Origin of the sequence: Armatimonas rosea, from assembly GCF_014202505.1 — a bacterium.
Classification (GTDB): domain Bacteria; phylum Armatimonadota; class Armatimonadia; order Armatimonadales; family Armatimonadaceae; genus Armatimonas; species Armatimonas rosea.
Genome location: NZ_JACHGW010000003.1, coordinates 55,819 through 167,031 on the forward strand (window position 1 = coordinate 55,819; position 111,213 = coordinate 167,031).

Below are 111,213 nucleotides of genomic sequence, written 5' to 3' on the forward strand. Positions count from 1 at the left end.
TGGACTGCGTAGGCTGAGCCATCGTAGTGTCTCGGCGAGCTCAGGGGCGGCTAGGAGTGTCAGCAGCTCTGGGAAAAACTCCTCGCTGTCGCCAAAGTAGTCCACAAACCAGAAGCCCGCTTGCTGAGTGAAGAAAAGGCGCTGTGCCAGCTCAGGCCAGCCGGTACTAAAGCCGTCGTGGTGCATCCGCGCTTGCAAGGCTTGGAGGGCTTCGTGAAGAGGAATGTTTCTAAACACGCTTCTCGTACCGGCTGCGGAGGGGTTAGCCTTGGGCGTGGATGCGCTCGCAGATGTGGCGGACGATCTCCTCCAGGTTGTTGCTGGCGCTCTTGAAGGCGTAGTCATCGACCGTGAGCGGGGCACCCAGCACGACAAGGGGCGCGCCGTAGCTGGGGCAGGCGATTGCCTGCTCGGTCGTGAGCCCCCCGACCGCTTGCACGGGAACACTCACCGCCTCGCAGACCTCGCGCAATTGATCGAGCGGGCTGGGCATGCGCTGGCCGCTGGCCGCGATCCCCCGGCGCTCGTCGAAGCCGATGTGGTGGATGACGTAGCCGCAGCCCAGGTCCTCCAGGCGCTTGGCGGAGTCGATCAGGTTCTCGGAGATCATGTTGTCGCCCATCACCTCGACCCCAAAGTCGCGGCCGGCCTTGACGACCTCGCGGACGGTGTGCGGGTGGGCGCGCTCCATCACGACCACGTGGGTGGCCCCGACCTTGGCGACAATCTCCACCTCGCGGTAGCCACCGTCCATGATCTTCAGGTCCGCCACAATCGGCACGTCGGGGAAGGCCTCGCGCAGCACCTTGACCCCATTGGCCCCGTGCGCCATCAGCATCGGCGTCCCTGCCTCCAGCCAGTCCACCCCGGCGCGCATGGCCAGGTGAGCGGTCTCCAGGGCCTCGTCGAGGTCCACAATATCCAGCGAAATCTGTACAATCGGTCTCATATCTCTCCCTTTCGGCACGCCGGAACCGTTCTCCTGCCCCTTTTTCCGCTATACTTTGTGCAGGAGGAAGCAACCATGTTTTTACCTGCACTTGTCTATCTTATTCAGGACACCATTGATCCACGTGCCGAGGCACTCTTGGAGAGCAATGCCAAGGCCATCGCGGCGCTCAAGTCGTTCAAGGCCGAGGGCGATATCGTCACCCAGAGCGGCACCAACACGCGCCACACGGTCTCGCAGGTGCTCGCAGGCCGCCCCAGTTTCTTGCGCTACGAGCTCTGGACGGTCGATGACGCCGGGAAGAAGAGCGAGCAACCCATCTCGCTGCTGCTGAGCGATGGCAAGCAGTATGTCCGCCAGAGCGGCAAGACCTACACCACCCTGACCGCAAACCCCGCCACGATGAGCCTTGGAGCGGAGCCCTGGGACGGTTTCTTCAGCGAGAAGCGCACCTTCCAGACCGTCTTTGCGGGCTACAAACAACAAAAGACCCTGGCTGCGCTCGCCCTCGGGGAGCCGGAGGTGGTCGAGGGTGAGAAGTGCTCGGTTGTCAGCTACCGCTACACGATGTCACTGGGAACCAATACGATCAAGTACGAAGGAAAGCTCTACTTCGGCCAAGACAGCCTCGCGCGTCGCAAGGTGCAGACGATCCAGGTGGGAGAGGGGCCTAAGTCCACCAGCACGGCGACGATCCGTAACCTACAAAAGAACGCTCCCCTGCCCGAGCCCACGGCCTTTGCCTACGTTCCGGGGCCGGGGATCGAGCCCTTCAAAGCGCCGACCCCCAAGCCTGCCGCACCACGCCCACCCCTGCTCGCGGTCGGAACCCCTGCGCCCGACTTCACCGTGATGACACTCGATGGCAAGCCGGTCAAGCTCTCGGACTTCCGGGGGAAAGTGGTGGTGATGGACTTCTGGGCGACCTGGTGTGGCCCCTGTATGGTGACCATGCCCCATATCGAGAAGACCTGGCAGAAGCTCAAGGGCCGCAACGACATTACTGTGCTGGGGGTCTGTGTCTGGGATACCAAGGAGAAGTACGACGAGTGGGTGCCCAAGAACCAGGATAAGTTCACCTTCCCACTGGTCTTCGATACTGCGGCTCGGGACACAGCAAACTCCATCGCCAAGAAGCTCTACAGTGTCAGCGGCATTCCGACCACCTACATCATCGACAAAGAGGGGAAGATCGCCGCGAGCTTTGTGGGCTCCCGAGACATTCCCGCCGGTGTTGAGCCTGCGCTGGCGAAGCTGGGGATTCCGCTGGCCCCCTAATCCCCACTGGCCCCTAACCCCCACGCGTGGGGGAACTGCAAGGTTACAGCGCTCGTGCTACCGCCCGCCGCCAGGACTCCCGGCGGTGGGCTCTTTCGTCTTGGGAGAGCGCCGGCTCAAAGACCCGCTCCGCGCGCCAGGGAGCGATATCGAAGATGCCTGCAGTCTGTCCCGCTAGCACGGCGACTCCAAACGCGGTGGTCTCAGTCTGGGCGGGGCGCTCGACCGGAATTCCGAGCAGATCGGCCTGGAGCTGCATGAGAAAGTCATTGCGAGACGCGCCGCCATCCACCCGCAGTATTCCCGCCAAGGACATGGCCTCTAACAGATCGGCGTTTTGCTGAGCGATAGCCTCTAAAGTGGCGTAGACCAAGTGCGCTTTAGTGGTCCCACGGGTCAGGCCGCAGATCAGGCCGCGCGCCTCCGGGTTCCAGTAGGGGGCACCGAGCCCAGTGAACGCGGGCACGAAGACCACGCCACCGCTATCGGGCACGGAGCGCGCGAGCGCCTCGGTCTCGGCGGCGGTCGCGATTAGCCCGAGCCCATCGCGGAGCCACTGAACCGCAGCGCCCGCGATAAAGACCGCGCCCTCACTGGCGTAGGTGAGCTCCCCGTTTTTCTCCCACGCGACTGTCTGCAAGATGCCGGGAACCCACTGGTCGCGTTCGGTGGGTGGGTTCTCCGTCTTCAGCAGAAAACAGCCCGTGCCGTAGGTGCACTTTGCCATGCCTGGCGTAATGCACTGCTGGCCGTAGAGCGCGGCTTGCTGGTCGCCGAGGATGCCGCAGATGGGGATGCCCTCCCAGTGTCCAAACACGCTCCCCGACGGCTGAATCGTGGGAAGCGAGGCGCGTGCCACCCCAAACAGCGCCAGAAGCTCGTCGTCCCAGTTATTGGTCTGTAGGTTGTAGAGCAGGGTCCGCGACGCATTGCTGGGGTCGGTGGCGTAGCTCTGGCCGCCCGTGAGCTTCCAGAGCAGCCAGGTGTCCACCGTGCCAAAATAGGCGTCTTTCGTCTCGACCCGCTCACTCAGCCACTGGATCTTGGTGCCGGAGAAGTAGGGGTCGAGGAGTAAGCCGGTCTTGGCGCGCACCCCCGGCTCATGGCCGGCGTCTTTGAGCTGGTGGCAGAGCTCCGTGGTGCGGCGGCACTGCCAGACAATCGCGTTTGCCAGCGGCTCGCCGGTGTGCTTGTCCCACGCCACCACCGTCTCGCGCTGGTTGGTGATCCCAATGGCCTGGATATTTTGCTTCCCCACCTGCGCCACGACCGCATCGAGTGTCGCTTTCTGTGCCCGCCAGATCTCCTCAGGGTCGTGCTCCACCCAGCCGGGCTGGGGGTAGTACTGCGGAAACTCCTGCTGTGCCAGCGCCACACAGCGCCCCGAGGCATCAAAGGCCAGTGTCCGGCACGACGTCGTACCACTATCAATTGCGAGAATCATAGTTTCTTCGTTTTTAGCTCCCAATAGGTCTGGCGCTTTTTATACCGCATCACTGTTTCATGCCAGCGTCCCTGAGAAATCTCCGAAGCGAGCTCGCGGACCGGGCGATTCATTATGCAACACCCGCTCTGATATCCGACCGGGGAGTAGTCGCCCAGAAAGTGGGAGAGAGCCTTTTGGAGCTGAAGTCTGTCTACTTCCGAGAGTCCGAGTAACCCATAGAGCTGGAACACTTTGTCCTTACTTCCCAAGTCACGCTGGAAACGACGGCCTGCATCAGGTTGTTTCAGCGTACGGAGGAAGGCACAGTACTGCCACGACGGGGCTCCTCCGATACCAACACCCCCTACGGAAAAGCCACTCCCCCAACCTGTGCTGTTTTCTTGGCTGGAGTCAAACCACTCTAGGCACTCCTCAGCAGCCCGGCGCAAGGCTTCATCGGAAGAGTCCGTGAGTGCGACCAGCTCTAGGTAGGTAGATTTCTGGTTGCTTTTCGTGCGAAGAGATTCTGCCAACTTGAAGACACCGAATCGTTTCTGGGAGGCCTCTTGGACACGCTGAGTCAGATCGGACATGGGGGCATTTTACCGGGGATTGAAAGCCCCGGCATAGGATGAGGAGCGTCCCGAGGACGCGCAGAAGGCATAACTCCCCGCGCCCACGGGGCGCTCCCTTCCCGAGACGGGGCTTTCAATCCCCGTCAAAAAAGATCCGCAACGGCTACCGAGCTGGATTGTCCCAGCGGCGTGACAGAGTCGGTCTCCGTGAGGGTGCGAAGCTCGCCGTAGCCTTCGTCGGTGGGGGAACGGTGGACAATGAGCGTCCGGGCGTTGAGGTTGACGATCCAGTACTCAGGAATCCCCGCGCGGGCATAGAGCTCGGCTTTGGTGGTACGGTCGTAGGCAAGCGTGGAGTCTGATACTTCCACGACGAGCGAGCACTCCGAGGCCGCAGGGTTGTCTGTATAGGTGCGGCGATGTTGCTTTAGTACGGCTAGGTCGGGCTCAGGGGATGTGCTATTGTTGATGTAGATGGGAGCAGAGTGCTGGACAAAGCCGCGGCCAAAGAGCGCAGTCAGTGTGTCGTAGCCGTTGTCGTTTGCGGCGGAGTGGGGCTGGTTCTGGGGCATTTTTTCGATAAGGTCTCCGTCGATGAGTTCGTAGTCGTGGGGCGTGATGAGGTTCGCATCGAGCATGAGCTTGACGTGGGCCTGTGTGAGCCGGAGCCGGGGACGTTCCATCTGTGTCGCCATGCCTCCGATTTTATCGTATCCAGGGATTGGAAATCCCCGTCTGCGTTTTGGGGAGCGTCCCGAGGACGCGCCGAGAGCTTGGTTTGCCGCGCCCACGGGGCGCTCCCTTTCTTTGATGCCGGGGCTTCCAATCCCCGGTAAAATGCCCCCATGAAACATCAAGACGCGCTGTTGCGACACCGCTGGCTCTACGTGGCGCAGAACCTTCAAGTGACCGAGAACGTGCCCAAAGTGATCGAGCTGCTGAGGCGCGCCAAGGCCGCGGGCTACAACGGGCTGGTGCTGGCCGACTACAAGCTCAATATCCTCGACCGTGTCCCGGATCACTACTTCAAGAACGCCGCAACGGTCAAGCAAGCTGCCACTGAGCTGGGGCTGGGAATCTACCCGACAGTCTGCTCGGGGGGCTATGATAGTGGCTTGCTCGCGCACGATCCCAACCTGGCCGAGGGGCTGCCGGTGAAGGATGCCGTGTTTGTGGTGAAGGGCAAGACCGCGACCCTGGAGAGTGCGGGGGTGAACCTGCTGCCGGGCGGTGCGCTCGACGAGGCACGCAGCGGGAACTTTACGGGCTGGGACTTCAACGACGCCGCGGCGCTCGACACGAGCGTGAAGAAGAGTGGGGCTGCGGCGCTACGCTTCACGGCCACTTCGGGGAACCTGCGGGTGAGCAAGCGGCTCGCGCTGCCGCCGTTTCGCCAGTACCACCTCTCGGTGTGGATCAAGACCGAGGGCTTCAAGAGCGCGGGAGAGATTCACTGCACCGTGCTTCCGGGGGGCGCGAAGGCCAACCTGTGCCACTCCAACGCGGGTGTCAAGCCGACCCAAGACTGGACCCAGCACCACTTTGTCTTCAACACGCTGGATAGTCCGTCGGTGACTCTCTACCTGGGCGGCTGGGGCGCGGTGGGCGGGACTCTGTGGCTCGATGATGTGCGCCTGGAAGAAGTGGGCCTGCTCAATGTCGTGCGCCGCGCCGGGTGCCCTCTGACGGTTCGCAGCGACGATGGCACGGTCTACACGGAGGGACGTGACTTTGAAAAAATCGTCGATCCGCGCATGGGCAATGTCCCCTGGCCCGGTGAGTTCGAGGTCTGGCACGCGCCGCCGAGCATTGCGATTCCCGCCGGCTCGCGCATCAGGGACGGCCAGCGGCTGCGGGTCTCGTACTACCACGCGATCACGATCTACGACGGCCAGGTGAGCGCCTCGCTGGTCGATCCCGCGGTCTTTGCGCTCCATAAAGACCAGCTCCAGCGGGTGCAGAAGCTCCTCACACCGCAGGGCTTCTTCCTCTCCCACGATGAGCTGCGCACCGCGGGCTGGAGCGCCGACTCTCAGGCCACGGGCAAGACTCCCGGAGCACTGCTCGCCGAGAATGTCAAGACCTGTATCGCCTACGCCCGCCAGACCGCACCCCGCGCCGAGCTGGTCGCCTGGTCGGATATGTTCGATCCGTTCCACAACGCCGTGGACAACTACTACCTCGTGCGCGGCAGCCTCGCGGGAAGCTGGGAAGGCTTGGCCAAAGACGTGCAGATCATGAACTGGAACTCGGGGAAGGCCAAGGAGAGCCTGGACTTCTTCGCCAAGCGCGGCCACTCGCAGATTTTAGCGGGCTACTACGACAGCAACCCCAGCGCGATCAAGGGCTGGCTCGCCACCGCCAAGGCCCTGGGCGGCGCACGGGTCACGGGGGTGATGTACACGACCTGGGCCAATAACTACAGCCAGCTAGAGGCATTCGCAAAAGCGGCGTGGGGTTAAAAAACCAGACAACGAGTGTCCGGGCTTGAGAGGGCTACGGCTGCCTTCGCAGCCAACCGAGCTTAGTGCTCGCGAAGGCGAGCGTCGCCCTTTTAAGCCCAAGGACTCGTTCCTGGGGCAACTCGTGGTTCCGGCAACGTGTTCCTCGGGCTAATCTCGGGCCATTTCCTGAGCAGGTATAATGCCCGCATGTATCGTCACCGCCTTTTCTTAACCCTTCTTGCCCTCGGAATCGCCGCCGTGCCCACCCTGGCACAGCGAGGTGGGGGGAATCCCTTTGCACCGCCCGCGGCCAAGCTCCAGTACGCCCCCGACCGGGACTTTGACCTTCAGCACCTGAAGGTGGAGCTCGATATCGACTGGCCCAATCGCAAGTTCACGGGGGCGTCCACCAACACAGTCGCGCCCTTGCGAGCGGGGCTCACGGTGCTGCACTTTCACGCAGGGAAGAATATCGAGGTGGCGACCGCCGATACTGAGGGAAAGCCACTGACCTTTAAGCGCGACGGCGAGCTTCTCGCCGTGACCTTTCCGGCGCCTTTGGCAAAGGACAAGCCGCTCCTCGTGCGTTTTACGTATAAAGGCGGCGGGATTCAGGGCGGGGGATTTGGTCAGGGCGATGGCTTCCACTGGATGAACCCCACCGAGAACAACAAGGACAAACAGGGCTTCTGGACCCAGGGGGAGACGTCGGGGAACCGCGAGTGGGCGGTGACCTGGGACTACCCCAACGACTTCACCACCACCGAGACCATCACGACGGTTCCGGCGGAGTGGAGTGTCGTGGGCAATGGCCTCCCCCTGAGCGACACGGTCAAGAACGGCCGCCGGACGGTGCGCTGGAAGATGACCCAGCCCCATGCCACCTACCTCATGGCACTGGTCGCGGGGCCCTTTGACATTAAGAAAGACAAGTGGCGCGATGTGCCACTGTGGTATGTCGTTCCCAAGGGCTACGGCGACATGATCGATGCCAGCTTTGGCGACACCCCGGACATGCTGGAGTTCTTCTCCACCATCACCGGAGTCAAGTACGCCTGGCCCAAGTACGCCCAGAACGCCATGTACGACTTCGGCGGTGGCATGGAGAATGTCTCGTCCACGACCCTAGGAATGGGCGCCCTCACCGACTTCCGCTCCGGCTTCCGAGGCATGGCCAGCCTCAACTCCCACGAGCTGGCCCACCAGTGGTTTGGGGATCTGGTGACCTGTAAGGACTGGGGCGAGGCCTGGCTCAACGAGAGCTTTGCGACTTTCTTCGAGACACTCTACATGGAGCATAGCCGGGGCAAGCACGCCTACGACCGGGAGATCGAGGGCAACATGCGCGCCTACTTTGGCGAGTCCCGCCGCTACAAGCGCCCCGTCTCCACCAACCTCTACCGCGACCCCGATGTGATGTTCGATAGCCACACCTACCCCAAGGGCGGCGTCATCCTCCACACCCTGCGGCGTCAGCTCGGGGATGCAGTGTTCTTTGGGGGGATCAAGAAATACCTCACCGAGCACCGCCACACCCCGGTGGAGTGGGAGGACCTCTGCCGCGCCTTTACGGACTACAGTGGGATCAACTGCGAGCCGTTCTTCCAGCAGTGGCTCCTCAAGCCCGGCCACCCCGTGCTGGAGTACGACTGGAAGTGGGACGAGGCCACGAGCGAGGTGGTGCTCTCGGTCAAGCAGACCCAGGACACCGCCGATGGCACCCCGATCTACACGATTCCTACCAAGGTGGGGCTGATCCGAGATAGTCTCAACCGCGTCCCGGTAACCCTCAGTGCCGCTGAGCAGGTCTTTCGGATCAAGGCCACCTCGAAGCCTGCCGCGGTGATCCTCGACCCGGATCATGACTTCCTCCGTGAGCTCAAGCACGACTTCGCCCCCGACGAGCTGCTACCGATCCTCAAGTACGCACCGGTTGGGCTGGATAAGACCATCGCGATGCAGGGCCTCCTCACCGACACCCCATCGGAGGCCGCCGTCGCCGCGATCGCAGCCCTCGGCAAGGCAGATGCAGAGCGCTTCCCCGCACTGGCGAGCCTGGACGGTCTCGGTCGGCTGGAGCGTGAGGACCTTCGTCCCTTGTGGCGTGGCCTGCTCACCCACGTCAGCGATGCCCGGCGCGGCGATGCCATCCGTGCCCTCGGCAAGCTCAAGCACGACCCAGCCGATGCCAAGCTCTTGATCGGGCTGCTCACGGAGAAGGAGACCTACTCCAACTGCGCCGCGATCGCCACGGTTCTGGATGTATGGGACGATAAAGCCTACGCGACGGAGATCGCGAAGGCGAAGAAGCTCGCCCAGCGGCCCCGTCGCGGCGGGGGACGGTAGCGATGGAAGCCGTTCGGTTTGGGGTTTTAGGGTGTGCCCGCGTGTTTGAGCGCCGCATGGCACCGGCGCTGAAGCGTGCGGGAAATGCGGTGCTCCATGCGGTCGCCTCACGCTCCCCGGAGAAAGCGACTGCCACAGCCCAGAGACACGGTGCGGCCAAGGCCTACGGTAGCTACGAGGCCCTCCTCGCCGATTCGGAGATCGAGGCGGTCTACATTCCCCTGCCCAACGACCAGCACGCGGAGTGGACCGTAAAAGCCTTGGCGGCAGGAAAGCATGTCCTGTGCGACAAGCCCCTCGCGCTCTCGGTTGCGGAGGCGGAGTGGATGGCGGGTGCGGCATCGGCATCGGGGCTGCGGCTGATGGAGGGCTTTATGTACCGTCACCACCCCCAGCACCAGAAGGTCTTCGAGGTCCTGCGGAGCGGTGCGATTGGCGAGCCCGTGCACTTCCGTGGAGTCTTCACCTACCCTGCCACAGCGGACCACGCCGGTATCCGCTGGAACCCCGCGCAGGGTGGCGGGGCGTTTTTGGATGTCGGGGTCTACCCGCTCAACGCCGCCCGCTGGCTCTTTGGCAACGAGCCCACTGAGGCCAAGGCGCTGGCCGTCCGCGATACCGCCACGGGCGTAGACATCCACACCGCGGCGCTCCTCGCCTTCCCCGGAGGGCGCACGGCGAGCCTGGTTGCCGGCTTCGACCAAGCCTTCACCAGTCGCTACGAGCTCATCGGGCGGGAAGGGAGCATCGTCGCCGAGCGCGCCTTTCAAGTTGGGGAGAGCGGCGTCCGGGTGATCGTCAAGGCCAACAACTCCGACACAGAAGAGGTCTTCTTCTTCGAGCATGTCGATCAGTTCCAGCTCGAAGTGGAGCACTTCGCCGCCTGTGTGCGTGACCCTCAGCTCTCTTTAGAGCCCGGCGAGGATGGTGTTTTGCAAGCCCGAGCGCAAGAGCTTGTCCGAAGCGCAGCGCAATGAGCGAGCTGGTCTTTCGCACCCACGCCGCCTGCAGCGAGGCGCTTCGCCATCCGGGGCTCTCGGCGGCGCGGTTTCAGGGCTGGTCGCCGCAGGGAGCCAATGCCTTGGAGCGGGCCTATGCACTCCTTGGGCTCCAGATGGTCTTCACCGATCCGCCCGCGCATACGCGGCTCCGGGGACTGGTGACTAAGGCATTTACCCCACGGGTGATCGAGGGCCTGCGTGAGACCATCGAGGGGATCACGGGGAGCCTGCTCGATACGGTCACACCTGGGCAACCTTGGGATGCGGTCGCGACAGTGGCGTACCCTCTGCCCGTGAGTGTCATCGCGGAGATGCTCGGGATTCCCGCGAGCGACCGGGCACAGTTCAAGCGCTGGTCCGACGACTTCTTCACGCTCCTCGATGGGGGGCTACCGAACTTAGGCGAGGTCGGGCTGGCACGGAGCTTGGCGGAGTTTACGGCCTATATTCGTGCTCGGATCGAGCCTCTGCGCCGTCAGCCACGCCTAGACCTGCTCTCCGCGCTGGTCCGCGCCCGCCACGAAGACGACCGCCTCAGCGACGACGAGCTCCTGGCCAACACGCTACTCTTGCTCGCGGCGGGCCACGAGACCACGACGAGCCTGATCGGAAGTGGGCTGTGGCTCTTGCTTACCCACCCCGAGCAGCGTGAGAAACTCGTGGCTTACCCAAGCCTCTGGCCTCTAGCGGTTGAGGAGTTTCTGCGCTACGAGCCCCCTGTGCAGTGGACCAGCCGGATCGCCAAGGAGCCCCTGATACTAGCCGGCGAGAGTGTTGCAACGGGCGACTGGGTCTTGCTCGAGCTCGCGGCCGCCAATCGCGACTCCCTGATGTTTCCTGCCCCCGAGCTACTCGACATCACACGCCCCGACAACAAGCACCTCGCCTTTGGTTACGGGCCACACTACTGCTTGGGGGCCGCACTGGCACGGCTGGAGGCACAGCTCGCGCTCTCGGCGGTTCTGAGCCGCTTTCCCGCACTTCGGCTTGCCGGCGAGCCTGTCTGGAAGCCAAGCTTCACGTTTCGCGGCTTGGAGCGGCTCCAGGTACAATAGGCAGTATGGAAGTCGTACTGCCGGTTGTGCTCCTGCTGGTTCTTGGTGGCTTCGGTGCCCTTGTGGCACGGAGTGTCAAGCGCCGTAAGGACTTTCTGACGTCGCCGCTGCTGGGCGAGGCAGAGCTACCTGATCTGGTAACCGACCAGCGCGTGACGGGGACACTCCGGCGGCTCTGGCGCGATCCCAAGCAAGGGCTTCCCTTGGCAGAGCTGGGGCTGGCGGGGAGAAACCTGCCGTTCTGCGCCACCGACCTTGCCACCGAGGGAGAGCGCTACAAGACCGCGGTTGGCAAGCCTACCACCCTTGCGCTCTATGGCCTGGCGACCCTGGCTCCGGGGGGTATCGAGGCCATGAAGGAGCAGATTCGCGATGCCGATAAAGTCCCCGCCGATAGCGTCCTCCTGGTGCGCGAGGGCGAGCTGGAGAACGACTATGTCGTGATCTGCCGCCTCCTGAGCCAGCGCGAGGCGCTCTGGGGAGAGCTCCCCTTGGTGGTCTACCGAGCGCAGGTGCTCCGCTCCCCTGAGCTCAGCCTGGAGCTAGAGCTCGCGGTCGTGCGGCAAGACGGCGACACAACGCTTCCCGATAACTCCCTGGCCCACGGCTCCGTGCGCCTCTTTGGATACTTACCCTGACACACGAAACAAACGGAGGTCTAGAGATGGGGAGTCGCAACTTAGCGGTAAATTATGCAAACATTCTTCGCGCAAACAAGATCGTTGGCGAGCTGCTCAGGAAATGTCATGTTGAGAGCGATCTACGGAGCTCTGACATTCAGAGTACCCTAAATAAAGAAAATGACTACAGATGCCTGACGTTGATCTACATGAATCTCAGGAATGCAGAATCGGGTATGGGCTTCAACGAAGAGCTGCACCGTCCTGATATCGATTTCACTTGTCGCAATATCGATGTTGTGATGATGAGCTGCTTGCGCCGTATTGTCTCGATAGATAAGAGCCCTTTTGAGAAGACAAAACTGCTTCTGGCAGTAGACCACCGAGAAGAAACTATAGAGGCGATTTGTGAGTACGTGAGCCAGACTCACGGTAAGAAAAGCCACGATTATATACTGAGTTATGCCGCCAAACAATACTTCGATCGCTAAAGGAAAACGATGAACCCGCTCCCTGAGAACCACCCACTCCACGCCCCTGCCGCCGTCTTGCTCGCCCGCGCCGAGGCACCACTCTGCCCGAAAGCGCCCTGGCAGCCCGGCTTGCTGACAGGCATGACCGCCGGCTCGTACAATCTCCGGGCACTGCTGCACCTCCTCAACGATGACCTGGAGGCGGCACACAAGCTGGTCCAGGTGCACGAGGAGGACAGCACGGCCAACTACATCCACCAGCTGGTCCACCGGCGTGAGGGCGACTGGGGCAATACCCGCTACTGGGTGGGGATGACTGGCGCGCACCCGTTCTACGCCGAGTTTGGCAACGGCACCGCCCGCGAGCGCGTGGACCTCTGCCAGCGCAATGCACCGGGCGCGGCGGCTCTCGCCTGGGACGAGCTAGTAGGGCTCCTGGCTTGGGTCGTCCGCGAGGGGCGCTAGGCTATCGCGGTAGGCAAGTATCTGGGCGGCAAGCGAGACGCCCTTCTGCTGAAATGGGACCGCATTGAGCCCGATCCCGCCCGGAATCCACGCCAGCCAGAGAAGCCGACCTTGCTTGCCCAGACCCCGCCGGATGCGGCGAAAGTCGCCTTCGATCTTGAGGATGGGAATCCCCAGAAAGTGGGTGTCTTGGAGCGCGCGAATCTCACTCCAGGGGATGGGGCCGAAGGTGGGGGTGCCGACAATGGTGAGGCCCTCTTCGCTTAGGTAGTACGCAGGGCGCGCCACCGCCTCCGTGGCGCTTCCCAGCTGGCGCTTTTTCCCCTGTTGCTTAAACCACCAGAGCAACCCCACCATCAGGAACATGTCCGCTAGCATGGCGTAGGCAATGACAGCAACCCCTTGCTTCCAGGCGACACAGGCAGTCAGCCCCAGAAAGCCAATCACCAGAAAGAGTACCCAGCTGTAGCCCCGGCGAAAGCGCAGGTTACCTGCGGTGGGCGCGATGACGAGAGGGGCGTGCCGCTGTTGTTGCATGGCTGTATTATAGGCCAGAGGAGACAGAGGCGATGCCGCAGGTTTTTAAAGATGCAATCGATAGCTTTGTGGAGCAGGAGCGTGCCAACCAGCGCATTCCCGGGCTCTCCATCGCGCTGGTGAGTGGGGGAAAGCTACGCAAGGCCGCGGGCTACGGCCAGCTCAATGTGGAGACCGGAACCCCCGCGACCGCGGAGACGGTCTACCAGCTCGCCTCGGTGACCAAGCAGGTGATCGCGGCGGCGGTCGTTCTTCTGGAGCAGGAGGGGCAGCTCACGCTCACCGATCCGGTCGCCAAGCACCTGCCCGGCACCCCCGCCAGCTGGGAGAAGATCACCCTCCTGAACCTGCTCACGCACACGTCGGGGCTGGTCACCGATGAGCCGCTGGACCTCGCCAAGAGCTACACCGAGGCCGATGCGGTGGCGGCAGTCAAGCCCCTGCCCCTGCGCTTTGCCCCCGGCGAGCGCCATAGCTACTGCAACTTCGGCTTTGTGCTCCTGGGCGAGGTGATCCGTCAGCGAACCGGGCAGCGCTGGGACGAGTTCCTGCAGACGCGCTTCTTTCGCCCCCTCAACATGAGCACCACCCGGCGTCACAACCTGCGCACCGTGGTCACCGGGCGCGCCGCCGGCTACGCACTGGAGGGGGAGGCATTGGTCAATGTGCCGTCGTGGACCCGGGACTTTGCCAGTGGCGGCTTGCTAACCACCGTGGGGGACCTAGCCAAGTGGGACGAGATGCTCCGCCAGGGGACGATCCTCAAGCCCGAGTCCCGGGCGCGGCTCTTTGAGCCCGTGGTGCTCAACAACAAAAAGACCTACCCCTATGGCCTCGGCTGGAACCTTGTCGGAGAGCCAGGAAAGCGCATCGCGGAGCACGGCGGGAGCCGGCCCGGCTTTGCGACCCACTTCTGGCGTGAGCTCGATGGTGACCGCTCGGTGATTGTCCTGGCGAACCGTGGCGCCGATGTGGGACGGATCGCCCAGGGGATTGTCCAGCGCGCCTAGCCCCTACGACTCAGGGCGGTCTCCAAGGCCTTGAGGGCTGCCTCTAGCTGGTCTAGGGGGACCGTCTGACCACCAAAGCGAGCCTGCTGGTAGAGCGCGATAAATGCCTTAGCGGCGGGCTGCGCGGTGTCGGGGAGGGCGCTAAGGCGCTCCGACCAAGGCTCCGTGGGCCCGAGGGAGGGAACCTGTGCCTCGAAGCGCTTGGCAAGTGCGGCCAGCTCTGGGGGCGGGAGAAGAGCCGTCAGAGGGGAGACCGTAGCGCGTTGACGACGTCGCTGCCAGAGCAGGGTGAGCGCAATCCCCACAAAAGGAACCATCAGGAGCATCCCAAGCTGGAGGGGCTCGCGCAACGCAAGCCAGAGAACGAGCCCCTGCCACTGATCCTCCAGCCACTCCCAGGCCTTGCGCCAAGGCTCGATCCCCTCTTTGATTTGATCCGGCATGCCACTGGGGGGAGTTGCCTCGACCGTGACCCAACCCTTACCCTCCACCCAGGCCTCACACCAGGCATGGGCATCGCGCTGGCGGACGATGATCGTATCGGGGCCCTCTTCCTCATGGGCAAAGTAGCCAGTGACATAGCGGGTAGGCACCCCGATGCTCCGCAGCAGGAGCGCCGCCGACGATGCAAAAAACTCACAGTGTGCGCCTTGACGGGGCTGGGCATACAGGAAGCGTAGGACCATGTCGGTGCGCTTGGCATCCATGAGGCGGCGGACGGGCTCAGCGCCGGTGTCTCCCTCTCTACGGAGCTGGAGGTCGGGGAGAAAGCTGGCGTTGAAGGTCAGGCTATAGGTGTAGTTGTCGAGGAGGTAGCTGGTGATCGCCGCGACTTTCTCCGCGGAGGTCTTGCAGTCTTGTGTGACGGAGCGTGCAAGGGGGGTGAGGGCATCGCGCAGCTCATCGGGGAGCTGCAGGTGGCGCTTGCGCTCGGGACCGCTACCTGCCTTGGGAAAGGCCATGAGTCCCTGAAAGTGCTCCGGGCCTTCCTGGTAGTGGTAGGTATAGGGAGCTGCGGCCGTGACCTTGAGCGGCCCACTGGAGTCTGTCGCCCACTCGACTGCCTCGACCTCACCGGGCTCCAAGTTATAGGTCTCAAGTGGCGAAAAGAGGAGGGGGTTGCCGCTCTGAATGCGGGTGACCTGGACACGGGCCGATGGCTCACCGGGGGGGGGAGTGAGCGCAAGCTCGTGCGGCTCTAGGATATGAAAAGAGCGGCCCGTGAGTGGGGGCCACCAGCGGTTCTCATTGTAGGTCTCGAAGGCCGCGCCTCGCAGGTGCTGGGAGTGTAGCCGCCCCGAGAGCCGCAGAATACGGGCGTTGGAGCCACGGGCGTTGAACATCGGCCCCAGAACCGGCTGCTGGGACATCCCCAGGAGGTCGTTTTGGGGTTTCTCATTCATGAAGCGGTTTCCCCACTCCGTGAGGCGCTCTCGGTAGGTCTGGACCGTCTTGATCCCCAGCCAGCCACTGCCTAGGGCAAGGCACAGAGCGAGTCCAACTAGCAGGGGAAGTGCTCTTTGCGCGCGTGTCCGGGGCCGCATGGTGCGCAGCGCCAGCCCGAGTGTCAGAGCCGCGGCGGGGATGATCTCCCGCAAGAGCCGCTCCTCCAGGGCGTTGCACGACGTGGCGAGGGTGAGAAAGCCTCCCAGGAGCGCAAGGAGGCTCGCACGCTTGGGGTCATGGGGGGTCGGGCGGTAGAACTGGATGGTCATAAAAATGGCCATCGTCTGACCAAAGAGGTACATCCCGCGCGCCGGACCAATCATGGTCGAGGTCGTTGTGGGCTCGTTGGGAGTGCTGAGGATCGCAAGCCCAAGAAGCGTCCCGCCAAAGAGCAGGCTGGGGAGCCAAACCGTGGGCAGGCGTAGCCGAAGGACATACGAGGCCAGGATGAGAAGCCCCAGCGCGACCAAGATCCAGAGACTCCCCCCCGAGATTAGGAAGAGGCTTAGCAGGCTCACCAAGGCAAAGAGGAGCACAAAGGGAGGGAGCGTGATCGACGACGGGGTCATAGGATATCCACTCCTCCCGAAGCAAATGCGGAGGGCGGCAGGACCTGCATGTCCCCCTCGGTCTCTTGCGCCTCCTCCGTCTCCGAGACCCAGAGCACCTTCACCCCCACGCCACTCTGACGCAGAGTCTCCACAAAGCTCCGCCGGGCTTCGTCCCAATCAAGGACGATGCAGATCACCGTCGTGAGCCGATCGAGCTCTAGAGTTAGGCGTGGGGCGATCTGCGAGAGAGGCTCCTCGGGTGAGCCCTCGACACAGGCAAGGATATCCAGGATCTGCTCACGGTAGGCTAGGCTCCGACCCGCCATGAGGTGGTAGACATTCGGCCCCGCTGCAAACAGATCGACAATGTACTCCTGACGCGCAAGCGCATCGCTGACCGCGGCACAAAGCGAGACCGCCCGCTCCAGCGCTGCCTGACGTCCTGCGCGCGACGGCTGACCGGGGAGGCGCTCCTGCATCTCACGTAGAAAGAGGCGTGCCGAGCGCGCGGGCTCTGCGGGGACATGGGTGTCCAGAACTACCCCGACTCGCAGAAAGTACTCCTCCCGCCACTCTCGCACCACGAGCGGTGAGTTTGCTGCCCCTGCGAGACGCGCGGTCGCCCGCCAGTCGATATCCCGTGGACTGTCTCCATCGCGCCACTCCCGGTTACCCAGATACTCAAAAGAATCGCCGACTTGGGAGGCCATCGCGATTCCACCCGGCTGAAAACGCCGTCCACTGGGAAGGTTAAAGCGCGAGAGGGGGCGGAAGGCAGGATGGACAATCAGCCGTGTGGGCTGCTGCACGATGCGATAGGCCTGGAGCAGCCCGAAAGGAAAGTCGGTGAGAAGACGGCACCCGCCTAAAACAAAGGCACCTCGTCCCCAGCAGTGCAGGGGAAGCTCCACCTGAACGCTCTCCCCCGAGCGCAGATAGCCCACTGAGATGCCTTCTTCAGGCTGGGCATCGACCACCAAGGGCAGGCCCCAGCCCTGCACCAGGAGATCTGGAATCGGGAGCCTGCCTCTATTTTGAATCGTGACCTCGGCTCGAAGTGTCTCGCCCGCCGTGATTCGCTCCGCATGGCGTAGCTGGGCATGGGCGCGGAGGGGGAGAAACGCAACACTGGAGACAAGCCAGAGTCCCACCACATAGAGGGTCAAGGGGACGGTCTGCGTGTCGAGGTTCCAGAAGAGAGCAATGGTAAAAAAAACGACCGCCGACAGCCCGAGAAACCAGCGCCCAGTGCGGGTAAAGCGAAAGTGGTAGAAGCGCCAGACCCACTGGCCAGCCTTCCCCTGGTAGTACGGGTGCTGATTGATGTCCTTGGAGGCCGGGTAGCCCACCATGATCTCACGAAGCGTCATTCGGTAGCCCCATTGTACCGTGCAAAAGAAAACCCCCTGCAAGCGTGGCGCTCACAGGGGGGAAGATTTAGTGTAGAAATTGTTTAGACGATGGAGGACTACTTACGCCGCCGCCGCACCACGGCTCCACCGGCCAGCCCAAGGCAAAGAAGGGCCAGCGTCCCCGGTTCTGGGATAAGGATCGTCGGAGCGACCACTACCCCCACAGGCCCATTGAGCCCAGAGGCAAATGTGCTGACGGTTCCCCCGGAGGTAATCTTTTTAATGGTGTTGTCGCCAAAGTTACCAACGAAAAGGTTGTTACTAGTGTCGATACCTAGGCCAAAGGGTGAAGAGAAACCGGATGCAAAGGTACTGACGACGCCACCCGAAGTAATTTTCTTAATCGCGTTATTTGCTGTATCGACAACGAAGAGGTTGCCACTGCTATCAAATGCAAGGTCATTAATATTGTTAGACAGGCCGCTATTGACAAATGTAGTTACTACCCCACCAGTATCTACTTTCTTAATCGAGCTAGTACCTTGACTTGAAACATATAAATTGCCACTGCTGTCAAACGCGAGTCCTGTAGGATTAGTAATACCTGTTGCAAAGTCAGATTTGACGCCACCAGGGGTGATCTTTATAATCTTATCTGTACTTTGGCTAGAAGCATAGAGGTTACCACTGGTATCAAACGCAATTGCATAGCCTGATGATACACTTGTAGCGAAAGTGCTTACTACACCTGCTGGTGTAATCTTGCTAATTGTGTCTAAACCTTGGTTTGGCGTGTAAAGGTTGCCGGCCAAATCAAACGCAAGACCTACCGGACTACTGAGACCACTACTAACGAAGTTGGTAACGACACCCGACGATGAAACTCTTTTAATGGAATCATCGAAAAAGTTGGTGACGTACAGAGTCTGGGCGAGAGCTTGACCCTGGGCAACACTAAGTAGCCCGACTAGGATGGCGACTTTAATTTTTCCTTGGAATCCTAAAACCTGGGACATTTTCATACACTTAAACCTTCCGTATCTCCTCACAAAGTCACGAACGTTACGAGGGCACTCTTGCATACAGTATACCCGTTTGGCACAAAATGTGCAGTTATTTGGCGATCAATTTATGGTGAATGATTTAGAGGGAGTTATCTCAGCGCACGGATGAGACGAACCCGAGATCTATGGTGTGTGAAAATGTGGTGAGAATTTTTTGACACTCTTGCCGATAATACTGCTAGGTAGCCCTGAAGAGGTTATAATCGAGAGTGGGAGCGGTGGGTGAGAATTTTTTTTCTTGGCACAGGGGCCGCTGAAGGATTTCCTGCGGTCTTCAGCCGAACCCCCATTAATTTAGAAGCGCTACGCCGTGGAGGAAAGAATCTCCGGCTACGCTCGGGGATCTTGTTGGACGAGGTGGTTCGGGTTGATCTTTGTCCTGATGCTCTGGCACAGGTGCATAAGTACCCCCACCTTGATCTCGCGGCGATTGAGCACCTTCTTTTTACACACTCCCACGACGATCACTTTGCGGTGCGGGAGCTGCAGTATCTCTCCCGAAACTTCGCTCCGGATCGGGAGCTGCCACTGGATATCTGGGGGAGCCACCAAGTGCTTGTCAAGCTCTGTGGGGAGACACCGCACTTTTTTGAGGAGCCCCCTCTGCGCTATCGTGCGCTGGAGCCTTTTCGTGAGATCGCAGTAGGGCACTTGTGGGTGACACCGCTAGTGGCGAACCACAAGGTCGATGAGCTGTGCTTTAACTTTCTCTTCCGTGACGGGGATACTCGCCTGCTCTATGCCTCGGATACAGGCTGGTACTCAGCGGAGACCTGGGATTTTTTGGCTGATATCTCTCTGAATGCGGTGATTGTGGAGTGCGGCAAGGGAATCTCGACAAATGGCTACACAGGCCACCTAACCCTAGAGGAGTGTATTGCCTTTAAGGAGAAGCTTGCACTAAAGCCGGGCGCTCCGGTCTACCTGACACATCTCTGTCACACGGGCCTTCTGCTCCACGAGGAACTAGAAGAGCACTGCGCCCCGCACGGAATCTCGGTCGCCTACGATGGCTTAGAGTTTGTACTCTGAGCGTCGTTCTGAAAGCCTAGTTTTTCCGAGAGAAGATAGAGCGGTCGGCCTTTTACTTCGTCGTAGATGCGCCCGATGTACTCCCCAATGAGTCCCAGGGTCACCAGCTGTACCCCGGAGAGCAGGGAGAGCACGACGATAATACTAGTCCAGCCGGGCTCGAAGCTGCGGGGGGCCAGAGCATAGCGCACGGCCTGGATTACGCCATAGACAATCGCGCCCAGAGCGATAAAGGCCCCCAGATCGCGGGAGAGCTTGAGGGGCGCGTAGGAAAATCCCGTCACGGCATCCATGGCGAGCTTGAACATCTTCCGAAATGGGTACTTGGTCTCTCCTGCGGCGCGGGCGGGGCGGTCGTACTCTAAGGCGTATTGCTTGAAGCCCACCCAGGCCGCCATACCCCGTAGAAACCGGTGCTGCTCGCCCATGGCGTTGAGTGCATCCACCACTTTCCGGTCCATCAGGCGAAAGTCCCCCGTGTTCTCCGGGATGGCGACACTGGTGAGCCGGTGGAGGAGCTTGTAGAAAAGCGACGCCGTGAGCAGCTTAAAGGCTGTCTCCCCCTCGCGCGAGCGGCGCTTGCCGTAGACCACCTCCCAGCCGTCGTCGCGCCAGAGGCGGATCATCTCCGGGAGGAGCTCGGGGGGGTCTTGCAGGTCAGCATCGAGGAGGACAACGGCATCCCCTGTTGCGTGGTGCATCCCTGCGGTGACCGCGATCTGGTGCCCAAAGTTACGCGAGAGCGAGAGCACACGCGCCCAGGAGTGCTTCTGCGCCAGCTCCCGTAGTTGCAAGAGCGAGCTGTCGCGCGAGCCATCGTTGACAAAGAGTACCTCGACCGTGTCGCCGTCTTTTTCTAGGATAGGCAGGAGTGCCTCCAGCCGCGCCACCAGCACGGGGAGAACTGCCTCTTCATTGAAGATCGGAAAGACAAGCGAGATCAGGGCCATGGGAATATTCTACCGGAAGCACGAGGCTTCCGGCTTAAGAGGGCGACGGGCACCTGCGTGCCCATAGATCCTCTTGGCTGCGAAGGCCGGGTACCCGCTTGTGGGTGGATCACCCTCTTAAGCCCGAAGACTCGTTCCTAGGGGCGTTATTCTTCGGCACTTACGGGAAGCATCGCCGCGAACTCGTCCTCGGTGAGGACGGTGATGCCCAGTTGCTCTGCCTTGGCCAGCTTGCTGCCTGCACCCGGTCCTGCGACCACGTAGCTGGTCTGCTTGCTCACACTGCCTGCCGCGCGTCCTCCGAGGCGCTTGACCGTGGCCTCGGCGTCTTCTCGCGTGAAGAGGGTGAGCGCTCCTGTAAAGACAAAGCTCTTACCGGCGAAGTGGTCCGAGACGGGCGCGGCCTCGTCGCCTTGGGCCACGACGCCCACAGAGCTAAGCTTGTCCAGAAACGCCGTGTTGTTGTCGAGCCAGGTGCGGACACTCTGCGCGGTGGTCAGCCCCACATCGGGGACCTGGGCAAGCTGCTCGACCGTGGCTTCGCGGAGCTTTTCGAGCGTCCCAAAGCCCTGCGCCAGCCGCGACGCCCCACCCTCCCCCACATGCCGAATCCCCAGCGCCACGAGGAGCCGCGCCAGGGTGGTGTTCTTCTTGCGCTCTAGCTCCCCGATCAAGTTGTCAGCGAGCTTCTCGCCCATGCGCTCTAGGGGGAGAAGCTGCTCCTTGGTGAGTGTGAACAGATCGGCTGGATCGCGCACCAAGCCTGCGTCGATAAACTGCGCCAGCCGCTCGCCACCGAGGCCGTCGATATTGAGCGCGTTGCGGCTAACAAAGTACTCCAGGCGGGTCTGGAGCTGCGCGGGGCAGCTCTCCGCATTGGGGCAGCGTGTCACCGCCTCGCCCTCCGCGCGGACCGTGGCAGTCCCACAGGAAGGGCATGTCGCGGGGAGCTTGAAGGGAACGGTCCCCTCGGGGCGCTTGGCGGTGACCACCTGCACGACCTCGGGGATGACCTCACCGGCGCGCTGGATCACCACGGTGTCGCCCACACGGACATCTTTTCGGTCGATCTCGTCTTGGTTGTGCAGGGTCGCGCGGCCCACAATCACCCCGGCCACGGAGACCGGAGCGAGCTTGGCGAGCGGCGTGATCGCGCCGGTGCGACCCACCTGCACCAGAATCTCCTCGACCACGGTCTCCACTTGTAAGGCAGGATACTTATACGCAATCGCCCAGCGCGGTGCGCGGCTGACCTGTCCGAGCTCCCGCTGGAGCGTGAAGTCGTTGACCTTCACCACGACTCCATCCGTGTCGTAGTCCAGCGTGTTCTTCTTCTCCGACCAGGCAGCGACCGTCGCGACCACCTCGTCGATATCCGCGCAGAGCTGGCGCTCGGGGGCGGTGGGTAGGCCCCAGGCTTTTAGCTGCTCCAGCCACCCCCGCTGGCTCTCCGGCTCCCAGCCCGATGCCTCCCCGACCGCATAGAACCAGACCTTGAGCTTGCGTCCGGCCGTGATCCTATGGTCGAGCTGGCGCAGGCTTCCCGCCGCCGCGTTGCGTGGGTTGGCAAAGGTCGGCTCCCCGCTGGCCTCGCGCTCGCTGTTGATTCTCGCAAACTCGCCGTGGGTAAGAAAAGCCTCGCCGCGAATCTCAATCAGGGCGGGGACGTTCTCTCCAACCAAGCGTAGGGGAATGGAGGGGATGGTCTTGAGGTTCGCGGTGATGTCCTCCCCGGTCGCCCCGTCGCCGCGGGTGGCACCGCGCACCAAGAGCCCGTTCTCGTAGGTGAGTGAGACCGAGAGGCCGTCGAGCTTGAGCTCACAGAGATAGGCAATCTTCTCTTGTGTGTCCTCGGGGAGCCCGAGGTGCCGCTTGGCGCGGGCATCGAACTCGCGCAGCTCGTCGGCGGAGAAGGCATTTCCCAGCGAGAGCATGGGCTTCTTGTGGGTCACGGAGCCAAAGGCGCTTGCGGGCGCGGTGCCGACCCGCTGGGTAGGGGAGTCGGGGGTCACTAGCTCAGGGTTCTCGGTCTCGAGCTTCACCAGCTCATGGTAGAGCTTATCGTACTCGGCATCGCTGACCTCCGGGGAGTCGTGGATGTAGTACAGAACATTGTGACGGGCAAGCTCGGTGCGCAGCCACGCGGCGCGCTCAGACGGGGTAGAGGTCATGATGAAATTATACTATGGTGTACGGGGGGAAACCGGAAGCTCCCCCCGATCAGAACGGGGGGACTGGAGAGCGCTTCGTGCTGCGAAGGCCGTTCCGGCCATGGGGCGATCTAAACGGGAGCGGTGTGGCCATGCGGATCGGATAGAATCAGCCATGAGCAACCTACACCAGGCGTTTGTTTTCGATGAGGCCGCCTTTCGCCGCGACCTCGCCCCGATTTTGGATCGCCAAGACACCACCGCCCTGGAGAGCTTTCTCCACGACCATCGCGCGCAGCTCTCCGCCCCAGAGCCCGATAAAGAGCACTTCGCTGCACGCGCCGCGTGGGCACTGTCTGCTTACTACGATGCGACCAAGAACATTGGCCTAGGCAGCGCCGCCTCAAAGTGCCGCTTTGGGCTGATCGACCTCTACCCCGAGGGGCGTGTCTTTGTGGGCGGCGGGGCCCTTCCGGTCGTGCCAGGCGCATTTCAGTCCGCCAGCTATGTCGCCGAGAGCGCCGTGATCCTAGAGCAGCTCCGCGCCGACTTCCCGCTCAAAGCCGCTATCATCGACCCCGTTCTCGCCATGCTCCACGCCGCCACCGCCGAGGGCAAGGGGCTCTACTTGCTTCTCTGAGTCTTGCGTTTGGGAGCCTTGCGGCGCTGCTGGTACTCCTCCCACGCCGCATCTAGCTCGTCTGTATGTTGCTCGGTGTTGAGAGCCGCCTCAATCGTGTACATCACGGCGGAGACCAGCTTTTGTGCGCGGCAAAAGCAGTAGGTTTCGTCGTGCTGGACATACCAACCCTGCCTGGATTGGTGCCGGAAGAAGAGTATCTCGGTGGACGTGACGAGCTCCAGTTCCACCCAAGCGCCAAAGCACATAGGCCCCGGGTGGGGTGGCCGGTAGTCTAGCGGGTGCATCGCGACACTGGCCAGCGCTTGCAGGCAGGTGGTACTGAAGACTTCCGAGATGCGAACCGGCCAGGTAAGCTCGACTTCTGGCCCACCTAGGTGCTGCGAACCGATCGCCACGCCCACAAAGTCGCCTTGCCACTCCAGAGTCGCCACATATTCTGTCAGAGGCCCGTGGTGACCAAACGACTCACGAAAGCAGAGGCGCTCGACATCGGTGGGATCGAAAAGCGGGGGTTGCCAGGCCATGGACATAAAAACAAAGCCCCCCTTCCTGGTGCGGAAGAGGGGCCAAGGTCGGGAGACTAGCCTTCCAGGAGAAGGGTCTCTGGGTCCTCGATCAGCTCTTTGATCTTCACCAGGAACCGGACCGCGGTGCTGCCGTCGATGATGCGGTGGTCGTAGCTGAGCGCCAGATACATGATCGGGCGGATGACGATCTCATCGCCGACCACGACGGGGCGCTTGACGATATTGTGCATCCCCAGAATCCCGACCTGCGGGTAGTTTAGGATCGGGGTGGAGAGCATGGAGCCGAAGGTTCCGCCGTTGGTGATCGAGAACGAGCCACCGGTCAGGTCGGAGAGGCCAAGCTTGCCCTCTTTTGCCTTGCCCGCCAATTCTTTAATTTTCTTCTCAATTGCGGCGAAGCTGAGCTTGTCGGCATCGCGGATGATCGGGACGACGAGGCCATCTTCCAGCCCGACCGCGATCCCGATATCGTAGTACTTCTTGAGGATAATCTCTCCGCGGGCATCGTCGATCTCGGCGTTGACCATCGGGAACTGCTTCAGAGCGCCGATAGTCGCCTTGGTGAAGAAGCTCATGAAGCCCAGCCCCACGCCAAAGCGGCCCTCGAAGTCGGTCTTGCGGCGTGCGCGTAGCTCCATGACCTTGCTCATGTCCACTTCGTTGAAGGTCGTGAGAATAGCGGCGGTGTTCTGAGCGTGCTTCAGGTTGGCCGCGATGGTCTTGCGCTTGCGTGCCATCGGGATACGCTCGATCGGGCGGCCCCCCCCGCCCCCGTCCGACGGGGGAGCTGGAGCGGGAGCGGCAACGGGCGGCGCGACTGCCTTGGGCGTCGCAATCTTCGCCTCGACATCGGCCTTGCCAATCTTGCCTGCAGGGCCAGTGCCTGCGACACCGTCGAGGGGGACATTGTTGGCCGCTGCCATCGCTGCCGCAACCGGTGTGGCGTCTGCTCCCGCACTTGGAGGAGCAGGGCTAGCTACGGCTGAGGCTCCCCCACTTGTGGGGGCGGGGGCGGCGGTCGCGCCGGCTTCCAGAACGCCGATTGCTTGGCCCACGGCGACCGTGGCTCCGACCTCGGCGAGGATCTGGGTCAGGACCCCGTCGGCGTCGGCCTCGATCACCTGGTTGACTTTATCCGTCTCCAGCTCAACCAGTGCCTCGCGCGCCTTCACGGCCTCACCCGGCTTCTTCAGCCACTGTGCCACCGTCGCCTCGACGATAGACTCGCCCATCTGGGGGACCACTATTTCAAGCGGCATTCTACTTTGCTCTCTTTCTTGCAGGGACATTGAGGAACGCCTCAGTGGCGATCCGGTGCTGTTCGGTGTTGTGGGTGGTCTGGGAGCCCTCGGCGGGGCTCGCTTCCTCAGGCCGCCCGATGTAGCGTGGCTTGAAGCCCAGGAGCTTCTCCAGGCGAGGCGCGACAAAGGTCCAGGCGCCCATGTTCTGCGGCTCCTCTTGCAGCCAGACCACTTCCTGCACCGACGGGTAGCTGGCGACAAGTGCCTCTAGGTCTTCGCTGGGGAAGGGGTAGAGCTGCTCCACACGGGCAATCGCCACGCCCTCCGCCGCGAGATAGTCCGGCCGCTCGGTGTACTGCGGGGCCGCACCATAGACCAGGTCGTAGTAGACCTTCCCTGAGCAGAGCACCAGGCGTGTCACGTTTTTCTTGCGCCCTGGGTCCCGGGTATCGTCGAGGACCGCCTGGAAGCCGCCCTCGGCAAGCTCGGTGACGGTCGCGGCGGCGCGGGCGTGGCGCAGGAGGCTCTTGGGGGTCATCACCACGAGGGGGCGCGGGTCGGTCTTGAGGGTCGCGGCCTGGCGGCGGAGCAGGTGGAAGTACTGCGCGGCGGTCGAGCAGTTCGCCACCCGCAGGTTGTCGCCCGCACACTGGAGCAGGAAGCGCTCCAGGCGCGCCGATGAGTGCTCGGGGCCGGCGCCTTCGTAGCCGTGGGGCAGGAGCAGGACCACGGTCGGGTTTTGTTCCCACTTGGCCTTGCCGCTGACAATGAACTGGTCGATAATCACCTGCGCGCCATTGACAAAGTCGCCAAACTGCGCCTCCCAGAGCACGAGGGTCCCCTCGGCGTGCACGGAGTAGCCGTACTCAAAGCCCAGTGCCGCGGTCTCAGAGAGGGGTGAGTTGTAGACCGCCAGGGATGCTGTCGCGCCGGGAAGGTGCTGGTGGGCGCAGTAGGTCTTGCCGCTTTGGATATCGTGCCAGACAAGCTGGCGCTGGGTGAAGGTACCGCGCTGCGTGTCCTGGCCGGTCAGGCGGATCGGCGTGCCTTCTTCCAGAATTGATGCGTAGGCCAGCGCCTCGGCGTGGGCCCAGACAATCTTACGCTCGCCATCCAGGGCCGTGCGCCGGCCGCCCAAAAATGCCTTCTCCAGCTTGCTGTCGATCGTGAAGCTCTCGGGGACCGCATTCAGGAAGGCATTGGTTGCGGCGAGGCGCTCGGCGGGAACCGCCGTGGCCACCTGCCAGGGATCGCCCTCGGTGTGGGGGTGGTCCTCGTGCTTGGGGTAGCCGGTCTCCAGCGCGATCGCCTTGGCCTCTTCCAGCCGCTGCCACGCCGCATCGCTGAGCGCCTTGACCTCCGCCTCGGTGAGCAGACCACGCTTCACCAGCTCCTGGCCCCACTTGGCGTAGAGGCGCGAGAACGAGCGAATCTTCTCGTACATCCGGGGCTGGGTGAAGGCGGGCTCTTCCTGCTCGTTATGCCCGAGCCGCCGGTAGCCGACCAGGTCGATCAGGAAGTCTTTTCCGAACTTCTGCCGGTACGCCACGGCCAGTCGGGTCACCGCCAGACACGCCTCGGGATCGTCGGCGTTCACGTGGATAATGGGGATCTCAAAGCCCTTGGCCAGGTCGCTGGCGTACATGGTCGAGCGGCCATCGGTGGGGTTGGTGGTGAAGCCGATCTGGTTGTTGGCGATGATATGGATCGTCCCCCCCACCCGGTAGCCCGAGAGCTGGGAGAGGTTCAGGGTCTCGGCGACCACGCCCTGGCCGGGGAAGGCCGCATCGCCATGGACCTGTACGGCAAGCGATGCCAGGATATCGCGCTTGGGCTGACCGGCACTGTCGCGGCTCTCTTGCGCCGCACGCGCCCGCCCGACCACGGCGGGGTTGACAAACTCCAGGTGGCTGGGGTTGGGAGCCAGTGTCACGGGCATCGAGACCGAGCCGCCGTTCTTGTAGGTCAGCCGGAAGCCCTTGTGGTACTTCACATCGCCCGTGTAGGCATGGGTCTCGCCGCCGGAGCCCTCGAGCGCATCGATGGCGCGGGGGTCGGTGGGGAACTCGGCCAGGATCTGGGCGTAGGGCTTGCCCAGCACATGGGTGAGGACATTGAGACGCCCGCGGTGCGCCATGCCCATCACCAGCTCACGGGTTCCCGCCTTCGCGGCCTCGTGGATGAGGGTGTTGAGCACGGGAACCAGCATGTCGATCCCCTCGATGGAGAAGCGCTTCTGTCCCTTGTAGGGCTGGACGCGCTCCAGAAACTGCTCGAAGCTATCGACCGCCGTGAGCTGCTCCAGAAGCGTCTTACGGTCCTCGTCGGTGATGGTCGCAAAGTAGCGCTGGCTCTCGACCGCCTCGCGGAACCAGTTGCGCTCCTCCGGGATCTGGATGTGGTCGTCTTCGTAGCCCACCGTGCCGGAGTAGACTGCCCGGAGCCGGTTGAGCGCTTCGAGCGCGTTGGCCGCGCCCTCCGCACAAGGACCACCGACCACGCTGGCCGGTAGGGACGCGATATCGGCCTCGGTGAGCCCGTGGTAGCTCAGGGAGAGCTCGGGGTCGCCGGGGGGAGGGTGGATGCCGAGCGGGTCGAGGGTCGCTTCGGAGTGGCCCATCTCTCGGACGAGCCGTGCGATCCTACCCACCCGGACGATCACCTCGACCTGGTTGGCAGTCAGGGGCTCGGGGGCGGGGCTCCCCGTGCTTGGTGGCGCACTCGGGGGGCTATCCGGGGAGAAACCCTGGCTAAAGAAAGCGCGTGTCTCTGCATCGACGGAGGCAGGGTCGCGCTGATATTGTTCGTACAGATCAAGGGCGTACCCGGCGTTGGGGCCATGGAAATCCAGCAGTGTCTTCATTCGTTTACCGATTTATTATTGTACCGCGTCGATGTTCTCGATAGATACAGGTCAAGGGAAGAACTTCTCTAAGCGTGCCAGAGTTTCTGTTTTTTCTTGGCTGCGCTCGGGAAGATGGCTCATCGCGGTCTCAAAAAGGGCGAGCAAGCTGGCGTGCCGCGTGCGCCCCCGCTCCAAGGCTTTGGCCGGATCGGTCTCCACGACATTGTATGCCTGGAGCTGGTAGATTGGTTCCGTGTAGGAGTGGGCGACAATAATATCGGCGCACTTGCCCCAGTCTCCCAGAGCGGCGTAGGCGTAGGCCGGAGCGAGCTCGGTGATCTCGCTGATGGCGCGGTACTTCCCCGCCGGCCCCTCGGAGACCGCGATGAGCTGCTGCCAGGTGGTCTTGGCACCCTCATTATCGCCCGCTTTCTCTTTGGTCTCGGCGAGGGCGCGTAGGGTCGATAGGTCGTTGGGATCGGCTTGACGTGCGCGCTCAAACTCGGCGACCGCTTTTGCGAGATCCCCTTGCTGCTCGGCGATGCGGGCCATGCGGAAGTGCCAGCGCGGAGTCGGCTCCAGCTCCGCCGCCTCGGCGAGCTTCCCCGCGGCCGCCAACGGCCCCGGTGTAGGCGGGTAGATGCTGGCTTGGTTGAGGAGCGCAAAGAGCAGGCCTAGGGCGGCAGGAACCCGAATGCCAGCCCGCTGCGCGCCATCTCCCCGCGCCTTAGAGCGCTGCCCCTCTTCCCCTGTTTGCGCCTTCGTCGCGGGAAGAGGGGCTTGGGCAATGATAAGGCCGAGGACGGTCCAGAACGGGAGGGCGTTGCCGAGGATGCTCCACTCGGAGTCGAAGAAGCCACGGAGGAGTGCGGCGATAACACCGCCGAGCAGGGCACCAGTGAGCAGCCTCTCACGAGCTCCTCGAAGGGCGGCCAGAATCGTGAGAAGTACCGTGGCGAGGGCTCCAAGTAGAGCGGGGATGCCGCTCTCAGCGGCGAGCTGCAGGTAGGACTGGTGGGCATGGCCGGTGAGCTTGACCTCGGCGTAGCGTGGGTAGACCGCGGAGAACGTCCCCGGGCCGGTGCCAAAGACCGGGTTCGCCAGCGCCATTTTTCCCGTTCCTCGCCATGTCCACGTGCGGAAGGGATCGTCGAGCGGGGACTTGCGTGCCGTGTCGGTCTGCCCGCCGGTCTTGGTGGCGCGCGAGGTCAGCGCCCCCTTGAACCCAAAGCCCAGCACGAGACAGGCGAGCAGGAGCACGCCCAAGCGGGGGAGATTTCCCCGCTGGGCAGGGGCAAGCGGGTTGGCGATAATCAACGCGATGACAAGCCCCAGGAGAGCCGCCACTATTCCCACACGGCTGCCGCTGGCGATCAGGGCGCCAAAGCCTAGCACACTGGCGACTCCGAAGCCGAGTGCGGCGAGCCGGTGCGTGGCACGTAGGCAGAGCGCAAAGGCGAGCGGGAGGAGCAGAGCCAGAAAGCCCGCCGAGAAGTTCGCGGAGAAAAACAGCCCTGTGGCGCGGAACCAGTCCTCACCGACCCTCTTATGGTCTCCGTACTGCTGCGCCGCCATCAGGGAGTGAATCCCCAGCCCTATCACCAGCGCAATGCCAAGCTTCTGCCGCTGGCCCTCGTCGGACTTTGCGGCCAGCGAGAAGACCAGCGCGCCGCAGAGCAGGTCCAGCACCGCCGGAATCTGCGCAAAGAGGAGCGTCTGCGAGGTGAAAAACTTGGAGTGCACCAGCAGCGACAGCGCCGCCCAGCCCACCGCCAGCCACAAACCCAAGCCCCCCTTCGCGAAGCCGGAGGGGGTGGCGAGCCTAAGCGAGCCGGGGGAGGTAGAGCGGTCGGGGGAGGTCGTCGTGGGGCTAGGGGATGGGGCCAAAAGCGCCGCGATCAGCACCAGAATCCGTAGCGCCCCGAGGCCCGCATCGCTGCCATACTGCTCGCCGGCAGGGTTGCCTCCTAGAAAAGGGGCGAGCGCCAAGGCGAGCAGGAGGGCGTAGAGTCCGACTTTCTGGATCACTTCTTGGGTCTCCAGTCTCGCTTGCCCACCCCGGTCAGGCGGCGCTTGGCGATGCGGACGTAGGCACGGAGCCAGATCCCCGACCAGACAAAGGGCTGTAGGAGCGCGGGGACTTTATCGGCGAAGAAGGCACGGTGCTTTTTCCAGAAGCGCCACATCGAGCGGGAGTGCTCGCGGATCATGCGCTCGGCGGCGTTGTCCGAGGACTTCCCGATGGCGTGCGTGACGACGCAGCCAGGGAAAAAGACGACGCGCCAGTTGCCTTGGTGCGCGCGGAGAGACCAGTCCATGTCCTCACAGTACATGAAGAATGTCTCGGCATCAAGCAGGCCGATCTGCTCCAGGCAGGTTTTTCGGATGAGCAGGGCACACCCCGAGACCCAGTTGACATCGCGGACACTGGCATGGTCGAAGTCCTGCATCAGGTAGTCCGACGCGGGCTTATTGCCCGGAAAGAGCCGCCCGAGCCAGACATTGCGGAACATCCCCGCAGCAAACGTGGGCCAGCGGCGACAGGAGTACTGGATCGAGCCATCAGGGTTGATGACCTTGGGGCCGATAATGCCCGCATCGGGCGTGGCATCGGCGAAGGCTAAAAGCCGCTCCAGCCCGCCCGGCTCGACTGTCGCATCGGAGTTGAGGAGTAGGGCGTAGTCGGCATCGAGGCCCTCCAGCGCGAGATTGTTGCCGCCCGAGAAGCCGGTGTTCTCGGAGAGCGCGATAAGCTTGACCTCGGGGAACTCGCTCGCGACCATTTCGGCACTGCCATCGCCCGACGCGTTGTCCACCACGACGGTCTCCCAGCCGCGGACACTTTTTAGGCACTCACGAAGGTCGTCCTTCGCTCTCCAGCTCACGACGCAGACTCTCAGGCGTGGTCTCGCCCCCGTTCTTTCCAAGCGATTTCCCCCAGCGCCCGGTTCGTCGCCAGGCGTCCAGCGTGACCGCCACTGTCGCCAGAGGCCGTAGCGGGTCACGCGCAAAGTGTTTATGTAAGAAACGCAGCCAGGCCCGCCGCGACTCCCAGACAGCAGACCGCCGAACGCGCTTGGTAGTTCCCCCGTGCCCGTGCCGCACCACTGCCTCCGGGATATACCACGTTTCCAGCCCCGCCCGTTCCGTCCGTAGGCTCCAGTCCACATCGTTGAAGAACAGCGGAAAGCGCTCATCCAGCCCCCCGAGCTTCTCGTAGACCGCTCGCGTGAACAGCAAGCACGACATCATCGGCTGTGGCGCAGGCCCCGCCTTCTCATAGTCAAACGCCAGCCGCGTCCAGCTTCCCGTGATCGTCGCCAGCGGTGTCGGAAACGCCCGCACGGACTTCTGCACCGAGCCATCATCCGAAACTAATTTCGCTGCCACAATCGCCTTTTGCGCCCCGATTAGTTTGTCAATCGCGCCTTCTGTGACACACGCATCGGGATTCAGCAACAGAAAATAATCGCCCGTCGCCGCACGAAGCGCCTGGTTCGTCGCCGCGGCATAGATCAGATTTTCTGCGTTTGCGATCACCCGCACCTCGGGAAACTCCGCCGCCAGCATCGCCACCGCGCCATCGCGCGACGCATTGTCCACGACAACAATCTCCGTCTCCCCGCCACGCCACGAAAACTCCCGAAGCGCCGTCAAACACTCCCGCAGATCAGGAGCTGTGTTCCAGTGGACAATAATCACCGAGAGACGCATCATGCCATTATAGCCCCCGTAACCAAGCGGGCTGGTTTTGCGTTGAGAGTGCCATGAAGCGTCGCTTTTTGCTCGGAGTGGTCGCCCTCCCGCTGATCTTTATTGGGGGCTCGCTGGTTTTCTTCACCATCAAGAATGGCAAGACCCCTTTTGAGACCGCCCGCGCCGCCCAGTTTGCCGCCGCAGGAATGCTCTCCGAGAGCGAGGTCGCGGCGCGGCTGGCGAAAGACCCCGGCGATCCCATCGCCCACTACAACCTCGCCGAGAAAGCCAGCCAGCGCAAGGACTTTACTAAGGCAATTGAGGAGCGCAAGCTCGCCCTGCTCCGCGAGCCCGAGAACCCTCAGCTTCTCCTCGACACCGCATTGGATCTACGGTTTGCTCAGCGCAACGACGAAGCCCGGGTCTATGCGGAGCGCGTGATCGCCACCAAAGACCCCAACCTCACCCCCAATGCGCAGAAGCTCTTGGAGAAACTCAACACGCTCCGCAAGGACTCAGACCAAGCCAAAACGCTCCGGCTCCAATAGCCGATTCGCGTTCTCTCTCCGCCCCCCAAACTTCACCACCGGGAAACGCTCAGGGCGCAGAGCGTGGAGGGCGCGGGCAGTAAGCTGGAGGGCTGAACTGATACGCTCCTCGTTTTTGCTTTCTTCATAGAGGCGTTTGAGTAGTGAGTAAAGTCTTTCGATGGTGGTCTCATCAATGTTTTGCTGTTGCTCTGGATAGCCTTCGTGACCGAAGAACTCCATCATGAGATATTCAGCAAGGTCTTGCTCAGAAGAGGGTTCTGGTGTGTACAAGATAGTGAGGTGTCGCTCTGCTTGTGACACAAGTCGCTCGGCTAGCGAACTCGCTACGGGGCCATTCCAATCGGGGTGCAACCCGATAAACCCTGCTGCCTGTGCTTGCTCCCACTCAGTGGTTGTTTCTTTGCCCTGCATCCAGCCTCGTAGCCCACGCAGAGCCTCAAACCACCACTGAGCCTGCTCTTCCACGGGACGTGTACGGAGCGCAGTACGAAATGCAGCCTCACCCTCAATCTGTTCGTAGGTCTTGCCAAGCATGAACTCTTCCATACCTTTGGAGAGTCTGTCGGGATTGTTATCCCTTGTGGCAGGCAAGGCGATTGTCTCGTTGACATCATTACTAAAGCTGATTCCGACAGGGACAGGCTGTCCAAAAAGGTTTTCCAGTATGCCGTCGCTATGCAGCCGCCGGATGAGTGTCCCACAGATTTCTAGAAAGCTGGTAAGCTCTGGATTTCCCATCTGTGCCCCTGCATCTGAGATTGGTACATAATCGGGTTGCGCACGTCGCCAGACGAAGAACTGCTCACGGAGTTGGAGTCCGTCGGGATCGCCATCGTGGAACCCATCCTCGTCATAATAGTGCTCCCGTTCATTCAAGGGGGGCCAAGGATCGGCACACAGTTCAAGGGAGGCACTTACTGTGTAGTCTGCGACACCAGGCGCATAGGGAAAGCCAAAATAAGACTCTATGCGCTCAGGAGTCGCGACGGAGTGCCGAAGCGGCATCAGGTGAGACAACGAAGGTTTTGCTGGATCGTCTTCATAGAGAGCAAGGATGATCCAGATTCCGTAGATGTCGTCAAAGCCTTTCCAGGTCTGGAGGGCCTCGACGAGGCGCGGGTAGAGGTAGGCGAGGAGGGCGTCTTCGGGAGTCATGGGGTGCTTATGGGAAGAGAAGGATCAATCCAGATGCGCTGGAGAAACTTGCCGTCGAGGTGGTTGAAGTCTTTATCGGTGGTGAGGAGGACGGCCCCGGTGACGTGTGCGGTGGCGGCGATCCAGACATCGTTCTTGCCCAGCTCGAAGCCTTGTGCCACGCTGTAGGCATCTATCTCGGCGTAGGCTTCCAGTATCTGAGGTTCCTCAATCGGGATGCGGCGGAAAGTGCCCAGGAGATAAGAAAGCTGCGTGCGCTTGGCCGGCCCCCAGCCAAACTGGATCGCGAGGGAGCGTAGCTCAGCCTCGGTGACGTAGCTGATGAGCGGCACTTCCGGTGTGAGGTAGAGCTGGTAGGACTGCTCAATCTGCTGCTGGAGTGCGCCCCCTCGGACATAGTGGACAAGGATGTTGGTGTCCAGCAGGTAGAGCGCAGCCATTCAGGAGAGACGCTCCAGAGCCTGGGAGATTTCCTCGTCGGTTTCGTCACCTGGCCACCGCCCCACAGCGGCTTCTACCCCGTCTGCGTTTTCCGGTTTGATCGTCTCAAGCCAGCTAGGGGGTGAGGCAGGCGGGTTGTAGACAGGTGTATTCTCAATCCAGACGGTATGGGGAGCAAGTCGTTTTTGGGGGAGCTGGAGCGCCGTGGCGAAACGCTCACTGGCGTAGTCATCGGCTGCACGACCGGCGGCCTTCGCCTCGGTCTCAAGCTGGCGAATGATCTCTTCCGAAACCGTCAAAGTAAGCGTTGGCACAGTCGTTTGCTCCTCAGGAAAGATTATACCGTGGCTGTTTTAATTGTGCTGTCCAAACACCAGGGGGCCATTTTCGTAAAAGTGTTGCTGGTGTGGCTTAGATGCAGTGTGGGTAGAGGTAGGCGAGGACGGATTCGCACGTGCTGATCGCGCTCCCGCACGTGCTGATCTACTAGCCGCGCTGTCTGATGTGCTATCCGCAGACGCTGATCTTGAGTTTCCATAGTCTGATTCACGTTTCACATACGCTGATATGCTTTATCCACCGTCTGATTTTCCTGTGGTACGCTCTGATCTTCCTCCGACACGCGCTGATTTACCCCGCACGCGGGTCAGGGGGCTCGGGGGCGGGGACGCGGCGGTAGAGGGCGGCGACGGAGAGGGTGATGCCGAGGCAGTGGAGCGGGAAGTGGTCGTCTTTGCGGGAGAAGCTGCGGTAGGTCCAGTCGGTCTCGGGGTTGGGGCGCTCAAAGACCTCGACGAGTATCTGATCTTGTGCGATGAGAATATAGGCGCGGAGGGAGGCAAGCTGCTGGTAGTGAAGCCATTTTTCGACGCGATCTTTATGTTCTGTAGAGTCTGAGAGTACCTCGACAACCACCAAGGGGTTGCGGAGGCTCCCATCGTCGTCGAAGTGCGCGTCCTCGCATACCACGCTGGCGTCGGGGTAGAAAATGCGGCCTGCGTCAAACACTCGGACTTTCTGATCTGAGTTATAAGACTGGCACTCGGTTTCTAGAAGCTGGCGGCCCGTCTCAATAAGAAAGTTACTGGCGAGGGTATTGTGGGCGGGCGAGGCACCCGCCATGGCGACGATGCGATCTCCGAAGAACTCACTTTTGTGCTCTGCGTCTTTCTCACGGGCGAGGTACTCTTCGAGGGTCGCGGGCTCAGCGGCTGGCTCGGGGAGCTTGAGGGCGTAGGACATGGCGCTTTATTATCCGCCAGGTTTGCTTGCCTTGTCCAGAAACTCGCGGAGGCTCTTCTCGCCGCTCTCGGTGCGGGGGCCTTCGGTCTGCCAGAGAATCTCGCCTTTGGGGGTGACAAGGAAGGCGTAGATTTTCTTCTGGTCTTTGAGGCCAAGAGGCCGCATGAACGCGCCCTTGTCGGAGTAGATCGTGATGGTGGTCGCGCGGGTGGCAGGGTCGGGGATGCCGCGGCGCATGCCATTGTTGACAAAGCTGCGCATCATGCCGATCATTTTGCCGATCACGGGGAACTCGTAGGTGCGCAGGGTGGGGTGCTTCCGCATCAGCTCCTTGGCGAGGGGGACCCAGGTGTCGACCTCGCGCTGCTGGTTGCGCTGGAAGGCCACAAAGACCAGGTTGTGTGTCCCCGCAAAGTCCTGGGGGAAGCGCAGGGTCTTGCCCTCCAGGTTGTCGGCTTGGACCGTGGGGAAAGTCAGAGGTGTCGGGGTTTGCATGGTGCTCTCCCTAACGCTCGATGGGGGGCTTTGGTTCCTTATCAAAGAGCACCAGCGGCGCGGCTTGGGCGGCGGCGAGGCGTGCTAGGTAGTCATCGCGGGAGATCTCCTTAGCACCGAGCATCTCAAAGTGAGGGGTCATGGTCTGGATATCGATCCAGGTGGCGCCGCGCTCCTTGAGGTACTCCACCAGAAACAAGACACAGAGCTTGGAGGCATCGCTGACCGTGTGGAACATGCTCTCGCCCGAGAAGACACCGCCCGCGGTCACGCCGTAGAGACCCGCCACCAAGTTTCCTTCGGTGTCCCAGGCCTCGACACTGTGGGCATCGCCGACCTCGTGTAGGGCCAGGAACGCGGCGACCATCTTGGGGGTGATCCAGGTTCCCTCCTGGCCGGGGCGGGGCGCGGTGCGGCAGGAGGCGATGATCGTCGCGAAGGCCGTGTCTACCGTGAAGTGCAGGGGGAGCTTCTTGCGGCGGCGGGCGAGGCGCTCAGGGATGTGGAGGTCGTCGAAGTCCAGGACCGCGCGGGGGTCGGGGTTGAACCAGAGCAGGGGCAGGCCCGTGTGCGGCCACGGAAAGATTCCTTGGCGGTAGGCGCACTGGAGGGTCGGCACATCGAGCGGTCCACCAATGCCGACAATTCCCTCGGCAGTGGCTTTCTCTGGTGGGCTAAACCCGAAACGACGGCGAAAGAGCACGAGCCCGATTGTACCCAATCATCTCGGAATCGCGTCTAGACCAGCTTGCCATCTTTCAGCGCCAGCGCGCGGCCCGCAGCGGCGGCGAGGGTGTCGTTGTGGGTGACCACGACCAGGGTGATTCCCTCTTGCTGGTTGAGCTCTTGCAGCAGCTCGAGGATCCGTGCGCCGCTCGCGGAGTCGAGGTTGCCCGTGGGCTCGTCGGCCAGGAGAATCTTTGGGCGACGGACCAGCGCTCGGGCAATCGCCACCCGCTGCATCTCCCCACCCGAGAGCTGGTGGGGGCGGTGGTTCTTGCGGTGGCTCAGCCCGACCCGCTCTAGCAAGGAGTCTACCGACGGTGCCTGGGAGACCTTGCCGAGGCCCGCCGGGAGCGCGATGTTCTCCGCGACGGTCAGCACGGGCAGGAGCCCAAAGTCCTGGAAGACAAACCCGAGCGTGTCCCGGCGGAGTGTCGTGCGCTCGGTGTCGGAGAGGCGGGAGAGCTCCTTGCCCGCGATGGTCAGGCTCCCCGACGACGGCAGGTCCATGCCCCCGAGGAGCTGGAGAAGCGTGGACTTGCCCGAGCCGCTTGGGCCGACCACCGCCACAAACTCGCCGGGGTGGATCGTGAAGGTGACGCTATCGAGGGCGCGGACGGTCTCCGTGCCACGGGTGTAGAGGCGGGTGAGCTCCCGTGCCTCGATCAGGCTCATACAACCTCCTTCAGGGCCAGTGCGGGGGAGAGCGCCGCGGCGCGCAGGGCGGGCAGGAGCGCCGCGAGGCTCCCTAGGACCGGTCCAACCGCAAGGCAGAGTAGCCCTGTCCCAAGCTCGGGGGCGATCAGGCGGTCGGTGGGGACATAGGGCAAGAGGCCGCGGAGCCAGCTCTCGGTCGCTGTGGCCGCGAGCAGGGCGAGCCCGATTCCCAGGACACTCCCGGCGAGGCAGAGAGCGAGTGTCTCCACCCAGATCATGCCAAAGACCGCCTGCTTCGAAACCCCCACAGCACGCAGGACCCCGATCTCGCGGGTGCGCTCCGAGACCGCCATCAGGATCGTGTTGGCGACCCCGGCGCCTGCGGAGAGCAGAGCCGCCAGCGCGATACAACCCAGCAGGAGCCGCGTCGCCCGCACCAGCCCCTGAATCGTCTCAAAGAGATGCGCCAGCGGGACGACCGTCATCTCCAGCCCCGCCTCACAGCCCCGGAGCGCCGAGACCACGGAGTCGAGGGTATCCGGGTTGTCGAGGCGGACGAGGATATGGGTCAGTGCGCCCGGGCGGCCAAAGAGCCGCTGGGCATCGGGGAGGGGCAGGTAGACAAAGAGATCGTCGGGGCCTTGTGTTGGCTCCAGGATTCCGGCAACCGTTCCCGATCCCTTGTCGATCCCGGGGAGCGCGACACGCTGCCCGAGCCACCAGCCCCGTGTCTTGGCCAGCTCCGAGCCAATCAGCAGCCCGCCCGGCGCTTTGGGAAAGCCTCCCGCCGCAAAGCGCCAGCCAGGGCGCAGGGCCAGAATCCGCTCGGTGACCCCGCAGTAGACACTCTGCCCACCGGTCTTGGGGTCGAAGAAGGCGTTCATCAGCACGGGAGCGGCCACACGGACCCCCGGCGTGTGCTCGACCTCGGTCAGGTAGGCCGACTTGAGGTAGCAGGGCCAGCTCGCCCCATGGAGCGCGATGGAGGCAGAGTCGTAGGGGCAGCCCTTGGGGACGACAATCAGGTGGGCTCCCAGCCGGTCGAGCTCGGTGCGCAGGCCGCTCTGGTAGCCACGCTGGAAGGCCAGGAGCAAGAAGAGCATCCCAACCGCCACCGCCACCCCAAGCGCCGTCACCAGGGAGCGCACCCGCTGACGCAGGAGGTTGATCAGAGCCAGGTGGATCATCGCTGCCTCAGTGCCTCCGCGGGCGGGACACGGCAGGCGCGCCACGCCGGAAAGAGCCCCGCGAGCAGCCCCACGCCGAGCATGAGCGCCAAGCACTGCGCCACGGTGGTGGGGGTGAGCGCGGGCAGGGGAGTCGTGGGGGAGAGAGGGAGGAACGGACGGACAAGGCGCTCGATTGCCGGCCCAAGCAGAGTGGCGAGGGCAAAACCCGCGAGTGTCCCCAGGAGAGCCAAAAGCAGGGCCTCTTGGGCGACCAGGCCAAAGACTGCGCCGCGCGAGACCCCAAGCGCACGAAGGACACCGAGCTCGCGGGTACGCTCCAGGGTCGAGGCCAGGAGCGTGTTGAAGACCGTGAGCGCCCCAATGGCCACCGCGACCAGCGCCACCCCGAGCATCAGGGCACGAGCCGCTCCCATGAGGTTGAGAAAGGTCCCCATCATCTCGGTGAGGGTGACTACTTGTGCACCGGGAATCTCTTGGAGGCGCTTGGACGCCGCCCCGAGCTGTGCGGGATCGGTGAGGCGCACGGCGACTGCGGTGAGGCGCTCCGGCTGGTGGAACATCGCCTGCGCCGTCGCCAGAGGCACAAAGAACTGGCTATCGTCGCTGGTGCCGCTTCGGGTGAGGACCCCACAGACCGTGAAGGTGCGCCCGGTCTCGGGGCTGTAGAGACGGTCGCCGGGCTCACGCAGCTCGGTCTGGGCTGCCTCCGCCCCGAGCAGGACATCGTCGGGCTTCTCGGGCCAGCGCCCCCCGGCGAGCCTCCACCAGGAGCGCAGCTGCCGCGCGGTATCGTCCACACCCACCCAGAGATCGGTGCGGCCCAGAGTCGGGCGGGGAAGGGCGGCGGCAAAGACCGGGGACGCCAGCGCCACGGCGGGGTCGCGGCGGGCCTGGGTGAGTGCGCTCTGGGGAAGCGATGTCTCCAGGGCGCGACCCTTGAGGACCTGGGCTGCGGCATCGAAGGGGCAGCCCAGGGGAACCAGCATGAGCTGCATCCCCATGCCATCGAGCTCCCGCCGTAGCCCGCTCCGGTAGCTCTCGGAGAACGCCAGCAGGCAGACAAGAAAAGCGACCGCACTGGCGAGCCCGCTGAGGGTCAGCAGCGAGCGCACGGGGCGGCGTGTCAGGTTCTTAAGAGCGAGTGCCAGCATCGTATTCGATCAAGAGCGCTCGGACCGCGCTCTGAACCGCCCGCGCCGATTTTTGGGCGGCGGGGGGGGTGGCGGCGGGGAGGGAGAAGTCGCTCTGGGCCGTTTTACCCACAAAGCCCCCCAGAAAGCTAGGTGCGGCCAGGACGCGCTCGATCTCGGGGGGCTCACGGTGGCGCTGGAGCCGCACCCCGACCACCGCGCCGGTCTTCCCGATACCCACCACGATCTCGATACCGCCAAACTCGCCTGCGGTGCGCCGCAGAAGAACCGCGCCGTGGCCGGGCACGGGGTAGACATAGAGCGCATTGGAGTCGAGCGGGGTCTCTTTCCCGAGGCGCTGGATGATCTCAGCGCGGCGTGCGGCGAGGGAGACAACCTTGGGGGCGGCGGAGTCGGGGAGGGGCGCACCGGGGAAGAAGGCTGCCATGTCGGCCTGGGGCGTGCGCCAGGGCACCATCGCTTGGCCCTTCTGGGAGAACGCATCGGCGCGGGCGTAGGTGGTCTTCACCGAGCCGCTATCGTCGTGGAGGAGGTAGGCCAGGCCCAGTGCGGTGCCCAGCAGGCCAATCACGACAATACCAACGACACTCTTTTTCACCAGCGGACGCCGGTGGCCTCGACCTCGTCGGTCTCTTTGTTGTAGCGCCCGGAGACCTGAAGGGCCGCGCCATTGGGGATCTCGGTCACCGTGAAGCCTGCTGCCTTGACATCGACCTTGACCACCCCGGTGGCGTCTTTGAGGTGGAACCAGCACGCCGCTGTGGGGCACTTATCGGTCATGGTTCCCTTGAGGGCGATGGGGGCGGTGGCGGTCTTGAGCGCCGCTACCGTCGACGGCTTGGCCTCCGCCTGCTTGCTTCCGAGCAGGCGGGAGCCCGCTTGCTGACAGCCCTGCACCAGCGCGCCCAAGAGCACGAGTGCGGCCAGCGACTTAGGGAACAAGACCGACTCCGGGGGCTGCAGGAGGAGCACACTGCTTGGCGATAAATGCCTCACCCACCGTCCGGGCATGGCCATCGACAAAGTACGCGACCCGGTTGGGATGGCCCGTTGCCGTCGACCAGCGCTTGGCGGCATCGTCCCCGTGCCAGCCATAAATCTCGGCGCCCATGTAGGTGTCGGCGGGCTCGGGGATCGCAGCCAGGGTCCCGAGGCGGTTGACCACGGTGTTCAGGCAGTAGCTGGAGCCCTCGGACTTCCAGACCGGCTGGCCCTTGCTGGGCTCGTCCACGATACTGGTGGGGATGCCCACATCGCTGGGGCAGCGGAACATCTGGTCGTTCTTGACATAGGGCATGGCAAAGACACGGGGATCGTAGGGCTTGCCGGTGACCTTATTGATCGGGCGGCACGGCTTGCAGGGGAACGCTCCACCGGGTCGAAGAGCCCACTCGGAGTTGGCGGCGGCGGGGGAGTTATTGGGCGGAAAGGTCTCGTCGTAGTCCTGGACATACATCATCCAGGCGGTTCCCATCTGGCGGACATTGGAGACGCAGCTGGTCTGGCGGGCTTTCTCGCGGGCCTTGCCAAAGACGGGGAAGAGAATGGCGGCGAGAATCGCGATAATGGCGATCACTACCAAGAGCTCAATGAGCGTAAATGCTTTTTTCATCAAAGAAAGATTCCTAAGGTAAACGTGACGCATGATACCGGCTCGTGACTTCCCACTCCAGTGCTGGGAGGGCGAAGGCAGGGGAAGCAACGGGCGAGGGCAGGGTATCCTTGAGGGCATGAACATCCTAGAGATCCTGGCCAAGAAGCGCGATGGTGCCGCACTGAGCGAGGCGGAGATCGGGTTCTTTATCGACGCCTACACCCACGGCACGATCCCCGACTACCAGGCCGCCGCGCTCCTGATGGCGATCTACCTGCGTGGCATGAACACCGATGAGACCGTAGCCCTGACCCTGGCGATGGCACGCTCCGGCCAGCAGCTCGACCTCTCAGGGTTTCCCGGGGCGCTGGACAAGCACTCCACGGGTGGGGTGGGGGACAAGACCAGCCTGATTGTCGTGCCGATTCTGGCTGCGGCGGGCGTCCCGGTCTGCAAGATGAGCGGGCGGGGGCTAGGTCATACGGGGGGAACCCTCGACAAGCTGGAGGCAATTCCAGGGCTCTCCGTGGAGCGCAGTGTCGAGCAGATGCTGGCGCAGGTGCGCGCGGTCGGAGCCTGCATCGTCGGGCAGACCACGCAGCTCGCCCCCGCCGACAAGAAGCTCTATGCCCTGCGCGATGCCACGGCGACTGTCGCCTGCCTCCCGCTGATTGTCGCCTCGATCCTCTCCAAGAAGCTGGCGGGAGGCGCGCCCGCGTTTCTCTTCGATGTCAAGGTGGGAAGCGGTGCCCTGATGAAGACCCAGAGCGAGGCTGTCGCACTGGCGGAGGCTCTGGTCGCGGGTGCCGAGGCCAGTGGACGGCGCGCACGGGCGCTGGTGACCGACATGAGCCAGCCGCTCGGTCGGACGATTGGCAATGCGCTGGAGGTTGCGGAGGCGGTCGCGCTCCTGACGAGCCCGGGGGATGCCGAGCCTCGGCTCAAGGCACTCTGCCTGGAGCTCGCGGGGCAGGGGATCGCGCTGGCGCAGGGGGGCGCTCTGGACGACGGTCGGCGGCGCGCACAGAAAGCTCTGGAGTCTGGGGCGGGGCGACGGGCCTGGGACGGGCTGGTGCGGGCACAGGGCGGCGACCCCGAGGCCACTCTGCCCCAGGCTCTCATGGTCGAGGAGCTCACCCTCACGGAGACCGGCTACCTCCAGCGGATCGACACCCAGGCGCTCGGTGAGGTGGTTGTGCGGCTGGGCGGCGGGCGCGTCCGCAAAGACGACACGATCAACCCCGCCGTGGGGCTGGAGCTCCTCGTGCGCCTGGGAGAATTTGTCGAGGGCCAGCCGGTCGTGCGGGTCCATGCCGAGACCCAAGAGGCGGCGCGCCTTGCTCAAGACGCGGTGCGTGGGGCGCTGGAAGTGGGGGGCGAGCCACGAGACGAGCCAGCTCTCGTGCACCAGGTTCTGTAGCTTCAGTGTTAAAAATACGGGTTTGGCTTAGTACAAATACTGGTTTTGGGGTTTAGATAATTTTGTGGCAGGCTTTTTGTGATACTCTCCAGCAGCAACGGAAGAAAACGAGATGAAAACTCCAACTAAAACCTGCACTATTCTAACTTTAGCAACTTTGGTGGGCACCGGTCTGATAAATACTGCCCATGCACAGCAGTCAGACCTCTCGCCGGCAGGTATCGTCCTACCCGCCTTTCAGCCGCAGCGTGTTGCCCCCGGCCGCGATCGCTTCCTCAACGACCCCGCTCTGACAACCGATGCGCTCGTGGAGTCGCTCAAGACCAACCGGACCTTCCGTGTCAATATCGCCAAGCACTTCGGCCTGCCCGAGGAGCGCGTGGTGGAGTTTGTTCAGGATGCCCTGGTGCCCTATATCCTGCCCAAGGACACCCCCGTGACCAACTTTGGGGTGACAAAGACAGGGCTGATCTACGGCAAGAAGATGAGCCTCAAGAAGGGAACCCGTGTCTGGGCCACCCGTGAGGGAAGCCCGATCCTCAAGTGGATCTGCTCTAACCCGCTCCTGACCAAGATCCCTGTCCTGCCCAAGAAGCCCACGGCGAGCATTCCCAAGCCCCTGGCCTCCCCGAGCGGGCTGCAGCAAGTGGCCTCGAATATTGTCGCGCCCGCCGGCCTAGAGGCGATCGAGGGCGGCGAGCTCGACCTCGCTACCCCCAAGACCCCCATCAAGGTCGCGAAGGTCCCTGAGCCGGAGAAGCCAATCACGAACATTATCGAGCCCAAGCCGACTCCGCCTCCGGTGAAGCCATTGAGCTCCATCGCGCGGACCGGGCTTCCTCTGCTCCCCCTCGCCGGGGTGGCGGGTGCGATTGTCCGCTCGGTCAAGCAGCCGGAGTCCCCCGCGGATCTGAAGCTAATCGACCCCAATGCCCCGGTTGCCACCGGAACCGCAACCCAGCGCAGTGGCTCGCTCCCGAACTCCGTCCCGGAGCCAGGAACTCTCGCCTTGGCCGCGCTCGGACTGGCGGGGCTGGCGCTACGACGGCGCAAGCACTAGCTGCCTAGACCTCTGGTCGCTCGACAGGCTCCACTCCCTGAGGGTGGGGCCTGTTTTGTTTCAGCAGCTGGAGCTGGGAGCGCCACTGGCACAGCACACTGCCGATCATCACGCCCAGGCTATCGTAGAGAATGTCCTCCACCGAGCTGGTGCGCGACGGCACAAAGCTCTGGTGCCACTCATCGCCCGCAGCGTAGCCCACGCCAAGAAGAATCGGAAAGAGGATCTGGCGGCTCTTGAACTGCAGGCTATCGCGACGAACGGCACGGTAGGCCAGCACGGCGAGGAGGCAGTACTCCGTGACATGGGCGGTCTTGCGGATATCGTAGTCGATACGATTGACCTGCTCGGGGTGGAGCCGGGCGGCTAGGGCGGGGGCGACTCGCCAGAGGATGCTTCGGAGGGCGGGGCGTGTGTGCTTGGTGGAGCCCCAGTCTCCCGAGACATAGAACATCATTCCCAGCATCAAAAGGAGCGGAAGCGTGAAGCGAACAAAACGACGCATTCTTTACAGTATATGCTAAACTAGTTTGGCTAGGCAAACAGAGGGGCATACTTAAGACGACGTCGTGATGGATCTCTTTACCGAAAAACTACCCTCCCCGGAGAATCAGTCTCAAGCTCCCTCCCCCGATGCACCCCTTGCGGCACGGATGCGCCCTGTGGTGCTGGAGGAGCTTGCCGGACAGCAGCACCTCCTCGCAACGGGAAAGGCTCTACGCCAGGCTATCGAGCGCGATGAGCTGCGCTCGGTGATCTTCTGGGGGCCGCCCGGCTGTGGGAAGTCCACCCTTGCGTCGCTGATCGCGCGCTCCACACGCTGTCACTTTGAGAGCTTCTCCGCGGTCACGGGGGGCGTGGCGGAGGTGCGCAAGCTGATCGAGGCGGCTCGGGAGCGGCGCAAGGCCTACCGCCAGCGCACCCTGCTCTTTGTCGATGAGATCCACCGCTTCAATAAGTCACAGCAAGATGCCTTCCTGCCCCATGTCGAGGATGGGACCATTGTCCTGATCGGGGCGACCACGGAGAATCCCTACTTCTCGGTCAATGCGCCGCTGCTCTCTCGGGCACGGCTCTACCCGTTTCAAGCCCTCGGCGAGGAGGATCTGGCGGGCTTGCTCCGGCGTGCCTTAACCGACACTGAACGCGGGCTCGGTGCTCGCTCACTGACGATTGAGCCCCAAGCGCTTGGGTATCTGGCGGCGGCGGCCAGTGGAGATGCACGGGCCGCGCTGGGCGCACTAGAGCTGGCCGCCGCGCTGGCAGAGGGCACGGAGATCACCCTCGCCGATGCGGAGGAGGCAGTCGGGCAGCGCGCGATTGGCTACGATAAGTCGGGGGATGCCCACTACGACATGGCCTCGGCCCTGATCAAGAGTATCCGCGGCTCGGACCCCGATGCGGCGATCTACTACCTAGCACGGATGCTCGAGGCCGGCGAGGACCCACGGTTTCTGGCGCGCCGCCTCGTGGTGCTGGCGTCGGAGGACATCGGGTGCGCCGACCCCAGTGCCCTCCCTCTCGCGATGGCGGGCTTTCAAGCGGTCGAGACGATTGGTCTGCCCGAGTGTCGCCTGAACCTGGCGCATGTCACGCTCTACCTGGCGGCGGCCCCCAAGTCGAATGCCTGCACCAAGGCACTAGGGCGCGCCCAAGACGATGTCCGAAACGCGCCGTTCTCGGGGATTCCCAAGCCGCTGCGCGATAGCCATGCCAAGGGAGTGAAGGCACTGGGACACGGGGTGGGCTATCTCTACCCCCACGACTACCCGGGGGGATTTGTGCACCAGCACTACCTCCCCGAGGGGCTGCCCTCGGACGGGGAGCACTACTACCAGCCGACGGAAAATGGGGTTGAGGCAAAGATCAAGGCACGGCTGGCTCGGCTCTGGGACGACGAAAAAATAGAGGAGAACGCGTAATGTTGGAGGCGTTGGAGCAAAAGTGGAAGGAGGCGGCGACACCCAAGGAGCGGGTCGATGCCGCCAATCAGCTCGCGGAGTACCTGGTGCAGGCGGACATGACACGCTGTCTCGCGCTTGCGGAGCAGGCCTGCGACGAAGCCCGGGCTATTGGCTATGTGGCTGGCGAGGCCGGCGCGCTCCGGCACCGTGCCGTCTGCCGGCTGGTGCAGGCGGATCTTGAGGGGGCTGACGAGGACTACCAAGATGCGCTGGAGCTGAGCCGCCGCGCTGGGCTGGTCGATATCGAGGCGGCGTCGCTGCTGGGCCTGAGCACGCTCCGTCGCAAGGCCACCGACTACACCGAGGCGATGCGACTGCTCCTTCAGGCACGTCAGCTACGGCGCCAGCAGGGCGAGTTTCGGGGCGAGGTCGCGGCCCTCAATAACCTGGGGGCGCTCTGTGTGGAGCTCGGCACCTACGATCAGGCGATGGCCTTTCTGCTGGAGGGGCTGACCATTGCGCGCCAGCACCAGTTCCAGGAGTACGAGGTCTTCTGCCTCTCCAATATCGCCGGGATCAAGCGCGAGGCGGGAGACCTAGAGGGGGCGATCGCCGATCTGGGGACCTGCCTTGCTCTGGCGGAGGCGCTGGGGAATCGCTACGTGCGGCCCCACTTGCTCGCCGCGCTCTGCGAGGCCTATCTCAAGCAGGGGAGGATCGAGGAGGCGCTTCGGGTCAATGAGGAGGCTCTGGCGCTGGCGAGCGCCGGGACGGATCGTCAGGTCGAGCTCTCGCTTTTAGTGCACCTGGGGACGATCTGTGATGAGCTGGGGATGCCCGAGGCGGCGGAGGCGGCCTTCACCCGTGCTCTGGAGCGTACCGAGCGTCTGGGCGACCTGGAGCGACGCCTGGAGACTCTCTGCCAGGCCGCAGCCTTCTACCAGCGCCAGGACCGTCCCGCCGAGGCTCGGGCGACCTTCGAGGAGGCGCTAGCCCGGGCGACCGCGGCGGGGGCACGGCGTCATCTACCGCGCATTCTCCACGGCCTCGCCGCCCTCCACCCCGAGGGGGCCAGTGCCTACCGCCAGCAAGAAGAGGCAATCGAGACCGAGCTGCGCCTCCAGGCCGAGCAGAGCCGAAAACTCGCACTGGAGGCAGTGGGGGGCTAGCCGTGTTATAATGGCCTGTGCGACAGCTACTGCAGAGGCCAGGCTTCCGACAGCTTATCAAGTTTTGTTTGGTGGGGGTCTCTTCCTTCATAATTGATGCGAGCTTACTGAGCTTGCTTCACTTTCGTGTGGGAATGCCTGTAGCGGTCGCCGGGACTATCTCTTTTCTCTGTGCGGTAACCAATGGATATATCTGGAATAGTCGCTGGACATTCCAAGACCGCCAAGGAGATAGTAAGAAGCAATACCCCAAGTTTCTCGCAACGAATGTGGTCGGCTGGGTGCTCAACCTGACCATCATGACCCTGACCATCCTACTGGCGATGCGTCTTGGCGTGATGCATACCCAGCGAACGACCAGCGAGATTCTCCAGCTAATCGCGACAGGCCAAGGCAAGAGTGAGTTTAGCTGGCCCGTGTTGATGGGGGCAAAAGTGGTGGCCACCGTGATTGTGGTTGCCTGGAATTTTACGGCGGCACGTCTGTGGACATTCCGCAGCGTTGATAAGTAAGAAAAAGTGACGGGGTTTGCCAGGAGCAAGGACGCTTTGTGTCAGCCCCGGGAGTTGTGTTTTGAAAGAAATTATCGTTAATAGCGATGCGCGGGAAACCCGCATTGCTGTCCGCGAAGACGGACAGCTGATCGAGTTGCATATCGAGCGCGATGAGCGCGTCGTGGGGAGCATCTACAAGGGCCGGGTGGACAATATCGTGGCCGGGATCGATGCTGCCTTTGTGGATATCGGGCTGGATCGCAACGCGTTTTTGTACGCGGGCGATATCATCCCCGCCGGGGACGACCTCGACGACGATGGTAACTTCGACCGCCGCGGGCGCCGACCGCGCTCCCATACCCCCATTCGCGATCTCGTGCGCCGTGGGCAGGAAGTGCTGGTGCAGGTCACCAAGGGCGCACGGAGCACCAAGGGAAGCCGAGTCAGCACGCGCATCTCGCTACCAGGCCGCTACCTGGTCTTCATGCCCGAGGAAAACTCCACCGGGGTCTCGCGCAAGATCGACGATCCCCGGGAGCGGGACCGGCTCAAGAAGATTATCGAGGGCATCCGCAAGCCGGGCTATGGCCTGATTGTCCGCACTGAGGCCGAGGGCAAGACCGAGCGCGAGCTGCGCCAGGACCTGGAGTTTCTCGAGCGCACTTGGGCGGAGATCAAGGGCAAGGCCAGTAAAACCCCCGCCCCGAACCTGGTTCACGCCGACCTCACTCTTCTGCTGCGCATCCTGCGCGATACGTTCGGCTCCGATGTGGAGAAGATGTACCTCGACTCCGCCGCCGAGTACCGCAAGGCCCACGAGCTCCTCGACTTCTTTGGCCCGAGCCTCAAGGACCGGGTCGTGCTCTATGATGGCGATAAGGCGATCTTTGAGAACTTCGGGATCGAGAACGAGATCGAGCGCTTCCTCAAGCGGCGTGTCCCGCTCAAGTCCGGTGGCTACCTCGTGATCGACCAGGCTGAGGCGCTGACCGCCATCGATGTCAACTCCGGCAAGTTTGGTGGCAAGACTGAGGGCCTCAACGACACGATTGTCCAGACGAACCTGGAGGCGGTCAATGAGATCGCCCGCCAGCTCCGGCTACGCGATATGGGCGGCATTCTTGTCCTCGACCTGATCGACATGAACAACCAGGCCGACCGCCGCAAGGTGGAGATGGCCTTTGAGAGCGCGCTCAAGACCGATAAGAACCGCTGTAAAGTCAGCCATATCTCCCCGCTGGGCCTGATCGAGATGACCCGTAAGCGCACGGGGGAGACGGTCAATGAGCAGATGGACGAGATGTGTCCCTACTGCGCCGGCACCGGCCGGGTCTCGTCGCCGCAGAGCGTGGCCATGAAGATCGAGCGCGACCTGCGCCGTAGCGCCCGCAACGAGAAGGGGGAGGCGTTCCTGGTGAGCTGCCACCCGCTGGTCGCGGCCGCACTGGTGGGAGAAGACGGCTCGGAGCTCGAGGAGCTGGAGCACGCACTGGAGCGGGGAATCTACATCCGCGCCACCGATGTGGGCCACCACGAGAAGTACGAGCTGACCACGGGCCGCCTCGACGACTTCGACCGCCGCTACGGCACCCTCAAGCGCGGGCAGATGGTCGAGGCCCGTGTGCTGACCATCAGCGACAGCACGCCGCCCGTCGCCTCAGGCCTGACCGAGGGCGGGATGATTGTCTTCGTGCCCCCGACCGGTCGCCAGCCCGGACACGGCGTGCGGGTTCGCCTTGCTGCGGTCAGTCGCTCGTTTGCGATTGGCGAGGTGCAGGGCAAGCCGGGTGGAGGCGGCGGAGGCGATATTCCGCCGGCTGCACCACGCCCCGAGCCGCCGCGCTCCGCGCCCAAGGAGCGGGAGAAAGAGCCCGTGAGCACCGCCGCCAGCAGCGAGGAGAGCCGGGGCCGCCGCCGCCGCCGCCGTGGTGGCCAGCGCACCGGGGCCGCCGCGTAGTCGGTAGACAAGAGGCGGGCATTGAAATACCCGCCTCGGAGTTTGGGGAGCGTCCCGTGGACGCAGAGCGTTTTCAACTCTGCGTCCCCGGGACGCTCCTTATTTTTTATGCCGGGTATTTCAATGCCCGGAGGAGGGTGGCAGGTAGGCGTTTAGGAAGCGCTCCGGGGTGACCCAGCGGGTGTGGTAGGTCGCAAAGTCGTCCGGGTGCTTCTGGTAGGCGGGATCATCGGTGAGGCTGGCGTAGCTCTTGGGGTAGTCCTTGAGCGCGTGGAGCGGGTAGGGGCCGACCGTCTTGCCGTGGGTGGTGTTGATATTGCCATCTTTCTCCCAGCCATCGCTGATCACCACAAAGTCGCGCTTGTAGCCCGCGGGTGGCACGGTCTTGGCGGGGAAGCGGAAGAAGAGCTCATCGCCCGCATTGAGGATGGCGTAGCGGTCATCGACTCCCGTGAGCAGCGGCTTGACATCCCCAAAGCGTGTCACATAGCCCGTTAGGTCGCGCCAGCGGGGCGTGAGACCGGCGAGCTCGCGGTAGGATTGAGGGAGCTCGGGCGACGACGCATCGGCGGCCTGCACGGCGGAGAAGCCGCGGTAGCGCAGGGTCACCTCGGAGGCGCTCAGGCGCTGGACCTTCAGGAGATTATCCGGGCGCGCCTCGGCCCACTGGAGCTGGTCCCAGAAGACCTCAAGGTTGGTACGAAGGCGCAGGCGGCGCGGCGAGCCCGGCGCAAAGACATCGTCGAGGCGCAGCACCACGGTCTTGAGCTTGCCCGCGGGGAAGCCGAGGGCATCGCGGCGCTTGGCCCAGCCCCCCTTGCTATCGGGCGTCCAGAGCGAGAGACCCTGCGGTGGCCCCTGGCTCTTGTCCTGGCTCATGGCGACATTGAGCGATGTGTTGGTGGGGTGGAGCCAGCCGTAGGCGATCAGATAGAGCGGCTTGCCCTTAGGGGCGCTCTCGGGCAGGGCGAGCTCGACCCAGTGGTCTCCCGCGATTCCCTGGTACTTGCCGCGCCCAAAGTCATCGAGGTAGTGCGTGTCCCGCTCCGCGACCACCTCACTGACATCCTGACCCTTGAAGCCCAGCACCTGCGCGAAGGGTTGAGTCGGCCCGGTGGGGATGACTTTTAAGAGCGGCGGCTGGGTCGGGTTGAAGCGCTCGTCGATAAAGATCTCCGTGTTTTCGGGGTGATCGACCGTCAGGAGCGAGAGATGGTCAAAGTAGTGGGTCTCGTTGAGTTCGGCGGTGATCGAGAGCTCGTAGGTCCCGTTGCGGGCGGCGAGCTGGTCGCCGCGTACCTTTACCCAGTCCTCGGTCTGGGTCGCGCCGGCGGTGTCTTGGGCATTGATCTTCAGCCCCAGCGGCGAGCGCCAGATACAGTCCGTCACAAAGACAAACTCCTTGCCGTTCCAGGTGAAGAGAAACGGGCACGAGCCCCCGAGCGCCTGATCCGCGACAATCGGCTTGCTGGGCTTGATATTCTCCCCAAACTCACTCTGGGCGCGCCCGTTGGTCCAGAGCATCCGCACGACATCGGGCTTCTCGTAGGTGCCGAGTCCGAGGTGCATCTGCGGCCCGGTCACGGGGACAATCTGGTAGAGCAAGCCCGCCCGTGCCTCAAACGCGCCGCCCAGACAGAACGTGTTGATCTTATCTCCCACATTGTCAGGGGAGTCTGCCATGAGAGTGAGCGTGAGGTAGTGGTACTTCTCCTTGCCCTGCGCCAGGCTCTGCACCGGCTTGCCATCTTTGGTGCCCACCAGATCGAGCAGGCCATCGTCGTTGAGATCCGCGCTACTCGTCACGGCAAAGGGGATGGCGATGGGCTCTTTGACAAACTTGCCTGGGCCGTCACTGAGCCAGAGCTCACTCTCGTTCTTGCCCACGATCAGCAGATCGGTCGCGCCGTTGTTGTCAAAATCCGCGACCAGGAGCTGCTGGGGGCTGGTGAGCTTTGCGCTGAGGAGTGGCAGGCGCTGGTTATTGACAAAAGCGACTACCTGGCCACCTTTCTCTAGGCCGAGCAGGTCGAGGGTAGTGTCCCCCGTCACCTCGGCCACCGCGACTGCGACCAGGTTCTCTGCCTTGGTGCTCGTGTCGAGCTTAAAGGCTCCCGAGCGCTCGTTGGTGTAGCGGATCAGCTTGCCATTGGCGTCCACAAACGCGAGGTCGTTATCGCCATCGCCGTCGAAGTCCGCCCAGGCGAGCGAGCGGATCGGGGCCGCTACTGCATCGAACTTGGGGGGCGTGACCGTAAACGTCCGGTCGCCGTTGTTCTGGAGGACATAGGGCTTGCCTTGGGCGGGCGAGACAATCAGGTCGAGGTCTCCATCCACCTCAATATCCACAGCCCACACTCCCGTACACGGGCCGGGGGGGAGCTTGGTTGCCAGAGGAGTCCCATTTTCGTAGATCTTTAGCCCACTCGGACCCGCCGCAGCGAGCTCCAGCCGAAAGTTACGGTCTTTTCCCTTGCCAGGATGCTTTGCCCCCACCGCATTGCTCTCCCAGGCACCCTTGATATCGTCGAAGTCGAAGGGAGCGACTGCGGTGGCTCCGGCAGGCAGGGGGAGGACAACGGGCTTACTCTCCGCGCTGAGTGCCAGTGCCAGGGTCCCTGTGGCGGGGGTGGGGGCCAAGTAGGTCAGGCCTGTGTCTGGTTTGGCGGGGGTGGCAGGTGGTGTGGGGAGCTTCAGCAAGTGCTGGAGAGGCTCACCGGTAAGAACCTCTGAGGTCTGTAGCTCAGAGAGTCCCGCTTTATAGTCTAGGCTAGGCAGTAGGATCTTCTCTAGCTGCGCGAGCTGGATAAACTGATCCATTCCCACCTTGGTCTTTGCGATGGCGAGCTTGGCCTGCGCGGCTGCATTCCAGCGGCTCTTGCGTGCCTCAAATGCCGTCAGTAGCGAGGCAAGCCCTGCGGTATCACGGGCGCGTGCTAGCTGCTGGGCAAGCTTGAGCTGTGTGGGTAGGTTGTCGGGTCGCGTGGCAAGAATCCCCTCGAGTGCTTTCTTCCGAACAGCATCTCCATCGGGCCCGCTGAGCTGTTGCCCGAGCTCCGCGAGTCGAAAGAGCACCTTGATATTGGTGGGATCTTTCACGATCACCCGCTGGTAGGCCGCGATAGCTTCGGCATACTTTCCCTGGTTCTTTAGAATCAGGGCCTCGATAGCGACGATTCCGGTGTCATCCGGGGCACCTTTCTTCGCGAGTGCTAGGAACTCGTTTGCCTTGACCTGATCATTTTTCCGTGTGTAGGCGAGTGCGAGATTGGCGGCAATGGCGGGCTCATCGGGGGCGAGCTTCAGCGCTCGCTCCAGGCTGGGAACGGGGTGGTTCTGCTCACCTGTCTGAAGGGCCAGGGTGCCGATATAGAACGCAGAGATCGCGGCACCAGGATCGCTGGAGGAGCCCCCTCCCTGGCCATTGTTACAGCCCGAGCCGAGCACGAGGAGCGGGAGGGCAAGGAGACTAAGAAATGATCGCTTCACCAGGCTTGATACGGTACAGCTCTCCAAGATTCCTCCTGTCGCCTTTTTCAGGGGTGAGCCATGGACAAAATTGCAAAACGATATAGTTTTTTTGAGACCTCCTATACCTTATAAGAGGGTTCTAGGGAGATTTTTAAAAAGTGAGTTCTGTCAAGATTTAAGGGCATTGACAGCGGTTTTAAGCTTGATAAAATGCGCGAAAGTTGGGTTCTCATTATGGATAGGGAAAGGCAGATTGGTATGATTTCTAAAAACAAGATGTTTGCTCATGAAATAGTCGTAGCAATAATTTGTTGCTTTATTTCATGGGGGTGTTTGCCAAACTCTGTGAGGCCCAAGGCTGCTGCAAGCTCTGTTGCTCAAGTGCAAAAGCTACGCCTCTTGCCTGAGTATCAGGAGGCCAGGATATTTTTTGCCCGAGGAGATAAAACGGCCGCAAAGAATCGCCTTGAGGGACTTCTTCGCCGTCCCGAGCTCTCCACGGGGGAGCGGGAGTATCTTGCAGGGCAAGTGGCTCTCTGTGGTGTGAGGCGACCTCTGGACGTTTCGGGGGTGGGAGCGGAGAGAGAACTCGCTCTGTCGTCGCCGCGCAGTGGTGCCTGTGGACCACGGGCGCTGCAGCTCGCGGCGCGTGCACTGGGCAAAAATGGCTCTCTTGTGCAGCTCAGCCGAGCGGCACATGCCACTGCCGCGGGAACAAGCCTTGCGGGGCTCCGTACCGCGGCGGAGAGCCTGGGGCTCCGTGCCCGCGGGGTACAGCTGGATCGCGAGGCGCTGGCGCAGCTCCGTACGCCTGCCGTGGCCTGGTGGCAGGGCAATCACTTTGTCGCGGTGCTCACGGTGCAGGAGAGTGCCTGGGACGCTGCCCAGACTGCGACCATCCACGATCCCAATGAGAAGGAGGCGCGCACCGTGCCTCTGGACACACTGCTCGCCCAGTCGGGCGGCATCCTGCTGGTGCTCATGCGGTAGCCCCAGCAGAGAGACGGCCCGCCTCTCCCTCGTTCTTGGCGGAATCAAGAGAGGCGAGCCGTAGTCGTCAACCCGGAGTCCGGGCTGGGTCTTTGTACCGCGGCACGTGGCTCCCTGTCAATAAATGTAGAGAGGGAACTCTAGTCATGAGTTGGTTTCACCAGAGCGCACTGCGACGCCTTGCGCTCACGACGACGCTATCCACGGCGTGGCTGACGGTCGGCCCTAGTGTGGGGAGCGCCGCAGCACTCGGGCGTGCACAGGCAGGTAAGAAAGGGCACCAGCGGGCCTTGACACCACTGGAGCTTCAGCGCATTCAAGGCACCCAAGGCCCTGGTCTCGGACCCGGCGCGGGCGTCTCACAAGGCGCTGCCGTAGATCGGAATGTCGAAGGCCAGACTGGCACGACTTTCCCTTGGGAAGGGGGCATGGAGGGGCTCAACACAGTCAATGGCAACAAGCTCACCGAGCTCTATCTGACCGGCTGGCGGGTGCAAGGGGGGATGCATGTCTCCCTGACGCTCTACCACAACAGCCTGGGAGACCTTGCCAGCCCACTCGGTTCGCACTGGGGACATAGCTACCTGATCGCAGGCACCGTCCACCCGCTCCTCGGCGACTTCACTGTCCGCTGGGGCGATGGGCTGGGCTACACGTTTACCCGCAACATCGACGGAAGCTTTGCCACGCCTCAGGGAATCGACGATACCTTGGCTCAGGAGGGGACGGGCTACACCCTCACCACCCGCGACCAGGTGCGCTACCACTTTGAGAACGGACAGGCTGTCTGGATCAAGGACCGCAGCGATAACCAGATTACGATTGCCCATGGAGCAGATGGCCAGGTAAGTAGTGTCACCGACCCAAGTGGCCGCTCCCTGACATTTACCTACAGTGGAGGAAAGCTCATGAGCGTGAGTGATCCTGCCGGACGGGTCTTTACCTTCACTCAAGATGCCAACGAGGACCTTGTTGCTATCGGCTTTCCCCTGAGTAGCAGTATGGCCTACGGCTACGATAGCCAGCACCGGATCGTCAGTATCACCGATGCCCGTGGCAAGGTCTGGACCCGTGGCTACACCGCGCTTGGCAATGCACTGGCCTGGGAGAAAGACCCCATGAACCACCAGCGCATCTACAGCTACGGCCCCGACTACACCGAGGTCACGGATGCTCTAGGCCATGTCACACGCCACAACTACAATCCCAGCGGGCAGCTTATCTCGCTGGTCGCTCCGGGCAACCGCACGACTACCCTGGCCTACACGGGCTATCGCCTGGCCAGTGTCACCTCGCCCTCCGGCGCGACATCGTCGGTGACCTACGATGCGACAGGCAATGTCCTCTCCAGCACCGACCCCCTTGGGAATACCACGAGCTATGCCTACGATAGCCGTCATGATCTGATCAGCTTGGTCACGCCCATGGGCAAGCTCGTGACCATGAGCTACGATAGCAGGGGGCGACTGATTGGCGGGAGCGATCCCTTGGGGCACTCGAGTAGCTACACGCTGAATAGCTACGGTCAACCGATCAGCTTCACCAATGCTCGGGGCAAGACGCGGACGGTAACCTACGACCTCTACGGCAATCCCACGAGCACCACCGATGCCCTCGGTCACACGACCAGCACGACCTACAATATCCTGGGCATGCCCCTGACCACCACCGACCCGACCGGTAAGGCAGTGAGCACGAGCTACGATAGCCTGGGGCGTGTGGTAAGCGTGACAGCCCCCGGGAACCGAACCACCAGCTTTGCTTACGACGGCGAGGGGCACTTGGTCTCTGAGACCAATGCACTGGGCCAGGTAAGCAACTTTAGCTACAACGACTCCGGGGCGCTCGTTCAGAAAGTGGACTCGCTCGGACGAGCTGTCACCTACAGCTACAATGCAATCGGTCAGAGAACTGGTGTGACAGATGGACGAGAGAAACTCACGACCTACAGCTACAACAGTGAGGGAGAGCTGGCCAGTATCGCCTTCCCCGACAACACCAGCCTGAGCGCGACCTACAACGCCGAGGGGCGGGTCGCAACCCGCACGGATGGCCGGGGAGTTGTGGTGAGCAATAGCTACGATTTGGCGGGGAAACTCACCCAGGTTACCTACAGCGATGGCACCCCCAGTGTGAGCTTCAGCTACAACGCCGATAGTCTGCGCACGAGCATGGGCGATGGCACAGGCACCACCACCTATAGCTACGATGGCGCGGGGAACCTCACAAACCGCACCAGCCCTCAAGGAGCCGTGAGCTACAGCTACGATGCCACCAACGAGATTATTGGCAAGGTGGGAGGGGGGACAACGGTCTTCTACAACTTCGACGATGCCGGGCGCATGAGCGCCTTAGTCGCGGGGGGAACCCAGACCACCAGCTATAGCTACGATAACGCCAACCGCCTGACAGGCATCACACGCCCCGATGGCAGTGGTGAGACCCGAAGCTACGACACGACAACGGGCGAGCTGAAAAGCATTGTCTCAAAGAAATCGGCTCTGGTGATCGCCAGTAGCCTCTATTCCTATGATGCCCTAGGACGAAAGCTCAGTGAGGCTACTCCTGACTATCAAGTTTCCTATGGCTACGATAGTGCAGGACAGCTGACAAGCGAAGTGCGAGTGGGGACAGGTGCCTACAGCATCAGCTATGGCTATGACGGTGCTGGAAACCGGCTGACAAAGACACAAGCGGGAGTAACAGAGAGCTACCTCTACGACAATGCCAATAAGCTCTTGTCTGCAGGTGGGAAATCCTATACCTACGACGCCACAGGGAATATGACGAGTGTTTCTTGGAGTGGTGGGAGCATAAACCTGACTTGGGACGGAGAATCACGGCTAAAGTCTTCCGTTTTGGGAAACTCTATTGTAAACTATACCTACAATGGTCTTGGGCAGAGAGTGGCTAAGTCTGGAGGCACCAGTGCGAGCTACCTTCTCTCCGATGATTCTATTGACAGTAATGTGGTCAGCGACGGAGCCGCAAGCTTTGTGCGTGGAGCCGCAGGGTTACTCTCGGAGAAGCGAAGCGGCGTGCAGAAGTTCTATCATACCGATGCTCTAGGTAGTGTCCGTGCCCTTACCAACAGTAGTGGCACTGTCACCGATACCCGTAGCACCGATGCCTTTGGCATGACAGCCACGAGCTCCGGCACAACCGCTACACCCTTTGGTCTGGCAGGAAACTACAACTACCACGACGATCCTGAGACCGGCCTAAAGCGCCTCGGCCACCGCATGTACGATGCGAGCACAGGCCGCTTTATCAGCCGCGATCCCATTCTCGCTGGCGATAACTGGTACACCTACGCCGCCAACGACCCCATCAACGGTGTCGATCCCGAGGGGCTAGATTACCTTAAGGTGGAGCTTGGCCCGATAAAACCAGGAACGGGTGGTGATGGAGTTGGCTACCGCGAAGGTCGAATCACCTGGGTTCGTGAGTGGGATCAGTACAATTGGTACGATAGATCGTGGCCCATTCGCTCTGGCGGTTATAGAGATAGTGATACTTTAGTTCCTCCGGGTAAAACAACAAGTATTCCGCCAGGCGATTATACGGTAAATCATCCTTGGCCTGGAAGAAGCGGAGGGTATAGACGTGGAGATATTGGCTTTACATTTGATGTTTCCGATCCACCGAGAAGATCTGATATACGAATCCATCCTGATGGAGGAAAACCTGGGACTGAAGGTTGTATAGGTATCGTTTGTGATGGGAAAGATCTCCGTGACTTCTATGATAGGGTTAGGGATTATATTAAAGATCATGGACGTATAAACATGAAGGTTACTATTACGCCAGATATGAATCTGAAGAAAAATAATACGATTGGAGATGAATCAGATTGTAGTATTAAATAAGAATTTGGTGTGATGTTTCCGGGTAGGTGTTGAACACCTGCCCGGTTTGAAGGAGTAAGTATGGAATTAAATCAAAGATTTAAAGTGGGAAAATCTAGTGTTCAGTTAATTATTAAAACTGGGCATATCGATGTGCGTAAGCATAAGTTTAGTCATGTTGACGGTGAAGTTGTGATGGACGGGTTGGCTACGATGGGGATTGACAATACACCTAATGAGGTAAAAGACCTTCGTCGCTTTGAGGAATATGTTACAGTGTTCCAAGTCAAATGGGATGGGAAAACAGTACCTATTCGAAAAGAAGACTACGGCAATATATTCAATCCTTCATTCAAAATGGCTGTGGACAGTGAATCGAGACTGGCCTCAGGGGAAAGCGTCCTGATCATGCCTTCTGTGAAAGGCGATGCCTTCCTGTTAAGTATTAGGGGTGGTCAAGGAGGTGGGCATTTCACAGCCTGGTGGATGATTCGTAAAGAGGGGGTCGTTGGTCTTTGTAAGGAGGGACCGCCCTAGATGTGGCGAGTATTGTTGACCATCCCCTGCCTTCGGGTGGCGAAGTCTCGGTGAGGCAGGGGGAGGGCGATATACTTTCCCGGCATGCAAAACTCGTCTTGGATCACACGGCTACGGGCAGTGGTGTTACCCGTCGTGACTGCAGGAGTGCTCTATGCGATCTTGGCAACCATCACGCGGCGGCTCCCCGGGGGGGCGACTTTCCCGACCCCTCTGGAGGTTGGGCAAGCATTTGTGAAGAGTGTTCAGCAGGGGGAGCTTCTCAAAGAAACATGGACATCGCTCTGGCGGGTGGTGATTGCCTATGGGCTGGCTGCTCTGCTGGGGATGCCGCTGGGGGTGGCGCTGGGGCGGGTGACACCGCTACGCGAGGCGCTCTTGCCCGTGGTGAACTTCCTGCGAGCGGTCTCTCCGCTGAGCTGGATTCCCTTTGCCATTCTGTGGTTTGGTCTGGGGGATCCTCCGGTGATCTTCTTGGTCTTTGGGGCGACCTTTCCGCCGTTGGTACTAGGGACGATGGCAGCGACGCTTGCCGTACCGCAGATCTACTTTCGCGTGGGGCGAGACTATGGGCTCAGTACCTTCGCTATCACGCTTCCTGCTATCCTGCCCCAGGTTTTTACAACCCTGCGCGTGACCGCGGGGCTAGCGTGGGTCGTGATCGTCGCGGCGGAGATGGTCTCGCGTGAGGGAGGGCTGGGATTCTTGATCCACGATGCCCGCAATGGCCAGATGCTCGACCTGGCGATCGTGGGGATTATCGCCATTGGAGCACTGGGGATCTTGACGGATCGACTCCTGGGGCTCTTGGGGCGCCTCCCTGTGGTGCGCTGGGGGTACGAGCGATGATCCGGCTAGAGCGTGTGACACTGCGGTATGGGACAACAGAGGTTCTCTCGGAGGTCTCGCTTGAGGTGACGAAGGGAGAGTTTGTTGCCATTGTCGGCCCTAGTGGGGCGGGAAAGACCACCCTGCTCAACCTGTTCTCGGGGGCGATTGAACCGAGTGGCGGCAGTATCCGTCGTGCGGGAAAGACGCGGATGGTCTACCAGGCCGACGGGCTCCTGCCTTGGTTGACCGTGCAGAAAAATATCGCCTTGGGAGTGCGGGAGCTGCCTGTGGAGGAGCGTGGGCCGCGTGTGACAGCACTTCTGAGCCTCGTAGGGCTGACCGAGTTTGCAAGCCACTTCCCGCGCCAGCTCTCCGGCGGGATGCGGCAGCGCGCGGAGCTGGCTCGTGCCTTGGCGGGAGAGACCGATGTGCTCTTGCTTGATGAGCCCTTCTCGGCACTGGACTACCTGACACGACTCAAGCTCCGTGCGGAGCTGGCCCGACTACTCTCGGAGAGGCCCTGCACCACGATCCTGGTCACGCACGATATCGAAGAGGCCGCCCAGCTTGCCGATCGTGTCTTAGTCCTCTCCGAGCGCCCGGCTACGATTCAGCAAGAGCTGGTGCTGACAACCCCGCGACCACGTGAGGTTACCCAGCCCGAGGTTGTGGAGGCGATTCACACGATCCTGGCAGCACTTGGGGTAGAATAGTCCGTCATGATAACTGAAGCTGCGCTCGCGTTTTTAGAGCGAATGATTACCACCGCCTCGCCCTCAGGGTTTGAGGAACCCAATGCAAAGAACTTCCGCGACTATGTCTCCACGTTTGCGGATGAAGTGACAACCGATCCGCTAGGAAGTGTCATCGCAGCAGTCAATCCAACCGGTAGCCCGCGGATTATGCTGGCAGGGCATATCGATGAGATCGGGTTCCTGATCCACTACATCAACGATGAGGGGTTTTGCTACTTCCGACCGATCGGCGGACACGATAATGTCGTCATCGTGGGGCAGCGTGTTGTGGTGCAGACCCGAAAGGGGCCGGTGCACGGCGTGATCGGTAAGAAGCCGGTTCACTTGCTTACCGCGGAGGAGCGGGGCAAGAAGTTTGAGCTGGAAGATCTCTGGATCGATCTGGGCGTGACCAACAAGCAAGAGGCGCTGGAGGCGGGGGTGCAGATTGGGGATCCTGCTGTTTATGCCGATGGCTGGCAGCCCCTCATTGGAGATCGTGTGGCAGGCCGCGCGATGGACAACCGTGTCGGAGCGTGGGTCGTGGCCGAGGCGCTCCGGCGCGTGAAGGCGCTCCACCCCAAGGCTGCGATCTTTGCCGTCGCGACTGTGCAGGAAGAGATTGGCCTACGTGGGGCGCATGCCGCAACCCATGGAGTCAAGCCCGACATCGGGATCGCGGTCGATGTGACCTTTGCCACCGACTTTCCGTCGATGGACAAGCGCAAGGTGAGCCCGATGAAGCTCGGCGGTGGCCCCGGTGTCCTACGTGGTGCTAATGCGAACCGTAAGCTCGCAGACCGTATCGTCGAGGTTGCGGAGCAGGCTAAGATTCCCGTGCAGATCCAGGCTACACCGGGGGGGACAGGAACCGATGCCAATGCGATGCAGGTCTCTCTGGCGGGGGTCTGCACAGGGCTCGTGGAGGTGCCACTGCGCTACATGCACACTCCCTGTGAGGTGATCTCCCTCGCGGATGCCGATGCCTGTGCCGAGCTCCTGGCTCAGGTCTGCGCCTCGATCACCCCCGACGAGAGCTGGACACCCTAGCGCGACGGGCAGACAAAAAAAGGCCCGGTCAACGGGCTTTCGCCGTGCCGGGCAATCTCAAGGTGTTTCTCGTGCAGTGAGGTAGACTCGCAAGCCCCGTGCCAGAGTGATCCGCACGGGGCAAAACTCGCAAACCTAGCAGGTGGCCTCGAACTCCGTGACCCAGTCCTCAAGTAGCAGGAGGGCACCTTGCCAGAACTCGGGGTCACTCAGGTCGACTCCCAGCGGTGCGACAAGCTCGGCAGGGAACTGTGAGCCGCCCTGGGAGAGCATCGCGACATACTTTTTGGCGAAGGGAGCGCCCTCTTGTCGGTAGCGGAAGTAGAGGGCCAGCGCGAGCATCTTCCCAAAACTATAGGCATAGACATAGAACGGGGTGGCGATAAAGTGGGGGATGTAGCTCCACCAGAGGCTATGGCCCTCGCCTAAGGTCACTGCCCCGGCAAACATCGCCCCTACTTTTTCCTGCCAGAGTGCGCTCAGCCGCTCGACCGAGAGCTCACCCTGCTTGCGCTCGGCGTGGACGGCCTGCTCAAAACGATACATCGCGGTCTGGCGGTGGATTGTGGAGAAAGAGTCCTCGAGGACCCGCCCAAAGAGTGCGCGGCGTGCCTCCCCCGTGACCTGGGCTTGCTCCCGCTCAAAGACCAAAAGCTCCGCAAAGGTCGAGGCTACCTCGGCCATGGGGAGGGTGCCGTGGAAGTTGAGGTAGCTCTGGCCGCGTGAGAGAAACGAGTGGATGCCATGGCCCAACTCGTGGGCGAGGGTGTTCTTATCCGTGGCGCGGTCTAGGTAGCTCTGGAAGATATAGGGATGCAGGTCTGGGGTGACATAGGAGCAGAAGGCCCCGCCTTGCTTACCCGGCCGGGGAGCGGCATCGATCCAGCCGCCCTCAAAAAACGCCTTGCCCGCAGCGGCGTAGCCCGCATCAAAGTCCGCAAAGGCAGAGAGAATCTCATCGCGCGCCGCCTCAAAGGGGACGGAGGGCTGGTCTGTGCTGAGGGGAGCGTAGCGGTCGTAGTGGGTGAGGGAGTCGAGCCCGAGGAGCCGCTGCTTGGCGCGGTAGTAGCGCCCGACCGTCGGATAGCCTGCCTCAGCGGTGTCGGTGACCGCCGCGACAATCTCGGGAGTGAGCTCGTTGTGGAGGTGGCGTGCCTGCTCCGGGTAGGTGTAGCCACGGAGTCGGTCCTCAACGGCCTTGTCCTGCACGAGGGTGTTGTACAGGTAGGCGAGGGTGCGCACGTGGGGGCGAAGCCCCTCGGTGAGGGTCTCGGCACTCTTGCGGCGTGTCTCCCGATCCGAGTCGTACTGGAGCACCGAGAGCTCCGAGAGGCTGAGGTCCTTACCCTCGTAGGCAAAGCGCAGGCTGGAGGTGAGCTCTTGAAAGAGGCGCACCCAGGCCCGGCTGCCTGTATTCGCCTTCTGCGCTAGGATCTTCTCCTCCGCCTCGGTGAGGGTATGCGAGGCGGTGCGTGCCGCCTGAAGCAGGTAGCGACGCCAGTTTGCCAGCTCCGGTGCTGCTGCATGTGCCTCGAGCTGTTTACCATCCAGGCGTGCCAGTTCGATAGGGAAGAAGAGGGTGGGCAAGAGCGCGGTGGTGGTCTTCTCGCGTAGCTGCTGGACATGGGCTCCGTTTTCCGGGGCGGTGTCGGCGGCGAAGCGGAGGCTGGCATAGCTTGCGGGCTTGCTTCCTTCTTGTTGCAGGCGCTCGTAGGTGGCCAAGGCCTCCGCGAGGCCAGCGGCATCGAGTGTGGCAATCTTGCCTTGGTAGCGGGTCGAGAAGTCTTGTGCGGCCTGCGCGATCCGGGTGAGGGTATCCAGGAGCCTCGGATCGTCCGGGCTCTGGAACAGGTCGGTGAGGTTCCAGGAGGGAATTGCAGTCATGGCGTTATTATCTGTCCTTGACGGATTAATCGTCACACGCTATCATACCCTTACATGTATCTTTATCGACAGTTTGAGGTCGGCTTTGAGAGGCTGCTGAGGAGGCGCGTCGGAGAGCTTTGTCTACATAGGCAAATGGTCTACACGTGCCCCGGTTTCTGCTGTCTCTAAGCCCGCCTGCTTCTTCGTGAGCAAGCGGGTTTTTTGTTTGCACGAGAGGAGTTTCTACCGAGATGGGTCAAGAGGTTCTGGTCTTAAATAGCGATTACGAGCCGCTGAATGTCTGTAACATTCGTCGCGCAATCGTGCTTGTCTACCTGGGAAAGGCAGATATTCTGCACGCGCATGGTGAGGACGAAAAGCGCGAGGCCGAGGCCTGGTTTACCGCTGAGGGTCAGAGTATCGCGCGTCCCTCGGTAGTCAAGCTTCGCCAGCACGTGCGTCGCCCGCTCCCTGAGCTCAAGCTCTCTCGTCGGAGTATCTTCGCCCGTGACAACTACACGTGTCAGTACTGTGGGCAGGTCGGCAAGGAGCTCACGATCGACCATGTCGTGCCCAAGCACAACGGCGGCCCGATGAGCTGGGAGAACCTGGTGACCTGCTGCAAGCGCTGCAATACCCGCAAGGGCGACAAGCCGCTGGAGAAGTGTGGCATGAAGCTGAACCGCCAGCCGCGCCGTCCGCGCTACACGCCCTACATCGCGCTGAATAAGTATGTTTCTGGCACCCGCCACGCCGTCTGGCGCGACTACCTGCCCATCTTCACCGATGTGGGCGGCGTGGTGCAGTAAATAAAATAAACCCCTAGGGCGTCTGCCCTAGGGGTTTTGTTCTGTAAAGGCAATGCGCCGATAGAGCTCCGCAAGCAGAAGCGCCAGGGAGAGAGGCTCGGCAACGGGCATGCAATAGTGTATCAGGCTGTAGAGGGAGGCACGCTCTGACCGATACCTATACGGTACTATACAAAAAGAGGTTAACTTATGACGATTCGCGAGCGGACAGAGCAGTGGGAGCGGGAGTTTCTTTCGGAGTTTGCGACACGGTCATCCGAGTCGCGTGGGCGGCTGCGGCCTGAGGACCCCGATCCGATCCGAACGGTGTTCCAGCGCGACCGCGATCGCGTGCTCCACTCCAAGGCATTCCGCCGGCTGAAGCACAAGACCCAGGTCTTTCTCGACCCCGAAGAGGACCACTACCGCACGCGCCTGACCCATACCCTGGAGGTGGCCCAGATCAGCCGCACGGTCGCACGGGCGCTCCGGCTCAATGAGGACCTTGCGGAGGCGATCGCGCTGGCCCACGATCTCGGGCACCCGCCCTTTGGTCATGAAGGCGAGCAGGCACTCGATGAGGTGGTGAGGGAGTACGCGCCGGAGATGCACTTTCGGCACTACGAGCAGAGCCTGCGCGTGGTCGATGTCCTGGAGAAGAACGGGCAAGGGCTCAACCTCACCCACGAGGTGCGGATGGGGATTGTCAAGCACTCCAAGGGGCGCGCCGATCTCTTTGACAACACCGCGCCCGAGCCGCCCGGTGAAGACGATCCGCCGCTGGAGGCGATGTGTGTGCGTATCTGTGACCGGGTCGCCTACATCAACGCCGATATCGACGATGCCTTCCGCGCGGGGGTGCTTCGTCCCCAAGACCTGCCCAGCGAGGTCTACGAGGTGCTGGGGCGGACACACGGAGAGCGTATCACGACCATGGTGCAGAACGTGGTCGAGTGCTCGCTGGACAAGCCCTATGTCACGATGGGCGAGCCCTTTCTCTCGGTGACCAACCGGCTCAAGGACTTTATGTTCTCCAATGTCTATGTCCATAAGAACGCCGCCAAGGCCGAGCTCTCCAAGGGGACCGCGCTCCTGAAGCAGCTCTTTCGGCTCTACATGGAGTTCCCCGAGCAGATGCCCGAGAACCGTGCGAACAACTCCATGGACGCGTCCACGCGTGCGCTGATCGTCATGGACTATATCGCTGGAATGACCGACCGCTACGCCGGGGAGCAGTTCATCAAGCACTTCTTCCCCCGCGACTGGCGCCGCGAGTAGGCGGTAAGAGCTCCCTTCATGCAAGGCCAGGGCACGAGAGTTCTCCGCACGGAACAGGTGTACCAAGGGGACTGGCGCACGAAAGCGCGGCGCTACCGGCGGATGCTGGTTCTTGTCACCTGGCTGGGGCTTATGGGGGGAGCGTCCTTTATGGCTCTAGTTTGGAAGATCCCCGTGACCTCCTTTACCATCAAGCTTTTTGTCATCCAGGTGCTTGGGATGTTGCTTTTTGGAACTGTATTCTCTTCTGTGTTCTTCCGATATGATCGACAGGCTCAGCTAATCTTGAGTCATGAGGGGCTTCGTAGCGAAGGATGTAGCCGACATACCCCCGCCTTGATCCCATGGGAAACGATCGCGGAGATTCGTCCGGTGACAATTCTGGGGCTTCCTTTCCTGAAGCTGATCTTTCAGGGCGGACGCCCTCCGGTCTTGATCAACTGCATGGCGCTCCCCCTCACGGCAAAACGGCTTGTCGAGGAAATCGCTACATTTCGGAAGGCCCTATGACTAAAAATAAACGTCTGCGTGGGCTCCTACCCGTACTCTGCATCGGCCTGTGTACGGCGACTCTCTTTGGTTTCTTAGGGCGCTGGAGCTGGCTACTCGATCTCTTCTCCCACTTTCGAGTCGTCTATGCCTGGGGCCTGGTGCTGCTGGCGGCGTGGTTTCGTGGGCGCAAGCAGCGCATCTGGGCAGGCGTGGCGCTGTTCTTCTTCGTGGTCAACCTGGCGACTCTCTGGCCGTATCTCGTGCGCTCGCAATCCGCGCCGCCGCCTGCCGAGTCTCTACGACTGAAGGTCTTTCATGCCAACTTGCTGGTGCTCAACACGGAGTATGCTGCCGTGCAGAGGCAGATCGCCGACGAAAACCCGGATATTGTGGCGCTGGCGGAGCTGACTCCGGGCTGGTTTGCGGCGCTGGAGCCGCTGAAGAAGACCTATCCCTACTTTGTGCGAAACCATATCGGGGATCGGTTTGGGCTGGGAGTCTGGAGCAAGTACCCGATGACCGGCGAGGCGATCTACCTGGGCGCAGGGGCACGCTGCTCGGTGCTGGCACGGGTGAACCTGCCCACACAGCAGAGTTTGACCGTGCTCTACACCCACCCCTGGCCACCGTCGAAGAGCCAGTGGGTTGCGGAGCAAAAGCGCCAGCTCGCCGCGGTGGCTGAGCGGATTCAGACCGAGCCGGGACCGAAGCTGGTACTGGGCGATCTCAATGCGACTCCCTGGAGCTATCTCTTCCGAAAACTCGAGCACGACTCTGGGTTGCGGGACACGGAGCGCGACGGTGGAATCGCCTTCACCTGGCCGGAGCAGCTCCCGATCCGCATTCCCATCGACCACTGCCTGGTCTCGAAAGAAATCCACGTTCTGGGCCGCCGTGCGGGGCGCGCAACCGGCTCGGACCACCTGCCCCTCGTGCTAGAGCTGGCGTTCTAGAGCGGCGTCTTTTTTGATCGCCCCCGTGGGAGGGGGGCGTCTTGCTATCCTCGTGCCTCGGACACAAAGGCCTTCGGCCATATGGGCGCGTAGCGCCCTTCGTGTCGGAGCTTGCGACGACAGCAAGACGCCCCGGTTTATCGGGGCGGTCTCAACGGGAGCGATTCTAGAGCGGCGTCTTCTTGGCCTCGGCGAACTCGAAGTAGAGCCCGAGGGTCTCGCGAGCGTCGAAGTAGGCCATCTGGCTCCCGTTGGCACCATCGCCGCGGAAGACGAGAGGGATTCCGGCGGCGGCGAGGGCATCGCGGGTAGCGGCCATGTTCTTGGTGCGAAACGCGAGGTGGTGGACGCCTTCGGGCGCGTTGTCCCAGACACTGGGGCCACTGCCGACGACCGGCTCGATCAGCTCGATCTGCACCTGGCCGAGGTTGAAGAAGGCGAGCTTTGCCTGCGCACCGGTCGGCTTTCCTAGATAAGTAAGGTCGCGCTCGTGGCCGGGGATGGTCAGGCGTGTCTCGGGGATGGGGACATTTAGCGCCTTTGCCCAGGCCTCGCGAGCGAGATCCATGTCCTTGACAACAAAAGCGACTTGTGTGACGGGCTGCTTGCCAAGTGGCGGGCTCAAGATCGCCTCCCACCGCGCGGCGTGGGTATCGTCGTCGTGCTCCGGCTCAAAGCCTAGCTTGAGGTAGGTCTGGAGTGCGGGAAGGCGAAAGTCCTGCGTCTCCAAGACCGCACTTGTGCAGCCCATTTCTCGGAACCGATGGAGCACCGCCAGGGTGACAAGCCGCCCGAGGCCCTTGCCCTGGAAGGTTTTGTGCGCCCCGACCCAGTGGAGGTAGCCCGCCTCGGGGAAGCGCTCGGGGAGCAGGCGTGCGGAGGCGGTGGCGACCAGGTTGCCAGTACTCTCCTCTACCAGTGCCAGGGTTTCCTTGACGCTCAGGTCGGCAAAGAGGGCCTCGTGGGTCTTTTTCGGTGTCCAGACCATCTCGGGGAAGGCAGCGGAGAGCAGGCACGCCAGCTCAGGAAGCTCGGCGGCGGTCAGCGAGCGCAGGGCAAAGCCCTCGGGGAGCACGAGCGCTGGGAGGTTGTCGAGGCGGGAGCGGCGCATACGCAGGTGGGAGAGGTCAGGCATGGCGAATGGGTTTCTCTTTCGGGTTGCGGAAGTTAGGGACGAGCAGGGGGATGCCGCCGTTGGTGATGGAGGTCTCGGAGAGGATATCGCAGGCGGTCCAGGCGAGGGCATCGTGGATGCCGCAGTTAGGGGGCGCCTCGCCGCGGCAGGCGCGCACAAAGTCCCGGGCGACAAAGTAGTCCCCGCCACCGTGGCCTGCGGCAAGCGCCTCCGGGGGCGGGTTGCGCCAGTCGGCAGGGAGGTGCGTGTCGTAGAGCTCGGGGAGGGGCTGCCACTTTCGGTCGGCACCGTCCTCGCTGGCGCCCAGCCAGATCTGCCCTGGCTGACCGGGAAAGCGTGCGCCTTCATAAACCCCAAGCGTTCCCTGTAAGGCGTAGTAGGCGGGAAGATGGGGGCGGTTGGAGAGCATGTCGAGACGAATCTTGATGAGCTTCCCACTGGCAAGCTGGACCAGCATCAAGCAGGTGTCGTCGTGTGGGTGCCCTGGGTCGGTGTGAACTCCGGTGCCGTGGCAGCTGATTGTCGCGATCCGCTCGCTTGGGTCGGCGGCGGCAAACCACTGCATCACCGGGCCGAGGGAGTGCGTCCCGTAGGTGCACCCGCGCCGCCCCACCTGGTAGACCGCCCGCCAGGTCGGGGAGCCCTCTGGAGTGTGGTGGTAGTGGCGGATCTCGTGGAGGTACTCGCCCTCGCCAAAGTAGGGAGTTCCAAAGAGCCCTTCGCGCACGAGCTCCTTGATCAGCACGACATCCTTGCGGTAGCAGTAGTTCTCCGCCATCGCATAGACCGCATTGCTTCTCTCCGCCGCGTCCAGGAGCTGCCAGCACTCGTCGAGCGTGGTGCAGGCGGTTACCTCGGAGAGGACATGCTTTCCGGCGGCCAGTGCCTCGCTACTCTGCGCCGCGTGGCACTGCATCGGGGTCGCGACCACGACTGCATCGACATGCTCTAGTAGCTGTGAGAACTCCGTAAAGCGCCCGACAATCCCGTGCTCGCTCGCCTTTTGCTCCAGAGTGGTTGGGTTGATGTCGCAAAACGCCGTAACCTCGACTCCGGGGAGGGCGCGAAATGCCTTTAGAAACGCCAGTCCGCGCTGTCCGGCAATTCCAATCTTCAACATGGATAGAGTTTACCCGTTATTTGTTAGGGGGGGGCTTGTGGCGCTGGATAAGCTCGCTAAACGCTGCGTTGATTTGCTCTTGGCGCTCTGGAGTGAGTGGTGTGCTAGGCGCATTGCGTAGGGCGAGCAGGCGGGTGCGTAAGGCAATCAGCGACTCTAGGGCCGCGCGGCACTGGGCGCACTGTGAGAGATGCAGCTCGACATAGCGCTTAACAACACCAGAGAGCCTCTGGTCGGCGCGTGCGGTGAGTAGCGCTTTCATGTGCCAGCAAGGGCTCATGATAATTCCTCTTTCACTGGCATCCACCTCTTTGCTATCGCACAAGGGAGGAGCGTTTGGTGTAGCATCTGCCGTGCTCGAAACAGGCGCGAGCGCACAGTGCCGAGGGGGATTCCTAAGGCAAGAGCTGCTTCACTATACTCCAGCCCCTCAATGTCTACCAATAAAATCGCTGCCCGGAGCCCGTCGGGGAGGTCGGCGAGAGCACGCTCCAGTGGCTCATCGAGTACTCCAACAAGGAGCAAGTCTTCCGAGGAGCCGGAGAGGGCAAGGGGAAGGGTATCGATATCCACACCTGCATCCCAGCGATCCTGCCGTCTCTGACTTAGAAAACGGTTTGTTAAGATACGCATGAGGTAGGCTCGCAGGTTGCCGCGATCGTCATAGCCGTCCCGAAGATATGCCTCAAAGGCACGGATGAGAGTGTCTTGGACAAGATCTTGAGCAGGATCTTCATTACCACGAGTCAGGCGTCGGGCGAGTCGGAGCAAGTTTGAGGTTTGCTCATGGCAGCACTGAGCAAAGTCCTCGGGGGGGAGGGCATGTTTTGTACGACGCTTCGTTAGGCGTGAAAAGAGTGCTCTCACTACAGTAGTAAACCCTTGAGGGGAGTGAAAAGTTCACTCCTCTCAAGAGATTTGTAATCGAGACAAAAATGTATCTTAGGATTTTTTTCTCAGGCGGGTAAGTCTACGGTGGATTCCCAATAATCCTAGTGCTGTGCTTGCCAAAAGAAGAGTGCCAGGCTCAGGAGCACTGCTTGCTGTCGATGAGAAAGAGATCCGGTAGATATTTTGCGAGCTGCTTGGTAACAGCGTGCTGTCGAAGGTATATCCGGCGGCAGTTTGCAAGCCATTGTAGATGTCCAGCTCACTCCTGTCGAAGCCGATCAGACCATTCTCGGCAACTCTGAGATCGTTGTTCCCTCCGACTAGAAATGCGGCATTTGCTGCAATCGCCACTTCGGAGTTGGCATCCCAAATCTGTCCGGCCGTTTGGGTGATACTGGTAATTGCCAGGCTCCCATCCGGGTTAAAAAGCTGAAATGCGTTAGGGCTGTCGTTTCCTAAAAATAAATCGTTGCTAGGAATCACCATGTTGGCAAACGTAAAAAAACGGGTATTGGCAGACATCGTGTCAAAAGTGAAGACTGCAGAGGCTGTTGCTCCTGGTAGTAGTGCTCCTCCAACAGAGCCACGGACTGAGTTTGGTTCTGCGGCTGCGAAAGCAGGAAACCAGGCTGAACCACTACCGCCTTCGGCGACGGAAATAATTGCTGCACTTGCTGCTTGTCCATTGTTGAACGAATCGAAAGTTCCATTGCCAAAACCAATGCGTAGAGGTGCAAAACTAATGCTATTCGTGGGAGCAAGATTTTCAATGGTTATTGTGATATCCATTATTCCAGCCTGGGCTGTAGATGGGGTCGTGAATATCACAAACAGGGCAGAAAATGCGGAGATAGTTAGTGTTTTTGTTGGGTTCATCTTGTTTTCCTTGACTTCAGACGTGTTAGTAGGGATGGAGTCGCAATCCTGATTGCGACTTGTAAGGAAAACTCTTGGGGGGCGAGGAAAAGTTCAGTCTAGGCAAAAAAAGATTTTTGAGTCGTAACCTTGATGCGCTTTAGAGTATCCTTTTCAGGAGGACTAGCGAATGAGCCAAATTACCATCCGATCCATTGATATTCGAAACATCTCCGATGACGACGCGAGGGCATCGCACGAGCTACGTGTGGCCATGGCGGCGGAGCGCACGCCCGACGATCCCGCGCCCAAGTGGGAGGAGACCGAGGCGCAGCTGAGGACCATTCCGCCCTTTGTGGATGTCTGGGTGTGGTCGGTGGAGCAAGACGGCAAGGCCCTGGGAACCGCCGATCTGGGCGTCATGCGCACCGATGAGAACCAGCACCTGGCGCAGTTCTCCATCAAGCTCCTTCCTGAAGTGCGCCAGCAGGGAATCGGCAGGCAGCTCCTGCGAGAGATTGTCGCCGTGGCGGAGGCGGAGAACCGGACGCTTCTGATGACCGACACGGCGAGCACCGTTCCTGCGGGCGCGGCGTTTCTGGAGCGTGTCGGGGCGACCGTGGGGCTAGAGTCGCACGTGAACCAGCTCAAGCTCGCCGAGATTCCTGAGGGGCTTCTTGAGACTTGGACAAGCGAGCTGGCCGATGGATTTACGCCCTGCCTGTGGGAGGGGCCGTACCCGGAGGAGAATATCCAAGAAGTGATCGAGCTCTTTGATATCTTCAACACCGTCCCGCGTGGCACGCTCCAAGTGGATGACTTCAAGCTCACCGAGGAGCAGCTACGCCACCAAGAAGAGTCGCGCGCCAAGCGGGGAGTGGAGCGCTGGAGCCTGCACCTGCGCGACAACGAGACGGGTAAGATCGCGGGGCTGACCGAGCTGTTCTGGAACCCGCACAAGCCGACATTCGCGCACCAGGGGATCACGGCGGTCTGGCCGCAGTACCGGGGCAAGCGCCTGGGCCGCTGGCTCAAAGCGGAGCTGCTGCGAAAGCTAATCGCCGAGCGCCCCCAGGTGACCATTGTCCGCACGGAGAACGCCGATAGCAACGATGCCATGCTCAAGATCAACACCGAGCTTGGCTTCAAGCCCTACCTCGCGGAGCTTGTCTGGCAGGTGCCCACGGAGACCGTGAAGGCCTATCTCGGCTAGAGGAGGGGAGGCGTATGTCCCAGGAGTCAAAACTTGCGGTGGTCGGGATCGGGGAGATTCTCTGGGACCTGCTGCCTGCGGGGCGCCAGCTCGGTGGCGCCCCGACCAACTTTGCCTACCACACCAATGCCCAGGGCTTCCCTGCGGCTGCCGTGAGCGCCGTGGGGGCGGATGCGCTCGGGCAGGACATCCAGGCGCAGGTGGCCGCAGGGGGGATGTCCACGGCGTTTCTTACCGTCCTACCTGACTATCCCACCGGCACGGTGACAGTCGCTCTGGATGAAAAAGGCGTCCCGAGCTATGAGATTCACACCGGAGTCGCCTGGGATTACTTGCCCTGGACCGACTCCCTCGCCGCGCTCGCCCCGACCCTGCGGGCGGTCTGCTTTGGGACCCTGGGCCAGCGCTCGCCTGCCTCGCGGACTACCATCCAGCGCTTTGTGGCCGCGACCGGCCCGGAGTGCCTGCGTGTCTGTGACATCAACCTGCGCCAGCAGTTCTATACCGATGAGCTTCTGCGCGAGTCGCTGGAGCTGGCGACGGTCCTGAAACTCAACCACGAGGAACTGCCGATTATCGCGGCGAGCTTGGGGCTGACCGGCTCCCCGACCGAGCTCCTCACCCAGCTCTGTGCGCGCTTCGCCCTGCGCCTCGTGGCACTGACACGGGGTAGCCAGGGAAGCCTACTGGTAACCCCCGATGCGATCTCGGAGTTCACCGGGCGCTCGGTTAAGGTGGTCGATACGATCGGGGCAGGGGATGCGTTTACCGCGGCGCTGGTCGCGGGCCTGCTCCGGGGCGAGGCGCTCGACACGATCAATGAGGCCGCCAACGAGACCGCCGCCCAGGTCTGCCAGCACGCCGGGGCGATCCCGTAGAGGCTTGTGTGATTGCCCTCGACGGTAAACCTCGGGGCTATGGGGCACTTTGTGCCGCCTCCTCGTTCCTCGTCGGTACTTTTTATAGGGCTGTAGAGCTGGTCGCCGCAGGCGCGGCCGAAGGCCCCAAAGCCGCACGATTTCCGTGCTGGGCTCACACGATTTCCGACAGAAAGAAAAAACTTGGGGCGCTCTGTATTTTTCACTAAGATGGTGTATTCTTTCTCAGTGAATCCGAACCCTCGGAATGGAGAACGATGTACATGAAACTCATGAAGATTACCGCGCTGAGCCTTGTGATGGGCGCTGTGGCGCTTGCGGGATGCGGTGGTGGGAGCGCCGGAAGCTCCGTCGTAACCGGCAGCCGCGCGACAATTCTACTGACCGATAGCCCCCGCGAGGACTACGGCCATGTCTGGGCGACGATCTATCATGTGGAGCTGACTCCCCAGGGCGGCGGGGCTCCGGTCGTGGTCTTCGATAACAGCGCGGGCGTACTGATCGACCTGCGCACCCTCCGAGATGCGAGCGGCGCACGCTACTCCTTCCTGAGTAGCGCCAGTGTCCCCGCCGGAACCTACACCGGAGTGAGCGTCACCGTGGGCTCGACCATGCAGCTGATCAAGACCGGCCAGACCACGGGGACATCGCTGACCGTCGATGCGAGTGTCGCCCGTGATGCCAATGGCAACGCGGTGATCCCGGTGACCTTCCGCTCCCCCAAGACCATTAGCAGCACCGCAACCAATGTCTGTATCGACTTCGACCTGGCACGCTTTGTGATCTCAGGGAGCAAGATCCTGCCCTCCGTGGTCGAGGGCGACGGTGCAGGGCTCAGCGACCCGGCCCGTCATGAGAAAGACGACTACCACGGGACCATCAGTGGCCTTGCGGGAACTGCACCTAACTACACCTTCACGCTGACCATGGGGAGCGGCCAGACAGTCGCGGTGACCACGACTGCCGCCACGGCTCTCTATGGTGCGGCCCTGACCGAAGGAGCCCGTGTCGAGGTCGAGGGAACCCTGGATACCACCGCCCAGACCCTGGTTGCCACCAAGCTTGAGGTGCGTGGCACGGGGAGCAGCTCCGATGACCGCAAGACGCCCCGTGCGGCAGGGACAGCATCGGCACTGAATGCGAGTGCGGGGACCTTTACCCTGACCATCAAGCGCGCCGGGGGCTTCACGGTCTCGGGGACCACGGTCAATGTGGTGACCAATGCCTCGACGGTCTTCCGTGGGGACAAGGGCGCAACCCTGGCCGCCGCGGACTTCTACACCGCGCTGGCAACCACCCCCAATGTTGGAGTCGAGGGCACCTACGATGCAACGACCAACACACTGACCGCCACAAAAGCACGTGCCTTCGATCCTACCAAGGACGGCCCGGGTAAGGTCGGGGAGGCCCATAGCTTCCGTGACGCCGCCGAGCGTGGCGGTGGCGGCGATGCCATCAACGACCACGGCTGGGGAAATGACTCCCTGCGTGGTGGTCGCGGCGGTAGCGACGACTAGCCTTCGCGTTTTACAGTTGCCTCTAACACTTCCTCCGTCGGGCCTGACAGTCTCTGTCAGGCCCTTTTTTTTACCGTCTGCGGCGCAAGCCATAAGGGAGCAAGAGACCCCCTAGCCCAAGAAGTGCCAGTGTCCCAGGCTCGGGCGATGAGGCGGTGGGGACGATGGTCTCAAACTGCACCACGAGTGCGTAGGAGTTTGTGCTTGTCGTGGTGGTGGTGCTCCCAACCACACCCGCTGTCTGGCGGTACTCCGCCCGGGAGGGAATGGCACTTCCTGACCCTTGAGCTGCATCCCAGAGGAGGGTGTCTCCGCCGCCTGCGCTGTGGCTGACAGTCAGCAAGAGATCTCCCCCCAGGTAGGTATAAGGAGTCGTGAAGTCGATCAGAGGACCAAAGGAGCTAGGGCTGGTGTCGCTTGGAAAGCTTCCTGCCGCCCAGAAGAGCGAGCCCGACCGTGCCTGGATCGTGTCTGCCCCTAAGTTATCCGCGATGGTTGCACTAAGGCTCCCCGGGGTGCGGGTTGAGGTGCCGATACGGACATCAAAGGTCGCAAAGTTGTAGCTCGCCGACGAAAGGGCGTGCCAGCCACCATCGGCGCGGAAGCGCATCCCCGTGAGCTGGGTGCCAGGAACGAGGCTCGTCAAGAGGCTACTCGCATAGACCTGCTGGTAGGTAACAGAGAATGTCGGGGTGATCAGATAGCTGCTGTTGCCCTCTGCATTGGTGAACGCGCTGGGAACGACAGCCGTGCCCGCATAGGCTGTGGGGGCTAGGAGAGTTAGTGTTGCGAGTGCGGTGGTCAGGTGTGTGATAGAGAGGGAGCGCACGAGATCGTTACCTTTCAGGGCCTCTTGAGATCTGAAACGTCTTGGTCGGATAAGGCTAGGTAATTATAGCAGTTCTTTGTACAATGGGTGTCCGTGCCAGCACCTCATTTTAGAGGGTGGGTTTCGAGGCGTCGCACAATCGCCGTGAGAGGAAGTGTCATGGCGAGGTAGATCACGGCGACCGCCAGATAGATCGTGGTCGGGGCACCTGCGGTCGTGGCGAGCTCTTTTCCGACACGCATGAGCTCCGTGAGCGCCACGACCGAGACCAGCGACGAGTCCTTCAGCAGCGCGACTGCCTCGTTGGTGAGGGGAGGCAGAACCCGCTGGAAGGTCTGGGGCAGGATGACGAAGCGCATGGCCTGGCCGCTGGTCATGCCGAGCGCCCGCGCGGCCTCGCGCTGGCCGGTATCGATGCTCTCTATTCCCGCCCGGAAGATCTCACTGGCATAGGCCGCTGCATTGAGCGAGAGCGCCATCACGCCCGCCACAAACGGATTGAGCGAGATTCCCACGGCGGGGAAGACAAAGTAGATGACGTAGATCTGCATCAGCAAGGGAGTTCCGCGCACGGCCTCGACATAGGCAATCGCCAGGGTCCGTAGCGGTGCGACTCGCCCCAGCCGCACCAGCGCGATCCCGAGGCCCAGCGGCACCCCCAGCACCAGCGTGATCAGGGTCAGCTCCAGGGTCAGTAGCGCACCCTTGAGCAGGAGCGGGAGAGACTGGAGCAGGAGCTTTGGGCGGATGGTCAGCGCCCCGCCTTGGGCAGGAGCACCTGCCTCCACCGCGACCGCTTTGGTTGCTGTGGTCAGGAGCTCTGCGGGAATCGGCGTCCCATCGCCCTTGACCGCCTCCAGCTTGGCGATACCTGCCAAGGTAAACGGCTTGTGCATCCACTTCTCATAGATGCGAGCGTAGCGGCCATCAACCACGATACGCTCCAGCGCCAGGTTCAGTGCCGCTAAGAGCGTGAGCGCGTCTTTCTTGGCGACAATTCCCAGGTTCTCCTCGACAAACGGCCCGCCGGGAGCCAGCTCCAGCTCGGGGTAGCCCTTTCGGATGATCTCTGCCAGCGCGGGCTCATCGCCCACCGCCACGTCGGACTTGCCGTTTTTGACGTCCATCAGGCCGTCTTGCAGGGTATCGAAGCGGTGCAGGCGCTCCTTGGGGACTCCTGCTTTCTCCATCGCAAACTGCCCCGTGGTCTCTTGCTGCACCGCCGCCGTGCGCCCTTCGGGAAGGATATCGCTGGGTTTGGCAAAGCTCGTGCCTTTCTTACGCGCGATCACCTGCCCCGAGAGGAAGTAGGGGCGCGTGAAGCCATTGCCTTTCTTGCGCTCCGCCGTGATGGTCACCCCCGAGATCACCAGGTCGCACTTCTGGGTCTCGACCGCCGCAAAGACCCCCGACCACTCCATCGAGACCAGCTCTACCTGCACACCCAGCTCGCGCCCCAGCTCTGCGGCAAGCTCGGCATCGAATCCCACCACTTTCCCGTTCTCCATGTACTCAAAGGGCGGGTAGGTCGCATCGGTGGCGAGCTTCAGCACACCGCGCGCCTTCACCCGCGCCAGCGAGTCATCGTTTCGGGCAAGAGTCGGAAGGGCAAGGCAGAGAGTCAAGAGAGCGAGGAGAGAGCGAAGCATGGTGCATTTTACCTGAACGCTCCCGAAGCGACCTCCGCCGGCGATATAATGCCAACCAGGAGGAAGCACCAATGCCACAGACGATCCCTGCCCCCGCAAGTTTTGAAGAGCGACTGGAAAAGTACTTGAATCGGCCTCAGGAAGAAATTGAGGCCATGCACCATGAACGCCGGAGTAAAATTATTCCTGGCCGTCCACTTCCCGAAGGCAAAACTCTCACCGATGTTTTTGTCGGCTGTATGGCAGACATTGACGATGATGACACTGAGATTTTAGCAGCTCTTGAAGAACTCTCATGAGCCTTTTGTTACTAGATACCAATATCCTAATTCATGGCGCACGCCGCAGTGATGTCTGGGCACAGATTGTTTCTCTCTGTGATCCGATGCTTGCTCTACCAATCCCTCTTGTCCATATTGTTTCGCATGGCGAGTCCCTCTCATTTGCGGAGCAACGTAGCTGGGGAGAAGAACGCCGCAAACAGCTTACCTACTTGTTGGGCTACTTCGAGATGATCACAATTGATCCTCTTGATCTCGATTCATATGCCCTATTGGATAGTTACAGTCGTCGCAAAGGTTTTCGTATGGGCAAAAACGATCTCTGGATTGCTGCTGCGGCCCATACCTCGGGCGCGACTATTGTCACTACTGACAGAGATTTTGATCATCTGGACGGTAAGTTTCTTCAGCGTCTGTGGATTGATCCCACTACCCCTTGATCGTCATCAGGGGGGTGAGCTCGGCGACGGGCTGGGCGATCTGTGCGCCGTGGAGGGTCTCGACGATGGGGCCGATTCCTTTGAAGGCGTAGGGGGCTTCCTGGCGGATCTCATCGAGCTTTTTCTCCACAATGTCGCGGCGGCTCTTGACATCCTGCCGGCGCAGGTCTGTCGGAGTGACGATACGAAAGCGCTCTAGGAACGCCTGAAACTCTGCTTCGTGGCCGTGGAGCGCATCGCCGCGGGAGAGGGCGCGGCCGGCACCGTGGCTGGCGCTACTCAGCGACTCGGGGTTGCCGCGCCCGGCAAGGAGAAAGCTGCTCGTGCCCATAGAACCGGGGACCAGAACGGGCTCGCCCGTGTAGGCAAACTCCGTACCCGCCATTGTCTCGTAGCCGCGCGCCGGACACGCGCCCTTGCGGTGGAGTACTTGGCCGCTTGCCTCGCGCCAGAGGTAGTTGTGGGGAGCGTCGTAGAGCAGCGACGATTCGCTCTCGCCGCAGACCGTAAAGAGGCCGCGTAGGGCGATCAGGGCGAGAAACATCCGGTTGGCAAAGGCGAAGCTGGCCGCGTTGTGGAAGGCGTCCCAGAAGAGCGCTGCCTCGGCACGAAAGCGCTCGCCCTCGGGGAGGAGGAAGATGCCGTTGGCGGGATGCTTGAGTGTCGCGGGGTAGAGCTGGCGCACGACATCGCGGTAGTAATTACCACAGAGGTGCCCGATCCCCACCGAGCCCGTGTGCACCATGACGGTCACCATGCCCGGCTTAATCCCCCAAGCGTGCGCGGTCGTCCCGTCCAGGATCTTCTCGACCCGCTGAACCTCCACAAAGTGGTTGCCGCCGCCGATACTGCCGATCTGGTTGTCCCGGCTGAGGGTGCCCGGCTGGCCGATAAAGTCGTCGAGGGCGAAGACACGCTCCGCCTTGGGGCTTCCCTGGTGGTCGATCCGCCCTAGCTCGTCGGCGATGGGCAGGTCGTGGAAGAGCGCCCAGGTGCCCTCATCCTGAGACTTGGGAACCGTGTTCAGCAGGCCGGTGATCCCCTCGGTGAAGAGCGCCCGGCGCTGCGTGCCGGTCATGGGGATATTACGACCCCCTTCGAAGTACAGATGCCGAAAGGTCGTGTCCAGCTCCTCGCGCTTGCTCAAAATGGTCTCCGCATCGAGCCCCGTGAGGTGCAGGCGCATGCCGCAGTTGATGTCGCTGCCGATTGCCTGGGGCACCACAAAGCCGCGGGTAGCGAGCACGGTGCCCACGGGGACGCCGCGTGCCTTGTGAAAGTCCGGCGTGAGCGCCACTTGTTCAATGCCCGGTGCCTCGTCGAAGCTCTCCGGGAGCGCGTCGGCGAAGGCCTCCACGGACTCCTGGAGTGTCAGCATCTCAAGCAGCTCGGAGACCGCATTGGCCTCGACCGGGACATCGTCGCTGGCAAAGAGAGTCGTGGCAATGCCCTGTGGGTTGTTCACTTTGAGCCGGAAGGCATCGAGGCGTGTCAGGCGCGGGTCGTGGTTCATCAGTGCTGTATCGCCTGGGAGTGTCGTTCAGGTAAACTTATAGGCAGGTTCTATGCAGGAGACACAACTGGATTCCCGTGTGCTCGGGGCGCAGGCACAGACGGGGGAGACACTGGAGGCGCTCACGGCCCGCAAGCCGACCATGATTGTCTTTACACGCCACCTCGGCTGCCCGTTCTGCCGCGAGGTGCTACGGATTCTGGCGACCCGGCGTGCGGGGATCGAGGCGACCGGTATCCAGCTTGCCTTGGTGCACATGGCGAGCGAGGCGCAGGCCGCGCCGTTCTTCGCCAGCTTCGGCTTGGGCGATCTGCCGCGCTTCGCGGACCCGAGACAGCAGCTCTACAAGGCATTTGGTCTGCAGCGGATGCGCTGGTGGGAGGTCTTCACACCGCGTTTCTGGCTCAAGGGAATCGCGATGACCACACGCAACGGCGGCGGCCTGCCGGTAGGGGATGTGTTCCAGCTCGCGGGAGCGTTTGTGGTCTTTCAAGGACGCATCGTCCAAGAGATTCGCACGGCCCGCTCTAGCGATACCCTAGAGCTGCCTCGCTAGCGACGGCACCAACCGATAGTCAACAGTATCGTTGCTACCAGAGTCAGTGGAATTGAGAGGAAACCCCAGCTCTTGCTGAACGAGGAAAGGTTGAGGAAGGTGCCAAAGAGCGCTAGACAAAGCCCGAGGCTGATGCGAAGCACGCCACTCCACTTTGGCTCCATTCCTTTACCCCACTCGGCGATTCCGAGGAGGGCGACCAACCCGATGAGAGTCAGGGCCGTGCCGCTGATCTGAAAGATTCGTGCTCGGTCACCAAAGGGATCGTCGAGGGGCAGCAGACGCGACGCGATCAGGAGGGCCGCTCCGTTGAAAATCGCAAGCATGCCGAGGCGGCGCTGGCTTCGGATGGTCATGTCGCTATTATAGCGCTGGGGGAGCGGCCCCGGTTGTGGTGGCAGAATTTAATCTTTCTCCGGGCAAACTGCGCTACAATCGGGGCATGATAAGCAAACGCACCCTGGCTCTGAGTGGAGCCCTGATCCTTGGCACGAGCACGGCGCTGGTCGCGCGGCAGCGGCTGGATATCCTCAAGGGCGGCTCGCTGCGGCTGGCGGCGACGGGCTGGACGATCTCTCCCGTGGGGTCGGCACATGCGACGATGGGGGACACGCTGCTCTCTGCGGCGCTTCGGCCCGATGGCCAGCTCCTTGCGGTGACCAATGGCGGCGGCGCGGCACACGGGGTCAGCCTGATCGACACGGCGACCGGGGCGCTGAAGCAGCAGGTGAAGTTTGGGCGAACCCACGCGGGGCTGGTCTGGTCGCCCGATGGTGGGACTCTCTTTATCTGTGGCGGGAACTCCGGGCTGATCCAGGTCTTGACCAAGCAGGCCGATGGCAGCTACGCGCCCGGAGCGCCGCTGACCGTGCTCGACACCAAGCCCATTGCGGCGGGGACAAAGAAGGCAAAGCGCCAGAGCGGGGTCTATCTGGGGGGAATTACCCTGGCTCCCAGTGGCAAGCGCCTCTACGCCGCCGATCTCACGAGCGATACGATTGTCGCGCTGAATACCGATGGCACGGAGAAGATCGAGCGGGAGCTAGAGGACGGCGCAAGGCCGGGGGCGCTGAGGCCGACCGCGGACGGAAAGTATCTCCTCTGTGCGCTCTGGGGCAAGGCGCAGGTGCTGGTGCTGGATGCGGCGACCCTGGAGACCAAGCGGACCCTGAAAGTGGGGGCGCATCCCAACGACCTCCTGCTCGCCTCCGATGGCCGGCTCTTTGTCTCGTGTGGCAACGACGACTCGGTCTATGTGTTTGACTTTGCCAACCTCGATGTCTCGGCGTCGGTGCGCGATGAGGACTCGCCGCAGCTGGAGAAGATTGTCACGCGCCTGCCTCAGCAGAGCTCGCCGGGGGCTACGCCGTCGTCGCTGGCGCTCTCCCCCGACGAAAAGACCCTCTATGTCGCCTGCTCGGATATCAACGCGGTCGCCGTGATCGCCACCGAGCGCCGGGGCGGGAGCAAGGTCGCTGGGTTCATTCCCACCGCACACTACCCGACCACGGTGACGGTCTCCAGTGATGGGAAGAAGCTCTTTATCGGCAGTAGTAAGGGAGTCGGTACGGGGGCAAACCCCAGCGAGAAGCCCGACCCCGAGTACGCCCGCGGCTTTTCGTATATCCTGAGCCTGCTCAGTGGCGTGGTCTCCACGGTCCCGACCCCCGATGCCAAGCAGCTCGCCGACCACACGCGCAAGTGCCTTGCCAATGTCCCCAAGGTCCGCGAGCCCAAGCCCGGCAGTAGCGCGATTCCCAGCAAGCTCGGGGAGAGGTCTCCCATTGAGCACGTGCTCTACATCATCAAGGAGAACCGCACCTACGACCAGGTGCTGGGCGACCTGGGCAAGGGCAACGGCGATAAGAGCCTCTGTCTGTTCGGCGAGGATGTCACCCCCAACCACCACGCGCTGGCCCGTGAGTACGTCACGCTGGACAACCTCTACTGCTCTGGCGAGGTGAGTGTGGACGGCCACCACTGGAGCAACGCGGGGATTGTCCCGGACTTCATGCAGCGCACCTGGCCCGCGCAGTACGGCGGCAAGGGCGCACCCCCGCTCAATGGCGGCGACTCGGGCGACCCGCTCTCGATGACACCGTCGGGGAAGATCTGGGACGCCTGCCAGCGCGCTGGGGTGAGCTACCGGACCTACTACTACCACACCAAGAAGAACCAGAGCGAGGAGTGGGCCGCCGCCCGTGCCAAGGGCGAGCGCGACTCCAAGGCCGCCGATATCTTTATCCGTGAGCTGGCCGAGTTTGAGAAGAACAACAACCTCCCCAAGTTCATGGTCATGGCGCTCTCCGAGGACCACACCCGGGGCGCGACCGCGGGTGCGTTTACCCCCAAGGCCTCGGTGGCGTCCAACGACCAAGGAATCGGCAAGATTGTGGAGGCGTGTAGCAAGAGCAAGTACTGGAGCAAGCTGGCGATCTTCATTATCGAGGACGATGCCCAGAACGGCCCTGATCATGTCGATGCCCACCGAACTGTGGGGCTGGTGGTCTCGCCCTACACCCGCTTGGGGCGCGTGGACTCGACTTTCTACACCACCTGCTCGTTCTTGCGCTCGATGGAGCTGATCCTGAACGTGCCGCCGCTCTCGGTCTTTGATGCCAGTGCCACCCCGCTCTGGGCCAGCTTCGGCACCAAGCCCGACACCACTCCCTACACCTGCCGCCCGCCCAAGATCGACCTGAATGCCAAGAACCCCGGCGGCACGAGCGAGGCCAAGGAGTCGGCGGAGCTGGACCTCGACGAGCCCGACCACCTCGACCAGGCCGAGGAGCAGACCCTCAATAAGGTGATCTGGGAGAGTGTCAAGGGCAAGGGCGTCCCTTACCCCGGCCCGACCCACCGGTTCCTGGGGATGTCTACGGCTTCACCGCAAGCGCCCCGGGGATATTGAGCACGCCCTTGCCGATGCGCCCGGCGTAGCTGGGGTTGACACTGTCCACCGAGCGCGCGCTCTTGGTGAGGGCATCGCCCACTTTATCGGCGGGCAGGCTCGGGCTGGCGGCGCGGACCAGCGCGGCGGCACCGGAGACAAACGGTGCCGCAAAGCTCGTGCCGGACCACGTGGCAAACCCGCCGCCGATATAGGTGCTACGGATAGCGGTGCCCGGGGCGGAGAGGGCGACATGGGAGCCGTAGTTGGAGAAGCTGGACTTCTGGTCGGTGCTATCCACGGCGGCGACTGCGATCGCATCGCTGAAGCCGGCGGGGTAGTCGCGCTGCTCCTTGCCGGCGTTGCCGGCGGAGGCGACAACCACGACCCCGGCTTTGCGGGCATCCTGGATTGCATTCTGCAGGGTTCGTGAGGCCGTGGGGGTTCCAAAGCTCAGGTTGACCACGCTCGCGCCGTGGGAGACCGCCCAGCGCAGCCCCCGGACCACGTCAAAGACCGTCCCGGTGCCGTCGGCGTTGAGCACCCGCACCGGCATGATCCTGGCATCGGGGGCGACCTGTGCAATCACGCCCGCGACCATGGTCCCGTGGCCTCGCGCCTGGTTCTGGGAGCCGTCGGCACTATCGTCGGGGGCGGCTGTGGGGGTGATGGCGTTGTAGCCCGTGGTCAGGTGCCCACTGAGCGTCGGGTGGCTCGCCTCGACCCCCGTATCGAGCACCGCAACCGTCACGGAGCTGCTACGGCGGACACTGCGCGAGACGCTCAGCCCGACTTGCAGGCTTGGGTTGGGGTTGACCGTCGACGCACCGTAGTTGCTCGACAGCGAGACATAGCTACTATCGGAAGTGCCGACAAAGTCAAACGGGACATGGATCGGGTCGCCGGTGACACTCCCGCCCTCGGGGCAGCGCACGCCGTCGTCGGGCTCCGCATCGGTGAAGCGGGGGTCCTTGAGCATCCGCGCTGTGAGGCTCCCCCGGTCCTCGTGGTCGTCGTCGCGCTGCCGGAACTGGTAGAGGCTGCCGTCGGACTCGCCATCCGCGAGGGTGAGGCCGTACTCACGTGCGAGTGCCGCAGGGTCGACCCCGGGCTGGAGCCGTAGGACAATCCCCCGAGCCAGCGCGCTGTTGGGCGAGGGAGTCGGAGACGGGGTGGGCGTGGGGCTTGTCGTGCCGCTGCTTCCGCCGCAGCCTTGGAGAGCGAGGCTCACCAGTGCGAGCCCCAGGAGTGCAAATGCTGATCTCGTCATCATGTCTTGATTATCCACTTCCTAGCAAGCAAAACGCTGCCCAGTAGTACGGGTGCGGACGCTGCCTCTGGAGGGCTTGTTGCGCCGCCCGTAGTGCTCCCGCAGGGGATCTTCCCTCGGCGAGCCGTTCGTAAAAATCCGCCATCAGGGTCGCCGTCGCTGCATCGTCGGCGGGCCAGAGGCTCGCGGCCACCCGCTGTGCCCCCGCCGCCAGAAAGCCGCGCACCAGCCCAAAAGGCTCCTCTCCCGCCCCGATCTGCGCCACGGCGGTCTGGCAGGCCGAGAGGGTCACCAGGTCCGCGTCGAGGCGCAGCCCGTAGAGGTCCCGTGCGAGCAGCCAGCCATCGGCGAGCTGTAGGCCCGAGAAGAGCGGGTTGTCCTGGCGGAAGAGCGCGTGGGTGGCCAGGTGCAGGATCGCCTTCCCCGCACTCGCCGCCTGGACTGCTTCGAGGGTCGCCGCGCTCCCCGTCAGTGTCGTCACCCCCGTGAGACACGGGGTAATTGCTTCGACTTCCGCTTGGGCCTGCTCGGTTCCCACGCTGGGGAGGCTGACTAAGAGCGCGGGGCCGGTGCGTAGGGTCGAGCTTGCCCTGCGCTGGGAGAGCGTGTGCCAGACCGCCGCACTGGGCGTGACCACGAGTTCATGACGGTCCAGAAGATAGGCAGTGCCGTCGTGTAGGGCGGCGAGGGGCAGGCCGTGGAGGGGACCGGTGGGAACGACGATCAGCCGCTCGGTGCGAATCTTCTCCGCGAGCGGGCGAAAGCTGAGGTCGTAGAGCTGCCCTAGGACCGCATCCAGCTCGGTCTTGAGGGCGGGCGCGAGGAGGGGACGAAGGCTGGGAGCGCCGGCCATCTTTTGCAGGTGGTAGCGGAAGCGGCGCGCGGCGTGCTGGAGCTCGGTGAGGGAGGCGAGGTGGGGGACAGCGCTCAGGCGCTCCCGCTCCAGAACAAACGCCCCAAGGCTCTGGCCGAAGCGCCCGTAGACCAGGAGGGTCTCGTCGGGGGCGAGGGCTGCCTGGAGGCTCGCGAGGTCCGGGAGGGTGCTCTGAAAGATGCTCTGGGGGAGGAGCTGGGAGAGCTCACTCTGGCGGAGTGCCTGGGCGTAGGCGGACTCCAGCTGCGAGAGATCGCGGGCGACCAGGCCATGACGCTGGGGCTCGCTGGGGTCTTGAGGGAGAGTCTCGCGGTAGGCGCGGCTGAGCTCGGCGCGGAGGGTCTCCAGGGCGGGGCTCGACGGTAGCTGGGTGGCGACCGCGAGGACACGCTCTAGCAGCAGGCGGGAGCGGGAGCGCTCGGTGACCGTGAGGGCCTCGGCGAGCTCGCTCTCGGTGGAGACGCCTTGGAGCAGCAGGCTCGCCAGCTCCCCGTAGACCGCCTCTTTATCGGAGAGGAAGGCGACATGGAGCTCCTCGGGGGCGATCCCGGCACGGAGGCTCTCCAGCGCGCTCACGCTACGGCGTAGGTGCTCCAGGGCTTGCGTGCGATCGGGGGCTTGCAGACCCAAGGCGCGCTCGGCGCGGCTCTCCAGCCAGACCCGACCCGTGGTGCGTGCGAGCGCTGCGACCTCTTCCAGGCCCTCCCCCAGGACCAGCTGCGCCTCCGCGACCCAGCCGGGGAGCTGTGCGGCGGCGAAGCCGTCGCGTGCGGCCTCTGCTGCCTGTCGTGCCTCGTCGGTGCGGCCCTGGCGCTGGCGCAAGAGGGCGCGCAGGAGCTGGACATGGGCCTGTTGTACTGCATTGCCCTGCGCCACAAAGAGCGCCTCGGCCTCGGTGAGCCGCGCCTCGGCATCGTCGTTGCGCCCCTGCTGGGCAAAGACCGCCGCCTGCCCCAGCGCGCCCCGAGCACGGTCGTAGTCGAGGGGGAGCTGGTCGAAGATCGCCCGCGCGCTCTCGTAGTGGGCCAGTGCCTCGGGGAGCAGGTTGAGGGCGCGGTAGGTCTCGGCCAGGTCGATCGCGGCGCGTGCCTGCTCGTGCTCGGCGGCCTCTTGCTGAAACGTCTCTCGCGCCTCAGTGAGCAGGGCCAGCGCACGGGCGTAGCGGCCTGCACTGACACTGAGAAACCCCAGGTTGGTGGTGACAACCGCGGCATCGAAGGCGGAGCCCAGGGTCTCGTAGCACTCTCGGGCCAGGGCATAGCGCCCCTCGGCCTCGTCGGCGCGGCCCAGGTAGGTCAGCGCGATCCCGGCATTGACCGCGAGGCCTGCCTGGAGGCGCGGGTCGGAGTCGAGGCCGCTTGCCTTGTCGTAGCAGGCGAGAGCGGCGCTGTACTCGTCCCGGCGCAGGTGGAGGCTCCCTAGGTTCCCCAGGACGCGGGCGGCATCGCGTGGCGGGAGCTGCGGCTGTAGTGTCTGGGCCAGGGCAATGGCCTCGTCGTAGCGCCCCAGCATGCCAAGGCTGTCGATCTCTCCGATCCGCACCTGCGCGGCCCGGAGCGTCTCGCCGGCGTCGGTTGCCTCTTGTACGGCGCGCGCAAAGGCAAGGAGCGCGTCTTCGTGGCGACCCTGTTGCCGGAGCGAACGCGCCTCCGCCAGCGCGTCCATGGCTACCCGCCTACCTCGATCTCGGGGAGGAGGATATCGGTGTCGAGCAGGGCGCAGCGGAGGGCGTAGGTGCCGGGCGCGACCGCCGCGATATGGAACTCGCTCCCTTCCTGACGCGCGTCTTGCTCCGGGCTCTGTGCCGAGAGAAGAGTCACGGTGGTGGGAATGAGCGGCCCGCTGACCTTGTCGTAGACCTGCCCAATGAGATAGCGGCTGGTGCCGGCATCGGCCTCGTCCCAGAGCGTGATCAGGTGGCTATCGGTCTCGTAGAGGCGCTGCTGTGCCTCGCCGCCACGCGCCGTCGCGAGCGGCTGACCGCCGGAGACAAGGCGTGCCAGGAGCGACGGCCGGCTGGGCTTGGGGAGCATGCGCGCCAGCCCCAGAGCAAAGCCGACAGCGTCCTGCGACGGCCGCGGCTCTTCTGCCAGCGCTCTTCGCAGGGTTGTCTCTAGCCACTCATCCGTGAATTTTTCCATAACCTCTCAACAGAACCCGCAGGGGTGCCGGAAAATACACCTACGGCTCCAGCTCCTCCCACTTTTTTTTCAGCCGCTCCAGGCAGCGTGCGCGCTGTGGCCCGATACTGCCCACGGGAATCCCCAGCTGCTGTGAGACCTCGGCGTAGGGCGCGGCTTCCTCGGCGTAGAGCAGGCCCAGTAGCTTCTGGCACCTCTCCGGCAGCAGCTCCAGCGCCTGCCGCACGAGCTGCGCTTGCTCCGCCTGTAGTAGGTCTTCTTCCGGGAGCCGCGCATCGGCGAGGGCCTCGGCATCTTCCAGGCCCGTGGTGGGCTTGCGTCGGAGCAGCCGCAGGCCCTCCTGTCGCGCGACTTGTGCGATCCAGCCCGCCAGGCGCTCGGTGTCGCGTAGCTCGCTCAGGTGCAGGCAGAGCTTGAGGCTGACATTTTGAAAGATATCCTCGGCATCGGCCTGCCCAAAACCCATACGCAGCGGAATGTGAAAGATCAGCCGCTGGTAGCGCAGGATCAGAGCCTCCCACGCCGCCGCCTCCCCGACAAGGCACGCCGCCACCAGCTCATTGTCCGAGCGCTCTTTCCAGTCCCGCTTCCACATCGGTTTGTTATATCAAATTTACGAACGGAGGGTGTTAAACCGATAAAGAGGCATGAAAGAACGCTGGCAGTTGGAGCTGGATCGTGCCGCGGCGCGGGATGCTTGGGAGCCGCGGTTGCACGCGCGTCATGGGGAGCCGTTTGTGGACTGGGCGCTCTGGCTTCTGGAGCAGGGAGTGACTGACGAGAGCGTGCAGATTCTGGCGGTTCTGCGCGGGCCGCTGAGCCGCTGGGAGGTCGAGAGCTCTCTGCGGCGTGTGCTCTTTGCCTTGGGGCTGGAGGCTCCCAACCCGGAGCGCTTTCCCTATGAACAGACGTGTGATCTGGCTCGGCGGACGATTGCCGGCGAACTCTCCCCGCAGGCCGGACTCGCCGCGATCTACCGGGAATGGAAGCGCCTCGACTACGATCCTGCTCTGAAGATTTGTTACGTGATGGAAGAGAAGCTGGAGCCGACCGATAGTCTGGAGGCGATTCTACCAGAGCTTCAGGTGCTACTCGCGACGCTTTCTGAGCCGTCGCGGGGGGAGAGGTAGGGATGAAGACGGCGACACCCTGGTGGCAGTATTTTCCCAAAAAAAGTGCGCTGTTGCCGAGTGAGCCGGGGCGGCGGGACTCTCCTGATCCGACCCTGACACCCGGAACGTGGGTGCGGCTACGGGGGAAACCTGAGCGGGCACGGCGGGTGCTACGGGTGGAGTGGCACTACTACCGAAGGCAGTTTGTCTATATCGTGGAGACCCGTCGCTACTTTGATGCCTACTGGTTCGCGGAGCAGCTTGTCGTGGTGCCACAGGACGTTTTGAAGGCAGAGGGGTTACAATAGTCTCCCGAGGACTCGTTGTCCGGGTATAAGGAACGCCATGAAAGACACGATAAGAACGCCGCTCGCCGCGCTAGGGGTGCTTCTCTGCGCCCTCTGCGCCAGCGCACAAGAGAAGCCGCACGCGGGCTCGACTCGGGGAGTGATTGACATCAACAAGACGGGCAGGCCGGCGGATGCGATCTCGTTGATCGGGGAGGCGGGCTATGCGCTTGTCCCCGAGAAAGAGGCGCCCACGCGCTGGGTCTTTGAGAAGGGGGTGCTCACCGCCCCACAGGGCTGGGAGAGCCTCGTGACCAAAGACACCTACCGGGACTTTCGCCTGCATGTCGAGTTCAGTGTCAATGAGGTCAAGGATGTCGCCGATCCCGAGAAGAACGGCAACTCGGGGATCTATATTCAGCAGCGCTACGAGATCCAGATCCTCAACTCCTACGGGGTCGCGGAGAAGGACTACAAGGCCAGCTATGGCGGCAGTGTCTACCAGCTCAAGAAGCCGGATCGGCTGGTCAGCAAGAAGGCGGGCGAGTGGCAGAGCTACGACATTGTCTTTCGGGCGGCTCGCTTCACGGGGGAGACAAAGACGGAGAACGCGCGGGTGACGGTCTATCAGAACCAGCAGCTGATCCACGATGACTACGCGATTCCGCGCAAGACGGGCGCGGGGCAAAAAGAGGGCCCGGAGCCTCGGCCGATTCTGTTTCAGGGGCACAACAACCCCGTGCGCTTTCGCAATACCTGGATTCAGCCGCTCACGCTAGACTAGAGAGCCCTGAGTCGCAAGCGCAAGCCCCGCGTTGTCGCTGAGCCCGAGCGGCGGGTAGCCCAGGCTCGTAGCGGCGCTATCGCCAAAGAGCGCCGCGACAACCACGGGCATGTTGGCAGTGGGGGTATCTAGGAGCGGCGTGAGAATCTCGCAGGTGTAGGCGAGCTCTTCGGGATCGAGTGTCGGGAACTGAGTCTGGGCGGCGGCTTCGTGCTGGAGAACCTCTCGGAGCGTCGTCGGGTCGCCGTGGGTGAGGACATGGAGGGCACGGTGGAGCGTGGTGCGGGTGGCTTCGACCACCGCTTCAGCACTTGGTGTGCCGCTGGTCCAGAGCATCACCGAGAGCCAGCCCAAGCGCCGGAGTGTCGCCGCTAGCTGGGTGCGGAGCTTGTACTCGTAGTCAGTGCGGTTTGTCCAGCCGCCCTTGGCATCGTCCACCAAGACCAGTGAGACACGGAGCGCGGCGTCGGTGGGGAGCTCTGCCAGCGTCTCCTCGGCGAGGCGCTCGGCGTCAATCTCAGGGGCGAGATACGCTTCCAGGAGTGCGTTGCAGTGCGCCTTGCCCATCGGGTTCATCGCCATCAGCGGTGCGACGTCGATAGCGTCGCCGGTCTCGTTGACCATGGTCTTGAGATAGCTCTGGAAGCGCTCGGTGCCACGGGGGAGCGTGTAGAGCTCCAGCTGCTTCTGGAGGAGCGGGACGTACGTGAGTGACATGCTTCACTATCGCACCAGACAGCACACTTGTTAACGAAGCTGCTGGAGAAGCGCATCGAGTGCGCGGCGAACCGCCGCGAGGGTGTCTTGGTCGCTCGGGCGGAGGGGGGCAAAGGCGCTCTGGTAGCTCTGGGCAAGGCTCTGGTAGAGCGGGGTGAGACGCTCCCGGTGCTCGTCGGGGATGGCGCGGTAGAGAGCGCTCACTCCCTCCAGCTGGCTCGTGAGCTGCTCCAGAGCAAAGGTACGCGGTACGGGCGCGAGGGCGAGTGCACGGGTAAGTCCCTCGCTCAGCTCCTGTTCCCGCTCGCTGTCCGAGAGCTGCACCAGCCCCTGAAAGTCGCGCTGGAGCCGATCGTAGCGCGTGGCATCGTCGGTGACGCGCCCCGCCGGTGCGCCCCCTTCCAGCCGAACACGCACCTCCCAGCGGGTCTGAGTACGCTTGGCGAGTGTGTCGAGAACCCGAATGAGCGGCTCCTGCTGGAAGCGCAGCTTGAGGGGAGGCAGGCTCTCCGGGCCTTCAAAGAGCAGCCCCTGGCGGCTCCCAAAGGCGGCGAGCGTGAGGGGGAGATCACGCTGCGTCGTGACCGTGCGGTCTAAAAAGAGCGGCAGGCGGCGCTCACGTGGGGGCAGGGAATCGGTGGGAATGAAGCAGTAGCGCACCACAAGGCGTGCCGAGGTCTGGCGGGTGAGCGAGAGAAGCAGGCGCTCGGGGGAGAGGGGGCGTCCCTCTTGCGTGACGGGGAGCTTGCCTGTGGCCTCATCGGCGGTGAGCTGCGCGGCCACCAAGGGCTCCAGCGCCGCGAGAACCTCACGCAAGGGCTGGCTTGTCACGGGCGCGAGACGGAGCTGGCGCTCGGGGGTGACACGCACGGATATTGGGGGCTGGGGAGCTGTCAGCGCGAGGGCACAGAGAAAGACAGAGACCATAAAAACAGAGCTTTCCAGGCCGGGGTGGGTGCCCCGGCCTGTTGGGGGAGGTTAGTTGATGTAGAGCTGCTCTTTGGGGATAATCTGCCGTGGCTGAAGCGCGTGCTCCCACTCCAGCTTGAGGGTCGCCCCGCCCGAGCTGTCGTAGTACTCCACCGTGACCGCGTACTTCTGCCCCGCCACCAGGGTGATCGTCCCCGCGTTCTCCGTCGGCCCGTGGTCGGTCCAGTTATTGACCAGCTGCTGCCCATTGACCCAGAGCCGAACGCCATCGTCTGAGGTGGTGGTAAACGTGTAGACTCCCGAGTAGCGGGGCTGCACAAAGCCACTCCAGCGCGTGGAGAAGCCATCGACATTGACGCCTGGGGCCAGTGCGGTCGTGACCCAGCTAAAGTCGATTCCCGGCTCCACCCGGGTGACAATAGGTGTCCCCGTGAGGGTGAGGTTGTTGAAGTACTGCGCCGTCAGCCCGGTTCCCGTCCCCGGTCCGACCGAGCCACTGGGGGTCACGCTGGCGACATTGGTCGTTGCCAGGACGGTCGTCCCACTGAGTGCCTGGACACGGTAGTAGTAGGTCGTCCCATTGGTCCGTCCGGTATCCGTGGCGCTGGTTGCCGTGAGCCCCGAGACGACTGTCGTGAAGGGGCCTGCTGCGGCGGTGGCACGCTGGAGGGTGTAGCTTGCCGCACCTGGGTAGGGAGTCCAGCTCAGGCTCGCCTGCTGGTTTCCTGCAGTGCCGCTGAGAGTAAAGGCCACGGCGGCGGGGTAGAGAGCGCTGGCAGGGACGATCTGCTGGGCTTGGCCGGGGTAGCTCCAGAACAGCTGCGCGATCGCACCGCCCCCGTTCTCGTAGTACTCCAGCTTGATGTCGTAGCGCTGCCCCGCGGTGAGTGTGAGTGTCCCGGAGTTGAGGGTCGGGCCATGGTCGGTCCAGTTATTGATGAGCTGCTGCCCGTTGACCCACAGCCGGATACCGTCGTCGGAGTTGGTGGTGAAGGTGTAGCTGCCGCTCACCGGCGCTTGGACCTGGCCGCTCCAGCGGGTGGAGAAGCCATTGATCCCGAGCCCGGTTCCGGGTGCGCCGACTCCCCAGTCAAAGTTGACCGTCGCATCCACACGGGTGAGGGTGGGCGCGCCGGTGAAGCTGTAGTTGTAGTTGGTGAAGTACTCGCCGCGCAGGCCGGTGCCGGTGCCGGGGACATACTGCGGATCGACCCGCACCATCTTGGCGACTGAGGGGACGCCGGAGCTGTTGAGGACAAAGAGCATGTAGTAGCCCGGGGGCATGTTCACCACCGTGCTGGGCGTGGTGGCGGTCACCTGGCCGGTCTGCTTGGTGAAGCTCAGCTTGACAATGCGCTGGTCGAAGTTGTTGGAGTGGGTCACCGACGAGAGCTTGACCAGGTTGACGGCGGAGATTCCGGTGGCATCGGGGGTCTGGACCACGAAGCTCTGGTTCATTCCCACCACACTGGGAGCACTGGTGATCGTGGGACGCGCACCTTTGAAGAGATACGGGGGCGAGTAGAGCTCCATGCTGAGGTTGTTGTCGCCGCCCGATGAGAGCACGCGGCCATCGGGGAGCAGGACGGTGGTGGAGTGGTACCAGCGGTTGCCGACCATACTAGCCAGCGCGGTGAACTGCTCCGTGGCCGGGTCCCAGAGCTCGGCGGTGAGAACGGGGGTGGTGAGGTTGTTAAAGCCCGCCCCCGATGTCCCCCCCGTGATCAGTACCTTGCCATCGGGGAGGAGTAGGCAGTTGGCCTGCCGCCGCGCCGTCCCCAGCTGCCCGACCGCACGCCAGGTGGGCGCAGCCTGGTTGAGGTCGATCACCTCGGCCGAGCGGGTGGGTGGGTCGCCGCCGCCACCGTAGAGAATCTTGCCGGTCTCGTACTGGCAGTAGAAGCCGTAGTCGCGGTTGCCAAAGGTCCGGTTGCCGACATTGCTCCAAGCGCCCGTCCCCGCCGTGTCCAGGTACTGCGACATCTGGTTGGGCCCGAGCATGAAGAGCTTGCCATTGGGTGCGGGGACGATATCCGGGTAGAGGGGGACGATCTGGCGGGCGGTGGTGAGGTCGCGCCAGGTGCCGTTGGAGTAGACCTGGGGCAGGTCGTTGTGGGTGGAGGTCGTGCCGTAGGTTCCCGCCATCACCACCACATCGCCGCTTCCTAGCATCACGGAGCTGGGGTACCAGCGCCCGGCGTTCATATTGGCCTTGCGGGTGTAGGTATTGGTAAAGGGATCATAGACACTGGCGTAGGGGAGGCCGTCGCCGTCTTGGGTGTTGTGTCCGCCCAGGATCAGCAGGGTGCCGTCCGGGAGGAAGTTGTGCGACGAGCAAAACTCTTCGTAGCCGGGGCCGTTGATGGCGGCCAGCGTGTTGGTGGTCGGGTCGTAGAGGCGCGGCTGGGTGCCCTCGGGGGTGCGGGTCCAGAATAGCACCTTGCCCGTGGGGAGCATTGCGCTGTGGATCGAGCGGATCGGCCACTGCTGGAGCGGCCCCCACTCACCCAGCACGTTGGTCTGCGCGAGCGCGGTGCGGGGGAGTAGCGAGGGAGCGGCAAGGAGGCAGAGAGCCGCACCCATGCGGAGAAGACGAGACATGGTCTAGGGGGTTCCTTTCGAGAGGGGGGACGAGAGGGGGGAGAGGAGGCGCACCTCCAGCTGTCCGGCACGGAGCGGGCCGGTGACGGTAACGGGCTTGCCGACAAGGGTTTGGAGGCGTGCGTAGGTGCTCCGCTCGGAGTCGAGGAGGGGTGCGGCGCACTTGCCCTTGGTGTCCCACTGGACTTTCTGGGTCAGCGGCACCAGGGGCAGGCGCTCGCCGGTCTTGCGGCTCACCAGCCAGAGCGTCTCGCCCTGCTTCTGAACCGTTCCTACGACACTCAGCTCGATGCCGTAGAGATGAGCACCGATCTGGAGCGTGTCTTCCAGGTAGGTCTTGATCGCTTTTTCACTGGGCACACGGCCCGACGTCAGCGTCAAGGTTGCCGTCGAGGTCGCAAAGTCGGCGGTCTGGGGTACGTTGGCTACGCCTGACAGGCGTAGGAGTCCTTCACGGACATTGGGCCATCACGCCGCGAGCCCGTAGGGGCAGTTCATCTGAATCCCCAGCGTCATCGCGGTGACCTCTGCCCGGCCAGGGCGGCCCAGCGATAAGAGAGAGAGTGTGGCTACAAAAACAAAGAAAAGGTGTCGCATGTGCTCAAGTGGACGCAATTTTAATGCCACGCCCTCATGAACGAGGGGGGCTCCGCTTCGCTTCTGGCATCCTGCCACAAAGTCGCTCCGCGACATCCCATCTCATGTCGCGGAGCGACTGTGCGGCGCTTGCGCCAGAAGCGAAGCGGGCCGGTGTCGTCCATGACACCCAGCACCTGAGCAGACACCCGCTTTAATCCACACCCTTGATGCTGGCAATGGGGGTGAGCGTGGTCTCGACCGTGGCAAGATCGGCGGCGACCACGGCGTCGATCACGTCCTTGGCGGGCTTGTAGACATCGGGGGACTCGTCGATGGGGACATTGCCGCCAGCGTTGACCAGGACATTGAGTGCCTTCATCTGGCGGTTGACACCGCTCTGGGTGAGGCTCTGCTTGGCGGCACCGCGGCTCATCTTGCGCCCGCAACCGTGGTTGACACTCCAGAGCGCGTTGGCGGCCCCGGGGCGGGCGCGCAGGATGTAGCTCTTGTCGCCCATCGAGCCGGGGATGAGCACGGGGTGGCCGGTGGTCTCCCACTTGGTCCCGACCAGCTCCGGGTGGCCTGCGGGGTAGGCCCGGGTCGCGCCTTTTCGGTGTACCCAGGCATCGTCGCCGTCCGGGGTTTTCTCCGGCTGTGCGAGGTTGTGGCTGATCTCGTAGACCAGCTCGGGCTCCTTGCCAAAGACCCGCCGAAACGCCGTGCCGATCTGCTCCCAGAGAAAAAGTCGGTTGGCGATCGCGAAGTTTGCCCCGGCGGAGACCGCATTCTTGTAGCCCCACCAGAGCTTGGAGTCGGGCTTGATGTAGGTCGCCTCCACCCCCAGACCGCTACGGTCCTTGACCTCGTCACGGGCGGCGTACATGTAGTGCTGTGCTAGCTGGAACCCAAAGCCGCGCGAGCCCGTGTGCACCATCACCCAGAGGTAGCCGTCTTGGTCGTACTGGAGCTCGGCGAAGTGGTTCCCGCCCCCCAGGCTCCCCAGCTGCCCGATCCCGCGGTTGAACGCCCGCTCGGGTGCCTCCCAGCCATCATCGACCGGCAGAAAGTCCCGCTCGGAGTTCTCCCGCTCGTAGCCTAGGGCGGCGGCACCGGTGCGGATGATCTCCTGAAACTGCTTGTTTGAGACAGAGATGCTGCCGCGCTGCCCAACCCCGAGGCCAATGCGCCGCATCACTTCCTCGCTGAACTTGCGCCGGAGCTTCTCATCGAGTCCCTTGGTGTGGGGCACATCGGACTTGAAGCAGAGGATGCCGCAGCCAATATCGAAGCCAATCGGGGCGAGGAGCAGCGTACCATCGGTGGCGACCACGCAGCCGACGGGGACACAGTTACCGACATGGGCATCGGGGGTAAGCACGAGGTCCTTGACACCGGGGTAGGTGGCGGCCCAGGCGAGCTGAGAAAACACGGATTCTTCTAGCTGCCCGAAGAGTTTTTCGGTGAAGAAGAGACGTGCAGGTTTCTCTAGCCCCAGCTCACGCAGGTCGAGGGTATAGTAGCCACCACTCTCATGGCGGCAACAGGCGTCTTTGTAGCTCATACGGCACCATATCGCCCATTAATGGTACAGTGGTAAAGGTTTTAAGATTTTTACCGTGGGGACAAAAGAATGAACTCTGCTCAGCGTCTATTGCGTAGCTCTGTTGTCGCTCTGGTCTTGCTTCTGGTGGCGTTTCCGCCCTATGTCATTCGCGAAGATGTGAACGGAGCTCGCTGGGTCACCTTTGGGCCGATCTGGCAGCCACCGTATCCCGAAAAAGCGAATGCCCTTCCCACGCAGCCGTACCGCGCGGAAGGGCATCCGGAGCTCTTTCTAGTGCTGGTCGAGATCGGGATGATCTGGATGGCTTCCAGCTTTCTCTACGAGCGTTTTGGCAAGCAGGCCTTCGACCGTGCCAAGTACCCCGAGTACTACCGCCCGTAGGGTTTACTCTCCCCGAATCGCCTTACTGCTGAGATCAACCGTGTTGGTATTGGTTCCCCAGATCACCTGGTTGCTCCAGACCGCACTGCCCCAGATCACCTGGCTGGCATTGAGGATATTGGCACTGGTTCCCCAGATCACCTGGTTGCCCCAGACCACCTTGAGGTTATTGACCCCATTGACCCCCCAGATCACCTGAGTGCCCCCGAGCATGCTACTGGTATTGATGTAGACATTGCCAGCGCCATCCTGGTAGAGGTTGGGGCTCACGGCGGGGGCGGTGGCCACGGCGGTGCTCTGGATGGCGTTGTAGATATTGAGCATCCCCGCGCCATAGGAGCAGGGATCGGTGTAGAGGCCGCCTTTATCGCTCACTTTGTCGGCGGAGAGCATGAGGCGTGCCTTGATCGTGTCGGGGGTGAGCCAGGGCTCTTTCTCCAGCAAGATCGCCGCCGCCCCGGAGACTACCGGAGCCGCCATCGAGGTCCCGGAGAGCCGGAAGTAGAAGCGCGAGCTGGTATCGCGGCCGGTCTTGTACTCGGTCTGCTTGACCGCGTTGGTTGCACCGTAGGTTGTCGCGAGATAGCTGGTATTTGAGAGAGTGGAGATCACTTGGTTGCCGGGGGCGACAAGATCAGGCTTGAGGATAAAGTCGAGGCGGCTGGGGCCACGGCTGGAGTAGGTCGCGAGCTTATCGTTGGCCCGGTTGCCATCGACATTCTTGACCGCTCCAACCGTGATGACATACGGGTCGTTGCCCGGCGACTGGATCGAGCCGTAGTTGATCCCGTAGCCCTCGTTGAGCTGGCCCGCTTGCGCCGTATCGCTCTGGCGCCCCGTATTGCCCGCGGCACAGACCACGACAATTCCGGCCTTCCACGCGGCCTCGACAGCCTGGCAGAGCGGGTCGGTCTTGTAGCTCTCCCCAACAGGGTGCCCAAGCGAGAGGTTGAGGATGCGAATATTGAGCGCGGTCTTATTGGCGATCACCCACTGGATCCCCGCGATCACATCGGTGACACTGCCTTGGCCCTTGCCATCGAGGACCGTGACATCCACCAGGTAGGCTCCCGGTGCGACTCCGTAGAACGTGCGGAAGCTGCCTGGCCCCGACGAGGCACAGCCAAAGCCGGCGATAATGCCCGCGACATGGGTCCCGTGGCCGCAGGGATCCTCCGTATTGCCACTGGCGTTGAAGTTGGCATTGGCGATCACACCGCCTGCCATATCGGGATGGTTGTCCTTGATCCCGCTGTCCAGCACCGCCACATTGACTCCCCAGCCGGCGTAGCCAAAGTCGTTCCAGACCGCCTTAGCATTGGAGTGCTCGGTGATGAACTCATCGCTTTTCTTGACAGTCGTGTCGGCGGAGAGGTGCTCCACAAACGGGAGGGCGGCGAGGGCCTTGAGGTTCCGGGTCGGAAGCCGCACCCCCGCTGAGCCGATCAGCTCCAGGTTGCGGTAGGTGTCTGCTTGGAGCGCCGTGAGCTGCTGGCGCTGGTTGCTATCGAGCTTGCCGGAAAACTTCACCACCACCGAGGTCCAGCCCGCACTCTGGTTAGAGGCACGAGCCAGTACAGGACGGAGGAAGCTATCGGCCTTGGTGAGCTCTGTCTGTGCTCGTGCCCCACTGGCGAGCAGGGGCAAGAGTGTCAGGGCAGCTAGAGAGAGTCGATTTCGCATGGGAGTCTCTTTCCTAGCTCTCACCAAAGATCGCGGTACTACTCAGGTCGGCAGCGGTGCTATTGGTTCCCCAGATCGCCATATTGCCCCAGAGCGCTTGGTTTCCCCAGATCGCCTGGGTACTGTTGACCGTAAAGCCCCAGATCGCCTTGTTTCCCCAGATTGCCTGGACCCCCCAGATCGCTTGCACGCCCCAGATCGCCTGGTAGCTGGTGACACTCTGAACCCCCCAGATCGCGCGGGTGCTTCCCACCGCGCCCCAGATCGCACGGTTTGGGTCGACCAGCATGACACCTGTGGTGCCGGACTTCAGGAGAGGAGGGCTCAGAGCCGCCACCGTGGTCTTGACACTCTGGCCCAGTGCCGCGGGAATATTGAGCAGGCCCGCGCCGTAGGTGCAGGGATCGCTCCAGAGCTTGTCGGCGGAGAACATCAGGCGCGCCTTGACGGTGTCGGGGGTGAGGGTCGAGTCTTTCTGGAGCAGAAGTGCTGCTGCCCCTGCAACTACCGGAGCCGCCATCGAGGTCCCCGAGAGGTAGAAGTAGCGCAGAGAGTCGTCGGAGGACCCAACATTCAGGTAGGTGTTCCAGGGCAGAGCGTTGGTGGCCGCGTAGGCCTGGCTGAGCGTGTTGTAGCCCAGAGCGGAGTTGAGGCTGATAACACGGTTGCCGGGGGCGACCAGATCGGGCTTCATCACATTGTCGATGCGGCTAGGCCCCCGGCTGGAGTAGGTGGCGATCTGGTCGAGCAGGCGGCTGTTGAAGTTGTTCTTGACCGCCCCGACCGTGATGACATAGGGATCGTTGCCTGGCGAGGTGATCGAGCCGTAGTTACTGCCGTAGCCCTCGTTGGGTTGCCCGAGCTTCGCGACCCCATTCAAGCGGCCCTCGTTTCCTGCGGCACAGACCACGACAATCCCCGCCTTCCACGCGGCCTCGACAGCCAGGCAGAGGGGGTCGGTCTTGTAGCTCTCCCCGACTTCATGGCCGAGGGAGAGGTTCAGGACACGAATATTGTTGCCATTGAGGTCTTTGTTGGTGATCACCCACTGGATCGCAGCGATGGCGTTGCTGACCTTCCCCTCGCCATTGTGATCGAGGATGCGGACATTGATGATCTTAGCCTCCGGCGCGATCCCATAGAACGTCCGGAAAGCCTTGGTGCCGGACGAGGCGGAGCCATCGCCGGCGATAATGCCTGCGACATGGCTCCCATGCCCACAGGGGTCTCCCGCCTTGTCCTCACCGGCAAAGTCGGGTGACGAGACGATGCGCGACTTTAGGCCATCGAGGAGGTCGGGGTGGAGGGGAGCGACTCCGCTATCCAGAACCGCGACCCCCACGCCCGTTCCCTTGAAGCCGTAGCTCCACGCCACATCGGCTCCCGAGTGCCCAACCGTGAACTCATCCGTTTTCCTGACCGTGACATCGGCGGAGAGGCGCTCCACAAACGCAAGAGCACTCAGGGCGGTGAGTTTGCGCGCGGGGATACGGAGCGCCACAGAGTGGACCAGCGGGAGGTGGCGGTAGATATCTCCTCCCAGGGCCTTGAGCTGCGCCTCTTCGGCAGCACTGACTCCCTGTGGCGAGCGGACAATCACCGAAGTCCACCCCGACGACTGCGTGCGCCTTGCCTGGAGAAACGCATCCGTCTTTGGAGCCTGACCCCACGAGGAGGAAGTGATGAGGGAGAGGAGGGTAGTAGTAAGTAGCGAGCTTCGATAGATTTTTAGTTTGCGCATCGTTTTTCCTGCCAATTGTTTAATTTCTGGCTGGTACTTAAGATGCGCTTGTCCTGAATTGACGATAAGCCGGTAAAATAACTTGTTTATAAACGGGGTAACATAGTAAATAATGATATCTTTTGTCACACTAACGCAGCAAAGCCTTCCCTTCCCTCAGCTTCCCTCCGTCGTCCTTGATGAGCCCAACACGGGCTACGGCCTCGCGCAGCAGCTCTGCCGTGAGCGAAAGGCGCAGGGGCGGCTCCTCTGGGTGGACGCAACCGCCAATATCGACCGGGTCAATACGGCGGAGAAGATCCAGGTGCTGGTCGCGAAGATCAAGAGCGTGGGCTTCAATACCATTGTCTTTGATGTGAAGCCGATCTTGGGGGAGACACTCTACCCGAGCAAGCTGGCACCCAAGCTCACGGAGTGGGTGCGGCCCTGGGCGACCTACAAGCTCCCCGCTGACTTTGATCCGCTGAAGGTGATGAGCACGGAGTGCCGCAAGCAAGGGCTAAGCCTGATTGTCGCCTTCAATGCCTTCTCCGAGGGGCACCGTGAGTTCCCCAAGAAAGGCCTCGCGGTGGCAAAGCCCGAGTGGCAGACGGTCCTCTACGAAAACACCGTGGCGATCGAGGGAAATACGCTCGGGGAGAACCTTCAGATACTCACCGATACCGCCAAGCTCCCCAAGCTCACTCCCGAGAGCTACGCCGTGGCGCTGGACAAAGACGGTAAGCTGGTCGCGCTGTTTGAGGGCGCGGCACTGGCGGCGCTGACCCCTAAGACGAGCGAGGGGGGGGCGTTCTTGCTGGCCGTGGGGAAGGACGAGGCGGCGTGGCTGCGGAGCAAGAAGCTCGGGGAGAGCCTGCAGCCGACCGTGACGCCGCGTTTTGCGAGGCTAGGGGAGATGGCGCAGCGCCAAGTTCCGCTGATGACCAACCCCCACCACCCCGACGTCCGCCAGCGCTTGCTGGACATCCTCACCGAGGTGGCGAGCGGCTACGATATCGACGGCGTGATCTTCGATGACCGCCTGCGCTACGCCGCCCTCAACGCGGACTTCTCCGACTTGGCGCGCAAGGACTTTGAGGCCTGGCGCGGCCAGCCGGTGGAGAGCTGGCCCCAGGATATCTTCCGCTGGGAGGTAGCCTGGCCCACCCTGGAGCGGCGCTGGGCGGTCCCCGGCCCGCTCTACGAGCAGTGGCTGGTCTTCCGGGCCCAGACCCTCAAGCGCTTTGTTAGCGATGCGGCCCGGACCGTGAAGGCGGTCAAGCCCGGCCTCTGCTTTGCAACCTATGTCGGCTCCTGGTACCCGGACTACCCGGAGCTGGGCGCAAACTGGGCCGCCGACGATCTCCAGGCCGGCCTGCACTTCCTCAGCGATAGCTACCGTGCCACGGGCTGGGCGGGGCTGACCGACTTTATGGTCACGGGCTGCTACTACAAGATTCCCACACTGCGGGATGCGCTCACCCTCGGGCGAAATATCGGCGATACGGTGGAGGCAGCCGGCCAGTTCTCCAACCGAGCGGTGGGGGACGCCACTTTTGTCTACGCCGGCATCTCTCTGGAGCACTACAAGGGCCGCCCCGAAGAGCTCAAGCGCACCCTCCAAGCCGCCTGCGCCACGACCCAGGGGATCATGTGCTTCGACCTCTCCCACGATATCGAGCCGCTCTGGCCGCTCTTCACCGAGGCCTTCAAGACGCCCCTGCCCGCGCCCCACACCCTCCCCGGCCTCCTCCCCGAGCTACGCCGCCGCCGCGAAAAGAAAAAAGCCAGCGGAAAGCCCGAGCCCCCCGTGATCCTCTACCGAGGCACATCGGGGACCGGATTTTAGCGTTTATCCTCAAGATCTAAGGCCGTCTTGCCGATACTTTCACCAGGAAGGCGTTTATGTGGATCTATAGTAAGAAATCAAGTGCTGCGTACAATGTGAATCATGTCGCACGCTTGTTTATTGAAGTGACGGGAAGTGGCGCGGCGCTAAAAGCGGAGATCGCGGGGAAACCGCAGATGCTGGCCTACTTCGATGATAAAGACATGGCGCAGGCTGCACTCCTGGATATCCTAGCCAAGCGCGAGATGGGCATTCCCCTGATGCGGATGTAGTACAATGATCGGGTGAACTTTCCTGATCTGCACCGACACCTCGGCGGGGCAACCCACCCGCGGATTCTCTGGGGCTGGATCGAGAAGCACGGTCGAGAGACGAAGACGGCGGCGAGGCTTCGGGAGCGATTCCCGGACTACGCCGCCTTTTCCTTTTTTTTCAACCGTCCCTTCCACGATCTCGCCGACTACCTCACGGTCCATCATTTGGTCGAGGAGCTCCAAGCCGAGGAGCTGACCTACTTCACCCACCGCGCGGTTCGGGGCGCGGCGGTCTTCGAGGCGCTGGACTATTTAGAGCTGCGCTTCAACCCCTACAAGCGCACCCCCGCTGGCCTCCCCGAGGCCGAGCGCCTTGCCCTCATGCCCGAGGCCGCGCAGCAGGTGATCCGCGCCGCCCAGACCGAGTTTCCCATTCAGACCGCCTTTATTCTCTGCATGGACCGCGGCTTCTCACCCACCCTCAACCGGCAGATTATCGCGCTGGCCGAACAGCTCCCCGACGTGGTCGCGGTCGATCTGGCAGGGCCCTACCAGCCCGGTGGCCCGACCCTGGACCAGTGGGTCGAGCTCTACGCGGAGGCACAGGCGCGGGGGCTCCACACCACCGCGCACATGGCGGAGTCCGACCCCACCGATATCCACCCCACTCTCTTTCCCTATCTAGAGCGTATCGGGCATGGGATTCAGATCGCGCTACACCGCCCCGAGCTGCTCCCCGAGCTGGCGGAGCGGGGGATCTGCCTGGAGGTCTGCCCGACAACCTACCTACGCACCAACACCCTCCCCGACCTCGCCGAGCTACGCCCGGTCTTTGAGCGCTGCACGATTGCGGGCGTCCCCATCTCGATCGCCACCGACAACCCCGCCCTCCACGGCGAGGCGGGAAAGCTGGTCAATGAGTACGAAAAGCTGGTCCGTGCGGAGGCGATCCACTTCAACGATATCCTGACGCATGCGGCGGTGGGGTACCAGCACGCCTTTAAGAAAGGGTGACCGTGGCGACCGTGCCCTTGCCCGGCTCGCTCTCCAGGGTGAGTGTCCCTCCCAGGGTTGCGGCGATAGCATGGCAGATCGAGAGCCCCAGCCCCGTCCCGCCATCGTCGCGGGCTCGGGCTGTGTCGGGGCGGTAGAAGGGCTGTCCCAGCTGTGCTAGGTGCTCCGGCGCGATCCCGGAGCCGGTGTCGCGAATCGTGAGCACAAGGGAGTCGCCCACACGCTGCGCCTGAACCGTCACGAGGCCATCGGGCGGGGTGTGGCGCAGGGCGTTGCTGACAAGGTTACCCACCAGCCGCAGGAGCAGATCGCGGTCCGACGAAAACTCCAGTGTCGGGGCGATCTCCAGGAGGGCGGGGGGCGGAACCGCGGCACGGAGCACCTCGGCGAGCTGGAGGGGCGTGCGTCGCACCGGGAGCGCGCCGTTCTGCGAGCGTGCCAGAAAGAGCAGGTCGCCCACCAGACGATTTGCCCGGTCCGTGGCATCGTCGGCGCTGGCCACCGCCTCTGCATGGAGGGCCGGGGGAAGGTCGGAGCGGCGGAGCAGGCCCAGCGCGGTCTTGATGGTGGCAAGGGGCGTGCGGAGCTCGTGGCTGGCGTGCGACGTGAACTGCTTCTGGCGCGTAAAGGCATCGTCGAGGCGCGCGAGCGAGCGGTTGAGCATCTGGGTCAGCTGGTCGAGCTCATCGCCGCCTCCCGGCTCGGGCAGGCGCTCCCCAAGCTTCTCCGCCTCGATATGGCTCGCCGCCTCGGTGAGCTGGCGGACCGGGGCGAGGGCGCGGCTGGTCAGCCAGAGGCCACCCAGACCCGCAAAGAGGCAGAGGATCGGCAGCAAGAGCACCAGCGAGTAGGTCACCGACGAGAGCGCGGCCTCGACGGGGCCGGTGGGGGCACCTGTCTGAACCGCCCCGAGAAGGTGGCCGTCGGGGGCGTAGACGGGCCGGGTGTAGGTCAGGACCTCCACTCCCTCCGAGTCCCCAAGGTTCCAGGTTGCCTTGCCCTGGCGTGCCGCCTCCAGACCGACCTCGGACCAGGGGGCCTGCCCCTCGTTCTGGTCAAAGTTCCAGCGTCGGGGGCGCAGAGGGAGCCCAAAGTCGGCGGGACGGGGCCGTCCTAGGCCTGGTGGACCGCCGCGCTCTCGCTCGCCGGGGGGACCCTCGCGCTCGGGACGCGGACCCTCAGGACCGCCCTCACCGCCGGGAAGCCCGCGGGCCATGGCATTGGCGAGTGGCTCGGCCTGCGCGATCAGGAGCTGCTCCTGGCGCTCGTGGAGCACCTTGCCGATCACCAGGCGTGTCGCGGTGGCAAAGCCCAGGAGCGCCAGCGCCAGGAGCCCGACATTGCCCATCGTCAGGCGCGTGCGCACCGAGAGCCTCACGACGAAGTCTCCCGCAGGATATAGCCGCGGCGGTGGACCGTGTGGATGAGCTTCTCCTCCTCCGCGCGGCCCCCGTCGATCTTCCGACGAAGCGCGGCGACATGCACATCGACCGTGTTCGATGCCGAGTCCGGGTCGCCCCAGGCCGCCAGGATCGCCTCCCGGCTCACGACATGCCCCTCCCGGCTGGCGAGTGTGGCGAGCAATTCGTACTCTCGGGGGGTGAGGCTAAGGGCCTGCCCGGCGCGTGTTGCCTCCTGCGCCTCGGTGTCGATCTCGATATCCGCGACTTTAATATGCCGCCGCCGCTGCTGGCGCTCCCGTCGGATCAGCGCTGCTACCCGCGCTTGGAGCTCCTCAAAGGCAAAGGGCTTGACCAGGTAGTCATCGGCCCCCAGATTCAGCCCCTTCACTCGCTCCTCGACTTCATCGAGGGCCGTGAGCATCAAGATCGGGGTGGTGTTGCGCCTATCGCGGAGCCGGCGGCAGATCCCCCAGCCGTCCATGCCCGGGAGCATGACGTCCATTAAGATCACCGCCCAGCCCCCCTCGCAGGCACGCTCAAAGCCCTCGATGCCGTCGCGGCAGACCGTGACCTGGTAGCCCGCTAGCTCTAGTCCCTGGGAGATCAGTCGCCCCAGAGCCAGCTCATCCTCAATCAAGAGCACCCGCATGGCGTATTGTACGGCACATGAGAATCTAAGGGCAGTTTGCCAATAATCCTTACTTAGAATGTCACAAACGAACGAGGCCCTCGACCAGCTACTTGCCGAAGCCACACAGTGGGAGCGGCGTAGCCTCACGCAAGCACAGGTGCTGGCTCAGGAAGCGCTTCGACGCTGTCAGGAAGAAGACTATGCCTCGGGGTGTGTCTATGCCCAGCGCCTGCTGGCAGGTATCGCCCTGCAAGAGGGGCGGATGGACGAAGCTGCACAGCGTCTTGAGGAGGGGCTTGCCCTCGCGCGGCCCCTGGGAGACCCCGCACCGATCAGCGCTTGTCTCTACACCCGCGGCTGGCTTCTCTACTCCCAGGGGGCGCTCTGGGAGGCGATTGCCAGCTACTCCGAGGCGGCGACCCTGCGTGCGGGGCCGGGGCTGGAGACACCGCGCGCCAATACATTTAACGCGATGGGGATTGTCTACCGTGAGCTCGGGGACTACGATCAGTCGCTTGCCTGCTACAGTCAAGCCCGGGCGCTCTTTCGCCAAGTCAAGGATGTCTTTGGCGAGGGAACCACTCTCAATAACCTCGGGCTCCTGGAGGCGGACTGGAAGAGCTACACAAATGCGCTTCGGTACTACCATGAGACACTAGAGTGTGCTCTGGCGTGTGGGGACCTCATGCTCCAGACATCGGCCTACTACAATATCGCTCTTGCCCATATCCTCCTAGACGAGCCCTGGCACTCGGTTCCCTTTGCCCGCCACGCCCGGCGCACGGCCCGTGTGCTCGGCAACCCGAGCTGGCGGATCAATGCGCGCTTGCTGGATGGTATGGTCTACTGTGCCCTACGACGCTTCCCGCGTGCGGAGCGCTCCCTGCTCTGGGCACTTCAGGAGACCCGCACACTTCCCGACAACCAGCTGGAGCTACGGGTTCTCAATGAGCTGGGAAACCTCTACCTGCGCTGGCAGCGACCCCACGAGGCACGGGGGCACCTGGAGCGCTGCCTGGAGCTCGCTGGGGCGATGCAGGCCAACCTGCAGCTGGTAACTTGCCATGAGTACCTGGTTGAGACGATGGAGCTGCTGCAAGACTTCGAGCGCGCCCTCTACCATCACAAGGAGTTCCACCGCATGGAGCGCCAGCGCTTCGATAGTGTCACCGAGAAGCAGCGCCTCATGCTCCGCATGAGCCTGGATATCGAGCGCCGCGAGCGGGAGGCGGCCCGCCAGCGGGAGCGCAATCGAGAGCTGGAGGAGCTGACACGCCGCGATAGCATGACTGGGCTCTACAACCACCGTGCCTTTCAGGAGTTTTTGCGCGAGTCTCTGGCGCGTGAGAAGCCGCTTGCTCTGCTCTTTCTGGATGTGGATCACTTCAAGGACTACAACGATACCTTTGGTCACCCCGCCGGCGATGAGGTTCTCCAGCGGCTTGCACGTGTTCTGTGCGAGAGCCTCCACGAGGGGGATATCGCCGCACGCTACGGGGGCGAGGAGTTTGCCGTGATCCTCACCGGGGCCTCGGCCAAGCGTGCCCACGCGTGTGCGGCACAGCTGGGACAGCGCATCCGGGAGACCCCTTTTCCGCACCGTCGCGTGACTCTCAGTGTCGGGGTGGCCTTGGCGACCAAGGGAATCACCCCGGACCGCCTGATCGCCGCCGCCGACACGGCGCTCTACCAGGCCAAGAACGCGGGCCGCGACCGCTGGGCAAGGGCTGCCTAGCACAATCCTACGAAAAATTCGTAAGTTTTCCGCGTCCTATCTTGAAATTCAAAGCGCACTGCGGTATCCTCATACCCGTTGGCAGACTCAGTACGAGAGTGCTAAAACTGTCAGAAAATTTCGAGATTTTGAGGTTCAAGAAAGATGCTTAAACCACTGGGAGACCGAATCGTTGTTAAGGCTGTCGAGGCCGAGACGACCACCGCGGGGGGAATCCTCCTGCCCGATACGGCAAAAGAGAAGCCGCAGACCGCTGAAGTGCTGGCCGTGGGACCAGGCAAGACCCTGGACAATGGCACCGTTGTCGCGCTAGAGATCGCGGTGGGCGACAAGGTTGTCTACGGCAAGTACAGCGGCACCGAGATCAAGGTCGATGGCCAGGAGCTGATTATCCTGCGCCAGGACGATGTCCTTGGGATTGTGGAGGGTTAATCTAACACCATGGCATCCAAGGAAATTATCTACGATGAGGCCGCCCGCCGCGCTCTAGAGCGTGGGATCAACGTGCTGGCCGATGCAGTCCGCGTGACCATGGGCCCCAAGGGCCGCAATGTCGTGCTGGAGAAAAAGTACGGTGCCCCGAGCATCGTCAACGACGGTGTGACGATCGCCAAGGAGATCGAGGTCGAGGACAAGTTCGAGAACATGGGCGCACAGCTCGTTCGCGAGGTGGCCTCCAAGACCAACGATGTGGCCGGTGACGGTACCACGACCGCGACCGTTCTGGCGCAGTCGATCGTCAAAGAGGGTCTCCGCAATGTCGCCGCGGGTTCCAACCCGATGCTCATCAAGCGTGGGATGGACAAGGCGGTCGATGCCGTGGTCGCAAGCCTGCTCGGCCTGGCCGTCCCGGTCGAGGGCAACGATGCAATCGCGAATGTCGCGACCATCTCCGCCAACGACAAGACGATCGGTACCCTGGTCGCTAAGGCCATGGACGCGGTCGGCAAGGACGGGGTCATCACGGTCGAGGAGTCCAAGGGCACCCAGACCGAGCTGGACCTGGTCGAGGGAATGCAGTTCGACAAGGGCTACATCTCCCCCTACATGGTCACCGACGCCGAGCGCATGGAAGCGGAGCTCGACGAGCCCTACATCCTGCTCTTTGAGAAGAAGATCAGCTCCGTGCAGGACCTGATCAAGCCCCTGGAGTCGGTCGCACGCTCCGGCAAGCCGTTGGTTATTATCGCGGAAGATGTCGATGGCGAAGCACTGGCGACCCTGGTGGTCAACAAGCTGCGCGGTATCCTGAACGTGGTCGCGGTCAAGGCCCCTGGCTTTGGCGACCGCCGCAAGGCCATGATGGAGGATATCGCCATCCTGACCGCCGGTAAGTTCATCACCGAGGACCTAGGCCTGAAGCTGGAGAACGTCGACCTGACCTACTTTGGCCGCGCCAAGCGTGTGGTCATCACCAAGGAAGACACCACGATTGTCGAGGGCGCAGGCTCTCCCGGCGATATCCAGGGCCGCATCGCCCAGATCAAGGCACAGATCGACAAGTCCGACTCCGACTACGACCGTGAGAAGCTCCAAGAGCGTCTCGCCAAGCTAGCCGGCGGCGTCGCGGTGATCAAGGTCGGCGCTGCTACCGAGGTCGAGCTGAAAGAGAAGAAGCTCCGCATCGAGGACGCGCTCTCTGCAACCCGCGCCGCGGTCGAGGAGGGGATTGTTCCCGGTGGTGGCCATGCGCTCCTGCAGGCCGCCGACGCGATCAACCTGGACGACTACACCGGTGACGAGAAGATCGGTGCCCTGATCATCAAGAAGGCACTGGAGGCTCCGGCCCGCCAGATCGCCGAGAATGGTGGCAAGGAAGGCTCCGTCGTTGTCAACAACATCCGCGAGTCCGGCAAGGGCTACAACGCGGCCAACGACAGCTACGAGGACCTGCTCGCCGTGGGTGTCGTGGACCCGACCAAGGTGACCCGCTCTGCCCTGCAGAACGCCGCCTCGATCGCTGGCCTCGTCCTTACCACCGAGTGCCTTATCGCCGAGCGCCCCGAGAAGGCAGCTCCCGCTCCCGCCGGTGGCGGTGGTGGTGGCATGCCCGGAATGGGCGGCATGGGCGGGTTCTAAATCACCGGGGATTCAAATCCCCGGCTGGTTGTCCAGAGCGTCCCGGGGACGCGCCGAGCGCAGTGCGTTTGGTGCGTCCTCGGGACGCTCTCGTTTTAATGGGAGGATGGGTTTTCTCTTTTTGGGGAGCATGGTAGCATAGCGCTATGGAACAGGCGACAACCACACTACTTGAAAATGGTCAGGTGCGTGTCCGCGTGGGCGAGGCAGAGGGAACCTTTGTTGTGCATGGTAAGCGGCTGGTTCCTTTGTCGCAAGAGCGCGTCTATCGTGACCTCGAACAGGTCTGGGATCATCTACGAGGACTGGTTTTAGAGGCGGAGGCAGAGCGCTGGCTTTATGCACCGAATCCCACCTTAGAGGGCGCATCGCCGCGCGATCTGATCGAACAAGGGGAGACAGAGCGAGTACTAGAGCTGGTTGCGATGGTCGAGCATGGTATCTATTCCTGACTCCGTTCTTGCCAACCCCGCGCAGTACAATGGGCTCTGCTACCGAATCTCGGCCCCGCGCTACGCAAATGTCCGTGATGCTCTCTCTGGTGCTGGGGCTCTTCGTGTGGCTGGACGCTACCACGAAAGAGGGGCTTTCCGATTGGTCTACACGGCAACGACATTTGAAGTCGCGCAAGCCGAGTATTTTCATACAGTAAGCCGTGCTGGTTTCGTTATTGCGGATTTGCTCCCCGTGACGATCTTCGCGATAACGGCGCAGCTCTCCAAAGTGCTTGACCTCACGGAGGATACTGTACTCACCGAACTAGGGCTCACATCTGATCTTCTCCTCGGGGATTGGGTACTTCCTCAGGCACTCGGACAAGCCGCCAAAGATGCGGGCTACGAAGCTATCCTCGCTCCTTCTACCCATGGTGGGGTGAATCTAAATATCTTTGTGGAAAACCTCTTACCCACCTCTACCTTCGAAGTTCGCAATCCCGATAAGCTTACTCTCCCCGTTTAACTCCATCATGGTTTTGGGGCTGTGGTGTATAAACGGTAAGATACCCCTATGCAAGACCAAGTGGAGCGTGCGGCTGCGATCCTGACCGATGCCTGTGCGCAGGGGCAGGTGCGGGGGGCGGTGCTGGCGGTTCGGTGGGGGGCGGAGCGGGTGACCCAGGTGTTTGGGGAGACACCCTCTGTGGACGTGGCGTTTCTCCTGGGCTCGATCTCAAAGCCCATCGTCGTGGCGGCGGTGATGATCCTCTTCGACCAGGGGCGCTTTGGGCTCGACGACCTAGTGCGCGACTACTTGCCGGAGTTCACGGGGGAGGGGCGCGACCAGGTGACAGTGCGGCACGTGCTCACCCATGTCTCCGGCCTCCCCGACCAGCTCCCGGAGAACGCGGCCCTGCGCCAGGGCCATGCGCCGCTCTCGGCGTTTGTGGAGGGGGCGTGCCGGGTGCCGCTGGGGTTTGCGCCGGGGACACGCTACGAGTACTCCAGCATGGCGATCTTGCTGGCGGCGGAGCTGGCACAGCGGCTCACAGGAGTTGAGATTCGGCAGCTGGTGGCGGAGGCGGTCTTGCTGCCGCTGGGGATGTACCACTCCGCGCTGGGATTGGGAGAACTCGACCCGGCCTTGCTCATGCCCTGCCAGGTGGAGCATGCGGCAATCGAGGCGGGCGGCGGTGCGCCGGGCTCGGAGGGGTGGGACTGGAACAGCCCGTACTGGCGTGCGCTAGGCTCTCCCTGGGGCGGTGTCCACGCATCGGCGGGCGATGTGCTGCGCTTCCTAGACGCGTTTCTCCACCCGCACGGGGAGCTCTTTCGGCCGGAGGTCGCGCAGCTGATGGTCCAGAACCACAACCCCGAAGGGCTCAAGCCGCGCGGCCTTGGCTTTGATTTGGGCCTTGCGGGCACGGAGCGGAGCTTTGGCCACACCGGCTCCACGGGGACCCATGCCTGGGCCGACCCCGAGCGCGACTTGACCTGCGTGGTGCTCACCACCCTCCCGACCCGAGCGGTCACGCCGCACCCCACCCAGCTTGCCTCGGACTATATCGCGGCGATCTCGGCGACAATGGCATCCGTGGCAGCGACTGGGTCTGCGGCGGCGGTGATGGCCCGACCGACAACCAGGTAGTGTGCGCCCGCGGCAACGGCGGTGGCTGGGGTGGCGATGCGCTTTTGGTCCTGTGCGCCCACGCCCGCCGGCCGGATGCCGGGGATCACGGTCACAAAGTCTGGGCCACAGGTCGCGCGGATGGCATCGAGCTCTAGCGGGCTAGAGACCACCCCATCCAGGCCCGCCTCCTGCGCGAGAGCGGCGAGGTGGCTGACGTGCTTGCTCACGGGGCCGGTCACCCGCAGGTCCGAGGCGAGCGTGAGCTGGTCGATACTGGTCAGGACGGTCACCCCGATCAGCAGGGGCGGTGTCTCGCTCGTGGCGTGGGCGGCATCGCGGGCGGCCTCCATCATCGCCTTCCCCCCCGACGTGTGCACATTGACCATCCACACCCCACGCTTGGTGGCGGCGCGAATCGCCCCGGCGACTGTGTTGGGAATGTCATGGAACTTGGCATCGTAGAAGATGCGGTCGATCCCGGCGTCCTGGAGGCGTGCGAAGATATCAAATCCCGCCGCGTTCACCAGCTCCAGGCCCACTTTGACGCCGCCTACTTTCCCGGCAAGCTGCTGGGCAAGGGCGAGGGCGTCGTCGGCGGTATCGAAGTCGAGGGCGACTAAAACTCGGTCTTTTGGTTCGTTTATCATAGCTTATTCTTTGGTAAAAACTACCACACTCTGGTTGGGATAGAGCATGTCGATGGGGAGCGGCTGGACGGGCAGGCCATTGCTCTCGCGTGCTCCCAGCAGGGGCAAGGGGCGCACGAATGCCGTCTTGGTGGGGTAGCGCGCCGTGAGGGCGGCCAGATAGGCCAGCGCCTGTGGGTTTTGGGTGCGAAGCGCCGCCGCGTACTCAAACTCTGAGAGCACGACCGCATCGGGCTGGGTCTCGTCGAGCAGGGAGGCATCCCAGTCCCGGCCGTCGGGCACTGCAAAGAGCCGTAGCTTCGTCGATTTGTTGGCGGTGCCCTTTGCCATCAGCGGGGAAGGGTGCGCAAGCCCAGGATCGAGCGGTGGCGACCAGAACCACGGGCCACGGGCAAACCCCACCGACGTAGCGCCTCTTTTCATGAGGAACGCCGCGGCTTCGTCGCGCGGATCGGGGCCGGCCATCACGGAGCAGAGTGCGACCGAGAACGCCGCTGCGAGGAGGCCACCCACAGCGACCACGGGCCTCCACGGCAGGCTCGCCACCAGCCAGCAGAGTGCGGGCAGGAGCGGCAGGCAGTAGCGGAGATACTGGTTGGCCGAGACCGCGAGCAGGAGGAAGTAGGGCAGCACAAACGCCAGCAAGACAAGCTCGGTCTTGGTGCGGCTTGCCAGCGCCTTCCCGACTCCAAGAATCCAGAGCGGGCTTCCCAGCGCCGCGAGCAGTCCCAGAGTCGGCCAGTAGAGTGCGGCGAGCTGCCCGATAAAGTACTCCTCGCGCCCGTGCTTGAGCTCAAAGGAAAAGTCGGTCCAGAACTGGGAGAAGTTGATGGCGACGCCGGGGCAGCCGAGCAGAAAACCGAGTGCGGCACCAGCCAGTAGCAGCACCATGTTTTTGCCTCCCCCGGCTCGCTTAGGCTCGCCACCCTCTCCGGCTTCGCGAAGGGGGAAGATGGTAGTGGCAATACCGGTCAGCAGGACCAGGCCCGCGTTGTACTTGGTGGCCGCGGCGAGTCCCGCGAAGAGGCCGGCCCAGAAGAGCCTGGGGTTGGTGAGCGCCATGAGTAGGCTTGCCGTGACCCAGAACGTGGCGGGGACATCGACTGTGGCGAAGTGCCCGTGCTGGACCGCGAGCGGTGCAACCGCGTAGAGTGTCGCCGCGCTCAGGCCGACCTCGGGCTTTTCCAGGCGCTTGCCCAGGGCGATCAGCAAGCCGCACGTCCCGACTCCGTAGGCGACCGTCAGCAAGCGGGCGAGGAGCAGGCTGCCTGTGGTGGGAAAGCCGGTCGCCGCGCCGGTGGCGAGGAGCAGGAAGCGGTCGGTGAGGGTGGCGAGGGAGCCGTAGTTGTAGAAGCCGGTGTCGAGGAGATTTTGGCCGGGCTGGAGGGAGCCATAGCCCACGACCAT

105 protein-coding genes (2 of these 105 cut by a window edge) are annotated in these 111,213 nt (G+C 62.7%); 48 read left to right on the top strand and 57 right to left on the bottom strand.

The window, feature by feature from the left end; genetic code table 11:
• Both HNQ39_RS29650 and HNQ39_RS15305 read right to left on the bottom strand, forming a co-directional pair.
• A protein-coding gene (locus HNQ39_RS29650) for a hypothetical protein (RefSeq protein ID WP_221290049.1) crosses the window boundary here: on the bottom strand, positions 1–237 show its beginning. Its footprint begins 555 nt before the window's first position; the window shows 237 of its 792 coding nt (coding positions 1–237); the start codon lies at positions 235–237; its stop codon lies off the left edge, out of view.
• 25 nt (positions 238–262) lie between these two features.
• Positions 263–949: an orotidine 5'-phosphate decarboxylase / HUMPS family protein gene (locus HNQ39_RS15305; RefSeq protein WP_184197949.1), complete on the bottom strand. Its 687-nt coding sequence runs from the start codon at positions 947–949 to the stop codon at positions 263–265.
• A gap of 75 nt (positions 950–1,024) precedes the next feature.
• On the opposite strand from HNQ39_RS15305, the gene HNQ39_RS30295 reads away from it, so the two are divergent.
• The gene (locus tag HNQ39_RS30295) at positions 1,025–2,227 is read left to right on the top strand and encodes a redoxin domain-containing protein (RefSeq protein ID WP_184197952.1); all 1,203 of its coding nucleotides are present in this window, start codon (positions 1,025–1,027) and stop codon (positions 2,225–2,227) included.
• Between the two features lie 43 nt (positions 2,228–2,270).
• Here HNQ39_RS30295 and glpK read toward each other — a convergent pair whose 3' ends face one another.
• From glpK to HNQ39_RS15325, 3 genes are all read right to left on the bottom strand, one after another.
• Entirely contained in the window at positions 2,271–3,671 is a 1,401-nt protein-coding gene (gene glpK, locus HNQ39_RS15315) for a glycerol kinase GlpK (RefSeq protein ID WP_184197955.1), read from the bottom strand.
• Positions 3,668–4,246, bottom strand: a complete 579-nt coding sequence (locus HNQ39_RS15320; protein ID WP_184197958.1) for a hypothetical protein — start codon at positions 4,244–4,246, stop codon at positions 3,668–3,670. Before HNQ39_RS15320 ends, glpK begins: the two co-directional genes overlap by 4 nt.
• A 125-nt stretch (positions 4,247–4,371) precedes the next feature.
• Entirely contained in the window at positions 4,372–4,923 is a 552-nt protein-coding gene (locus HNQ39_RS15325; protein WP_184197961.1) for a Uma2 family endonuclease, read from the bottom strand.
• 150 nt (positions 4,924–5,073) lie between these two features.
• On the opposite strand from HNQ39_RS15325, the gene HNQ39_RS15330 reads away from it, so the two are divergent.
• From HNQ39_RS15330 to HNQ39_RS15360, 7 genes are all read left to right on the top strand, one after another.
• Positions 5,074–6,690, top strand: a complete 1,617-nt coding sequence (locus HNQ39_RS15330; RefSeq protein WP_184197963.1) for a hypothetical protein — start codon at positions 5,074–5,076, stop codon at positions 6,688–6,690.
• A gap of 189 nt (positions 6,691–6,879) precedes the next feature.
• On the top strand, positions 6,880–9,018 hold the full coding sequence (locus HNQ39_RS15335) for a M1 family metallopeptidase (RefSeq protein ID WP_184197966.1): 2,139 nt from the start codon (positions 6,880–6,882) through the stop codon (positions 9,016–9,018).
• A 2-nt stretch (positions 9,019–9,020) separates the two neighbouring features.
• Positions 9,021–9,995: a Gfo/Idh/MocA family protein gene (locus HNQ39_RS15340; protein ID WP_184197969.1), complete on the top strand. Its 975-nt coding sequence runs from the start codon at positions 9,021–9,023 to the stop codon at positions 9,993–9,995.
• Positions 9,992–11,074, top strand: a complete 1,083-nt coding sequence (locus HNQ39_RS15345; protein ID WP_184197972.1) for a cytochrome P450 — start codon at positions 9,992–9,994, stop codon at positions 11,072–11,074. Before HNQ39_RS15340 ends, HNQ39_RS15345 begins: the two co-directional genes overlap by 4 nt.
• Positions 11,075–11,079: 5 nt before the next feature.
• A complete protein-coding gene (locus tag HNQ39_RS15350; protein WP_184197975.1) occupies positions 11,080–11,712 on the top strand; it encodes a hypothetical protein in 633 nt (210 codons plus the stop codon).
• Positions 11,713–11,930: 218 nt separating this feature from the next.
• Positions 11,931–12,185: a hypothetical protein gene (locus tag HNQ39_RS15355; protein ID WP_184197978.1), complete on the top strand. Its 255-nt coding sequence runs from the start codon at positions 11,931–11,933 to the stop codon at positions 12,183–12,185.
• Positions 12,186–12,194: 9 nt separating this feature from the next.
• Positions 12,195–12,632 (top strand): hypothetical protein, encoded by a 438-nt coding sequence (locus HNQ39_RS15360; protein ID WP_184197981.1) that lies wholly within the window; start codon positions 12,195–12,197, stop codon positions 12,630–12,632.
• Here HNQ39_RS15360 and HNQ39_RS15365 read toward each other — a convergent pair.
• Entirely contained in the window at positions 12,591–13,169 is a 579-nt protein-coding gene (locus tag HNQ39_RS15365; protein WP_184197983.1) for a hypothetical protein, read from the bottom strand. The two genes, HNQ39_RS15360 and HNQ39_RS15365, sit on opposite strands and share 42 nt — an antisense overlap.
• Positions 13,170–13,201: 32 nt before the next feature.
• Here HNQ39_RS15365 and HNQ39_RS15370 point away from each other — a divergent pair, with 32 nt between their 5' ends.
• A complete protein-coding gene (locus HNQ39_RS15370) occupies positions 13,202–14,179 on the top strand; it encodes a serine hydrolase domain-containing protein (protein ID WP_184197986.1) in 978 nt (325 codons plus the stop codon).
• Here the strand turns inward: HNQ39_RS15370 and HNQ39_RS15375 are convergent.
• From HNQ39_RS15375 to HNQ39_RS15385, 3 genes are all read right to left on the bottom strand, one after another.
• Complete coding sequence (locus HNQ39_RS15375) at positions 14,176–16,194, bottom strand: DUF4129 domain-containing transglutaminase family protein (RefSeq protein WP_184197989.1); 2,019 nt, start codon at positions 16,192–16,194, stop codon at positions 14,176–14,178. The two genes, HNQ39_RS15370 and HNQ39_RS15375, sit on opposite strands and share 4 nt — an antisense overlap.
• The gene (locus HNQ39_RS15380) at positions 16,191–17,546 is read right to left on the bottom strand and encodes a DUF58 domain-containing protein (RefSeq protein ID WP_184197992.1); all 1,356 of its coding nucleotides are present in this window, start codon (positions 17,544–17,546) and stop codon (positions 16,191–16,193) included. Before HNQ39_RS15380 ends, HNQ39_RS15375 begins: the two co-directional genes overlap by 4 nt.
• 98 nt (positions 17,547–17,644) lie before the next feature.
• Positions 17,645–18,550, bottom strand: coding sequence for a virginiamycin B lyase family protein (locus HNQ39_RS15385; RefSeq protein WP_184197995.1), 906 nt, complete (start codon positions 18,548–18,550; stop codon positions 17,645–17,647).
• Positions 18,551–18,814: 264 nt separating this feature from the next.
• On the opposite strand from HNQ39_RS15385, the gene HNQ39_RS15390 reads away from it, so the two are divergent.
• The gene (locus tag HNQ39_RS15390; protein WP_184197998.1) at positions 18,815–19,624 is read left to right on the top strand and encodes an MBL fold metallo-hydrolase; all 810 of its coding nucleotides are present in this window, start codon (positions 18,815–18,817) and stop codon (positions 19,622–19,624) included.
• Here HNQ39_RS15390 and HNQ39_RS15395 read toward each other — a convergent pair.
• Positions 19,597–20,574: a glycosyltransferase family 2 protein gene (locus HNQ39_RS15395; protein ID WP_184198001.1), complete on the bottom strand. Its 978-nt coding sequence runs from the start codon at positions 20,572–20,574 to the stop codon at positions 19,597–19,599. The two genes, HNQ39_RS15390 and HNQ39_RS15395, sit on opposite strands and share 28 nt — an antisense overlap.
• Before the next feature lie 146 nt (positions 20,575–20,720).
• Positions 20,721–22,745, bottom strand: a complete 2,025-nt coding sequence (ligA, locus tag HNQ39_RS15400; RefSeq protein WP_184198004.1) for an NAD-dependent DNA ligase LigA — start codon at positions 22,743–22,745, stop codon at positions 20,721–20,723.
• Between the two features lie 154 nt (positions 22,746–22,899).
• Between ligA and HNQ39_RS15405 the strand changes: the two genes are divergently transcribed.
• Positions 22,900–23,364: a hypothetical protein gene (locus HNQ39_RS15405; protein ID WP_184198007.1), complete on the top strand. Its 465-nt coding sequence runs from the start codon at positions 22,900–22,902 to the stop codon at positions 23,362–23,364.
• Here the strand turns inward: HNQ39_RS15405 and HNQ39_RS15410 are convergent.
• The 6 genes from HNQ39_RS15410 to HNQ39_RS15435 are packed head-to-tail and all read right to left on the bottom strand — an operon-like array spanning position 23,349 to position 31,697.
• On the bottom strand, positions 23,349–23,891 hold the full coding sequence (locus HNQ39_RS15410) for a hypothetical protein (protein WP_184198010.1): 543 nt from the start codon (positions 23,889–23,891) through the stop codon (positions 23,349–23,351). The genes HNQ39_RS15405 and HNQ39_RS15410 overlap by 16 nt on opposite strands.
• A 56-nt stretch (positions 23,892–23,947) precedes the next feature.
• A complete protein-coding gene (gene odhB, locus HNQ39_RS15415; protein WP_184198013.1) occupies positions 23,948–25,153 on the bottom strand; it encodes a 2-oxoglutarate dehydrogenase complex dihydrolipoyllysine-residue succinyltransferase in 1,206 nt (401 codons plus the stop codon).
• A 1-nt stretch (position 25,154) separates the two neighbouring features.
• On the bottom strand, positions 25,155–27,998 hold the full coding sequence (locus HNQ39_RS15420) for a 2-oxoglutarate dehydrogenase E1 component (protein ID WP_184198016.1): 2,844 nt from the start codon (positions 27,996–27,998) through the stop codon (positions 25,155–25,157).
• Positions 27,999–28,049: 51 nt separating this feature from the next.
• Complete coding sequence (locus HNQ39_RS15425) at positions 28,050–30,008, bottom strand: O-antigen ligase family protein (protein ID WP_184198019.1); 1,959 nt, start codon at positions 30,006–30,008, stop codon at positions 28,050–28,052.
• Positions 30,005–30,865, bottom strand: coding sequence for a glycosyltransferase (locus HNQ39_RS15430; RefSeq protein WP_184198022.1), 861 nt, complete (start codon positions 30,863–30,865; stop codon positions 30,005–30,007). The genes HNQ39_RS15425 and HNQ39_RS15430 overlap by 4 nt, the downstream gene beginning before the upstream one ends.
• The gene (locus HNQ39_RS15435) at positions 30,834–31,697 is read right to left on the bottom strand and encodes a glycosyltransferase family 2 protein (protein ID WP_184198025.1); all 864 of its coding nucleotides are present in this window, start codon (positions 31,695–31,697) and stop codon (positions 30,834–30,836) included. Before HNQ39_RS15435 ends, HNQ39_RS15430 begins: the two co-directional genes overlap by 32 nt.
• Positions 31,698–31,747: 50 nt before the next feature.
• Here HNQ39_RS15435 and HNQ39_RS15440 point away from each other — a divergent pair, with 50 nt between their 5' ends.
• Complete coding sequence (locus HNQ39_RS15440; RefSeq protein ID WP_184198028.1) at positions 31,748–32,224, top strand: tetratricopeptide repeat protein; 477 nt, start codon at positions 31,748–31,750, stop codon at positions 32,222–32,224.
• Here HNQ39_RS15440 and HNQ39_RS15445 read toward each other — a convergent pair.
• From HNQ39_RS15445 to HNQ39_RS15500, 12 genes are all read right to left on the bottom strand, one after another.
• Positions 32,192–33,382: a hypothetical protein gene (locus tag HNQ39_RS15445; RefSeq protein ID WP_184198031.1), complete on the bottom strand. Its 1,191-nt coding sequence runs from the start codon at positions 33,380–33,382 to the stop codon at positions 32,192–32,194. The two genes, HNQ39_RS15440 and HNQ39_RS15445, sit on opposite strands and share 33 nt — an antisense overlap.
• Positions 33,379–33,822 (bottom strand): type II toxin-antitoxin system VapC family toxin, encoded by a 444-nt coding sequence (locus HNQ39_RS15450; RefSeq protein ID WP_184198034.1) that lies wholly within the window; start codon positions 33,820–33,822, stop codon positions 33,379–33,381. Before HNQ39_RS15450 ends, HNQ39_RS15445 begins: the two co-directional genes overlap by 4 nt.
• Positions 33,823–34,137, bottom strand: coding sequence for a hypothetical protein (locus HNQ39_RS15455; protein WP_184198037.1), 315 nt, complete (start codon positions 34,135–34,137; stop codon positions 33,823–33,825).
• Positions 34,138–34,453: 316 nt separating this feature from the next.
• Positions 34,454–35,065 (bottom strand): Uma2 family endonuclease, encoded by a 612-nt coding sequence (locus tag HNQ39_RS15460; RefSeq protein WP_184198040.1) that lies wholly within the window; start codon positions 35,063–35,065, stop codon positions 34,454–34,456.
• A 9-nt stretch (positions 35,066–35,074) separates the two neighbouring features.
• On the bottom strand, positions 35,075–35,560 hold the full coding sequence (locus HNQ39_RS15465; RefSeq protein WP_184198043.1) for a hypothetical protein: 486 nt from the start codon (positions 35,558–35,560) through the stop codon (positions 35,075–35,077).
• A 10-nt stretch (positions 35,561–35,570) separates the two neighbouring features.
• Positions 35,571–36,263 carry a leucyl/phenylalanyl-tRNA--protein transferase gene (aat, locus tag HNQ39_RS15470; protein ID WP_184198046.1) on the bottom strand — a complete coding sequence of 231 codons (693 nt, stop codon included), beginning with the start codon at positions 36,261–36,263 and terminating at the stop codon, positions 35,571–35,573.
• Between the two features lie 35 nt (positions 36,264–36,298).
• Positions 36,299–36,958, bottom strand: a complete 660-nt coding sequence (locus HNQ39_RS15475; protein ID WP_184198050.1) for an ABC transporter ATP-binding protein — start codon at positions 36,956–36,958, stop codon at positions 36,299–36,301.
• A complete protein-coding gene (locus HNQ39_RS15480) occupies positions 36,955–38,127 on the bottom strand; it encodes an ABC transporter permease (protein ID WP_184198054.1) in 1,173 nt (390 codons plus the stop codon). Before HNQ39_RS15480 ends, HNQ39_RS15475 begins: the two co-directional genes overlap by 4 nt.
• Entirely contained in the window at positions 38,124–39,281 is a 1,158-nt protein-coding gene (locus tag HNQ39_RS15485) for an ABC transporter permease (protein ID WP_184198057.1), read from the bottom strand. Before HNQ39_RS15485 ends, HNQ39_RS15480 begins: the two co-directional genes overlap by 4 nt.
• Positions 39,262–39,879, bottom strand: a complete 618-nt coding sequence (locus HNQ39_RS15490) for a hypothetical protein (RefSeq protein ID WP_184198060.1) — start codon at positions 39,877–39,879, stop codon at positions 39,262–39,264. The genes HNQ39_RS15485 and HNQ39_RS15490 overlap by 20 nt, the downstream gene beginning before the upstream one ends.
• Positions 39,876–40,253, bottom strand: coding sequence for a single stranded DNA-binding domain-containing protein (locus tag HNQ39_RS15495; RefSeq protein WP_184198063.1), 378 nt, complete (start codon positions 40,251–40,253; stop codon positions 39,876–39,878). The genes HNQ39_RS15490 and HNQ39_RS15495 overlap by 4 nt, the downstream gene beginning before the upstream one ends.
• Positions 40,213–40,893, bottom strand: a complete 681-nt coding sequence (locus HNQ39_RS15500; RefSeq protein WP_184198066.1) for a DUF1559 family PulG-like putative transporter — start codon at positions 40,891–40,893, stop codon at positions 40,213–40,215. The genes HNQ39_RS15495 and HNQ39_RS15500 overlap by 41 nt, the downstream gene beginning before the upstream one ends.
• A 31-nt stretch (positions 40,894–40,924) precedes the next feature.
• On the opposite strand from HNQ39_RS15500, the gene HNQ39_RS15505 reads away from it, so the two are divergent.
• Together HNQ39_RS15505 and HNQ39_RS29655 are read left to right on the top strand one after the other, a co-directional pair.
• Positions 40,925–42,295: a thymidine phosphorylase gene (locus HNQ39_RS15505; protein ID WP_221290051.1), complete on the top strand. Its 1,371-nt coding sequence runs from the start codon at positions 40,925–40,927 to the stop codon at positions 42,293–42,295.
• A gap of 112 nt (positions 42,296–42,407) precedes the next feature.
• Entirely contained in the window at positions 42,408–43,355 is a 948-nt protein-coding gene (locus HNQ39_RS29655) for a PEP-CTERM sorting domain-containing protein (RefSeq protein WP_221290053.1), read from the top strand.
• Positions 43,356–43,359: 4 nt separating this feature from the next.
• Here the strand turns inward: HNQ39_RS29655 and HNQ39_RS15515 are convergent, their stop codons facing one another.
• Positions 43,360–43,860, bottom strand: a complete 501-nt coding sequence (locus HNQ39_RS15515; RefSeq protein WP_184198069.1) for a VanZ family protein — start codon at positions 43,858–43,860, stop codon at positions 43,360–43,362.
• A 67-nt stretch (positions 43,861–43,927) separates the two neighbouring features.
• Between HNQ39_RS15515 and HNQ39_RS15520 the strand changes: the two genes are divergently transcribed.
• From HNQ39_RS15520 to HNQ39_RS15535, 4 genes are all read left to right on the top strand, one after another.
• The gene (locus HNQ39_RS15520; RefSeq protein ID WP_184198072.1) at positions 43,928–45,277 is read left to right on the top strand and encodes a replication-associated recombination protein A; all 1,350 of its coding nucleotides are present in this window, start codon (positions 43,928–43,930) and stop codon (positions 45,275–45,277) included.
• Positions 45,277–46,428, top strand: a complete 1,152-nt coding sequence (locus tag HNQ39_RS15525) for a tetratricopeptide repeat protein (RefSeq protein ID WP_184198075.1) — start codon at positions 45,277–45,279, stop codon at positions 46,426–46,428. The genes HNQ39_RS15520 and HNQ39_RS15525 overlap by 1 nt, the downstream gene beginning before the upstream one ends.
• 17 nt (positions 46,429–46,445) lie before the next feature.
• Positions 46,446–46,940: a GtrA family protein gene (locus tag HNQ39_RS15530; protein WP_184198078.1), complete on the top strand. Its 495-nt coding sequence runs from the start codon at positions 46,446–46,448 to the stop codon at positions 46,938–46,940.
• 61 nt (positions 46,941–47,001) lie between these two features.
• The gene (locus tag HNQ39_RS15535; RefSeq protein ID WP_184198082.1) at positions 47,002–48,879 is read left to right on the top strand and encodes an Rne/Rng family ribonuclease; all 1,878 of its coding nucleotides are present in this window, start codon (positions 47,002–47,004) and stop codon (positions 48,877–48,879) included.
• A gap of 120 nt (positions 48,880–48,999) precedes the next feature.
• Here HNQ39_RS15535 and HNQ39_RS15540 read toward each other — a convergent pair whose 3' ends face one another.
• Complete coding sequence (locus HNQ39_RS15540) at positions 49,000–52,368, bottom strand: FG-GAP-like repeat-containing protein (RefSeq protein WP_184198085.1); 3,369 nt, start codon at positions 52,366–52,368, stop codon at positions 49,000–49,002.
• Between the two features lie 525 nt (positions 52,369–52,893).
• On the opposite strand from HNQ39_RS15540, the gene HNQ39_RS30590 reads away from it, so the two are divergent.
• From HNQ39_RS30590 to HNQ39_RS15570, 6 genes are all read left to right on the top strand, one after another.
• The gene (locus HNQ39_RS30590) at positions 52,894–53,340 is read left to right on the top strand and encodes a cysteine peptidase family C39 domain-containing protein (protein WP_184198088.1); all 447 of its coding nucleotides are present in this window, start codon (positions 52,894–52,896) and stop codon (positions 53,338–53,340) included.
• 146 nt (positions 53,341–53,486) lie between these two features.
• Positions 53,487–57,209 (top strand): RHS repeat protein, encoded by a 3,723-nt coding sequence (locus HNQ39_RS15550; RefSeq protein ID WP_184198091.1) that lies wholly within the window; start codon positions 53,487–53,489, stop codon positions 57,207–57,209.
• Positions 57,210–57,269: 60 nt separating this feature from the next.
• Positions 57,270–57,725, top strand: a complete 456-nt coding sequence (locus HNQ39_RS15555; protein WP_184198093.1) for a hypothetical protein — start codon at positions 57,270–57,272, stop codon at positions 57,723–57,725.
• An 84-nt stretch (positions 57,726–57,809) separates the two neighbouring features.
• The gene (locus HNQ39_RS15560; protein ID WP_184198097.1) at positions 57,810–58,574 is read left to right on the top strand and encodes an ABC transporter permease; all 765 of its coding nucleotides are present in this window, start codon (positions 57,810–57,812) and stop codon (positions 58,572–58,574) included.
• Complete coding sequence (locus HNQ39_RS15565) at positions 58,571–59,269, top strand: ABC transporter ATP-binding protein (protein ID WP_184198100.1); 699 nt, start codon at positions 58,571–58,573, stop codon at positions 59,267–59,269. The genes HNQ39_RS15560 and HNQ39_RS15565 overlap by 4 nt, the downstream gene beginning before the upstream one ends.
• 6 nt (positions 59,270–59,275) lie before the next feature.
• Positions 59,276–60,340, top strand: a complete 1,065-nt coding sequence (locus tag HNQ39_RS15570; protein WP_184198103.1) for a M42 family metallopeptidase — start codon at positions 59,276–59,278, stop codon at positions 60,338–60,340.
• Between the two features lie 135 nt (positions 60,341–60,475).
• On the opposite strand, the gene HNQ39_RS15575 is transcribed toward HNQ39_RS15570, so the two are convergent.
• Positions 60,476–62,224, bottom strand: a complete 1,749-nt coding sequence (locus HNQ39_RS15575; RefSeq protein ID WP_184198106.1) for a M3 family oligoendopeptidase — start codon at positions 62,222–62,224, stop codon at positions 60,476–60,478.
• A gap of 233 nt (positions 62,225–62,457) precedes the next feature.
• On the opposite strand from HNQ39_RS15575, the gene HNQ39_RS15580 reads away from it, so the two are divergent.
• From HNQ39_RS15580 to HNQ39_RS15595, 4 genes are all read left to right on the top strand, one after another.
• Positions 62,458–63,015 carry an HNH endonuclease gene (locus HNQ39_RS15580; protein WP_184198109.1) on the top strand — a complete coding sequence of 186 codons (558 nt, stop codon included), beginning with the start codon at positions 62,458–62,460 and terminating at the stop codon, positions 63,013–63,015.
• Positions 63,016–63,204: 189 nt separating this feature from the next.
• A complete protein-coding gene (locus HNQ39_RS15585; protein ID WP_184198112.1) occupies positions 63,205–64,272 on the top strand; it encodes a deoxyguanosinetriphosphate triphosphohydrolase in 1,068 nt (355 codons plus the stop codon).
• A gap of 336 nt (positions 64,273–64,608) precedes the next feature.
• Positions 64,609–64,782, top strand: coding sequence for a hypothetical protein (locus HNQ39_RS15590; protein ID WP_184198115.1), 174 nt, complete (start codon positions 64,609–64,611; stop codon positions 64,780–64,782).
• Positions 64,779–65,717: an endonuclease/exonuclease/phosphatase family protein gene (locus HNQ39_RS15595; RefSeq protein WP_184198118.1), complete on the top strand. Its 939-nt coding sequence runs from the start codon at positions 64,779–64,781 to the stop codon at positions 65,715–65,717. The genes HNQ39_RS15590 and HNQ39_RS15595 overlap by 4 nt, the downstream gene beginning before the upstream one ends.
• Before the next feature lie 166 nt (positions 65,718–65,883).
• Here HNQ39_RS15595 and HNQ39_RS15600 read toward each other — a convergent pair whose 3' ends face one another.
• The 5 genes from HNQ39_RS15600 to HNQ39_RS15620 form a co-directional block, all read right to left on the bottom strand.
• Positions 65,884–66,852 carry a GNAT family N-acetyltransferase gene (locus HNQ39_RS15600; protein ID WP_184198123.1) on the bottom strand — a complete coding sequence of 323 codons (969 nt, stop codon included), beginning with the start codon at positions 66,850–66,852 and terminating at the stop codon, positions 65,884–65,886.
• Complete coding sequence (locus HNQ39_RS15605; RefSeq protein WP_184198126.1) at positions 66,845–67,972, bottom strand: Gfo/Idh/MocA family protein; 1,128 nt, start codon at positions 67,970–67,972, stop codon at positions 66,845–66,847. The genes HNQ39_RS15600 and HNQ39_RS15605 overlap by 8 nt, the downstream gene beginning before the upstream one ends.
• A 16-nt stretch (positions 67,973–67,988) precedes the next feature.
• On the bottom strand, positions 67,989–68,252 hold the full coding sequence (locus HNQ39_RS15610) for a zf-HC2 domain-containing protein (RefSeq protein WP_184198129.1): 264 nt from the start codon (positions 68,250–68,252) through the stop codon (positions 67,989–67,991).
• Entirely contained in the window at positions 68,249–68,839 is a 591-nt protein-coding gene (locus HNQ39_RS15615; RefSeq protein ID WP_184198133.1) for a sigma-70 family RNA polymerase sigma factor, read from the bottom strand. The genes HNQ39_RS15610 and HNQ39_RS15615 overlap by 4 nt, the downstream gene beginning before the upstream one ends.
• A gap of 75 nt (positions 68,840–68,914) precedes the next feature.
• Positions 68,915–69,739, bottom strand: coding sequence for a spondin domain-containing protein (locus HNQ39_RS15620; protein ID WP_184198137.1), 825 nt, complete (start codon positions 69,737–69,739; stop codon positions 68,915–68,917).
• A gap of 169 nt (positions 69,740–69,908) precedes the next feature.
• Between HNQ39_RS15620 and HNQ39_RS15625 the strand changes: the two genes are divergently transcribed.
• The 3 genes from HNQ39_RS15625 to HNQ39_RS15635 all read left to right on the top strand — a co-directional run bounded on the left by HNQ39_RS15625 (position 69,909) and on the right by HNQ39_RS15635 (position 73,326).
• Positions 69,909–70,931, top strand: coding sequence for a GNAT family N-acetyltransferase (locus tag HNQ39_RS15625; RefSeq protein ID WP_184198141.1), 1,023 nt, complete (start codon positions 69,909–69,911; stop codon positions 70,929–70,931).
• Between the two features lie 14 nt (positions 70,932–70,945).
• A complete protein-coding gene (locus HNQ39_RS15630) occupies positions 70,946–71,809 on the top strand; it encodes a carbohydrate kinase family protein (protein ID WP_184198144.1) in 864 nt (287 codons plus the stop codon).
• Positions 71,810–72,072: 263 nt separating this feature from the next.
• A complete protein-coding gene (locus tag HNQ39_RS15635; protein WP_184198147.1) occupies positions 72,073–73,326 on the top strand; it encodes a DUF4382 domain-containing protein in 1,254 nt (417 codons plus the stop codon).
• Between the two features lie 70 nt (positions 73,327–73,396).
• On the opposite strand, the gene HNQ39_RS15640 is transcribed toward HNQ39_RS15635, so the two are convergent.
• The gene (locus HNQ39_RS15640) at positions 73,397–74,155 is read right to left on the bottom strand and encodes a PEP-CTERM sorting domain-containing protein (protein WP_184198150.1); all 759 of its coding nucleotides are present in this window, start codon (positions 74,153–74,155) and stop codon (positions 73,397–73,399) included.
• 104 nt (positions 74,156–74,259) lie between these two features.
• Positions 74,260–75,804, bottom strand: coding sequence for an ABC transporter substrate-binding protein/permease (locus tag HNQ39_RS15645; protein ID WP_184198153.1), 1,545 nt, complete (start codon positions 75,802–75,804; stop codon positions 74,260–74,262).
• Positions 75,805–75,875: 71 nt separating this feature from the next.
• On the opposite strand from HNQ39_RS15645, the gene HNQ39_RS15650 reads away from it, so the two are divergent.
• Positions 75,876–76,103: a hypothetical protein gene (locus tag HNQ39_RS15650; protein WP_184198156.1), complete on the top strand. Its 228-nt coding sequence runs from the start codon at positions 75,876–75,878 to the stop codon at positions 76,101–76,103.
• Complete coding sequence (locus tag HNQ39_RS15655) at positions 76,100–76,525, top strand: type II toxin-antitoxin system VapC family toxin (protein WP_184198159.1); 426 nt, start codon at positions 76,100–76,102, stop codon at positions 76,523–76,525. Before HNQ39_RS15650 ends, HNQ39_RS15655 begins: the two co-directional genes overlap by 4 nt.
• Here the strand turns inward: HNQ39_RS15655 and HNQ39_RS15660 are convergent.
• Complete coding sequence (locus HNQ39_RS15660) at positions 76,515–78,038, bottom strand: RtcB family protein (protein WP_184198162.1); 1,524 nt, start codon at positions 78,036–78,038, stop codon at positions 76,515–76,517. The genes HNQ39_RS15655 and HNQ39_RS15660 overlap by 11 nt on opposite strands.
• A gap of 52 nt (positions 78,039–78,090) precedes the next feature.
• Here HNQ39_RS15660 and HNQ39_RS15665 point away from each other — a divergent pair, with 52 nt between their 5' ends.
• Positions 78,091–78,594: an AhpC/TSA family protein gene (locus tag HNQ39_RS15665; protein ID WP_184198165.1), complete on the top strand. Its 504-nt coding sequence runs from the start codon at positions 78,091–78,093 to the stop codon at positions 78,592–78,594.
• Here HNQ39_RS15665 and HNQ39_RS15670 read toward each other — a convergent pair.
• Positions 78,591–78,950, bottom strand: a complete 360-nt coding sequence (locus tag HNQ39_RS15670; RefSeq protein ID WP_184198168.1) for a hypothetical protein — start codon at positions 78,948–78,950, stop codon at positions 78,591–78,593. The two genes, HNQ39_RS15665 and HNQ39_RS15670, sit on opposite strands and share 4 nt — an antisense overlap.
• Positions 78,951–79,036: 86 nt before the next feature.
• On the opposite strand from HNQ39_RS15670, the gene HNQ39_RS15675 reads away from it, so the two are divergent.
• Entirely contained in the window at positions 79,037–81,505 is a 2,469-nt protein-coding gene (locus tag HNQ39_RS15675) for a bifunctional YncE family protein/alkaline phosphatase family protein (protein ID WP_184198170.1), read from the top strand.
• Here HNQ39_RS15675 and HNQ39_RS15680 read toward each other — a convergent pair.
• The 4 genes from HNQ39_RS15680 to HNQ39_RS15695 are packed head-to-tail and all read right to left on the bottom strand — an operon-like array spanning position 81,471 to position 86,364.
• The gene (locus HNQ39_RS15680) at positions 81,471–82,757 is read right to left on the bottom strand and encodes a S8 family serine peptidase (RefSeq protein WP_184198173.1); all 1,287 of its coding nucleotides are present in this window, start codon (positions 82,755–82,757) and stop codon (positions 81,471–81,473) included. The genes HNQ39_RS15675 and HNQ39_RS15680 overlap by 35 nt on opposite strands.
• A 7-nt stretch (positions 82,758–82,764) precedes the next feature.
• The gene (locus HNQ39_RS15685; protein ID WP_184198175.1) at positions 82,765–85,293 is read right to left on the bottom strand and encodes a CHAT domain-containing protein; all 2,529 of its coding nucleotides are present in this window, start codon (positions 85,291–85,293) and stop codon (positions 82,765–82,767) included.
• A 2-nt stretch (positions 85,294–85,295) separates the two neighbouring features.
• Positions 85,296–85,769, bottom strand: a complete 474-nt coding sequence (locus HNQ39_RS15690; protein WP_184198178.1) for a hypothetical protein — start codon at positions 85,767–85,769, stop codon at positions 85,296–85,298.
• A gap of 40 nt (positions 85,770–85,809) precedes the next feature.
• Positions 85,810–86,364 carry an RNA polymerase sigma factor gene (locus tag HNQ39_RS15695; RefSeq protein WP_184198181.1) on the bottom strand — a complete coding sequence of 185 codons (555 nt, stop codon included), beginning with the start codon at positions 86,362–86,364 and terminating at the stop codon, positions 85,810–85,812.
• Between the two features lie 52 nt (positions 86,365–86,416).
• On the opposite strand from HNQ39_RS15695, the gene HNQ39_RS15700 reads away from it, so the two are divergent.
• From HNQ39_RS15700 to HNQ39_RS15710, 3 genes are read left to right on the top strand one after another with little or no spacing between them, the layout of a single operon-like run.
• Entirely contained in the window at positions 86,417–86,899 is a 483-nt protein-coding gene (locus tag HNQ39_RS15700; protein ID WP_184198184.1) for a hypothetical protein, read from the top strand.
• A 2-nt stretch (positions 86,900–86,901) separates the two neighbouring features.
• Positions 86,902–87,189, top strand: coding sequence for a hypothetical protein (locus HNQ39_RS15705; RefSeq protein WP_184198187.1), 288 nt, complete (start codon positions 86,902–86,904; stop codon positions 87,187–87,189).
• Positions 87,190–87,226: 37 nt separating this feature from the next.
• Positions 87,227–87,952 carry a 3-keto-disaccharide hydrolase gene (locus HNQ39_RS15710; protein ID WP_184198190.1) on the top strand — a complete coding sequence of 242 codons (726 nt, stop codon included), beginning with the start codon at positions 87,227–87,229 and terminating at the stop codon, positions 87,950–87,952.
• On the opposite strand, the gene HNQ39_RS15715 is transcribed toward HNQ39_RS15710, so the two are convergent.
• The 6 genes from HNQ39_RS15715 to HNQ39_RS15735 all read right to left on the bottom strand — a co-directional run bounded on the left by HNQ39_RS15715 (position 87,944) and on the right by HNQ39_RS15735 (position 94,340).
• Positions 87,944–88,669, bottom strand: a complete 726-nt coding sequence (locus HNQ39_RS15715) for a hypothetical protein (protein WP_184198193.1) — start codon at positions 88,667–88,669, stop codon at positions 87,944–87,946. The two genes, HNQ39_RS15710 and HNQ39_RS15715, sit on opposite strands and share 9 nt — an antisense overlap.
• 30 nt (positions 88,670–88,699) lie before the next feature.
• Entirely contained in the window at positions 88,700–89,596 is an 897-nt protein-coding gene (locus tag HNQ39_RS15720) for a hypothetical protein (protein WP_184198196.1), read from the bottom strand.
• Between the two features lie 51 nt (positions 89,597–89,647).
• Positions 89,648–92,200, bottom strand: coding sequence for a PA14 domain-containing protein (locus tag HNQ39_RS15725; RefSeq protein WP_184198199.1), 2,553 nt, complete (start codon positions 92,198–92,200; stop codon positions 89,648–89,650).
• Between the two features lie 3 nt (positions 92,201–92,203).
• Positions 92,204–92,560, bottom strand: a complete 357-nt coding sequence (locus HNQ39_RS15730; protein ID WP_184198202.1) for a hypothetical protein — start codon at positions 92,558–92,560, stop codon at positions 92,204–92,206.
• Between the two features lie 108 nt (positions 92,561–92,668).
• Complete coding sequence (locus HNQ39_RS30300) at positions 92,669–92,797, bottom strand: hypothetical protein (RefSeq protein ID WP_281380280.1); 129 nt, start codon at positions 92,795–92,797, stop codon at positions 92,669–92,671.
• A 193-nt stretch (positions 92,798–92,990) separates the two neighbouring features.
• The gene (locus HNQ39_RS15735) at positions 92,991–94,340 is read right to left on the bottom strand and encodes an RtcB family protein (protein WP_184198204.1); all 1,350 of its coding nucleotides are present in this window, start codon (positions 94,338–94,340) and stop codon (positions 92,991–92,993) included.
• 69 nt (positions 94,341–94,409) lie between these two features.
• On the opposite strand from HNQ39_RS15735, the gene HNQ39_RS15740 reads away from it, so the two are divergent.
• Complete coding sequence (locus HNQ39_RS15740; RefSeq protein ID WP_184198207.1) at positions 94,410–94,724, top strand: hypothetical protein; 315 nt, start codon at positions 94,410–94,412, stop codon at positions 94,722–94,724.
• Positions 94,725–94,727: 3 nt separating this feature from the next.
• Here HNQ39_RS15740 and HNQ39_RS15745 read toward each other — a convergent pair whose 3' ends face one another.
• Together HNQ39_RS15745 and HNQ39_RS15750 are read right to left on the bottom strand one after the other, a co-directional pair.
• Positions 94,728–96,407, bottom strand: coding sequence for a S8 family peptidase (locus HNQ39_RS15745; protein WP_184198211.1), 1,680 nt, complete (start codon positions 96,405–96,407; stop codon positions 94,728–94,730).
• A gap of 13 nt (positions 96,408–96,420) precedes the next feature.
• A complete protein-coding gene (locus tag HNQ39_RS15750) occupies positions 96,421–98,148 on the bottom strand; it encodes a S8 family peptidase (RefSeq protein ID WP_184198215.1) in 1,728 nt (575 codons plus the stop codon).
• Between the two features lie 112 nt (positions 98,149–98,260).
• Here HNQ39_RS15750 and HNQ39_RS15755 point away from each other — a divergent pair, with 112 nt between their 5' ends.
• Genes HNQ39_RS15755 through HNQ39_RS15765 form a run of 3 tightly spaced genes read left to right on the top strand, consistent with a single transcriptional unit; the run spans position 98,261 to position 101,244 of the window.
• Complete coding sequence (locus HNQ39_RS15755) at positions 98,261–99,976, top strand: family 10 glycosylhydrolase (protein WP_184198218.1); 1,716 nt, start codon at positions 98,261–98,263, stop codon at positions 99,974–99,976.
• Between the two features lie 56 nt (positions 99,977–100,032).
• Positions 100,033–100,248 (top strand): hypothetical protein, encoded by a 216-nt coding sequence (locus HNQ39_RS15760; RefSeq protein WP_184198221.1) that lies wholly within the window; start codon positions 100,033–100,035, stop codon positions 100,246–100,248.
• A gap of 12 nt (positions 100,249–100,260) precedes the next feature.
• Positions 100,261–101,244 carry an adenosine deaminase gene (locus HNQ39_RS15765; protein ID WP_184198223.1) on the top strand — a complete coding sequence of 328 codons (984 nt, stop codon included), beginning with the start codon at positions 100,261–100,263 and terminating at the stop codon, positions 101,242–101,244.
• Here the strand turns inward: HNQ39_RS15765 and HNQ39_RS15770 are convergent.
• On the bottom strand, positions 101,231–102,622 hold the full coding sequence (locus HNQ39_RS15770; RefSeq protein WP_184198227.1) for an ATP-binding protein: 1,392 nt from the start codon (positions 102,620–102,622) through the stop codon (positions 101,231–101,233). The two genes, HNQ39_RS15765 and HNQ39_RS15770, sit on opposite strands and share 14 nt — an antisense overlap.
• Positions 102,619–103,296, bottom strand: coding sequence for a response regulator transcription factor (locus HNQ39_RS15775; protein WP_184198230.1), 678 nt, complete (start codon positions 103,294–103,296; stop codon positions 102,619–102,621). Before HNQ39_RS15775 ends, HNQ39_RS15770 begins: the two co-directional genes overlap by 4 nt.
• Before the next feature lie 58 nt (positions 103,297–103,354).
• Here HNQ39_RS15775 and HNQ39_RS15780 point away from each other — a divergent pair, with 58 nt between their 5' ends.
• The 6 genes from HNQ39_RS15780 (at position 103,355) to HNQ39_RS15805 (ending at position 109,177) form a co-directional block, all read left to right on the top strand.
• On the top strand, positions 103,355–105,013 hold the full coding sequence (locus tag HNQ39_RS15780) for a tetratricopeptide repeat-containing diguanylate cyclase (protein WP_184198233.1): 1,659 nt from the start codon (positions 103,355–103,357) through the stop codon (positions 105,011–105,013).
• Positions 105,014–105,157: 144 nt separating this feature from the next.
• The gene (groES, locus tag HNQ39_RS15785) at positions 105,158–105,445 is read left to right on the top strand and encodes a co-chaperone GroES (protein ID WP_184198236.1); all 288 of its coding nucleotides are present in this window, start codon (positions 105,158–105,160) and stop codon (positions 105,443–105,445) included.
• Between the two features lie 9 nt (positions 105,446–105,454).
• Positions 105,455–107,092: a chaperonin GroEL gene (groL, locus tag HNQ39_RS15790; RefSeq protein ID WP_184198239.1), complete on the top strand. Its 1,638-nt coding sequence runs from the start codon at positions 105,455–105,457 to the stop codon at positions 107,090–107,092.
• A gap of 146 nt (positions 107,093–107,238) precedes the next feature.
• Positions 107,239–107,544, top strand: a complete 306-nt coding sequence (locus HNQ39_RS15795) for an antitoxin Xre/MbcA/ParS toxin-binding domain-containing protein (RefSeq protein ID WP_184198242.1) — start codon at positions 107,239–107,241, stop codon at positions 107,542–107,544.
• On the top strand, positions 107,528–108,052 hold the full coding sequence (locus HNQ39_RS15800) for an RES family NAD+ phosphorylase (protein ID WP_184198245.1): 525 nt from the start codon (positions 107,528–107,530) through the stop codon (positions 108,050–108,052). Before HNQ39_RS15795 ends, HNQ39_RS15800 begins: the two co-directional genes overlap by 17 nt.
• Positions 108,053–108,100: 48 nt before the next feature.
• The gene (locus tag HNQ39_RS15805) at positions 108,101–109,177 is read left to right on the top strand and encodes a serine hydrolase domain-containing protein (protein WP_184198248.1); all 1,077 of its coding nucleotides are present in this window, start codon (positions 108,101–108,103) and stop codon (positions 109,175–109,177) included.
• Here HNQ39_RS15805 and pyrF read toward each other — a convergent pair.
• Positions 109,090–109,806 carry an orotidine-5'-phosphate decarboxylase gene (gene pyrF / locus HNQ39_RS15810; protein WP_184198251.1) on the bottom strand — a complete coding sequence of 239 codons (717 nt, stop codon included), beginning with the start codon at positions 109,804–109,806 and terminating at the stop codon, positions 109,090–109,092. The genes HNQ39_RS15805 and pyrF overlap by 88 nt on opposite strands.
• 3 nt (positions 109,807–109,809) lie before the next feature.
• On the bottom strand, positions 109,810–111,213 hold the 3' portion of the coding sequence (locus tag HNQ39_RS15815; RefSeq protein WP_184198254.1) for an ArnT family glycosyltransferase. The gene runs 129 nt beyond the window's last position; 1,404 of the gene's 1,533 nt are visible here — the last part of the coding sequence; the start codon falls outside the window, past its right edge — the gene reads right to left on this strand; it ends in the stop codon at positions 109,810–109,812.

Excerpts from the sequence above, each read along its gene's own strand:
- HNQ39_RS15305 (WP_184197949.1), bottom strand. The coding sequence starts at position 949 with ATGAGACCGATTGTACAGATTTCGCTGGATATTGTGGACCTCGACGAG.
- HNQ39_RS30295 (WP_184197952.1), top strand. The coding sequence starts at position 1,025 with ATGTTTTTACCTGCACTTGTCTATCTTATTCAGGACACCATTGATCCA.
- glpK (WP_184197955.1), bottom strand. The coding sequence starts at position 3,671 with ATGATTCTCGCAATTGATAGTGGTACGACGTCGTGCCGGACACTGGCC.
- HNQ39_RS15320 (WP_184197958.1), bottom strand. The coding sequence starts at position 4,246 with ATGTCCGATCTGACTCAGCGTGTCCAAGAGGCCTCCCAGAAACGATTC.
- HNQ39_RS15325 (WP_184197961.1), bottom strand. The coding sequence starts at position 4,923 with ATGGCGACACAGATGGAACGTCCCCGGCTCCGGCTCACACAGGCCCAC.
- HNQ39_RS15330 (WP_184197963.1), top strand. The coding sequence starts at position 5,074 with ATGAAACATCAAGACGCGCTGTTGCGACACCGCTGGCTCTACGTGGCG.
- HNQ39_RS15335 (WP_184197966.1), top strand. The coding sequence starts at position 6,880 with ATGTATCGTCACCGCCTTTTCTTAACCCTTCTTGCCCTCGGAATCGCC.
- HNQ39_RS15340 (WP_184197969.1), top strand. The coding sequence starts at position 9,021 with ATGGAAGCCGTTCGGTTTGGGGTTTTAGGGTGTGCCCGCGTGTTTGAG.
- HNQ39_RS15345 (WP_184197972.1), top strand. The coding sequence starts at position 9,992 with ATGAGCGAGCTGGTCTTTCGCACCCACGCCGCCTGCAGCGAGGCGCTT.
- HNQ39_RS15350 (WP_184197975.1), top strand. The coding sequence starts at position 11,080 with ATGGAAGTCGTACTGCCGGTTGTGCTCCTGCTGGTTCTTGGTGGCTTC.
- HNQ39_RS15355 (WP_184197978.1), top strand. The coding sequence starts at position 11,931 with ATGGGCTTCAACGAAGAGCTGCACCGTCCTGATATCGATTTCACTTGT.
- HNQ39_RS15360 (WP_184197981.1), top strand. The coding sequence starts at position 12,195 with ATGAACCCGCTCCCTGAGAACCACCCACTCCACGCCCCTGCCGCCGTC.
- HNQ39_RS15365 (WP_184197983.1), bottom strand. The coding sequence starts at position 13,169 with ATGCAACAACAGCGGCACGCCCCTCTCGTCATCGCGCCCACCGCAGGT.
- HNQ39_RS15370 (WP_184197986.1), top strand. The coding sequence starts at position 13,202 with ATGCCGCAGGTTTTTAAAGATGCAATCGATAGCTTTGTGGAGCAGGAG.
- HNQ39_RS15375 (WP_184197989.1), bottom strand. The coding sequence starts at position 16,194 with ATGACCCCGTCGTCGATCACGCTCCCTCCCTTTGTGCTCCTCTTTGCC.
- HNQ39_RS15380 (WP_184197992.1), bottom strand. The coding sequence starts at position 17,546 with ATGACGCTTCGTGAGATCATGGTGGGCTACCCGGCCTCCAAGGACATC.
- HNQ39_RS15385 (WP_184197995.1), bottom strand. The coding sequence starts at position 18,550 with ATGAAAATGTCCCAGGTTTTAGGATTCCAAGGAAAAATTAAAGTCGCC.
- HNQ39_RS15395 (WP_184198001.1), bottom strand. The coding sequence starts at position 20,574 with ATGGCCCTGATCTCGCTTGTCTTTCCGATCTTCAATGAAGAGGCAGTT.
- ligA (WP_184198004.1), bottom strand. The coding sequence starts at position 22,745 with ATGACCTCTACCCCGTCTGAGCGCGCCGCGTGGCTGCGCACCGAGCTT.
- HNQ39_RS15405 (WP_184198007.1), top strand. The coding sequence starts at position 22,900 with ATGAGCAACCTACACCAGGCGTTTGTTTTCGATGAGGCCGCCTTTCGC.
- HNQ39_RS15410 (WP_184198010.1), bottom strand. The coding sequence starts at position 23,891 with ATGGCCTGGCAACCCCCGCTTTTCGATCCCACCGATGTCGAGCGCCTC.
- odhB (WP_184198013.1), bottom strand. The coding sequence starts at position 25,153 with ATGCCGCTTGAAATAGTGGTCCCCCAGATGGGCGAGTCTATCGTCGAG.
- HNQ39_RS15420 (WP_184198016.1), bottom strand. The coding sequence starts at position 27,998 with ATGAAGACACTGCTGGATTTCCATGGCCCCAACGCCGGGTACGCCCTT.
- HNQ39_RS15435 (WP_184198025.1), bottom strand. The coding sequence starts at position 31,697 with ATGATGCGTCTCTCGGTGATTATTGTCCACTGGAACACAGCTCCTGAT.
- HNQ39_RS15440 (WP_184198028.1), top strand. The coding sequence starts at position 31,748 with ATGAAGCGTCGCTTTTTGCTCGGAGTGGTCGCCCTCCCGCTGATCTTT.
- HNQ39_RS15445 (WP_184198031.1), bottom strand. The coding sequence starts at position 33,382 with ATGACTCCCGAAGACGCCCTCCTCGCCTACCTCTACCCGCGCCTCGTC.
- HNQ39_RS15450 (WP_184198034.1), bottom strand. The coding sequence starts at position 33,822 with ATGGCTGCGCTCTACCTGCTGGACACCAACATCCTTGTCCACTATGTC.
- HNQ39_RS15460 (WP_184198040.1), bottom strand. The coding sequence starts at position 35,065 with ATGTCCTACGCCCTCAAGCTCCCCGAGCCAGCCGCTGAGCCCGCGACC.
- HNQ39_RS15465 (WP_184198043.1), bottom strand. The coding sequence starts at position 35,560 with ATGCAAACCCCGACACCTCTGACTTTCCCCACGGTCCAAGCCGACAAC.
- HNQ39_RS15475 (WP_184198050.1), bottom strand. The coding sequence starts at position 36,958 with ATGAGCCTGATCGAGGCACGGGAGCTCACCCGCCTCTACACCCGTGGC.
- HNQ39_RS15480 (WP_184198054.1), bottom strand. The coding sequence starts at position 38,127 with ATGATCCACCTGGCTCTGATCAACCTCCTGCGTCAGCGGGTGCGCTCC.
- HNQ39_RS15485 (WP_184198057.1), bottom strand. The coding sequence starts at position 39,281 with ATGCTGGCACTCGCTCTTAAGAACCTGACACGCCGCCCCGTGCGCTCG.
- HNQ39_RS15500 (WP_184198066.1), bottom strand. The coding sequence starts at position 40,893 with ATGAAAAAAGCATTTACGCTCATTGAGCTCTTGGTAGTGATCGCCATT.
- HNQ39_RS15505 (WP_221290051.1), top strand. The coding sequence starts at position 40,925 with ATGATACCGGCTCGTGACTTCCCACTCCAGTGCTGGGAGGGCGAAGGC.
- HNQ39_RS29655 (WP_221290053.1), top strand. The coding sequence starts at position 42,408 with ATGAAAACTCCAACTAAAACCTGCACTATTCTAACTTTAGCAACTTTG.
- HNQ39_RS15515 (WP_184198069.1), bottom strand. The coding sequence starts at position 43,860 with ATGCGTCGTTTTGTTCGCTTCACGCTTCCGCTCCTTTTGATGCTGGGA.
- HNQ39_RS15520 (WP_184198072.1), top strand. The coding sequence starts at position 43,928 with ATGGATCTCTTTACCGAAAAACTACCCTCCCCGGAGAATCAGTCTCAA.
- HNQ39_RS15525 (WP_184198075.1), top strand. The coding sequence starts at position 45,277 with ATGTTGGAGGCGTTGGAGCAAAAGTGGAAGGAGGCGGCGACACCCAAG.
- HNQ39_RS15550 (WP_184198091.1), top strand. The coding sequence starts at position 53,487 with ATGAGTTGGTTTCACCAGAGCGCACTGCGACGCCTTGCGCTCACGACG.
- HNQ39_RS15555 (WP_184198093.1), top strand. The coding sequence starts at position 57,270 with ATGGAATTAAATCAAAGATTTAAAGTGGGAAAATCTAGTGTTCAGTTA.
- HNQ39_RS15560 (WP_184198097.1), top strand. The coding sequence starts at position 57,810 with ATGCAAAACTCGTCTTGGATCACACGGCTACGGGCAGTGGTGTTACCC.
- HNQ39_RS15565 (WP_184198100.1), top strand. The coding sequence starts at position 58,571 with ATGATCCGGCTAGAGCGTGTGACACTGCGGTATGGGACAACAGAGGTT.
- HNQ39_RS15570 (WP_184198103.1), top strand. The coding sequence starts at position 59,276 with ATGATAACTGAAGCTGCGCTCGCGTTTTTAGAGCGAATGATTACCACC.
- HNQ39_RS15575 (WP_184198106.1), bottom strand. The coding sequence starts at position 62,224 with ATGACTGCAATTCCCTCCTGGAACCTCACCGACCTGTTCCAGAGCCCG.
- HNQ39_RS15580 (WP_184198109.1), top strand. The coding sequence starts at position 62,458 with ATGGGTCAAGAGGTTCTGGTCTTAAATAGCGATTACGAGCCGCTGAAT.
- HNQ39_RS15585 (WP_184198112.1), top strand. The coding sequence starts at position 63,205 with ATGACGATTCGCGAGCGGACAGAGCAGTGGGAGCGGGAGTTTCTTTCG.
- HNQ39_RS15595 (WP_184198118.1), top strand. The coding sequence starts at position 64,779 with ATGACTAAAAATAAACGTCTGCGTGGGCTCCTACCCGTACTCTGCATC.
- HNQ39_RS15600 (WP_184198123.1), bottom strand. The coding sequence starts at position 66,852 with ATGCCTGACCTCTCCCACCTGCGTATGCGCCGCTCCCGCCTCGACAAC.
- HNQ39_RS15605 (WP_184198126.1), bottom strand. The coding sequence starts at position 67,972 with ATGTTGAAGATTGGAATTGCCGGACAGCGCGGACTGGCGTTTCTAAAG.
- HNQ39_RS15610 (WP_184198129.1), bottom strand. The coding sequence starts at position 68,252 with ATGAGCCCTTGCTGGCACATGAAAGCGCTACTCACCGCACGCGCCGAC.
- HNQ39_RS15620 (WP_184198137.1), bottom strand. The coding sequence starts at position 69,739 with ATGAACCCAACAAAAACACTAACTATCTCCGCATTTTCTGCCCTGTTT.
- HNQ39_RS15625 (WP_184198141.1), top strand. The coding sequence starts at position 69,909 with ATGAGCCAAATTACCATCCGATCCATTGATATTCGAAACATCTCCGAT.
- HNQ39_RS15630 (WP_184198144.1), top strand. The coding sequence starts at position 70,946 with ATGTCCCAGGAGTCAAAACTTGCGGTGGTCGGGATCGGGGAGATTCTC.
- HNQ39_RS15635 (WP_184198147.1), top strand. The coding sequence starts at position 72,073 with ATGAAACTCATGAAGATTACCGCGCTGAGCCTTGTGATGGGCGCTGTG.
- HNQ39_RS15645 (WP_184198153.1), bottom strand. The coding sequence starts at position 75,804 with ATGCTTCGCTCTCTCCTCGCTCTCTTGACTCTCTGCCTTGCCCTTCCG.
- HNQ39_RS15650 (WP_184198156.1), top strand. The coding sequence starts at position 75,876 with ATGCCACAGACGATCCCTGCCCCCGCAAGTTTTGAAGAGCGACTGGAA.
- HNQ39_RS15655 (WP_184198159.1), top strand. The coding sequence starts at position 76,100 with ATGAGCCTTTTGTTACTAGATACCAATATCCTAATTCATGGCGCACGC.
- HNQ39_RS15660 (WP_184198162.1), bottom strand. The coding sequence starts at position 78,038 with ATGAACCACGACCCGCGCCTGACACGCCTCGATGCCTTCCGGCTCAAA.
- HNQ39_RS15665 (WP_184198165.1), top strand. The coding sequence starts at position 78,091 with ATGCAGGAGACACAACTGGATTCCCGTGTGCTCGGGGCGCAGGCACAG.
- HNQ39_RS15670 (WP_184198168.1), bottom strand. The coding sequence starts at position 78,950 with ATGACCATCCGAAGCCAGCGCCGCCTCGGCATGCTTGCGATTTTCAAC.
- HNQ39_RS15675 (WP_184198170.1), top strand. The coding sequence starts at position 79,037 with ATGATAAGCAAACGCACCCTGGCTCTGAGTGGAGCCCTGATCCTTGGC.
- HNQ39_RS15680 (WP_184198173.1), bottom strand. The coding sequence starts at position 82,757 with ATGATGACGAGATCAGCATTTGCACTCCTGGGGCTCGCACTGGTGAGC.
- HNQ39_RS15685 (WP_184198175.1), bottom strand. The coding sequence starts at position 85,293 with ATGGACGCGCTGGCGGAGGCGCGTTCGCTCCGGCAACAGGGTCGCCAC.
- HNQ39_RS15690 (WP_184198178.1), bottom strand. The coding sequence starts at position 85,769 with ATGGAAAAATTCACGGATGAGTGGCTAGAGACAACCCTGCGAAGAGCG.
- HNQ39_RS15695 (WP_184198181.1), bottom strand. The coding sequence starts at position 86,364 with ATGTGGAAGCGGGACTGGAAAGAGCGCTCGGACAATGAGCTGGTGGCG.
- HNQ39_RS15700 (WP_184198184.1), top strand. The coding sequence starts at position 86,417 with ATGAAAGAACGCTGGCAGTTGGAGCTGGATCGTGCCGCGGCGCGGGAT.
- HNQ39_RS15705 (WP_184198187.1), top strand. The coding sequence starts at position 86,902 with ATGAAGACGGCGACACCCTGGTGGCAGTATTTTCCCAAAAAAAGTGCG.
- HNQ39_RS15710 (WP_184198190.1), top strand. The coding sequence starts at position 87,227 with ATGAAAGACACGATAAGAACGCCGCTCGCCGCGCTAGGGGTGCTTCTC.
- HNQ39_RS15715 (WP_184198193.1), bottom strand. The coding sequence starts at position 88,669 with ATGTCACTCACGTACGTCCCGCTCCTCCAGAAGCAGCTGGAGCTCTAC.
- HNQ39_RS15720 (WP_184198196.1), bottom strand. The coding sequence starts at position 89,596 with ATGGTCTCTGTCTTTCTCTGTGCCCTCGCGCTGACAGCTCCCCAGCCC.
- HNQ39_RS15725 (WP_184198199.1), bottom strand. The coding sequence starts at position 92,200 with ATGTCTCGTCTTCTCCGCATGGGTGCGGCTCTCTGCCTCCTTGCCGCT.
- HNQ39_RS30300 (WP_281380280.1), bottom strand. The coding sequence starts at position 92,797 with ATGCGACACCTTTTCTTTGTTTTTGTAGCCACACTCTCTCTCTTATCG.
- HNQ39_RS15735 (WP_184198204.1), bottom strand. The coding sequence starts at position 94,340 with ATGAGCTACAAAGACGCCTGTTGCCGCCATGAGAGTGGTGGCTACTAT.
- HNQ39_RS15740 (WP_184198207.1), top strand. The coding sequence starts at position 94,410 with ATGAACTCTGCTCAGCGTCTATTGCGTAGCTCTGTTGTCGCTCTGGTC.
- HNQ39_RS15745 (WP_184198211.1), bottom strand. The coding sequence starts at position 96,407 with ATGCGAAATCGACTCTCTCTAGCTGCCCTGACACTCTTGCCCCTGCTC.
- HNQ39_RS15750 (WP_184198215.1), bottom strand. The coding sequence starts at position 98,148 with ATGCGCAAACTAAAAATCTATCGAAGCTCGCTACTTACTACTACCCTC.
- HNQ39_RS15755 (WP_184198218.1), top strand. The coding sequence starts at position 98,261 with ATGATATCTTTTGTCACACTAACGCAGCAAAGCCTTCCCTTCCCTCAG.
- HNQ39_RS15760 (WP_184198221.1), top strand. The coding sequence starts at position 100,033 with ATGTGGATCTATAGTAAGAAATCAAGTGCTGCGTACAATGTGAATCAT.
- HNQ39_RS15775 (WP_184198230.1), bottom strand. The coding sequence starts at position 103,296 with ATGCGGGTGCTCTTGATTGAGGATGAGCTGGCTCTGGGGCGACTGATC.
- HNQ39_RS15780 (WP_184198233.1), top strand. The coding sequence starts at position 103,355 with ATGTCACAAACGAACGAGGCCCTCGACCAGCTACTTGCCGAAGCCACA.
- groES (WP_184198236.1), top strand. The coding sequence starts at position 105,158 with ATGCTTAAACCACTGGGAGACCGAATCGTTGTTAAGGCTGTCGAGGCC.
- groL (WP_184198239.1), top strand. The coding sequence starts at position 105,455 with ATGGCATCCAAGGAAATTATCTACGATGAGGCCGCCCGCCGCGCTCTA.
- HNQ39_RS15795 (WP_184198242.1), top strand. The coding sequence starts at position 107,239 with ATGGAACAGGCGACAACCACACTACTTGAAAATGGTCAGGTGCGTGTC.
- HNQ39_RS15800 (WP_184198245.1), top strand. The coding sequence starts at position 107,528 with ATGGTATCTATTCCTGACTCCGTTCTTGCCAACCCCGCGCAGTACAAT.
- HNQ39_RS15805 (WP_184198248.1), top strand. The coding sequence starts at position 108,101 with ATGCAAGACCAAGTGGAGCGTGCGGCTGCGATCCTGACCGATGCCTGT.
- pyrF (WP_184198251.1), bottom strand. The coding sequence starts at position 109,806 with ATGATAAACGAACCAAAAGACCGAGTTTTAGTCGCCCTCGACTTCGAT.